A 111,741-nucleotide genomic window follows, 5' to 3' on the forward strand; every position below is an offset into this window, starting at 1 on the left:
CCCGCCGCGGCGAACGCGTAGATCATGAGGCCCGAGCAGTCGAAGCCGATCTTGCGGTAGTGACCGCACCGCGCCCGGTCCCGCTCAGGTGTACTGCTCCTTGAGCTTGCGCTTGTAGAGCTTGCCGTTGGGGTCCCTGGGGAGTTCCGCGGTGAAGTCGATGGCGCGCGGCAGCTTGAACTTCGCCAGCTTCGCGGTGGCGTACTCCAGCAGTTCCGCGGCCAGCTCGGCGCCGCCGGAGCAGCCCGCCGCCGGCTGGACCACCGCTTGGACCTGTTCGCCCCAATCCTGGTGCGGAATCCCGAACACCGCGATATCCGCGACCTTCGGGTGAATCGATAACACGTTCTCGATCTCCGCCGGATAGATGTTGACACCGCCGGAAATGATCATGTCGCTCTTGCGGTCCCGCAGGAACAGGTAGCCGTCATCGTCCAGGTAACCCACGTCGCCGAGGGTGAACAGGTCGCCGACCCGCGCGCCGCGGGTCTTCTCCGGGTCCTGGTGGTACTCGAAGCGCGAAGTGCCCATCCGCATGTAGACGGTGCCGATCTCACCGGGCGGCAGCTCCGCGCCGTCGTCGTCGAGCACCTTCACCACCGAACCCGGCCACGCCTGCCCGACCGATCCGGGCTTGCGCAACCACTCCTGCGCCGGCATCACCGTGCCGCCGCCCTCGGTGGCCGCGTAGTACTCGATCACCACCGGGCCCCACCAGTCGAGCATCCGCCGCTTCACTTCGATCGGACACGGCGCGGCACCGTGGATCGCGGCGCGCAGCGACGAGACGTCGTAGCGCTCGCGCACGTCCTCCGGCAGCGCTAGCAGGCGGTGGAACTGCGTCGGAACCATGTGGGTGTGGGTGACCCGGTGCCGCTCGATCAGCTCCAGCATCCGCTCCGGGTCCCACCGGTCCATCAGCACCGCCGGATGGCCCAGCTGGATGGAGATGCTCACGAAGTTCAGCACCGCCGTGTGGTAGAGCGGCGAGCCGCACAGGTGCACGTGCCCGTCGAACGCCTGGATTCCGAAGATGCCGAAGAATCCCTGCGACTGCACCGGAACCTCGTCCGGGTCCGCGCCGGTGAGCGCGCGCCGGACGCCCTTCGGGCGCCCCGTCGTACCGGAGGTGTAGAGCATCGGCGAGCCCGCCGTGCGGACGTCCGGCCGCGCCACCGGCTCGTCAGCGCCGAGTTCGGCCAGCGGCCGGAAGCCCGGCACCTCCCCCACCGCGAAGCGCCGGTCGCCCGGCAGCCCGGCGAGCTCGGCGGCCTCGGTCGCGGCACCGGCGAAGCGCTCGTGCGCCAGGAACGCCCCGGCCCCGCTGTCCTCGACGATGTAGGCGACCTCGGCGCCGACCAGGTGCCAGTTCACCGTGACCACGTAGAGCCCGGTCTGCAGCGCCGCGAAGTACGCCGCGAGCAGGTCGGCGCCGTTGGGCAGCATCAGCACGATGCTGTCGCCGGGTTCCAGGCCCATCGCCTGCAATCCGCGCCCGATGCGGTCGGCGTCGGCGGCCAGCCGTCCGTACCCGACCTCCTCGCCGTCCGGGGTCACCAGGGCCTTGCGGCCGGGTTGTTCCGCTGCGATCTTCCACAGTCCGATTGCGGTCACGGCGCACTCCTGTTCCCAGGTGCTGGTAGTGCCCTCCAAGCTAGAACGTGTTTCATCCGGACGGCAAGGCGTCGTCCTGCGCGCCGAGCACGGCGTCCGCCACGGCTCGCAGTTGCGCGACGTCCCGGCAACCGACGAGCAGGGTGTCCACTCCGGCCTCGCGCCAGGCCCGCACCCCTGCCCGCACCTGCTCGCGATCACCGATGATGGACACGTCGTCGACCAGCTCGTCCGGCACCGCCGCGACGGCCCGCTCGCGCCGGCCGGCGAGGAAGTGCGCGGTGATCTCCTCGACCGCCTCGGGATAGCCCATCCGCCGGAACAGGTCCGCGTGGAAGTTCATCTTGGCCGCCCCCATCCCGCCGATGTAGAGCGCGAGCGACGGCTTGACCTTGGCCTTCTCCGCCACCGGGTCGTCGGTGACCACGACCGGGCAGGTGGCGGCGACCTCGAACTCCGCGCGGTCGCGGCGAGCACCGGGGCGGGCGAAACCGTCGTCGAGCCACTGCTCGTAGAGCGGCGCGACGCGCGGCGAGAAGTACACCGCGATCCAGCCGTCGGCGATCTCCGCGGTCTGCGCGACGTTGCGCGGCCCTTCGGCGCCGAGCCAGATCGGCAGGTCCGCGCGCAGCGGGTGGGTGATCGGGCGCAGCGGCTTGCCGAGCCCGAGCGTCCCCGGGCCCGTCGCGGGCAGCGGGTAGTGCGGGCCGTCGTTGCGCACGGGCTGCTCGCGGGCGAGCACCTGGCGCACGATCGAGACGTATTCCCTGGTGCGCGCCAACGGTTTTCCGAACGGCGCCCCGTACCAGCCCTCCACCACCTGCGGCCCGGAGACGCCGAGCCCGAGCACGCACCGGCCGCCGGAGAGGTGGTCGAGCGTCAACGCGTGCATCGCGCAGGAGGCGGGCGAGCGCGCGGACAGCTGCGCCACCGAGGTGCCCAGCCGCACCCGGCTGGTGCTCGCGCCCCACCAGGCCAGCGGGGTGAACGCGTCGGAACCCCAGGACTCAGCGGCGAAAACCCCGTCGAACCCCGCTCTTTCGGCTTCGACGACGAGCTCTCCGGCGCCGTCCGGGGGCGCTGCGCCCCAGTACCCGAGTTGCAGACCGATCCGCACGACGAACCTCCTCGCATCCGGTCGCGGCCCGGTGGCCGCGGGGTCTCCCATCCTGCGCCGAACATTGCCGCCTTGGCGAGAACATGTTTCACTTATCGGCGTGACTGAGACCTCCGAACCGCTCAGCGCACCGCTGGAAGTCGGTTTCGACTACACCCGTTCCCTGGGATCAGTGCTCGGCCGCTTCGCCACCGCGCTCCGGCAGCGGCGGATCACCGGAGTGCGCGGCTCGGACGGCCGAGTGCACGTCCCCGCCGTCGAGTACGACCCGAACACCTTCGAACCCCTCGACGAGCTGGTCGACGTCGGCTCCGAGGGCACGGTGCTGAGCTGGTCGTGGGCCCCGCAGCCCCTGGAAGGCCAGCCGCTGGAGCACGCGTTCGGTTGGGCGCTGATCCGGCTGGACGGCGCCGACACCCCGCTGCTGCACGCCGTCGACGCCGGAGCGGCCGACCGGATGCGCACCGGGATGCGGGTGCGCGCCAGGTGGTCGGCGGAGCCGGTCGGCGGCATCCGCGACATCACCTGCTTCGACCCGGTCGACGGCGACGCCGCACCGCCGTCGCCCGCGTCGGCGGACGCGGACGAGCCGGTCACCACCCTGACCACGCCGATCCACCTGCACTACCAGCACTCCGCCTCGCCTGAGGAGAGCCGCTACCTGCGCGGACTCGCAGAGGGCAGGTTGCTGGGCCAGCGCTGCCCGGCCTGCGCCAAGGTCTACATCCCGCCGCGCGGCGCCTGCCCCACCGACGGCGTGCCCACCGAAGAAGAGGTCGAGCTCCCGGACACCGGGATCGTCACGACCTTCTGCATCGTCAACGTCCCGTTCCTCGGCCAGCGCATCAAGCCGCCCTACGTCGCGGCCTACGTGCTGCTCGACGGCGCCGACATCGCGTTCCTGCACCTGGTGCTCGGCTGCGCCGCCGAGGACGTCCGGATGGGCATGCGGGTGCGCGCCGAGTGGAAGCCGCGCGCGGAATGGGACTCGACGCTGCAGAACATCGACCACTTCACCCCGACGGGCGAGCCCGACGCGCCGTACGAGTCGTACGCGCACCACCTGTGAGCGCGCGGGCCCGCTGGAGATCCGAACATCGTGAGGGAGCGCGAGAATGACCGAGAGCGATGTCGCCGTCGTCGGGTTCGCCCAGGCGCCGAACGTCCGCGCCACCCACGGCACCACGAACGGCGTCGAGATGCTGGTGCCGGTCTTCGACGAACTGCTCGACGGCACCGGGTTGTCCAAAAAGGACATCGGGTTCTGGTGCTCCGGCTCGTCGGATTACCTGGCGGGGCGCGCGTTCTCGTTCATCGCGGCGATCGACGCGATCGGCGCGTTCCCGCCGATCAACGAGTCGCACGTGGAGATGGACGCGGCGTGGGCGCTCTACGAGGCGTGGGTGAAGATCCGCACCGGCGAGGTGGACACGGCACTGGTGTACGGATTCGGCAAGTCCTCGGCGGGCGAACTGCGCCGGACGCTGGCGATGCAGCTGGATCCGTACTTCGTCGCCCCGCTTTGGCCGGATTCGATCGCCGTGGCCGGGTTGCAGGCCCGGCTGGGATTGGAATCCGGGCTGTTCGGCGAGGAGCAGATGGCGCAGGTCGCGGCCCGGTCCCGGGCCGACGCGCGGCAGAACCCGAACGCCCAGGTGTCCGGTGAGGAGCGGGTCGCCGATCTGCTGGAGCAGCCGTACGTGGCGGATCCGCTGCGGGCGCACGACTGCGCTCCCATCACCGACGGCGCCTCCGCAGTGCTGCTGGCGAGCGCGGACCGAGCGCGCGAGCTGCGCGACCGACCGGCGTGGATCACCGGCCTGGAGCACCGCATCGAGTCGGCGCAGCTCGGCGGACGCGATCTCACCGCGTCACCGTCCACTTCGGACGCGGCCGGGGCCGCGGGCGCGGCGGGCGTCGAAGTCGCCGAGCTGCACGCCCCGTTCAGCCACCAGGAACTGCTGCTGCGCGCGGCGATCGGGCTGGACGACTCGGTGCGGATCAGCCCCTCCGGTGGCGCGCTGTGCGGAAATCCGATGTTCGCCGCCGGGTTGTCCCGGATCGGCGAGGCGGCCGGTCGGGTCTGGTCGGGCGAGGCGGGCAAGGTGCTCGCGCACGCCACCAGCGGCCCGGCGCTGCAGCAGAATCTCGTGTGCGTGATGGAGGGCTGATGGGCAAGCAGATCGCCGCGGTGCTCGGAACCGGTCAGACCCGGCACGCCAGCCGCCGCACCGACGTGTCGATGGCCGGGTTGTGCCGCGAAGCGGTCGACCGGGCGATGGCCGACGCCGGGGTGGGCTGGGCGGACGTGGACGCCGTCGTCGTCGGCAAGGCCCCCGACCTGTTCGAGGGCGTTATGATGCCGGAGCTGATGCTCGCCGACGCGTTGGGCGCCAACGGGAAACCCATGCTCCGGGTGCACACCGCGGGCTCCGTGGGCGGGTCCACCGCGAACGTGGCCGCGAGCCTGGTGCAAGGGGGCGTGCACCGGCGGGTGCTCGCGGTCTCGTTCGAGAAGCAGTCCGAGTCGAACGCGATGTGGGCGCTGTCGATCATGCCGCCGTTCAGCATGCCGGTGGGCGCCGGCGCGGGCGGCTACTTCGCCCCGCACGTGCGCTCCTACATCCGGCGCTCCGGCGCCCCCGAGCACATCGGGGCGATGGTCGCGGTGAAGGACCGGCTCAACGGCAGCAAGAACCCGTGGGCGCACGTGCGCCAGTCCGACTTGACGGTGGAGTCGGTGCTCGCCTCGCAGGTGCTGTGGGATCCGATCCGCTACGACGAGACGTGCCCGTCGTCGGACGGCGCCTGCGCCATCGTGCTCGGCGACGAGACCGCCGCCGCGGCCGCGGCGGGACCGGTGGCGTGGATCCACGCGACCGCGATGCGCACCGAACCCACCACGTTCGCCGGGCGGGACCAGGTGAACCCGCAGGCCGGCCGGGACGCGGCGGCGGCGCTGTGGAAGCAGGCCGGGATCACCGATCCGCTGGCCGAGATCGACGTCGCGGAGATCTACGTGCCGTTCTCCTGGTTCGAGCCGATGTGGCTGGAGAACCTGGGGTTCGCCGAAGAAGGTTCCGGCTGGCGGCTGACCGAGGCGGGCGAGACCGCCATCGGCGGGCGGCTGCCGATCAACCCGTCCGGAGGAGTGCTGTCGTCGAACCCGATCGGCGCCTCCGGCATGTTGCGCTTCGCGGAGGCGGCGATGCAAGTGATGAAACGCGCGGGGGACCACCAGGTCGACGGCGCGCGCACCGCGCTCGGGCACGCCTACGGCGGCGGTTCGCAGTACTTCTCGATGTGGGTCGTGGGTTCCGATAGGCCGGGGGTGCGCTGATGAAGTTCACGTTGTCGGTGGCCATGTGCCCGCTGGACCAGCTCACCGAGCTCGCGCGGACGGCCGAGGAGCTCGGCTTCTCCGCCATCGCGCTGCCGGATTCCCTGTTCTACTCCGAGGACGTCGCCGCCGACTACCCGTACACGCCGGACGGCAAGCGGATGTGGACCGAGGAGACCCCGTGGACCGATCCACTGGTCGCGGCGGCGGCGATGGGCGCGGTGACCGAGCGGATCCGGTTCTACACCTCCGTGCTCAAGCTCGGCCCGCGAAACCCGGTGCTGCTGTCCCGGCAGGTCGCCTCGGTGGCCGCGCTCACCGGTGACCGATTCGGGCTCGGCATCGGCATCGGCTGGACGCCGGAGGAGTTCGAGTGGTGCGGCGCGCCGTTCGAACGGCGCGGTCCGCGGGTGGACGAGGCGATCGAGGTGCTGCGGCTGATCCTCGGCGGCGGCATGGTCGAGCACCACGGCGAGTTCTTCGACTTCGACCGCCTCCGCGTCTCCCCCGCGCCCGGCGGCAAGGTGCCGATCTACATCGGCGGGCACACCGAGCGGGCGCTGCGCCGGGCCGCGCTGCGCGGGGACGGCTGGTCCTCGGCGATGATGCGGCTCAGCGAGCTGCGCGGCACCATCGACCGCCTCGCCGAGCTGCGCGCCGAGCACGGCCGCGCCGGCGAACCGTTCGAGATCCAGGCGGTGTGCATCGACAAGTTCGGCCTGGACGGCTACCGCGAGCAGGCCGAGGCCGGGGTGACCGACGCGATCGTGGTGCCGTGGGTCCTGGAGGGCCACGGCTTCGACGCCGACGTCGACATCAAGAAGGACTCCCTCGCGCGCTTCGCCGACGACGTCATCCGCAAGTTCTGAGCCGCCGCCCCGCCACGGACCCGAGAGGTGCCCCATGCACGCCGACGTCGTCTGGAAAGCCACCACCGCCGAGCACCCGGCCCGCCGGGCGGCGCGCGCCTCGATGGACGCCGTGGTGCGCGGGGCCAAGCAGGAATGGCTCGCGCTGTTCGCCCCGGACGCCGTGATCCAGGACCCGGTGGGCGAATCCCCGCTGGACCCCACCGGGCTCGGGCACCACGGCAGGGAGGGGATCGAAGCGTTCTGGGACTCGGTGATCTCCACCGCGGAACGCCTCGTTTTCCACGTCCTCGACTCGTTCGCCGCCGGAGACGAGGTGGCCAACACCGGCTTCATCCGCACCCACCTGCCCGACGGCTCCGTCATGGACGCCGAAGGCGTGTTCGTCTACCGGGTCGACGACCAGGGCAGGCTCGTGTCCATGCGAGCCTTCTGGGAATTCGACCGAGCCATGACGACACTGCACAAACCCTGACTTCTCTTCGGTCCTGAGCCGCAGATGGCCGGGTGGCGGAACCTCAGCGGTTTCCTCGCTGCGGGATCTTTTTCCCGAGTGGCTCCGCCACGAGGGAAAAAGCCGTCCTCGCGAGGACAGCGATTTCGCTGTGTAGGGCTGCTACATGAGAAATCGATCCCGCAGCGAGGAAGCCGCTGAGGTTCCGCCGAGCGACCCACTACGCAGGTCATTCCGAAAGGACCGCTCACCCGTCGAAGCGGCGGCGGGCTCCTTCGATGTGGTGGAAGTGCTGGTGCGTCCAGTCGCACATCCAGTGGACCGTCTTGCGCAGGTCGCGGCCCGGCTCGGTGAGGGCGTACTCCACGCGCGGCGGCACGGTCGGGTGCACGGTCCGCTCCACGAGACCGTTGCGCTCCAGCATGCGCAGGTTCTGGGTGAGCATCTTGTGGCTGATGCCCTCGACCTCCGCGCGCAGTCCGGTGAAGCGCAGGGTCCGCTCCCCCAGCGCGTCGATGATCAGCAGCGCCCACTTGTTCGCGATGTCGGAGAAGATCTCCCGCGCCAGCGAGTCGGCGCGCGTCAGGTCCGCGTCCTCGGGCGTGCCTTTGAGCTGCTTGGTCACCATCTGGTTCCTCGGTCACTGGAAAGTGCGTTCTTCCTCGTCATCGCACACTCTCCTATGGTTCCCGAGTAACCACAAGAGACCGGACCGCGCGGTCCGGACGAGCCCGCGGGCTCAGCACGAGGAGGCGCGCAACATGACCATCAACCTGGTGAACCCGGACGGGTTGCCGACGGTCGACCTCTACCGGCAGGTCTCGGTCGCCACCGGATCGAAGCTGGTCTTCATCGCCGGCCAGGTCGCCCGCGACGCCGACGGCGGCCGGGTCGGCGAGGGCGATTTCACCGCCCAGGTCGAGCAGTGCTACCTCAACATCGGCACCGCGCTGGAGGCGGCCGGAGCGACGTTCGACGACGTGGCGAAGCTGACCGCGTACCTCGTCGACTGGACGCCCGAGAAGTTCCCGCTGTTCGAGGAAGGAGTGGCTCGCGCCGCGGCGAAGCTCGGCACCACCCCGCTCCCGCCGTTCACGGGCATCGGCGTCGCCGCCCTCGCCGAGCCGGACATGCTCGTCGAGGTCGAGGCCACCGCCGTCATCGACGGCTGAGCGCTCCCTCCGCAGGGAGGGAGCGCTCACCTGGACCGCACGGCTCACCGGTAGCGGACTTGGAACTCCTTGATGCCGTTGAGCCAGCCGGAGCGCAACCGACGCGGTTCGGCGACCTTCTTGATGCCGGGCATCTGCTCCGCGATCGCTTTGAAGATCAGGTCGATCTCCAGCCGCGCCAGGTTCGCCCCCAGGCAGTAGTGCGCGCCGGTGCCGCCGAAGCCGACGTGCGGGTTCGGATCGCGGGTGACGTCGAAGCGCTCCGGGGCGTCGAAGACTTCGGGGTCGAAGTTCGCCGAACTGTAGAACATCGCCACCCGGTCGCCCTGCTTGATCGGCGTGCCGCGCAGTTCGACGTCGGCGAGGGCGGTGCGCTGGAACGACATCACCGGCGTCGCCCACCGCACGATCTCGTCGGCGGTGGTGGCCGGGCGCTCGGCCTTGAACAGCTCCCACTGCTCGGGGTGCTCCAGCAGCGCGTGCATGCCGTGGGTGATCGCGTTGCGGGTGGTCTCGTTGCCCGCGACGGCCAGCAGCAGCACGAAGAAGCCGAACTCGTCGTCGTTGAGCTTGTGCCCGTCGACATCGGCGTTCACCAGCTTCGTCACGATGTCGTCCATCGGGCAACCGCGGCGCTGCTCGGCCATGTTCATGCTGTAGCCGAGCAGTTCGGTCGCGGCCGTGGTCGGGTCGATCTGGTATTCCGGGTCGTCGTAGGCGATCATCTGGTTGGACCAGTCGAAGATGTCCTTGCGGTGCTCCTGCGGGATGCCCAGCAGTTCCGCGATGGCCTGCAGCGGCAGTTCGCAGGCCACGTCGGTGACGAAGTCCCCGGTCTCACCGGCGACGGCCGCGGACACGATGCGTTCGGCCCGTTCGTTGAGCGCCGCGCTGAGGCCGTTGATGGCGCGCGGCGTGAACCCGCGGGAGACGATGCTGCGCAGCTTGGTGTGCTCGGGCGGGTCCATGTTGAGCAGGATCAGCCGCTGCATCTCGATCTGCTCGCGGTTCATCTCCTCGTTGAACCGGGTGATCGCGGTGTTCTCCCAGGAGGAGAACACCTCGCTGCGACGGGAGATCTCCTTGACGTCGGCGTGCTTGCTCACCACCCAGTAGCCCTCGTCGTCGTACCCGGCTTTGCCACGCGGAGTCGGGTTCCACCACACCGGAGCGGTGCGCCGGAGTTCGGCGAACTCCTGCATCGGCAATCGCTCGGCGTAGAGGTCTGGGTCGGTGAAGTCGAAGCCGGCCGGGATGTGGGGGGAGACCACGGCAACCTCCTGCGGTCCGCACGGAGCCACGAGATCAATAAAGAGAACTTGTTCTATGTGAACCGAACCATAGCGCCCCGGATAAGTAAACCCCAGTAACCAGGGCGATGTCCGCCAATCAAGGGGCGATGACACTACGCACTCCGGCGGTCCATCACCCCGCGCCCAGATCCTTGCCGCATGCGAGAACACGTTCTACATTCGTACTCGGCTGTTCGCACCGAGGGGAGAAGACCGTGGGCAATCCGGTGATCGTGGACGCGGCGCGCACTCCGATCGGCAAGCGCCGGGGCTGGCTGTCCGGCCTGCACCCGGCAGAGGTCCTCGGGGCGGCGCAACGCGGCCTGCTGGAACGCACCGGCCTCGCGCCCGAACTCGTCGAGCAGGTCATCGGCGGTTGCGTCACGCAGGCCGGGGCTCAGGCGGGAAACCTCACCCGCACCGCCTGGCTGCACTCCGGACTTCCGGAGCAAGCGGGCTGCACGACGATCGACGCGCAGTGCGGCTCGGCACAGCAGGCCACCCACCTGATCGCGGGCCTGATCAGCACCGGCGCCATCGATTTCGGCATGGCCTGCGGCGTGGAGGCGATGAGCCGGGTGCCGCTGGGCGCCAACATCGGCTCCGACGTGGGCCGTCCCAGACCCGATTCCTGGGACATCGACATGCCGAACCAGTACCTGGCCGCCGACCGCATCGCCGCGCGCCGCGGGTTGAGCCGGGCCGACATCGACCGGTTCGGGGTGCGTTCGCAGCAGCGCGCCCGCGCCGCGTGGGACGACGGCCGGTTCGCCCGCGAGATCGTGCAGACCCGCGCGCCCGTGCTCGACGGCGACGGCGCCGCCACCGGCGAGACGACCCTCGTCACCCGCGACCAGGGCCTGCGCGACACCAGCGAACAGGCGCTGGCCGCACTGAAACCCGTGCTGGAGGGCGGATCGCACACCGCGGGCACCGCCTCGCAGATCTCCGACGGCGCCGCGGGAGTGCTGCTGGCCGACGCCGACCGCGCCCGCGCCCTGGGCCTGCGCCCGCGCGCCCGGATCGTCGCGCAATGCCTCGTCGGCGCCGAGCCCTACTACCACTTGGACGGCCCGGTGCAGGCCACCAGCCGGGTGCTCGAACGCAGCGGGATGAAGATCGGCGACATCGACCTGTTCGAGGTGAACGAGGCGTTCGCCTCGGTCGTGCTGTCCTGGGCCGACGTGCACCGCCCCGATTGGGATCGGGTCAACGTCAACGGCGGCGCCATCGCGCTGGGCCATCCGGTCGGCAGCACCGGCGCCCGCCTGATCACCAGCGCGCTGCACGAACTGGAGCGCCGGGACGCGACGACCGCCCTGATCACGATGTGCGCGGGCGGCGCGCTGTCCACCGGGACGATCATCGAACGGATCTGAGCCCATGCACGTTCCGGAAACGGTGCCCGCCGCGCTGGACCGCGCCGCCGAGTCCTTCGGCGACGGCGAGGCGCTGGTGGACCACTCCGGTGAGCACGAGGTGCGGCTGACCTACCGGGAGCTGCGCGAACGGGTCCGCGAACTGGCCCGGTTCCTGCTCGCCGAGGACGTCCGGCCCGGCGATCGGGTCGCCTTGAACGCCCCCAACACCCACCACTGGGTCATCGCCGCGCTGGCCGCGCTGCACGTCGGCGCGGTGCTGGTCCCGATCAACACCCGGTTCACCGCCTCGGAGACGCGCGACGTGCTGGAACGCAGCTCGGCGAGCGCGCTGGTCGTGGCGGGGACGTTCCTGGGCCGTGATCGGGCGGTGGAGCTGCGCGCCGATGCGGCTAGAGACGACCGCGGCCCTGCTTCCTCCGGCAGAACCGGCTCGGCCGGGCCGATTCCCGGCCTGCCCGCGTTGCGCACCGTGCTGCGGCTGCCGGTGGAGCGCACCGAACCGCCCGTGCCCTGGTGCACGGACTGGGCGGGCGTCGGCGACCGCGCGCGATCCGTGCCCGCCCAGCGCGCGCAGGAGGTGGCCGCGAGCGTGCGCGGCACCGACCTCAGCGACATGCTCTACACCTCCGGGACGACGGGGCGCAGCAAAGGCGTGCTCAGCGCGCACCGGCAGGCGCTCGCGGTCGCCGACGCGTGGGCCGGCCACGGCGAAGTGAACGCCGCGGACCGCTACCTCGTGGTGAACCCGTTCTTCCACAGCTTCGGCTACAAAGCGGGCATTCTCGTCTGCCTGCTGCGCGGCGCGACGATCGTGCCGATGCCGGTGTTCGACACCCGTGCGGCGCTCGACCTGGTGCAGCGCGAGCGAATCACCGTGCTGCCCGGCGCCCCGACCCTCTACCAGTCCATATTGGACGAACCGGCGCGCGCCGAGCACGACCTCTCCAGCCTGCGGCTAGCGGTGACCGGGGCGGCGTCGGTGCCCGTGGTGCTGATCGAGCGGATGCAGCGCGAGCTGAGCTTCGCCACCGTCCTCACCGCCTACGGGCTGACCGAAGCCGTCGTCGCCACCATGTGCCGGTCCGACGATGACGACGAGACCGTCGCGAACACCTGCGGCCGGCCCACCGCCGGATTCGAGCTGCGCATCGCCGACGCCGCCGGCCGCCCCGTGCCCACCGGCACCACCGGCGAGGTCCTGCTGCGCGGCCCGAACACCATGCTCGGCTACCGCGACGACCCGAAGCAGACCGCCGCCGCCATCGACGCGGACGGCTGGCTGCACACCGGCGACGTCGGCCGCGTGGACTCCCGCGGCGGCCTCACCATCACCGACCGGCTCAAGGACATGTACATCTGCGGCGGCTTCAACGTCTACCCGGCGGAGGTGGAGCAGGCGCTCGCCCGCCTCGACGGCGTCGCGGAGACCGCCGTGGTCGGCGTCGCCGACGACCGCCTCGGCGAAGTCGGCAAGGCCTACGTGGTCGCGCGCTCCGGCCACGCCCTCACCGAGCACGACGTCCTGACCTTCTGCCGCGACCACCTGGCGAACTACAAGCTCCCCCGCCACGTCGAGTTCCGCCCCGCCCTCCCCCGCAACCCCAGCGGCAAAGTCCTCAAACACGAACTGCGGTGAACGGCGGGCGGCGTTTTGATTCGACGCAGACGTTCCCGCGCGCATGCGGCTTCCGGTCGATCGCAGACCGCTAACGTCATGTTCTTCTCCAATGACCAACCCGGAAGATCATGACCAAGACCTCACCCAAATCAGACCACGGACGCGTCGCGCATCGATCCCAGGCGCCGCGACCACCCACCCTGATCAAGCAATCGACACGCCACGGGCGCCGACTCGGCACTTGGGGATGGCTGGCCCTCCTACTGGGCTCGGCGATCATCGGAAACACCCTCGATTTCACAACCCGATCGGGGTCCATAATCATGACAGTCGGCGTGGCGCTGACCGTTCTCGGGACTGTGGCGGTGCGGCGCTCCCGAGGACACCTGACACGAGTACTCCCCAGCCTCTCCGGCATTCCCGATGACCAGCGCATCGTGCTGTTCCTGCGCGCCTTCGCCGACGACAAGGGATTCGGCAGAATGGCCGGTTTCGGTTTTCGCCGAATGTGGGAGTGGCTGACGAATCCGAATCACGACGAGTTCTACACCGAAGAGGAACAAGTCGCCCGCGCCGTCGATCGGTTCGGGCAGCTGGTCGCGCTGGGGCGGCCGGGCGACACGATTCCGCCGCCTGGCGCGCAACGCAGCTACCCCGGCGACGGATCGTGGCAAGGCGAGGTGCTGGCGGCACTCGCCCGAGCTCGACTCGTTCTGCTGACCGCGGGCCCCGGCGGCAACCTCGCTTGGGAGGTCGAGCAGGTGATCCGGCGCGATGAACCGACGCGTCTGGTGATCCTGATCAGCCACAACAAACTGGCTTACGCGGATTTCGCAGCGAAGCTGGGGCCTCGATTCCCCCGCGGACTACCGGAACCGCCGAGGTCCAAGATCGGGCAATGGATCCTGCGGGGCCGGTTCGTCCACGCAGCGATCTGGTTCGACTCGGACTGGACCCCGCACTTGGAGATGCTGGACGGCAGGTTCCCGCTGATCGGCATCCTGCGCCGCACGCAGCGCGCCATCCCACGCGCGTTGCGTCAGCTCTACCTCCGGGAAGGCCTGACGGTGCGACGCAAACGGCCGATTCCGCCACCCCGCCCGAATTCGGTCCAAAACAGCATCGCACTCTTCACCGTTCTCTGGTGCTATCCTTTCGCCTTCGTCATCAGCACCGGCCAGGAAAGCCCTTACATCACCATACTCGGTTTGACCCATCTGCTATTGCCATTAGCCTTCTGGACCTATCGAATTTGGCGCGGTGGGCCGTACGCAATCATGACGATGCAAATGTTCGGACTAGGCTTATCCTTTGCCCTGATAACCAGCTTGTTAACGATTTCCGATTCCATTTCAGGAAGCATTCTGTCTACGATTCTCGCTGGAATATTCCTGTTTCCACTGTGCCTGCCCGGTCTCCTGCTGGTCCGGCACGACGCCAGGATGTGGATTCAGGCGTGCGCGTGAACGCCTCCTTGCCGCTGTCCACGCTGGCAGGAGAGAACGTCGCCGCTCGCCGACTCGGGCTACCCGTCGCCCTGCCAGTCCGCTTATCGGGCGTCGGTGCCGAAGCAGCAGTCCTACCTGTGGTCAGTCCGACTCAAGGCTTCCTGGCCACGTCGAGTCCGCCCCAACCTCCTCCGCCGCCTGACGGCAAGGGCCTCAGGCACGAGCTGCGGCAAGCCGGCGGACCGGAGTCGCGACCAGGGTCAGTGCTGGATCAGGCCGCCGATGGGGACGGGATCGACGTGGCCGGTCGCCGGAGCAGCCCACGCCAAGGCGAGGCCGACGTCCACCAGAGAGGAGCGGCGGAGGCCAACGATATCCGGGATCGGTGTCCACGCCGGCTCGCTCGTCGCACCGTTCGGCTCCGGCCGCGGCTCGCCGCCGGTGATGCGGACTCGGTAAAAGACACCGACGTTCTGGTGCGCTCCCTGGCCGGGAACCCAGCGCTCGTCTCCGGGAATCATCCTCGAATCGATACCGAGAAGGCGCTCGACCACCGCGTCACAACCTGTTTCCTCCGCTACTTCCCGGACCACCGCGTCGAACGGGCCCTCGCCGTGCTCGACCCCGCCGCCCGGAAGGCTCCAGGTGTGCGCACCGTTCGGTTCCGCGCAGCGGACGAGCAGCACTCGGCCCTCCTCCTCGCACACCGCGTACGCGGCCAACCGGGTGCTCATCTCCGCACCATATAAGGGCAACCCCGAATCATCTCGAAGCCCGCAGCGGGACCGGCCCGCCGGAAACCCCGGGAAGCTGACGCGGATCCGCCACGATCTCTCGACGTCGTCGGCGAACCTGGCGCACGGTCAGAACTCGAGGTTCACCCAGTGCCCCGGATCCCGCACGGCTACGGCATTCGACCGCGCAGGAATCGCTAGCGTCGGGTTCTGGCAACGAAAACTCATTTGGACGATGATGATTGACACTTCACCGAAAACCGCACCGAAACCAGCCCCTCGCCGCTCACGAGCACCGCGACCAGCTGCACTGATCGAGCAGTCAACGCGAAAAGGCCGACGGCTGGCAACCCTCGGCTGGCTCGGGTTGATCTTGGGTGCAACGCTCTGCGGGAGAACGAACTCCGTCGGCGGAGCGACGGTTCTTGTCGTGATAACCGGACTTCTCCTGGCCATAGCCGGCTTGGTCGCCGTGCTGCGCTCCCGTGGGCACCTGACGCGAGTCCTTCCCAGCCTCGCGGGTATACCGGACAGCGACCGGGTCGTACTCTTCCTCCGGGCGTTCTCCGACGATCGAGGGTTCGGCAAGATGGCAGGATTCTCCCTTCGCCGCATCGGGGAATTGATCACGAACCCCACCCACGAAGAGTTTCGCACCGAAGAGGAGCAGGTCGCACGCGCCGTGGACCGCTTCGGACGAATGGTCGCGCTGGGAGATCCGGCGGACCGAATGCCACGACCCGGCGCCGAACGGAGCTACTCTTCAGATGAATCTTGGCAACAAGAGGTGCTGGCGGCGCTGGGCCGCGCTGATCTGGTCCTCTTGACCGCCGGCCCTGGCGACAACCTCGCCTGGGAGGTCGACCAGGTGCTTCACCGCAACGATCCGACTCGCCTAGTGATCCTCATCAGCCACAGGCGGCACCAATACGAAGAATTCGCGGACACGCTCGGGTCGCGCTTCCCCGCAGGACTTCCGCGGCTGCCGAAATCCAAGATCCGGAACTGGATCTTTCGCGGACGGTTCGTCCACGCGGCGATCTGGTTCGATGCCGCGTGGAACCCGCACCTGGAAATGCTGGACGGCAGGTTTCCGTTGATCGGCTCGTTGCGCCGCACCCAACGCGCCATCCCCCGTGCACTGCGCGAGCTCTACCTGGGGAACGGCTTGACAGTTCGGCGCACACGTCCGGTCCCCCCACCCCGCCCATGGTCGGTCAGGATCAGCGTGATGATATTCACCGCTCTCTGGATCACCGCCATCACTGTCCCGATCGCCTTTTTCACGCTGATTCCGACTTTGCTCGGCGCGTCCACGGCGGAAACTTCACTCGTCAGCGTCGTCTTCTCCCTTGCACTGGTGTTGAGCCCGATCGCTTGCTTGCTTGCAGTGTGGACGTATCGCGTGTGGCGTGGCGGGCCTCTGGCCATCGTGACGATGCAGACAGCGAACCTGGCCCTGGTGTTCTCCCTGGTCACCTCCCTCGTCTCAGTCGCCAACAGCAACCTTCTGGCACTGCTCCTCTTCTCGATCCCGGCATTGCCGTTGTTGCTGCTTCTCTCCCTCCCTGCCCTGTTGCTCCTCCGGCACGACGCTAGGAAGTGGATCCAGGCCTGCGCATGACCACTCGCGCGACGGAACGATTCACCACGCACGTGCCGACTCCCCGCATCGCGACGGGAACACTTCGGGGCCGGGGACAGGAGCGCTACGGCGATGCAGCTGTGCGAGTCGTCCCGGCCCGCCGGGCCGGGACGAGCACGTCGGCGCGAGAGATTCGACACCGTCGACAGCTGATTCGTAGTCCCCTTTCCCTTGCCATGAGGAGAACGTCCGGATGTCGAGCGATGATGAAGTGAGAGCAGTCCCCCTTGCCGACTCTGATTTCCCGGCGCTCTACCAAGCTTCCGACCTGGCGTCGCAGTCGAAGCAGCGGGCCTATTTGCGGTCGGTCCGGGCAGGCTTGGTTCTCGCGGTCCTGGCCGCTGCTTGCGGGGCGGTACCGGGCCAGGACGCCCCGGAAACAGTGGACTTCTTCGCAGTGGTCACGGCACTGGCCTTCGTCGGTGCGCTCGCGGTGGAGCTGTCGGTGTTCGGGTCGCGGGCGGACAAGACCTGGTACGAGGGCCGGGCACTTGCGGAGTCCACCAAGACCTTGACTTGGCGCTACGTCGTCGGAGCAGACCCGTTCCCCGTGGACGCCCCGACTCAAGTCGCCGACGACGTCTTCTTGGCGCGCATCCGCAACCTGCAACACGACCTGCCGAACGTCGAGGTGCTGCCCAGCAGGAGCGGGACGACCATCAGCGACCGGATGCGGCAGCTTCGATCCGCGTCGCTCGCAGAACGCAAAGACGCCTACCTCACGGGGCGGCTGCTCGATCAGCAGAGTTGGTACGCGGCCAAGGCCGAATTCCACCACCGCCGTGCCTCGATCTACCGAACGTTGACGCTGCTGCTGGAGGTCCTGGGCATCGCGGTCGCACTGAGCAAGGCGGTCGGTGTCATCGATTTCGATCTCGCCGGTGTCGTCGCGGCCTGCGTGTCGGCGTTCGCCGCGTGGAGCGCGACCCGACAGCACCAGACAACCGGGACGGCATACGTGGTGACCTCCCACGAGCTAGGAGTGATCAGTGATCTGCTGCAGCGGGACATGACCGAAGCGGAATGGGGCGCGGCGGCGTCCGACGCGGAAGCGGCGATCAGCAGGGAACACACCACGTGGCGAGCGAGTCACGCCGGACAGTGACCACCTGGCGAACTACAAGCTCCCCCGCCACGTCGAGTTCCGCCCCGCCCTCCCCCGCAACCCCAGCGGCAAAGTCCTCAAGCACGAACTCCGGTGAGATGGGTTCAGTGCTGGAGCAGGCCGCCGGTGGGGACGGGGGCCACGTGGCCGGTGGCCGGGGTGGTCCGGGCCAGGGCGAGGCCGACGTCGACCAGGGAGGAGCGCCGGAGGTGGGCGATGTCCGGGATCGGCGTCCACATCGGTTCGCTCGTCGCGCCGTTCGGCTCCGGTCGTGGTTCGCCACCGGTGATGCGGACTCGGTAGAAGACGCCGACGTTCTGGTGCGGTTCCCGGCCGGGAACCCAGCGCTCGGCCGCGGGGATCACTCGCGAGTCGACGCCGAGCAGGCGCTCGACCACCGCGTCGCAGCCCGTTTCCTCGGCCACTTCCCGGACCACCGCGTGGAACGGGTCCTCGCCGTGCTCGACCCCGCCGCCCGGAAGGCTCCAGGTGTGCTCGCCGTTCGGTTCCGCGCAGCGCACGAGCAGCACCCGGCCGTCCTGCGCGCACACCGCGTACGCGGCCAGCCTGGTGCTCATCCCGACATCGTAGGAGGCCGTCTCGGCGCCTGGACCAAGACGACCGCCACGACCGCCGAGGGCGGTGACGTCCAGCGCTCGACGTCCGGGTCCCCCGCGGCCGAAGTGCGACCCCTCAACCCACGACGGTGATCTGCGGTTCGTGGCGGACGGGGAAGTTGACGGAGTTGGCGATGAAGCAGTTGCGGTGGGCCAGTTCGTGCAGCCGCTCGGCCTTCGCGAGCATCGACTCGTCCGCCACCGTCACCTTCGGGCGGAGCACCACTTCGGTGAACCGCCCGCCACCGCCGACGCTCTCGGCCATGGTGCCGCGGACCTCGTCCTGGTAGCTCAACACCACCACGCCGGAGTTCGAGCACAACGACAGGTACGTGAGCAGGTGGCATTCCGACAACGAGGCCACGAGCAGGTCCTCCGGGTTGAGCCGGGCCGGATCCCCGCGGAACGCCGGGTCGGCGGAGGCCTCCACCCGCGGCTTGCCCGCGACCTCCACCACGTGGTCGCGGCTGAAGTCCCGGTAGGACGTCGTGCCACCTCCGGTGTTCCCGGTCCAGGTCACCGTCGCGGTGTAAGCATGAGTGTTCGGCATACTGGTTGTATACCGCATGATCGCCGCTCCAGGAAGGAGAACGCCTCCGGTATCGCCGCACCGGGCCCGGTGTCAGAGCCAGTCGTCCTGGCTCGGCCAGGCCAGCAGAGCGTCGAGGGGGCCTGCTTCGGCTCGGACGCCCGCGTAGGCGCCTCGGTAGAACAGCAGGGGGTTGCGGGCGTCGCCCTCGCCGAGCGCCTGCACCCGGCCGATCACGACGTAGTGGTCGCCCGCTTCGTGGACGGCTTCGACCGTGCAGTCCGCCCAGGCGAGGACGTCGTCGAGCACGGGTGAACCGGACGGGCCGGGGTGCCAGCCGACCTCGGCGAACTTGTCGACGCCGCCGCGGCCGAACACGGTGCTCACCGCTTCCTGCCGATCGGCGAGCACGTTCACGCAGAACCGCCCGGATTCGGCCAGCAGCGGCCAGGTCCGCGAACTCCGGCCGGGGCAGAACAGCACCAGCGGCGGCTCCAGCGACAACGCCGCGAACGACTGGCAGGTGAACCCGACCGGCCGCTCCCCGTCCATCCCGGCCACCACGGTGACCCCGGTGCAGAACCGCCCGAGCACCCGCCGAAACCTGACCTGATCAAGCCCGGCCGAACCGCTTTCCCCCGCCACCTCGACGTCTCCGGCCATGACGAACAAGACCTCCCACGTTCATCTTCCGATCTTGTCAGCGGCGAAGCCGCTGAGCAGTGACCAGCTAGCGCAAGCCGGCCACCCGCGGGTTCTCAGTCTTCTCGCGAGGACGGCTTTTTCCCTCGTGGCGGAGCCACTCGGGAAGAAGATCCCGCAGCGAGATGACGACTGAGGTTCCGCCACCCGACCCGCTACGCAGGCCGCATCACCCCTGCATCCCGATGCTGAAGTCGTGGCCCCAGAGGCTGACCGCGGTGCTCTCCCGCGCGATCCAGTCCTCGTCCTCGACCTGCCTGCCTTCGCAGCCGAATTCGACGTCGAAGCCGCCGGGCGTCTTCATGTAGAACGACAGCATCAGGTCGTTGACGTGCCTGCCGAGCGTCGCCGACATCGGCACCTTCCGACGCTGCGCGCGGTCGAGGGTCAGGCCCACGTCGTCGACGTCGGCGACTTCGACCATGAGGTGCACGATGCCGCTGGGCGTGGGCATCGGCATGAACGCGAGGCTGTGGTGGCGCGGGTTGCAGCCGAAGAAGCGCAGCCACGCCGGTTCGCCGTCCGACGGCCTGCCGACCAGTTCCGGGGGCAGCCGCATCGAGTCGCGCAGCCGGAACCCGAGCACGTCCCGGTAGAAGCGCAGTGCCGCCGCGTCGTCGTGGGTGGACAGCACCACGTGCCCGAGTCCTTGTTCCTCGGTGACGAACCGGTGCCCGTACGGGCTCACCACGCGGCGGTGCCGCAGTTCGGCGCCGTGGAAGACCTCCTGGGTGTTGCCGGAGGGGTCTTCGAAGCGGATCAGGCCGTTGACGCGGCGGTCGGCGAGGTCGGCGGCGTCGCCCTCCTTGTAGGAGACCCCGGCGGCTTCCAGGTTGCGCGCCACCTCGTGCATCTCGGCCTCGTTGGCGGCTTCCCAGCCGGTCTGGGCGAGCCGGTCGGCCTCGCCGGGCACGATCACGAGCCGCGCCGGGAAGTCGTCCATCCGGAAGTAGACGGCTTCCGGGTCGGGGCCGTCGCCTTCGATCATGCCGAGGACTTTGGTGCCGAACACCCGCCACGCCTCGACGTCGGTGGCCTCGATCCGCAGATATCCCAGCGAACGGATGCCCATCGCGCACTCCCTCGGTCGTCAGTCCAGCAAGAAGTCCTGGGTGATCCGGTTGAACTCGGCGAACTTCTCGACCTGCGCCCAGTGCCCGCAGCCGCCGAACACGTGCAGTTGCGCGCGGGGGATCAGCTTGAGCGCCAGCAGCGCGCCGTCGAGCGGGTTCACCCGGTCCTCGCGGCCCCACACCAGCAGCACCCGCTGGCGCAGGCGGTAGGCCTCCCGCCACAACATGCCCTGTTCGAAGGTCTCCGCGCGGCGGAACGACTCGCCCATGGCGCGCATCGCGGCCAGCGACTCCGGGGAGGAGGCCGCCGCGTAGCGCTGCTCGACGAGCTCGTCGGTGATCAGGGACTGGTCGTGCACCATGGTCCGCAGGAACGCTTCGAGCTTCTCCTTGCTCGGGCCGGGTGGCGCGCCGAACTCGGAGAGCCGCCGCACACCTTCGGTGGGGTCCGGCGCGAACAGGTTGATGCTCAGCCCGCCCGGTCCCATCAGCACCAGGCGCCCGGCCCGGTCGGGGTGGTCGAGCGCGAAGCGGACGGCGGTGCCGCCGCCGAGCGAGTTGCCCAACAGGTGCGCCCGGTCGAGGCGCAGCTCGTCGAACAGCTCGCGCAGGGCGGTGGCGCTGTGGGTGAAGTACTGGCCGTGCTCGGTGGGTTTGCTGGAGCCGCCGAATCCGGGCTGGTCCACGGCGATGGTGCGGAACCGCTGCGCGAAGACCTCGAAGTTGCGGCTGAAGTTGCTCCACGCCGACGCTCCAGGTCCGCCGCCGTGCAGCATCACCACCGTGTCGGGGTGCCCGGTCCCGGCCTCGTGGTACTGCAGCCGCAGGCCCGAGGGCAGTTCGGCGACGCGGGTGGTCGGCTCGGTTTCCGTTGCGGTGGCCACGAATTCTCCCATCAGACCATCGAGTCCTTGATCGGCAGGCCGAACTCCCCGGTGCCGAACATGGTGTAGGCGCGCTCGGGGTCGTTGGCCGCGTGGACGCGGCCGGCGTGCGCGTCGCGCCAGAAGCGCTGGATCGGGGTGCCGCTGGCCAGGGCCCGGCCGCCGGAGTTCTCGAAGAGCCGGTCGATCGCCTCGATGGACCGGGCGGTGCCGCGGACCTGGTCGCGGCGGGCGCGCAGCCGCAGCGCCATCGGGACCTCCTGGCCGGCCTTGAGCAGTTCGTACTCCTCGGAGATGTTGCGGGTCAGCTGCAGCCAGGCCGCGTCGATCTCGCTGGCGGCCTCGGCGATCCGCACCTTCGCGAACGGGTCCTCCTTGGACTTCTCCCCCGCGTAGGCCGCCCGCACGCGCTTGCCCTGGTGCTCGACGTGCGCGTCGTAGGCGCCCTGGGCCATCCCGATGATCGGTGCGGTGATCGTCGTCGGGTGCACCGTGCCCCACGGCAGCCGGTACAGCGGCGAGGTGTTGATCTCGTGGCCGGGGCACCGCGTCTCGGTCATCGCCATGAAGCTCAGCGCCCGGTGCGCGGGGACGAACACGTCGTCCACGACGATGTCGTTGCTGCCGCTGCCGCGCAGGCCCACGGTGTCCCACACGTCGTCGATCCGGTAGTCGCCCAGCGGCAGCAGGTAGGTGCAGAAGTCGACGGGTTCGCCCGCGTCGTTGTAGGCGGGTCCCCCGACGAACGCCCACCGGGCGTGGTCGCAGCCGGAGGAGAAGCTCCACCGCCCGGACAACCGGTAGCCGCCGTCGACCAGCTTCGCCTTGCCCATCGGCGCGTACGAGGACGACACGAGCGTGCTCGCGTCCTCGCCCCACACCTCGTCCTGCGCATGCGCGGAGAACAGGGCGAGGTGCCACGGGTGGACGCCGATGATGGAGGCGACCCAGCCCGTCGAGCCGCACGCGCTGCCGATGAGCCGCACCGCGGTGTAGAAGTCGACGGGGTCGGCCTCGTAGCCGCCGTGCCGCGCCGGTTGGAGCAGCTTGAAGAAGCCGGTCCGCTGCAGCTCCTCGATCGATTCCTCAGGGACCCGGCGGGCGTCCTCGGCCTTCTGCGCGCGTTCGCGCAGCACCGGGAGCAACTGCCGCACTTCCTCGATGACCCGTTGGCCGTCCTGGTCGCTCATCCAAGCGCTCCCGTTCCCGCACCCGCCGCACGAGCACGATGTGGAACCCGTTCCGCCGCAGAACCGGTGGACCGGAGCGGATTGCTGCTCCGCGAAGTTCCCTGATCGGCGATCACAACGCGGCCAATACTAGAACATGTTCTCGTTAGTGTCGAGCACTCCGCCGGGCCACCCGAGCCGAGAAAGCCGCAGCACGCTCCAGCCCCGTCGAATCGAAACGTCCATTGTGGATAGAATGATCGAAAGGTTGTACCGAATGATCTTTTGATCGTTGTCCTGTCAGCGGCCCGGAGCCGCTGAGCAGCGACCACCAGAGCAAGCCGACCACCGGCGGGTTCTCAGCGGTTTCCTCGCGAGGACAGCTTTTTCCCTCGTGGCGGAGCCACTTGGAAAAAAAGATCCCGCAGCGAGGAAACCGCTGAGGTTCCGCCACCCGACCACTACGCAGGTCATCCGGAAGAGGCCAGTTCCAAGGCGAGGGTGATGAGTTGGTCCTCTTGCCCGCCGACGAGCTTGCGCTCCCCCGCGCGCACCAGCAGGTCCCCGGCGTCCACGCCGTAGCGCTCGGCCTGGCGTTCGGCGTGCTTGAGGAAGCTGGAGTACACGCCCGCGTAGCCCATCATCAGCGCCGAGCGGTCCAGCAGGCACTCCTGCGGCATCGCCGGGCGCACCACGCGCTCGGCGGCGTCGGCCATCGCGAAGAAGTCCACGCCGGTGCGGATGCCCAGCTTGTCGCACACCCCGACGAACGCCTCCACCGGAGTGTTGCCCGCGCCGGCGCCGAACCTGCGGGCGCTGCCGTCGATCTGCACCGCGCCCGCCCGCGCGGCGGCGATGGAGTTGGCCACCGCCACGCCGAGGTTCTCGTGCCCGTGGAAGCCGACCTGGGCGTCGTCGCCGACTTCGGCGACGATGGCCGCGACCCGGTCGGCGACCTGCTCCAGCACCAGCGCACCGGCCGAATCGACCACGTACACGCACTGGCAGCCCGCGTCGACCATGATCCGCGCCTGCTTCGCCAGCGATTCCGGCGGCTGGGAGTGCGCCATCATCAGGAAGCCCACGGTCTCCAGCCCGCGCTGCCTGGCGAGCCGGAAGTGCTGCTCGGAGACGTCGGCCTCGGTGCAGTGCGTGGCGATCCGGCACACCGCGGCGCCGTTGTCCTGCGCCCGGACGATGTCGTCGAGCACGCCCACGCCGGGCAGCATCAGGAACGCGATCCGGGCGTGCACGGCGGTGCGGGCCGCGAGCGCGATCAGCTCCTGCTCCGGGGTGCGGGAGAAGCCGTAGTTGAACGACGAGCCGCCGAGCCCGTCGCCGTGGGTCACTTCGATCACCGGCACCCCGGCGCCGTCGAGCGCGGTGACGATGTCACGCACCTCGTCGGCGGTGAACTGGTGGCGCTTGTGGTGCGAGCCGTCGCGCAGCGACGTGTCGGTCACCCGCAGGTCCAGCGATTCGGAGAACGTCCTGGGCAGCTCGGTCACGAGATTCGCTCCTCTGCGGTGTCCGGCCGCGCGCCCGCTCGGACGAGCTCCTCGCCCACGCGAACGGCGGCGGCGGTCATGATGTCGAGATTTCCGGAGTACGGCGGCAGGAAGTCCCCGGCGCCGGCGACCTCGACGAAGGTGGCGACGCGGACGTGGTCGTCGGCGGCGTCGAACTGGGGCTCGCCGAGCAGGCGGTAGCCGGGGACGTACTCGGCGATCTCCCGGGCCATGCGGGTGATGGACTCGCCGATCGCGTCGGTGTCGGAATCCGGTGCCACGGCGCAGAAGATGGTGTCGCGCATGATCATCGGCGGGTCCGCGGGATTGAGCACGATGATCGCCTTGCCGCGCTCGGCGCCGCCGATGGTCTCGATGCCCAGGCCGGTGGTCTTGGTGAACTCGTCGATGTTCGCGCGGGTACCGGGGCCCGCCGACACGGACGCGACCGAGGCGACGATCTCCGCGTAGCTCACCGGCGCGACGCGGGACACCGCGTGCACCATCGGGATCGTCGCCTGGCCGCCGCAGGTGATCAGGTTGACGTTGGGCGCCTCCAGGTGCGCGCCGATGTTCACCGGCGGCACCACCGGCGGACCCACCGCGGCCGGGGTGAGGTCGATCGCGCGGATGCCCGCGCTCGCGTAGCGGGGCGCGTTCGCGCGGTGCACTCCCGCCGAGGTGGCCTCGAAGACCAGGTCCGGCCGGTCGTCCTGCGCCAGCAGCCAGTCCACCCCGTCAGCGCTGGTGCGCACGCCGAGATCGGCCGCCCGGCGCAGCCCTTCGCTCGCCGGGTCGATGCCGATCATCCAGCGGGGTTCGACCACCGGGGACCGGCTCAGCTTGTAGAGCAGGTCGGTGCCGATGTTTCCGGATCCCACGATCGCCGCGGTCGCCTTGCCTGGACTCATCATCAAGCTCCTCGCACCCTCGTCGGTCTGTTCCTGGTCACCGGAAGGACGCGGACACCGCGCCGAGCTGGTGGCCGCCGGTGCCGAACTCGGCTTCGAAGCGCTGCCCGGAGGCCACGTCGACGGCCCTGGTGCACGATCCGGGCAGCACCACGTGCCCGGCGCGCAGCCGGACGCCGAACCCGGCGACTTTCCGCGCCAGCCACGCCACCGCCGTCGTCGGATCGCCGAGCACGGCGTCCGAGCTGCCCTCGGCGATCCGGTAGCCGTCGCGGCGCAGCACCACGTCGATGGCGCGCGGGTCGACCGCGTCCGGCGCGATCCTGGCCGCTCCCAGCAGGAAACCGGCCGAGGAGGCGTTGTCGGCGATGGTGTCGGCGAGGCTGATCCGCCAGTCGGTGATGCGGCTGTCGATGAGCTCGATCGACGGCACCAGCGCCTCGGTGCCCGCCAGCACGTCCTGTTCGGTGCAGGATTCGCCGGGCAGGTCCGCGCCGAGCAGGAAGCCGACCTCCACCTCCACCCGGGGGAAGCAGTAGCGCGCCGCTTCGATCGGCTCGTCCTCGGACAGGCGCATGTCGGCGAGCAGGTGGCCGTAGTCGGGTTCGTCGACGCCCATCATCGCCTGCATCACCGGGGAGGACAGGCCCACCTTGTGCCCGACGACCTCGGTGCCGGGCAGCCTGCGGCGGATGTTGGCGAGCTGGATCTCGTAGGCGTCGACGGCGGTGAGGCGCGGGTGCGAGTCGATCAGGGGCGCGATCGGCGCCCGGTCCCGCTCGGCGTCGCGCAGCCGCAGCGCCAGCTCGTCGCGTTGTTCGCTGGTGAGCACGGTGCCTCCGGTGTCAGGTGCTTGCGGGCGGTGGACGCCCGAGGTCTCGGCGCGGTCAGCCATCGGCGTCCGTTCCCGCGAGGTGGCGGCCCGCTCGGCGTCCGGAGAACACGCAGTCGGCGAGCGAGAGGCCGCTGACGTAGGAGTTCGAGCACAAGCCCGCGGCAGTGCGGCCCGCCGCGTAGAGGCCGGGGATCGGGGCGCGGTCGTCGTCGAGCACCGCGCCGGTCGTCTCGTCGGTGACCAGCCCGCCGAGGGTCAGCATCGGGCACGGGTAGGCGACGCTGGGCCGGATGGAGATGTCGAGCAGCGTGAACGGCGGGGTGCGCAGCCGCCGCACGAACTCCGCCGGTTTGCCCGCGGGGTCTTCGCCGTCCGCCGCGCCGTCGTGCGCCTCCGCGGTCTTGCGCAAGCGCACCGGGTCGATGCCCGCGCGCACCGCCACCTCGGCGAGGGTCGGCGCGCTCACCGACCGCCCGCCCAGCAGGTGCAGCGCCTGCATCAGCTGGAACCACACGGTCTGCTCGCGCAACCGGCGCAGCGCCTCCCGCCGCAGCTCGGCGTCGATCAGCAGCCAGCCGCGACCGCCGTGGTGGTTGATCAGCGCGTCGCCGAGCGCGGCGCCGTAGCGGGATTCGTCGCAGACCCGGTCGCCGTGCTCGTCGACGAGGACCGCGCCGAGGAACGGGCTGGGCGGGGTGATGAACCGCCACGCCGAGACCTTCTCCATCTTGTCCGTCGCGCCGCCCGCCGCGGTGCCGAGCCGGATGCCGCTGCCGTCGTCGCCGCGCGTGCCCAGCGGCAGCCCGCCCCGGTACAGCGGGGCGTGGCGGCGCAGCATCTCCCGGTTCGCGACGAAGCCGCCCGCGGCGAGCACGACACCGCGCCTGGCCCGCACGCGCAGCGGGCGCGCGTGGCGCCGCTCCACCCGCTCGGCCACCGCGTGCAGGCGCTTGCCCAGCGCGGGCACGTAGAGGCCGGGTTTCGCGGCGAACTTCGCCGCCGCCCGGTGCGTGCGCCGCGCTCGGCGGGAGGCGGTGGTCAGCGACTCGCACTGCACTCCGCGGACTCGGCCGGTGGGGTCGGTGATCAGGTCGGTGCACCGGGTCTGGTCGACGATCCGCACGCCGGCGGCGCGCACCGCGGCGGCAAGCGCGGCGAACAGGACCTTGCCGGAGGTCCCGCGCCCGTAGGCGCGGTGTCCGCGCGGCGCGGGGCGGGCGACGTCGCGGAATCCGCCGGAGGCCTCGCTGCCCGAGTAGTAGAGGTAGTGGCGGTTGCTCGGATAGGAGGTCTTGTAGGGGGCCAGGCCGCTGCCGAAGGGCACGCCGCACTCCTCCAGCCAGGTGATCATCTCGGGGCTCTGCTCGCAGAACCGCCGCAGGGTGCCCTCCGACACGGCGTCGCCGGTCTCCAGCCGCAGGTACTCGTACATGTCCTCGACCGAGTCGGTGACGCCCGCTTCGCGCTGCAGGCGGGTGCCGCCGCCCGCGTAGACGACTCCGCCGGAGAGCCTGCTCGCGCCGCCTCCGGAGAACCGGTCCAGCAGTACGACCTCGGCTCCGCCGCGGGCGGCTTCGATAGCGGCGCACGCGCCCGCGACGCCGAAGCCCACGACCACCACGTCCGCCCACAGCTCCTCCGTCACGACGTCCTCCGATTGAAACCGGTTCTCCATCGAGATCTCCGACCCGAGTCCATGTTTCCGGTCATCACCGTAGCGCCACTGCGGATAAAACTATAACCTGTTTCAGTATTGAGAGCGATGGAGGTGACATGAGCGCATCCGTCCCGGCACCGGACCCGGCGGGCTCCCAGGTCGACGTCGTCGTGGTGGGCAGCGGAGCCGCGGGGATGACCGCGGCGATCACCGCCGCGCGGGCGGGCCTGCACGTCGTGGTGGTGGAGAAGGCCGACCGCTTCGGCGGCTCCACGGCCCGCTCCGGCGGCGGCGTGTGGGTGCCGAACAACGAGGTGCTCGCGCGCCGGGGACTCCCGGACACCGCCGAGGCCGCCGACGCCTACCTCGACCACATCGTCGGCGACACCGCGCCCGCCGAACTGCGGCGCGCCTTCCTCGCCCACGGCCCCGCGATGCTCTCGACCGTGCTCGGCGCCACCCCGCTGCGGATGCGCTGGGTGCCGGGCTACTCCGACTACTACCCCGAAGCTCCCGGCGGACGCCCCGGCGGGCGTTCCATCGAGCCGAAGCCGCTCGACGGGCACCTGCTCGGCGACGAACTCGCCCACCTCGAACCGGACTTCACCAAGTCCCCGCGCAACTTCGCCGTCACCCAGGCCGATTTCCGCTGGCTCAACCTCGTCGCCCGCCACCCCCGCGGTGCGCTGCGCGCCGTGCGGGTCGGTGCGCGCTGGATGCTCGCCAACCTGCTGCGCAAGCGGCTGCTGGTGCGGGGCCAGGCGCTCGCGGCAGGGCTGCGGGCCGGGCTGCGCGACCTCCGGGTGCCGTTGTGGCTCGGCACCGAACTGCTCGACCTGGTCCGGGACGACGCGGGACGCGTCACCGGAGTCGTCGTGCGCCGCGACGGGCAGCGCGTCGAGCTGCACGCCCGGCGCGGCGTCGTGCTCGCCGCGGGCGGGTTCGAGCGCAACGAGGTGATGCGCAAGCAGCACCAGCGGGAACCGATCGGCACGGCGTGGACCGTCGGCGCGGCGGCCAACACCGGCGACGGCATCCGCGCAGGCCAGGAACTCGGCGCCGCGGTGGACCTGATGGACGACGCCTGGTGGGGCCCGTCCATCCCGCTGACCGGCGGCCCGTGGTTCTGCCTCGCCGAGCGCACGCTGCCGGGCTGCATCATGGTCAACGGCGAGGGCCGCCGGTTCGTCAACGAGGCAGCTCCGTACGTGGACGCGGTGCACGCGATGTACGGGCCGGGCGACGGGCCCGCGCGCAACCTCCCGACCTGGCTGATCGCCGACCAGCGCTACCGCGACCGCTACGTGTTCGCGGGCCTGGGACCGCGCCAGCCGTTCCCGAAGCGCTGGTACGCGGCCGGCGTGATCCAGCGCGCGAGCACCGTGGAGGAGCTCGCGGACAAGATCGGCGTACCGCGCGATCGGCTGCGCGGCACCGTCGACCGGTTCAACGAGCACGCGCGCGGCGGCGAGGACACCGACTTCCAGCGCGGGCGCAGCGCCTACGACCGCTACTACGGCGACCCGTTCAACCGCCCCAACCCGTGCCTGGCGACGCTGGCCGCCGCACCCTTCTACGCGGTGAAGATCGTGCCGGGGGACCTCGGCACCAAGGGCGGGCTGCGCATCGACGTGCACGCCCGCGTGCTGCGCGAGGACGGCGACCCGATCCCCGGCCTGTACGCGGCGGGCAACTCCAGCGCGGCCGTCATGGGCCGCACCTACGCCGGACCGGGCGCGACCCTCGGACCGGCCATGACCTTCGGATACCTGGCCGCGCTGCACATGGCGGACGCGACCGGCCGAGCCGAGACGGACCACGCTTCGAGCCCCGGCAGGGGCGGACGGAGGAGACAGCGATGACGCAGGCGTCGAACAACGGCGACAGCGAAGTGCGCACCATCGACGTCGGAACCCCGCCGACCAGGTTCGCCCGCGGCTGGCACTGCCTGGGGCTCGCCGAGACGTTCAAGGACGGATCACCGCACGCCGTCGAGGCGTTCGGCACGAAGCTCGTCGTCTTCCAGTCCGGCGACGGCGAGCTGCACGTGCTGGACGGTTACTGCAGGCACATGGGCGGCGACCTCAGCCAGGGCACCATCAAGGGCGACGCGGTGGCCTGCCCGTTCCACGACTGGCGCTGGTCCGGCGAGGGCCGCTGCGTCGGAATCCCCTACGCCAAGCGGATTCCGCTGCGGGCGCGCACCAAGGCGTGGATCTGCCTGGAGCGCAACAAGCAGCTGTTCGTGTGGAACGACCCGGAGGGCAACCCGCCACCGCCGGACATCGTGGTGCCGGAACTGCCCGAGGCGCACTCCCCGGAGTGGAGCAACTGGACCTGGGACTCGGAGCTGATCGAGGGGTCGAACTGCCGGGAGATCATCGACAACGTCGTCGACATGGCGCACTTCTTCTACGTGCACTACGCGTTCCCGACGTACTTCAAGAACGTCTTCGAAGGCCACATCGCCACCCAGTACCTCAACACCAAGGGGCGCCCGGACGTCGGCGGCTCGCAGTCGAACTACGCGGGCGAGGAGAACTTCGGCCGCTCGGAGGCGTCGTACTACGGGCCGTCGTACATGATCGACAGGCTGTGGAACGAGCACAAGGGCATGACCATCGAGACCATCCTGATCAACTGCCACTACCCGGTCACGGAGAACTCGTTCGTCCTGCAGTGGGGCGTGCTGGCGAAGAAGCTGCCCGGCCTCACCGACGAGCAGGCGGACAAGATGGCGGGCAAGATCGCCAAGAACACCAGCGTCGGTTTCCTGCAGGACGTGGAGATCTGGCGGAACAAGACCCGCATCGACAATCCGCTGCTGTGCGAGGAGGACGGGCCGGTGTACCAGCTGCGGCGCTGGTACGAGCAGTTCTACGTCGACGCCGCCGACGTCACCGAGGACATGGCCGGGCGGTTCGAGTTCGAGGTGGACACCACCCGCGCGAACGTCGCGTGGGAGCAGGAGGTCGCCGACAACCTCGCGCGCCGAGCGGACGGGCGGTGAGCACGGCGGGCGGCGGCTGGGCCAAGGCGCCCTCGTTCGCCGACGATCCGCGGATGCGGGCGCGGCTGCGGGAGCGCACCGCCGAGGACCGCCGAGAACAGCTCGAAGGGGGCCTGCGCCCGGTCGAGTGCACCCGGTGCGGCGCGTGCGTGCTGGCGAAGAAGAACAGCCCGTCGCACACCAGCATCCAGTGGACGGGGGCGGCGGCCCGGCAGTGCCCCGAGCTGGCGGCGCGCGCCCGCGACGGCAGCACCGCCCACGTGGAGAGCTGCGCGGACCTGCACGAGAGCATCGCCGCGTCGGTCCGGGCGGTCGAGGAGCAGGAGTAGGAGGGCGTCATGTCCGAACCTTCCGAATCCGGCGTGCACCGGTTGAAGGTCGACGAAGTCGTCGAAGAGACCCCGGATGCGATCTCCCTGGTCTTCGCCGTCCCGGACGGCGGCGAGTTCGCCTACCGGCCGGGCCAGTTCCTGACGCTGCGCGTGCCCGGCGAGCACGGCGGGTCGGTGGCCCGGTGCTACTCGCTGTCGAGCTCGCCGCACACCGACTCCGCGCCGCGGGTCACCGTCAAGCGCGTTCCCGGCGGCCACGGGTCGAACTGGTTGTGCGACAACGCGACCGCGGGGTCCATAGTGGACGTGCTGGCCCCGGACGGCGGGTTCACGCCGAAGTCGCTGGACGGGAACTTCCTGATGCTCGCCGGTGGCAGCGGGATCACCCCGATCATGTCGATCGTGCGCTCGGTGCTGGCCGGCGGCGACGGGCGGATCGTGCTGCTCTACGCGAACCGCGACGAGCAGTCGGTGATCTTCGCGGCGGCGCTGCGGGAGCTCGCCGCGCGGCACCCGGGGCGGCTCACCGTCGTGCACTGGCTGGAAACGGTGCAGGGCCTGCCGGACGAGTCGTCGCTGCGGGCGCTGGCGGAACCGTTCGCGGACCACGAGGCGTTCGTCTGCGGTCCGGGCGCGTTCATGGACGTCGCGTGCGGTGCGCTCGAACCGCTCGGCTTCGCCCGCGACCGGCTGCACGTCGAACGCTTCCTGTCCCTGGCGGAGAACCCGTTCGAACGCGGCGGCGAACCGGAGCCCGCCGAGCCCGCGCAGCCCGACGCGACCGTCGAGGTCGACATCGACGGCGCCCGCCACCGGTTCGACTGGCCGCGTCGGCAGCGGTTGCTGGACCTGCTGCTGGAACGCGGCATCGACGCGCCCTACTCGTGCAGGCAGGGTGCGTGCAGCGCCTGCGCGTGCCGCATCAGCGGTGGTGAGGTGAGCATGGTGCGCAACGACATCCTGGAGCAGGAGGACCTCGACGACGGCATCGTGCTGGCCTGCCAGTCGCTGCCGGTCACCGACGAAGTCCACGTCAGCTACGAGTGAGGGAACCGCATGCCCATCGATCCCGAGGTCGCGATCGGCGCGACCGTGGCCGCCCAGGACGTCGAGTGGAGCTCGTCCGACGTGCTGCTCTACCAGCTCGCGCTCGGCGCCGGGAACCCGCCGACAGATCCCGGTGAGCTGCGCTACGCCTACGAGCAGGACCTGCAGGTGCTGCCGTCGTTCGCGGTGGTGGCGCCGAACCTGCGCCAGTTCGAGCCGCCGACGCTGTCGTTCCCCGGCGTCGAGGTCGACCTGGCGAAGGTGCTGCACGGCGGCCAGGAGATCACCGTGCACCGCCCGTTCCCCGCCGCCGGCGGCGCGCGGGCGACGACCCGCATCGTCGACGTGCAGGACAAGGGCAAGGCGGCGGTGATCGTGCAGGAGACCACGATGACCGACGAGGACGGCCCGCTGTGCGCGGCCCGCTCGACCATCTTCGCCCGCGGCGAAGGCGGTTTCGGCGGGCACCGCGGCTCGTCGCAGCGGGCCGAACCGCCGCAGCGGGAACCGGACCTCGTCACCGACTCCCCCACCTCGCCGCAGCAGGCGCTGCTCTACCGGCTCTGCGGCGACCGCAACCCGCTGCACGCCGACCCCGCGTTCGCCGAGGCGGCCGGGTTCCCCGCCCCGATCCTGCACGGGCTGTGCACCTACGGCGTGGCGTGCAAGGCCATCGCGGACACCGCGCTCGGCGGCGAGGTGCACCGGATGTCGTCGTACGCGGCGCGCTTCACCGGGGTCGTGTTCCCCGGCGAGACCATCCGCACCCGGATCTGGGAGGAGGGCGGCGGGCGGCTGGTGGCGACGTCGTCGGTCCTGGAACGCGACGAAGCCCCCGTGCTCGGGGACATCGTCGTCACGACGACGACCTGACGGGCGGTCAGATGATCGGCGTGACCTGGTCTTCGATTCCCAGCAGGGCGCGGCCGTAGACCTCGGTCGCGATCGCGGGGTTGATCACCGCGTGCCGCCCGGCGACCTCCTGGTCGCGCCAGATCCGCTGCAGCGGGTTGGCCTCGGCGAAGCTGCCCGCGCCGCCGATGTTGAGCAGCAGGTCGAGGGCTTCGCGCGTGCGCACGGCGATCGAGCCGGTGTCCATCCGCACCCGCGCGCGGTGGAACTCCGGCATGTACTCCGGCCCGGCCGCCCAGGTGTCGATGTCCGTGGCCGCCCTGGTGAGGTGCAGTTCCGCGGTGTCGATGAGCTGCGCGGCCTCGGCCAGCTGCATCTGGGTGGACGGGGCGTGCCGGGAGTCCGCGTAGAAGGTGTAGGCGATCTTCTTGTCCTTGCCGAGCCCCTCCAGCACCGCGTCGAGACCGCCCCGGGCGAGACCGAGCAGCGGCGCGGCCAGGATGATGATCAGCACCGGCGCGAACGCCGACCGGTACAGCACCTCGTCGTCGTGCTCGGTCGGGTAGTCGCCCCGCAGCGCGCGGGACACCGACAGGATGCGGTGCTCGGGAACGAAGATCTCCTCGCCGACCAGCGTGTTGCTCCCGGTCCCGCGCATGCCGCTGACGAACCAGGTGTCGACGACCTCCAGCTCCTCCATCGGGACCAGCGCCAGCCCTTGGTCGACCTGCTCACCGGCGTCGTCGACGATCGGGATTCCCAGCATCGCCCACTGGCAGTGGCCGCATCCGGAGGCGAACGCCCACCTCCCGGTGATGACCTGGCCGCCTTCGGCCGCCGTGCTGGACGCGTTCGGTTCGATGACGGTGCACACGCGGGCGTCGGGGTCTACCCCGAAGACCTCCTGCTGTGCCCGTTCGGGCAGGAGTCCGACCATCCACTGGCAGGTGTTGATCAGGGTGACCACCCACGCCGTCGAGCCGCACCCCCTGCCGAGTTCGGCGATGACCCGCACGAACGTGCGGAAATCGGTCTGGTGTCCGCCGAACCTCGCCGGGGCGAGCAGGCCGAACAATCCCGCTTCCTGCAACGCCCGCACGTTCTCGTCCGGCAGCGCGCGGTCCTGCTCGGCCGTGGCCGCGTTCCGGCTCAGCAGCTCCACCAGGGCGGCGGCCCTCTCGGGCAGCGGCGGCTCGTCGTCACTGGTCTCGGGCGAATCACCGGCGTCAGCCATTGGCTCTCCTCCACGAAGGGACACGATGTCGGCGCGGACTTCAGCGCCCACTCCGACCTGTGCTCGGACCCAGGACGGAACGAGCGGCCCCGGCTCCCGTCGTCACCCTAATGAACGACGGTGCTCCGATCACCGCAAACGTGCTGCACCAATTCGGTGGAATTGTCGCGGGTGGTGACGTGGCGTGACACGAGTCCTGATCGATTGCACGCGGTCTTCTCGCCCACCCGCACCACCGTTCGGCCGAAACGCACTGGTCAACCCTGCGCAGCGGCGTTGAGCAGGTCCAGCGCGCTGTGCTGGCAACCGTGGCCGTCACCAGGAGCGACGAACGGCCCGTTCCAGTGCGGCCCGTACGCGTCGAGCGAGTCGCGGTCGTTCGCGTGCGCGGCCGAAGCCTGCCGCGCCAGGTAATCGGTGTAGGGCCGGTCGTCGAGCGCCGCGTTGAGCACCCCGAGCCCGCGCGCGTAGGGGCCCTTGAACGACGCGCCGTCGCCGAAGCAGTCGTCGGCTTCGACGGGTTCGCGCAGCACTCCGCCCGGGTTCAGGTACTCCGATCCGGTCGAGGCGTCGGCCAGGGAGCGGGCCCGGTCGAGCAGCGCCTGCTCCCCGGTCGCCCGGTGCAGTTCGACGAGTCCGCCGAGCAGCACGCCCTGGTTGTAGGTCCAGGTGGTGTCGCCGTTGTTGGCGCAGCCCTCGGTGAGCCCGTCGTTGACCAGGCCGTCGTCGTTGATCATGCCGCTGGCGTCGAACCACGCCCACTCGTCGCGGGCGCGCTGCAGGTAGGTCGCGTCACCCGGGATCCTGTTGTGCAGCGCGGCGTTGAGGTGCAGGTAGAGCTCGTTGGTGATGGCGTTCTTGTAGGTCTTGTGCTGGTTCCACAGCACTCCGCCGCCGCATTCGGGAGTCCAGTGCGCGGCCATGTGGTCGGCGTCCGCGCGCGCGGTCTCCAGGTAGCGGCCGTCGCCGGTGAGGTCGTAGGCCGCGATCCACGCCAAGCCCCACCACCCGGTGTCGTCGAGGTACTCGTTGGTGAAGTTCCCGCCCTGCGCGTCGACGTTGAGGTCGTAGGTGTGCGCGACGGCGTACTCGTAGCCGCGCAGCCCGCTGATCCGGATGTTGTCGATCAGCGCGGTGAGCGCGTTCGCGGAGGTCCACCAGTTCCCGGTGTCGAACAGCCCGATGTCCTGGCGGTAGCGCATCATCAGCGCGGTCGCGGCGGCGGTGTCGCGGCTGCCCGCGTTCCAGTCCGGCCGCGCCCAGCCGGTGCACGCGGCCGCCCCGTCCGACGGGGAGGCGCAGGCCCGCAGGGCGCCGACTCCGCGCGCGTTCCAGTCGTCGGCGTTGAACATGAGCGTGCGCCACCCGGTCTGCCCGGCCGGGACGGTCGTCTCGCCGAGCCTGCCGCCGGAATCCCAGGTCTTCCCGCCGTCGAAGGAGCGGTCCAGCCACACCTGGTCGCCTTCGGCCGCGCCGCTGATCGAGGCCCAGCCCATCGCGTCGCCGTCGTCGACGTGCAGCTCGACGGTGCGCCCGGACGCGTCGGCGCTGACCGGGATCCGGTCTCCGGTGGCCAGCTGCGGATCGCGCCCGTCGCAGTGCCGGTTGCAGATCTCCGCTCGGGGCGCCGCGATCGCCGCCGGAGCGAGCGGGACGCACAGCAGCACGCCGATCAGCGCACCGAACGCCCGGCCCCGGTATCCGGTCATCGCAAGCCCCCTCGGCTGCCGCCCGCGATCGGGCGGGACGAGTTCCACGATCTTCGCGTTTCCGGCGCGGTGTCAACGGAACTCCGCGGGTTGGCGACGTTCGGCGCAACGCCACGGCTCCGGAAAGCGCGCGAACCGGGCAACGGTGGGCCGTTCGTGGACTCCGCGCCCCGCACCTGATCCGCGCGCCGCTCGCGCAGTACGTCCCCGTACCGCCGCGATCACCACATGTACTATTCCACTAGCTAACTAGTGAAATGCGTCTGAGAGAGAGGGCGAGGGATGTCCGCACCACCTCAAGTGCGATCGGGAACGGCAGCCGTGCGCGCCGAGGGACTGGGCAAGCGCTACCGCCGCGGCTGGGCGCTGCGCGAGTGCTCGTTCCGGCTGCCGCCGAACCGGATCGTCGCCCTCGTCGGGCCGAACGGCGCGGGCAAGAGCACGCTGCTGGGCCTGCTGACCGGGCTGCTCGCCCCGAGCGAAGGCGTCGCCGAGGTCTTCGGCCGGCGCCCCTCCGGGTCCGCCGCCCCCGCCGACGTGGCCTACCTAGCCCAGCAGAAACCGCTCTACCCCGGCCTCACCGTGCGCGAGACGCTCCGGTTGGGAGCGCGGATGAACACCACCTGGGACCAGGACCGCGCCGAACGCCTCGTGCGCGAGGCCGCCGTGCCCTTCGAGGCCAAGATCGGCACCCTCTCCGGCGGGCAGCGCACCCGGGTCGCGCTGGCGCTGGCGCTGGGCAAGCGCCCCGCGCTGCTGCTGCTCGACGAGCCGATGGCCGACCTGGATCCGCTGGCGCGGCAGGCGACGCTGCGGACCCTGCAGGACGAGGCCCGGCGGCACCCGATCACGATCGTGTTGTCCTCGCACGTGCTCAGCGACCTCACCGACGTGTGCGACCACCTGCTGCTGATGAGCGCGGGCGCGGTGCGGCTCGACGGCTCGGTCGCCGACCTGGTCGCCGGTCACCGCGTGCTGCGCGGACCGGGCGCCGCGCCCGACCCGGTGCGCCGAGCTGAGATCATCGACGAGGTCCGATCGCCGCGGGAGCGGTTCCTGCTCGCCCGCGCGGGCGGCCCCGTGACCGCTCCCGGCTGGCGCCAAGAACGCCCCCGCCTGGAGGACATCGCGCTGGCGCACATGCGCGGCGCCGACAACTCGGAGGTGGCGGCATGATCTGGGTGGCGTGGCGGCAGCACCGGGCGCAGCTCATCGCGCTCGCCGTGGTGCTGGTGACGGGCGTGATCGCGGTGTCCGCGCTGCACGCGAGCATGGCGGGCTACATCGCCGAGCAGGGCATGCGGAGCTGCGTCGCCCCGGCCGGCGAGCGGTCCGCGGAGTGCCTCCGGTTCGCGATGGAGTTCCAGCCGCGGTGGCTGGATCCGCTCAAGGCGGGCCAAGCGGGAATCCTGGCGCTCCCCGTGCTGCTCGGGGTGTTCAGCGCGGCACCGCTGTTCGCCAGGGAGATCGAGAACGGCACGCACGTCCTCGTGTTCACCCAGTCGGTCAGCCGGGTGCGCTGGATGGCCGCGAAGGTGGCGATGGTGCTGGTGCCTGCGCTGATCACCGTCGTCGTCCTGCAGTTCGCGGTGCAGCGCTGGGTTTCGGCGGCCGGGGAGCTGGGGCCGTTGACCAGCGGCCCGTTCACCTTCCTCAACCTCGACACCTCCGGTCCGCTGCCGGTGGCGCACCTGCTGTTCTCCTTCGGCCTCGGGGCGCTGCTGGGCACCGCGCTGAAACGCCCGTTACCGGCGATGATCAGCACGCTCGGCGCGCTGGTGGTGGTGCGCGCGGTGGCCACCAACGTGCACCCGCACCTGTCCCCGGTGCGGCGCGAGGTCTCGGGACCGTCGGCGTCCACTCCGGACACCGGAGACTCCCTCGTGGACAGCGGCTACCTCGACGCCGCCGGGAATCCGCTGCCCGACGCGCAGGTCCGCTTGAACGCCTGCGGGACGCGCGGCTCCGCGACGGAGGCGTACCAGGACCCGGACGCCTGCCTGCGGGAGCAGGGCATCGCCGGGCGGTTCCACGACGTCATCCCCGCCGAGCACGCGCCGGTGCTGCAGTGGGCGGAGTTCGCGCTGTTCGGCGCGGCCGGCGTGCTGCTCCTGGTGGCCACCGCCTGGCTGCTGCGCAAGCAGCACTGACCCCCGACCGCGCCGGCGGGCGCCCGCGAACCGGGCGCCCGCCGGTGGTCGCCGTGCTCGATCCGGTCGCTGCTCAGCGGCTCCGCCCCGGACACGACAACGATCGAAAGATCACCCTGCAAGGACCCTTTATGCTGGTCGGTATGATCGAGTTCCGGATCGACCGTCGCTCCGGGGTCTCCACCTACGTGCAAATCGTGCAGCAGGTCACGCAGGCGATGCGGCTGGGATTGCTGGGCCCCGGTGACCGCCTGCCCACGGCCCGCGAAGTCGTGGAGGCGACGGCGGTCAACCCGAACACGGTGCTCAAGGCGTACCGCGAGCTGGAGCGCGACGGCCTGGTCGAGGCCCGCCGCGGCGTCGGCACCTTCGTGACCCGCTCCTTGGCCAGCGACCTCACGTCCGTCGAGGCACCGCTGCGGCGCGACCTGGCGGAGTGGGTGGGCCGGGCCAAGAGCAGCGGACTCGCCATCGAAGAAGTGGACGCCCTCTACGCGGCCGTCCGCGACGAGCACTTCCACGCACGAGGACCGGGACGAGCATCATGACCGCGTTGCACACCACCGCACTGTCCAAGAGCTACGGCACCCGGACCGCCGTCGCGGACTGCACGGTCGACCTCCCCGAGGGCAAGGTGATCGGGCTGGTCGGCGCGAACGGCGCCGGCAAGAGCACCTTCCTCGCGCTGGCCGCGGGCCTGGTGGCCCCGACCTCCGGCTCGGTGCGGATCTTCGGCGAGGAGGTGCGCGGCGGGCTGCACCCGCGCGCCTCCTACCTGCCGCAGCGCCGCGCCCTGTACCCGGACTTCACCGTGGACGAGATGATCCGCGCGGTAGGGGCGATGAACCGGCGCTGGTCGCGCGAGCGCGTGGAGGAGGCGCTGGCCGCGCACACCGCGTTGGACCGCGGAGCCAAGGTCGGTTCGCTGTCGCCGGGCGTGCGCACGCGGCTCGCGCTGGCGCTCGGCCTCGGGCGGATGCCCGACCTGCTGCTGCTCGACGAGCCGCTGTCCGATCTGGATCCGCTCGCCAGGGACGAGGTGCTGCGCTCGATCATGGCCGACGTGGCGGAGCGCGGGACGACCGTGGTGCTGTCCTCGCACCTGCTCGGCGAGCTGCGCGAGGTGTGCGACCACGTGCTGCTGCTGCACGACGGACGCGTCCACCTCGACGGCGACGTCGACGAGCTCCTGGCGGACCACCGCGACCTCGTCGGCCCCGCCGACGGCGAAGCCGACATCGTGGGCACGGTGATCCACGGCCGCGGCACCGGACGGCAGCGGCGGCTGCTCGTCCGCGATTCCGGCGCGCTCCCACCGGGTTGGGAGGGCCGCGCGCCGGAACTGGAATCCCTGGTGACCGACTACCTCCGAGCCGCCCGCGACGGCTGATCCGCGTGCGCGCGCCCGACCGGAATCCGACGCGGCGGGAGCACCGCCGAGCGCGCGGCTCGGGTCGGGGAAGACTTCTCAGCCCTGTTCGGAGGTGAGTTCGGCGAGCAGGCCGCGCACCCGGGCATCGATCTCGTCGCGAATGCGGCGGACCGCCGCGATCGGCTGCCCGGCCGGATCGTCGAGCGCCCAGTCCAGATAGCGCTTGCCGGGGAACACCGGGCAGGCGTCCCCGCAGCCCATGGTGATCACGACGTCCGCCGCTTCGACCGCCTCGGTGCGCAGCGGTTTCGGGAACTCGCGGGAGAGGTCGAGGCCCCATTCGGCCAGCACCTCGCGCGCGGCGGGGTTGATCTCGGCGGCCGGCGCGGAACCGGCGGAGCGCACGGTCACGCGGCCGGCCGCGTGGTGGTCGAGCAGTGCGGCGGCCAGCTGCGAGCGGCCGGCGTTGTGCACGCAGACGAACAGCACTTCGGGCACTGACATGCTTCTCCTCGTCGTGCGGTCGGATTCGGGGTGGTCAGGATCGGGTGAAGTAGCGCCTGCACCACAACGACACGGAGACCAGTCCGACGAGCACCGGAACCTCGATCAGCGGCCCGACCACTCCGGCCAGCGCCTGCCCGGAGGTGACGCCGAACGTGGCGATGGCGACGGCGATGGCGAGTTCGAAGTTGTTGCCCGCGGCGGTGAACGCCAGCGTCGCCGACCGCGCGTAGCCCATCCCCAGCACCCGCCCGAGCAGCAGCGAGCCCGCCCACATCAACGCGAAGTAAGCCAGCAGCGGCACCGCGATGCGCGCGACGTCCCACGGCCTGGTCGTGATCTGCTGCCCTTGCAGCGCGAACAGCACGACGATGGTGAACAGCAGCCCGCACAGCGCCAGCGGCCCGACCCTGGGCAGGAACGTCCCCTCGTACCATGTACGTCCCTTGATCCGTTCTCCGAACGTGCGGCTGAGATAGCCCGCCACCAGCGGCACTCCGAGAAAGACGAGCACGGATCCGGCGATGTCCCACGGCGAGACCGCGAGTTCCGCCTGCGCCAGCCCCAGCAGGCCGGGGAGCACGGACAGGTAGAACCAGCCGAGCCCGGCGAACGCGAGCACCTGGAACACGGAGTTCAGCGCGACCAGCACCGCCGCGGCTTCGCGGTCACCGCAGGCCAGGTCGTTCCAGATGACCACCATCGCGATGCAGCGCGCCAGCCCGACGATGATCAGCCCGGTGCGGTACTCCGGCAGGTCCGGCAGGAACGTCCAGGCCAGCGCGAACATCAATGCCGGGCCGAGCACCCAGTTCAGCAGCAGCGAGCTCAGCAGCAGCCGCTTGTCTCCGGTGACGGCGTCGAGCCGGTCGTAACGCACCTTCGCCAGCACCGGGTACATCATCACCAGCAGTCCGAGGGCGATCGGCAGCGAGATGCCGTCGATCCGCACGGCGTCGAGCGCCGGACCGAGACCGGGTATCCAGCGTCCGGCGAGCAGCCCCGCGACCATGGCGGCCCCGATCCACAGCGGCAGCAGCCGGTCCAGCGCGGACAGCTTCGCCCTCACCGCGGTCTCGGGAGTCGTGGTGGTCATGCGGAGACACCCGAGGCGGTGGGGGCGAGCAGATCCGACACAGCGGCGAGCGCCTCGGCGCACACCCGGTAGTAGATCCAGGTGCCACGCCGTTCGCCTTCGATCACCCCGGCCTCCCGCAGCACCTTGAGGTGGTGCGAGATCGTCGGCCCGGACAGCTCGAACGCGCCGGTCAGATCGCACACGCACGCTTCGCCGCCCGCGTGCGAGGCGATCAGCGACAGCAGCCGGAGCCGGACCGGTTCGCCGATGGCTTTGAAGACGCGGGCCAGCTCCACGGACCGGTCCGCGCTCAGCGGCTCCCGCAGCATCGGCGAGCAGCACCGCTCTTGTTTCGACATGCTTCTAACTTGACACATGTCGAAACAACGGCGCAAGCTCGCGGGGGCTGCTTCGATGACCGCCCAGACAGGGGTTCGTGATGTCCCGCGTGCAAATGGCCCTCCGCGTCGGCGACCTGGAGGGATCGATCGCCTTCTACCGCAAGCTGCTCGGCGCGGAACCCGCCAAGATCCGCCCCGGCTACGCGAACTTCGCCATCAGCGAACCACCGGTCAAGCTGGTCCTGCTGCAAGGAGAAACCGGCCAGGACACCGCCCTCGACCACCTCGGCGTCGAAGTCGACAGCACTGACGAAGTCTCCGACGCCACCGCGCGCCTCACCGAACTCGGCCTGTTCGCGGAACTGGAGCAGGACACGACCTGCTGCTACGCCCGCCAGGACAAGGTGTGGGTGCACGGCCCCGGCCGCGAACCGTGGGAGGTCTACGTCGTGAAGGAGGACTCCCCCACCTTCGGCCCGACCGAAACCGGAGCCTGCCGCACCACGACGTGACGCGTCCGGAGTCGGGTGAACGGACCCTTCGCCCAATGAGATCGGACGAACGGTCCGTTCACTCCGACCGGTTCTCGCCGGTCGCGCCGTCCAGCGGGAGGCGGCGGGCGAGGAAGGTGGTGCCCGCGAGGCCGAGCGCGGTGGCGAGCAGGACTCCGGCGGCGCCGACGCCGCTGGCCACCAGGCCCACCGCGCCGGGCAGCACGACCTGGCCCGCGCGATTCCCGGTGAGGCGCAACGACATCGCGCGCCCGCGCAACCCCGGTGGCGTCGACTCCGCCAGCCACGACATCGTCAGCGGTTGCCCCACGCCGAGTCCGAGGCCCGCGACGAGCACCGCGACCGCGAGCACCCAGATCGGCACCGGGGCCGCCGTGAGCCCGAGGCCCACCGCGGAGGCGGTGAGGCTCAGGGCCAGCAGGCGACGGCGACCGAGCAGCCGCGTGCTCCGTCCCAGGAAGAACCGCGACACCATCGAGGCGACGGCCCGCAGCCCCAGCAGCCCGCCGACCACACCGGAGGCGATGCCGCGCTCGGCCCCGAGAGCGGGCAGGTAGACCAGCGACAGGTCCACCGCCGCCAGCACCACGCAACTCGTGCTCAGCGCCGGGACGAGACCGGGCAGCCGCAGCAGTTCGCGCACGCCCGGCGAGCCTTCCGGCGCGGTCCCGGCCGACGGGGTGCCGCCGCTGATGCCGAACGAGCACACCAGCAGCGCGGCGGCGAGCGCGGTCGCGCCCCAGAAGATCGGCGTGGTGTCCGGGATGGCCCGCGCCCCGCCGAACACGACGATCAGCAGCGGCCCCGCCGCCTGCCCCAGCGAGGCGGCGAACGTGTAGTACCCGAACGCCGCGTCCAGCCGGGCCGAGGACGTCTTGTTAGCGACCAAAGCCTGCTGGCCGATCACGGAGCACAGGTGCCCGGTCCCCAGCAGCACGTTGCCCGCGACCAGCCCCAGCACCGATCCGCCCAGCAGCAGGAAGCACGCTCCCGACGCGCACAGCAGCACACCACCGGCGATCATGACCCGCCGCTCCCCCAACCGGTCCACGATGTGCCCGGCCGGGAGCGCCAGCACCAGCGGCACCAGCGCGAAGCTGCCGGAGAGCACGCCCAGCCAGGAGGCGGGCACGTCGAGCTCCAGCGCGCGGTAGGTCGTCGCGGGGCGGAGCACGAACGTGACGACCTGCGTCAGCACCGCGTGCGCCAGCAGGACGGAGATCCGCCGGTCGAACTTCACGACGCGATCACTCCCGGGGCCGCCGCGACGGGCGGTCGATCCGGATCACGAGGCCGACGTGGTCGTGCACCATCCACTGCTTCGCCCATGCCCCGCCTTCCGATCATTTATAGCCTCGCACATCACTACCGCCGACTTCACCGGCAGATCCATAGGCACTGTTCGTGACGTTGACGACACTCGATTCGAGGCGTGACGGAGAGCATTCAGGGCTGCACCGGGGCGCAATCCCGACTCGGCGGGACGCCGAGGCTATAACCTCGTCCGCGACCCTCGCTCCCACCGCGACATCGGCGGGGAGTTCGGAGTGAACGGACCGTTCGTCCAATCCCGTCGGACGAACGGTCCGTTCACTCGAACCGATCGGGCCGGGCCGATTCGGCCGCAGCGGACGTGGATCGCGGCGCCGGGCGGAGCCCGGAACCCGTCAGGAAGTGCGCGCGGAGTTGAGCAGTCCTTCCGCGGTGCGCACCAGCACCTCGCACAGCACCGCGTTGCGCCCGCCGAAGCCCACCGCCCCGGCCTGCGCCCGCCACCGCAGCACCTCCCGCTGCGCGGCGGCGCACACCTGCTCCTCGTCCGCGGCGGCGCCCAGCGCGAGCCGGGTGCGCGGGTCGGTGCCGCGCGCGCCGAGCAGCCGCGCGGCGTCCTCGCCGACGCCGCGGGGCAACCGGATGCCCCCGGCCAGGAGTTCGTCGAGCAGGTCCAGCTCGGTGATCTCGTGCGCCTCGGCGGCCAGCTGGTCCACTTCCCACCGCAGCGGGTGTTCCTGCGGCAGTCCGGACATCAAGCCGCGCACCGACACGAGCGCGCGGCGCGCGGCGATCACCGGTGCCCGCTCGGCCAGTTCGCGCGCCGCCTCGCCGAGGCCGTCGAGCCGGCTCACCGCCACCCGCTGCCTGCTCCGGCGCAGCGCGGCGAGGAACGCGGGGGTCGGCGCCGGGGAGGCGAACACCGCGTCGATCGATCCGTGCGGACCGTCCTCGTCGAGGAAGCGCTCCGCCAGCGCCGCGTCGGCGGGACCGTCCACGACGACCACGTCGATCCCGAGCGCCGTCGCCTCGGACAGCACCTCGGGGTCCACCGGATCGTCGGTCACGACCGCCAGGCGCGGCGGCGTCCCCGCCCTCGCTTCGACGGCGTCCCACCGGTCCCGGTCCGGTCCGTCGCCGACCGCGAGCCGTCCCCTTCGGACGAGGTCGAGCACCCGCTGGTCGAACGCGCCGTCCCGTCCTCGGCCCGGGGACGCCGTCGCGTCCACGAGCGACACGGTGATGATCGCGGTGCCGTCGGCCACCGCGCAGTCCAGCGCGCCGCCTGCCGCGGCGATCCGCTCGGCGTCGCGGCCGAGCGCGACGCGCAGGTAGCTCGCCGATCGCGTCCCGGCCGGGCACGTCACGCGGGCGCGCAGCGCGTCGTCGCGCCCGAACTCCACCGCGATCGCGGGTTCGGCGGCCGATCCCGCTGCTGCCAGCAGGTTCAGCACCGCCGCGACCGCCTCGCAGAAGGCGGATTCGACTTCCTGCCCGGCGCCGGCACCGAGGTCGCCGCCGAACCGGACGGAGCGGGGCAACGTCGCCGCCAGCTCTTCCAGGGCCGCGCGAGGTCCGAGGGATCGTTCGGCTGGGACGGGCTCGATGAGCTCGTGCGCGCGGCGAGGTCTCGGCATGCCGTCCTAACCCTCGATCCAGCCGACCCGCGAGCAGGTCGGCATCGGGCGAACGCGACAGTAGTGCACCGCTCGACCGCGTGGAAGGCCGAGCTCCGAGGACCGCGCACCACCTTCCGAGCCGGGGTCGTCGACCGCGTTCCGGCGTCACCGCGAGCGGGCGGAGATGCGCCGAAACTCCGGAAGAAAGGCATTTTGCGCGCATCCCCCGAGGGCTATTGTTGATCACACCGCTCACGATGTCCGCGGTTTCGGAGACCTCAAGGGAGCACGCGCAGTGCGTTACGGCGTCGGAATCGATCTCGGGACCTCGTTCACCTCCGCTGCGTTCAGCATGCCGGGCGGCACTCGCATGGTGTCGATGTCCCCTGCGGTGATCGTGCCCTCAGTGGCCTACCGCGCCCCGGACGGCCCGTTGCTGACCGGGGACGCCGCCCTGCACCCGGACGCCGATCCGAGGAACGTGGCCCGCCACTTCAAGCGCCGCTTGGGCGATCCCACCCCGCTGCTGCTCGGCGGCACCGGCTACTCGCCCGCCGAGCTGATGGCCGCGCAGCTGAGCGACGTGCTCGCCACCACCGCCCGCCTCGTCGGCGGGCCGCCGGATTCCGTGGTGCTCACCTACCCGGCGATGTGGGGGCCGTACCGGCGCGAGCACTTCGCGGAGGTGCCGCGGCTCGCCGACGTCCCCGATTTCCGGTTGCTCACCGAACCCGAGGCCGCCGCCACCCACTACTCCACCGAACGCCGCCTCGGCGACGGCGAGGTCATCGCCGTCTACGACCTCGGCGGCGGCACCTTCGACACCACCATCCTGCGGATGCGCGACGGCCGGATGGAGATTCTCGGCACGCCCGAAGGCATCGAGTACCTCGGCGGCACCGACTTCGACGACGCGATCTGCGCTCACCTCGACGAGCGGTTGGACGGGGCCATCAGCGAGCTCGACCAGTCCGATCCGGAGGGTGCGCAAGCGCGCGCGGCGATCCAGGCGATGTGCTTGCGCGCCAAGGAAGAGCTGTCGTCCGAACCGGACGTGCTGCTGTCCGTTCCGCTGCCGGGCGGACCGCGCGAGGTCACCATCACGCGCCTCGAGTTCAACGAGATGATCACGCCCGCGGTGCGGCAGACCATCGACGCGCTGCACCGCACCACCGCCTCCGCCGGGCTCACCGCCGACGACCTCTCCGCGGTGCTGCTGGCCGGAGGTTCCTCCCGCGTCCCGCTGGTGGGGCAGCTGATCGCCGAGGAATTCGACAAGCCCGTTCGCGGATCGCTGCACCCGAAGCACACCGTCGCGCTCGGCGCCGCCCAGGTGTCCGCGCCGCCTCGCTCGGCGGCGTCGACCTCGGTAGCGGGAGGCGCGTCCGCCGGAACTCCGGCGGGCAGGCCGTCGAGGCCGCGGCGGAAGTGGCTGGTGCCGGGAATCGCCGCGGCGGCCGTCGTGCTCGTCGGTATCGCGGTCACCTCGTTCGTCACGACCACCGGTGGCACCACGGCCGCACCGCCACCGGCGCCGCGCGTCGTCTACGACGGGCAGATCGCCGCTGAGTTCTCCGGTTTCGGCGCTTCCGAGCTCAACGACTGGCGCGGCGAGTCCTTCACGGACGGACTGGCCCAAGGGCCGCGGATCAGGTCGACCTCCGACGGTCTCCGCGCCACCTGGGACGACGCGCTGCCCGCTCAGGTCTACGTGCAGACCAAGGGGGACGTGCCTCCGGTCGACCTCTCGCCCTACCTGGCGGAGGGCGCGCTCGTGTTCGACGCGGTCCTGCACGCGCCGCCGACCGGCTACGCCGGGATCGCCGTCCACTGCGACTACCCGTGCGGAGTCGAACTCCCCGCCACCGAGCTGTTCCGCGACCTGCCGCTGGGGAAGCGGACCACCGTCGAGATCCCGCTGGAGTGCTTCACCGAAGGCAAGGAGCGCCCGACCGGCGTCCCGTCCCACGAACTGACGTCGACGCTGGAACCCGGCAAGGTCAACACCCCGTTCGTGGTGTTCTCCCAGAAGAGCATGGACGTCACGTTCTCGAACATCCGGTGGGAGCCCACCGCAGCGAACGACCCGTTGGCCACCGGCTGCGACGCGATGAGCTGACCTACTGGGCGCGGTTCTTCCCGCGTTGCCACAGGATGACGCCGCCCTGCGCGACCGCGGCGAGGGCGATGAGACCCACCGCGATCCCGACGGGCCAGGACCAGCCGAGGTAGAAGGCCGCGCCCACCACCACGACGAGGCACACGAGGGTCCTGATCAGGAACAACGTCATGCTCCGGGTACTCATCAGGACACTCCTCGCTTTCCGGGGCGAACACGGCACCGCCCTGCGGAAACCCTACACACGGCCTCCCCGGCGCTGCCCGCCCCCGACGCCGTCAGCAGTCGAAGCGCCCGGCTTTCACCGCACCGAGGAACGACGCGAAAGCATCCGAAATCGACACGGGCGAAACCACCCCGAGCTCGGTGTCCAGCCAGAGCGCCCGCCCGGGGAGGTTCACCGCGACTTCGACGCAAGCGTTGGCCCGCCCCGATCGATCTGATTTCGTCCGGTCGGGCTCAGCAAGCACGTTCCCACTCCTCGATGCGTGCGGCGGGTTCCTCGGAGATGATCCGCGGCAAGTCGAGGGATTCGGCCTCGCCGAGTGCAGCAACCTGCAACGACGCGAACATCCTCGCCGGTTCCGTCACCATCCCGACCGTCTTCGATGACGTGGCCGCCGAGCGGAGTATCGCCGCACACCACATCACCGTGCTCCGGCCGCGAACCTCAGCAGCAAGATCGGCCTTGGATACCGGCGGGAGCCTGGCCGACTCCTGAAGTCGATCGAGCTGCCCACCTCCTGAACGCTGCGGCATTCCCTGGTCGCGCGAGGGAGGAACGGGAATCCCGCACCTGCCCGCTAAGGTGCGGGATTTTCCCGCAGCCGCCCGGCGCGAATTGCGGATCCCGATTTCGGACTGCGCATCGCTCAGCGCGCGGAATCATGCGCCGAACGGCGCACGGGGGGTGGCCGGTGTTCACCTCGGCACAATTCTCCGCACTCACTGGAACCCGTTCGCGAATTCGCGTGATCCGCCGATCCGATCCGCCCCGCTTCACCGATAGGAGGGCTAATCTTGCGCTCAGGTGATTCCGATAGGAGGGATCGTGAACGAAGGAAAGCCGGGCGGCGCGCGCAACGTCGTCTCGGGAACCAGCGAGCACACCGTGCAGGTCGGCTCGGTGCACGGGGACGTGACGATCGGGCGGGCCGGGAAACCCTCCCCCGCTCGTCGCGCGGCCGTGCTCGGCGCACCGATCGTCGCCGCGGTGCTCGCGCTGTGCCTGTTCGATGCGCCAGCGCCGGATCAGCGCCCGCACGTCGCACCCGCTACCGCCCCGCAGGCTCCGGCGCCGCCACCGCCGGAGAAGAAGGAGGTCGGCTCCTCCGGAACCGGCCACGGGGACACGAAGATCTCCGCACGCTCCGACGCGCCCGAAGGGCCGTCGAGCGGGGCGCAGTGCGAGGGAACCGGGGAGAACACGCACTGCGAGGTCTCCTCCTCGCTGACCTTCACGCCCACCGACCCGAAACCGTGAGCGCACCGGAACGCGCCTTTCCGGCTCGGCGCATTCGCTACGCTGCCTGGTTCACGGCCGTGATCGCGAAGGACGGCCGCTGAACCGGGGGGCGCGCTTGACCGAGGACGAGGCAGAACGAGCCGGGAAGCAGCCGGAGAACTCCTCCGGGCCGTCCTGGACGGCGATCGCCACGGTGGTGGCCGGTGTGATCGCCGTGTTCGGTTTCCTCGGCATCTCCAACGCCGAACAGCTGTGGCGCTTCGTCGCCGCCGATCAGCCGCCGTCCCCCTCTCGGATCCACGACCAGGACGCGCCTTCGGAATACCCGTCGACCACCGAGGAACCCGAGGAGTCCGAGGAACCCTCGACCAGTGCGGAACCGACCTCGGAGGAAGCCGAGCCGTCGGCCGGCGAAGCCGACCTGGACACCGGGGACGCCGAAACTCCGTTCACCCGGGACGCGTTGCTCCCGGCGGGCTTCACCACCGCCGGGAACACCTACTACGCGCTGGAATCCGCGGGCAGCAAACCCTGCGGCCAGGCCTACGGGATGGACGACGGCGTCACCGACGTGCTCACCGGATACGGGTGCACGGGGACCATGGTCGGGACGTACCTCGTGGACAGCGACACCATCACGGCCGACAACCAGGTGCTCGCCTCGGTGCAGGTCATCTCGTTCGGCAGCGCGGCACAGGCGCGCGGCGCCTACGACGCCTTCCGCGACGGCGGCCCGTGGGAGTTCGGGATCTGGTGCCCGCGGTCCGGGCTCGGGCAGAACGCGTGCTCCGACGGCTACGAGTCGGCGCGCAACGCCCAGCGCATCCGGGTCGACGAGCGGTACCTGATCGCTGCGACCGCGGTGTACACGAGCCTGAACTCCGCTGAACCGTGGATCACCGACGCGGCGCGGAAGGCCGCATCGGTGTGCGGCCCGCAGTGATCCGCGCCCGGGAACCGTCGCGGACGCGCCGGCGACCCGCGATGCGGAACGGGCCGTTCACCCCACCCGGCGAACGGCCCGCTCCTCCCTCCCCGACCCGTGTCAGCGTCGGGAGATCCACTCGGCGGCTGCGCGCACGCCGGGCGAGGTGATCTGGTGCCCGCCGGGATGCCACTGCTCGGTGACGTCCGCTCCGCGGGCGCGCAGTGCCGAGACCAAGGCGTTCGCCGCGGCCGTCGGAGCCATCGGATCGGCCTCGCCGTTGCCGAGGAACACCCGCGAACCGGACAGGTCCAGCTCCGGCGGCTCCGGCACGGGCAGCATCGAGGCGAACAGCACCGCCTCCCGCAACGCGTCCGGGCGCAGCAGCGTCAACGCCGCGGCGATGTTGGCACCGTTGGAGAAACCGACCGCGACGAGCCGTCTGCCGTGCCAGCCGTAGGCGTCGGTGGCCTCGGCGAGGAAGTCCGCGAGCTGGTGCGTGCGGGCCACCACGTCCTCGGTGTCGAACACGCCCTCCGCCAACCGGCGGAACCAGCGCGCCGCGCCGCCCTCCGAGACCGGGCCCGCCGGTGCCAGCACCGGGGATCGCGGGCTGAGCTCGTCGGCGACCCCACGCAGATCCGCCGGCGAGCCACCGGTTCCGTGCAGCAGCACCAGCACCGGCGCGTCCGCGTCGCCGTCGACGTGGTCGTGGGTCAGCGACAGCTCGCTCATGCGGTGGCCCCCGGGTTGTTCTCCGCGGGCAGGTTCAGCTTCGGCAGCATCCGGTCGATCTCGTCGCGTTTCGGTTCCAGCCACGGCGGCAGCTTCAGCGCGCGGCCGAGTTCCAGCAGCGGCTCGTCCGCGGTGAAACCGGGCTCGTCGGTGGCGATCTCCAACAGCGTACCGCCCGGCTCCCGGAAGTAGATCGACCGGAAGTACTGGCGGTCCAAGATGGACGTCACGTCGACTCCGGAGCCGAGCAGCTCCTCCCGCCACGTCGCCTGCGTCGCCTCGTCCGGGGCGCGCCACGCCACGTGGTGCACCGCGCCCGCGGCCACCAGCCCTTGCGGAACGTCCGGGGTGACCAGCACGTCGACGAACGCGCCGGGGCCGCCCTCGCCCGCGGTGAACCGGAACCGGTTGCCGTCCTGGGCGGCGAAGGACAAGCCGAGGCCGTCGAACATCGCGGCCGTCGCCGTCTCGTCGGTGACCGACAGCGTGACCGAGTGCAGCCCGCGAATCCCGTGCTCGGCGGGCACGATGCCGTCGTCCCACGGCGCGCGCGGATCGCCCTGCGGGTGCGCGACCAGCGCGAGCCCCAGGCCGTCCGGGTCCTGGAAGGTCAGCGCGTCCTCGCCGTCGCGGTTGTGCACCTGGCCGACTTCGACGCCTTGCGCGGCGAGGTGCTGCTTCCACCAGCCGATCGACGCCTCCGGCACCGACAGCGCCGTGGTGGTCGCCTGGCCGGTGCCGTGCCGCCCGCTCGGGGCGCCCTTCCAGGGGAAGAACGTCATCAGCGATCCCGGTCGTCCGGCCTCGTCGCCGTAGTAGAGGTGGTAGGTGCCCGGGTCGTCGAAGTTCACCGTCGTCTTGACCAGGCGTAGGCCGAGCGTCCGCAGGTAGAAGTCCGCGTTGCGCTGCGGGTCGCCCGCGATCGCAGTGACGTGGTGCAGCCCGCTCGTAGCGATGCTCATCGAAAAACTCCATGCCTGGAAGGGAATTCGTCCACGGAGGGACCTGGACCGGGCGCGACGGCTCGGACATGGGAGCGATATCACGGGCTCGCCGCGGCCCTCCCGCCGGGAGGCTCCACCGCCGACCCCCCGAAGGCGACCTCCCGGCGGGAGGGCCGTTGACGTTTCCGCCGCCCGCACGGCCACCGAAGCGGGCAGGCGGAAAGAACCGGTGCGGCGCGGGATGCGGCCCGCGCCGCACCGGCGATCAGCGGACGCTCACGCGCCGTTCTTCAACCGCTGGGCGATCGCGACCACGCGGCGTGCCTGCACGGAAGCGGCGGTGCGGGTCTCGTCGTCCACCTTGAGCTGGCCCTGGGCGTCGACGTGGCTGGTGCCGTACGGGTTGCCGTCGACGAACTTGGAACCGTCGGTGTAACCGGGACTCACGATGATCCCGCCGAAGTGGTGGAACGTGTTGTACAGCGCCAGCAGCGTGGACTCCTGGCCGCCGTGCTTGGTGGCGCTGGAGGTGAAGCCGCTGTAGACCTTGTCGGCCAGCAGGCCCTGCTGCCACTCGCCGCCGAGGGTGTCGATGAACTGCTTGAGCTGCGCGGCGATGTTGCCGTAGCGCGTCGGCGAACCGAAGATCACCGCGTCGGCCCAGACGACGTCGTCGGCGGCGACCTCCTGCACCGAGGCCGTGGCGTCGATGTTCGCGCGCCACGCCGGGTTCGAGTCGATCGCCGCGTCGGGAGCAAGCTCGGGCGCCTTGCGCAGGCGCACCTCGGCACCGGCCTTCTCCGCCTCGGCGACCAGGGCGTTCGCGATCTCGCTGATCGTTCCCGTCGACGAGTAGTAGATGACGCTGAGCTTGACTGGGTCGGCCATGATCAACTCCTTCTTGATGCCGGACACTGGCCCGGCCGATTTCCACCTTCGGAGCCTCGCGGCTCCGCGACACGAAGCTTAGGAGAGTTTTGTCTTCCACGCAAGATATTTCTGCACGAGACATGAGAGAGGTAGACTGGCTACCGCGAACGGACGAGGCGAGGGGAGACCAGGTGAGCGGCGGCAGCGCCACGAACGCGGTCCGGGCGACCGGAACCGCAGACAACGGAGCGGGCGGCAACGGCGCGGCGATACCCGGCACCCGCCCCGACCCCAACACCGACGACGACGAGATCGTCACCTGGTGGGGACTGGTCATCGAGGGCTACCACCTCACCCAGGACCGCCTGATGAGCGAGATCGCCGAACGCTTCGGCCTCGCCCCGGGCTCCTTCGACATCCTGCTGCGGCTGGTGCGCTCCCCCGAGCACAAGATGCCGATGACCCGGCTCGCCCGCGAAGCAGCGCTCAGCAGCGGCGGCTTCACCAAGGTCGCCGACCGGCTCGCCGCGGCGGACCTCATCGTGCGCGAACCCTGCGACACCGACCGGCGGGTCACCTACGCGGTGCTCACCGACCACGGCCGCGACGTCGCCGAGCGGGCGCGCGAAGCCTGCGCGGAGATCCTGCGCCGCCGCGTGCTCGCACCACTGGGGCTGGACCGTTCGGAGGCGCTCGCCGAGGCCATGCGCACCTTGCGCGCCGCCAACGGCGAAGACGGCGTCTACTGACCGCCCCCTCCGGGAGCCAGCGGTAGGCGCGCTCGCAGCGACCAGGTTCCGTCGAAGGCCACCAGCCACGCCTCGTCGAGGTCGGCGGGCGGCGGGAGCGCGCCCGCCGCCTGCTCGGCGATGAGCCCGGCCTGCTCCGGCGCCACGTCGAGCGCGACCGTCACGTGCGGATCCGGCTCGCCGTAGGCGCCGCCGTACGGGCGCAGGTCCCACCGAGCGCCGAGCTCGGCGGTGAGCTCGCGCAGCGGGCCGTCCGGTTCGAGGAGCAGCGCCACGAAGCCCTCGTCGAAGTGGCGCCGCTGCTCGGACACGGCGAACTCCACCCGCAGCGGGCCGCGGCGGGCGAACATCGCGGCCAGCTCCGCCACCACCTCATCGTCCACATCGGACAGCGGCAGGAACGGGTGGAGGACCGTGATGTGCGCGGGGAACCCGGCGCGCACCGCACCGGGGAACCGCTCGCCGACGGCGCGCAGCAACGCATCGGCTCCGGGCACGGGAAACACCACAGCGGTGGTACCAGCAGCAGGCATACGCCCCTTATACCGCCGCACCACCCCGCCGCGCCCCCACCGAACGAAGTGAACGGCCCGTTCGACCAACGACATTGGACGAACGGGCCGCTCACCCACTCCGGCCCCGCCGACGCGGACATGTGGTTTCGAGTCAACGGACCGTTCGTCCAACGGAATTGGGCGAACGGGCCGCTCACCCACTCCCGCCACCTCGGCGACCTGCGCGTGGTGCTTCGGAGTCAACGGACCGTTCGTCGAACAGGATTGGGCGAACGGGCCGTTCATCCGGGTCGCTGGGTGCCGAGTGGTCGGGGTGGCGGGGTTTGATGATCGGGATCGGTGAAGCGGCGCGGCGGGTTGGCTAGGCTAGGTGGCCGAATCCGGCCCCGGCACGCGGCGTCCGGAACATCGGACGGCGAACAGGAGCGTGCATGGTGATCAGGAAACGGGACCCGGCGCGGACGCTGGCACTGCTGTGGCGGGCCCCGGAGCACCGTTCCCGCAAACCGGGCCTCGGCGCGGACGAGATCGTGCGGGCCGGCATCGCGCTCGCCGACGCGGAAGGGCTCGCCGCGCTGTCCATGCGCGGCGTCGCCGAACGCCTCGGCGCCGGGACGATGTCGCTCTACACCTACGTGCCCGGCAAGGACGACCTGATCGACGTCATGCTCGACACCGTCTACGGCGAGACCGAGGCGCCCGGCCCCGAGGTCACCGGCTGGCGGGCCCGGCTCGAACACGTGGCGCGGCAGAACTGGGACCTGCACCGCAGGCACCCGTGGACGCTGGAGATCGCGACCGCCCGGCCGGTGCTCGGACCGCAGGAGACCGCCAAGTACGAACGCGAGCTGCGGACCGTCGACGGCATCGGCCTCAGCGAGGTCGAAATGGATTCGGTGCTGAGCCTCGTCCTCGGCCACGCCCGCACGGCCGCGCGCGGCGCGCTGGAGGCGGCCGACGCGGAACGCCGCACCGGGCTCACCGATGAGCAGTGGTGGCAGGCGCACGCCCCGCTGCTGGACCGGCTGCTCGATCCGGAGCACTTCCCCACCGCGGCGAAGGTCGGCAGCGCCGCGGGCTCGGCGCACGGCGCCGCCAGCAGTGCGGAGCACCACTTCGAGTTCGGGCTGGCGCGGGTACTCGACGGGATCGACGTCCTCATCCGCTCCCGCGACGCGCGCTGAACGGCGGTGCGGTGAAGAGACGCCCGTCCACGCCGTTGTGAGACGGGACGTCCCACCAGGAGGGAACCACATCGGCGCGCCCAGATCCACGACCGGCCGACACCCCAGGGGTTCCCTCCGCCAATCGCGATCAGGCCGCCGAGACCCCGATGAGCTGCCCCACCAGGAAGGTCGCGCCCGCCGCGAGCGCACCGAACAGCAGCTGGCGGGTGCCGTTCCACCACCAAGGCCGGGTGGTGAAGCGCGCGACCAGCGCACCGGAGATGAACAGGCCGATCGCCCCGGCCAGCAAGCCCAGCGGCAGCGAGTCCGCGCCCGCCAGGAACGGCAGCAGCGGGATCAACGCTCCCATCGCGAAGCACAGGAACGACGAGCCTGCCGCGACCAGCGGCGACGGCTGTTCCTGCGGGTCCACGCCGAGTTCGTGCACCAGGTGCGTGCGCACCGCCTGGTCGGTGTTCTCGTGGATTTCCGCGGCGGCGCGCTCGGCGGTCTCCCGGCTCATCCCGTCCTCGACGAACATGTCGGCGAGTTCCGCTCTTTCCCCGACCGGGTCGCGCACCAATTCCGCGCGTTCTTTCACCGACTCGGATCGCACGGAATTGTTCTGCGTCTCCACCGAGCTGTACTCGCCCAGCGCCATGGAGAACGCCCCGGCCACCAGTCCGGCCGTGCCGGAAAGCACCATGAAGTGGCCGTTCGCCCCGGCACCGCCCACGCCCGCGACCAGAGCGATGTTCGTCACGAGCCCGTCCATCGCGCCGAAAACCGCGGGTCGCAACCAGCCGCCGGACACATCCGCGTGGGTGTGCCCGATTTCATCGGTTCCGTCGTGTTCATTCGTGGCGACCATGCGGACAAAATAGTTCGCGCGCAGTGGACCCGCAAAGAAGGTTAGGCTGCGCACAATGCGCGGAATTCGATTCCGGCGCGCTTTTTCCCGGCGCGGGGCCGGCGCACCGCCGGCTCAGGAGCTCACCGGGAGCCCGGCGCCACCGCAGTGGACGGCGCACGCTCCCGCTCGGCCCCGGTGATGAGCAGTTCCTCCGGCGCGCGCCGCGGCGTCGCAGGCACCGGCGTGCCGTAGCCGATGCGCAGCACCGCCTGCGGTTCAAGCGTGCCGCCGAGCATCGCGCGGAGTTCCGCGCGCGTCTCCCGCACCTCGATCACCTGCGAGAGCATCGAGGTGGACAGCCCGAGCGAGGTCGCGGTGAGCAGCAGCCGCTGCAACGCCTCCCCCGCCTCCAGGTCGGCCTGCTTGCCCTGGCTGTAGGTGCAGAGCACGAAGGTCAGCGGGTCGTCCTCGAAGTCCTTGCCCGGCACCCGCGGACGTTCCCGGCCACCGGAGAAGTCCCGCAGCACCCATTCGTCCTGCGCTTCGCGCGTCGGTCCCGCCGAGGAGGCCTGCACGCCTTCCGGGGCGCCTTCGCGCAGCCCGGTCCAGGCCGCCATCTCCGCGCGGAACGCCTCGCTGCGCAGCTGCTCGTCGTGCGCCCTGCGGACCATGCCGAGCAGCTCCGCGCGTTGCGCGCGTTCGATGACGTGCAGCCAGGCGTGCTCCACGGACACCGAGCCGCACAGCGCGTTGCGGTGCACCTTCGGGACCGGGGTGGGCAGGAAGGGCCGCCGGTTGGTGCGGCGGGTGGTGATGGCGCGCAGCAGCTCGGACTGCTCGGTGCCCACCCGCAGCGATCCGCCGCGGCGCACCTCGGCCAGCAGCGTCGGCTCGTGCCCGCGCGGCAGCAAGGTCACCAGCGGTCGCAGCCCGACGTGCTCCAGCGCCAGCCGCAGGTTGAACAGCGCCGCTCCGCAGCCGATGCGCAGCTCCCGGTCCTGCGGGTCGGTGCCGGGCATCCGCCGCAGCGGGTCGGCGTGCAGTTCGATCACGTCGGGGGTCAACCGGAACCGCCAGGGTTGCCGGTTGTGCAACGACGGCGCGCGGCCCGCCAGCCGCACCACCTGCTCGACCTGCTCCGGCGCCAGCCCCAGCGCCGCCGGGAAACCCGACACGCCCTCCATGATCTCGTCCCTTCGTGGCCTGGCGCAGCTGCCGATTAGCCCCGTCGATCCACGATGCAGGGCGGGGCGGGGCGGCTGACATGGGCCAAAGTCCCGCATCGGGCGTGTCGCCGGGGAAGGGACGCGGGGGTCAGGCGGGTTGCGGCAGCCGCCTTCCGGTGGCGGCGAACCTGGCCGAGGTGGCCTGGTAGCAGGCCCGGCAGACTTCGCCGGTCGAGGTCATCGTGAGCTGCGGGCTCAGCAGCCGCAGGCCGTGCTCCGGCGACTCCTGGCAGATCCCGTGGTGCCCGGCTTGGCGGCACAGGCAGGTGCACAACGCGTCCATCATTCCTCCAACGGGGAGTTCGGTTCCCTGATCCCGCGCCGCGACGTCCACACGATGGTCCACAGTGGACATCCACCCGCGCCGCGGGAGGAGCGCCGCGCGCCGTCCCGCCGACGAGAGCGAGCGCCGCGGGCGAGCGCGGATTCCGCCGCGCCCGCCCGCGCTCCCGCCCGGTCGCTCACCGGGTCCGGGAACGGCGCCTCAATCCTTGATCGTGCACAGCGCGGCGCCCTGCGACACGGAGTCGCCCGGTGCCGCGGTGAGACCGGTGACCGTGCCCGCCTTGTGCGCGGTCACGGGGTTCTCCATCTTCATCGCCTCCAGCACCCCGATGAGGTCGCCGCTGGCGACCTGCTGGCCCTCCTCCACGGCGAGCTTGATCAGGGTGCCCTGCATCGGCGCCGTCACGGCGTCACCGGAGACGGTCGCGCCCGCGCCGCCGGACGCGCGCTTGCGCGGCTTCTTCTTCCCCGCGCCGGCGGCCGGGGCGGCGCCCGCTCCCAGCTCCGCGGGCAGCGAGACCTCCACTCGGCGGCCGTCGACCTCCACGACGATCGTCCGCCGCTGAGCGACCTCCTCCTCCGGCGGGACGGAGTCGGTGAACGGGGTCAGCTGGTTGTCGAACTCGGTCTCGATCCACCGCGTGTGCACGGTGAACGACTCCGCGCCGGAGTCGGCGACGTAGGCCGGGTCCCGCAGCACGGCGCGGTGGAACGGCAGCACGGTGGCGATGCCCTCGACCTGCATCTCCTCCAGCACCCGGCGGGACCGGGCGATGGCCTGAGCGCGGTCGGCGCCGGTCACGACGACCTTCGCCAGCAGCGAGTCGAACTGCCCGCCGATGACGCTGCCCGACTCCACGCCGGCATCGACGCGCACGCCGGGACCGGCCGGGGCGACGAACTTCGTCACCGTGCCCGGCGCGGGCAGGAAGTTGCGGCCCGGGTCCTCGCCGTTGATGCGGAACTCGATGGAGTGCCCGACCGGGGTCGGGTCCTCGTCGAGGCGCAGGTGCTCACCGGCGGCGATGCGGAACTGCTCGGCGACCAGGTCCAGGCCGGTGGTCTCCTCGGAAACGGGGTGCTCGACCTGCAGCCGGGTGTTGACCTCCAGGAACGAGATCGTGCCGTCGACTCCGACGAGGAACTCCACCGTCCCCGCGCCGTGGTAGCCGGCCTGCGAGCAGATGTCGCGGGCGGCCGAGTGGATCTGCGCGCGCTGCGCCTCGCTGAGGAACGGCGCGGGCGCCTCCTCCACCAGCTTCTGGTGCCTGCGCTGCAAGGAGCAGTCGCGGGTGCCGACCACGATCACCTTGCCGTGCTGGTCGGCCAGCACCTGGGCCTCGACGTGGCGGGGCCGGTCCAGGTAGCGCTCCACGAAGCACTCGCCGCGGCCGAAGGCCGACACGGCCTCGCGCACCGCGGAGTCGAACAGCTCCGGGATCTCCTCGATCGTGCGGGCGACCTTGAGGCCGCGGCCACCGCCGCCGAACGCGGCCTTGATGGCCACCGGCAGCCCGTGCTCCTGCGCGAACGCGACGATCTCGTCGGCGTCGGCGACCGGGTCCTTGGTGCCGGGCACCAGCGGGGCACCCGCCGCCAGCGCGATGCGCCGGGCGGTGACCTTGTCGCCGAGGTCGCGGATCGCCTGCGGCGTCGGGCCGATCCACACCAGGCCGGCGTCCAGCACGGCCTGCGCGAAGTCGGCGTTCTCGGACAGGAACCCGTACCCCGGGTGCACCGCGTCGGCCCCGGCCCGCTTCGCGGCCGAGATCACCTTCTCGAAGTCCAGGTAGGACTCGCCCGCGGTGGCGCCGCCCAGCGCGAACGCCTCGTCCGCGAGCCGCACGAACACCGCGTCCGCGTCCGGTTCCGCGTAGACGGCCACCGAGGCGATGCCGGCGTCACGGCACGCCCGCACCACTCGGACCGCGATCTCGCCGCGGTTGGCCACCAGAACCTTCTTCAACCCCATGGTGTTCACACCATCCCTGTCCGCAGTGGTCTTGTCTCGGCGGATCCCGCTGCGGGGGATCGCCGGGTCGGTAGGCGGACGCCGCGCCCGGCGGCGTCCTGGTCGGCCCGCATCAGCGCGGCCGGGTGGAGTAGCGCCACGCGCCCCTGCCGGGACGCGGCGACGCGTGCGCCGGGCCGTGCCGCAGCCGGTCCCCGCGGGAGGCCCAGTACGACACCGGGGCCTCCGGTTCGGCCGCCCCGCCGCTCCCGCTGAGCGCGGTGAGCGTCGCGGTCAGCGCGGCGATCTCGGTGTCGGTGGGCTTGCCGTGCACGACGCGCAGCACGGGGCGCCGGTCCGAGCCGGTGCCGTCGTCCTCGCCGGGCACCACGCTGAGCTCCGGTGCCGCGTCCTCGTCCGAACTGCTCATTGCGGCTCCTCAAAAGTCCTCGAAGAACGACCCTCGATCCTCGTCCTGCCAGCGGCGGAGCCGCTGAACTGGAAGAGCTCCTCACAGCGGGATGTTGCCGTGCTTCTTGGCGGGCAGGGACTCGCGCTTGTCCGCCAGCATCCGCAGCGAACGGGCCAGGTAGCCGCGCGTGTGCGACGGCGGGATGACCGAGTCGACGTAACCGCGCTCGGCGGCGACGTAGGGGTTGCAGAGGGTGTCCTCGTACTCCTGCTGCAGCTGCGCGCGCAGCGCCTCGACGTCCTCGCCGTTCTCGGCGGCTTCGGCGAGCCTGCGCCGGTAGAGGATGTTCGCGGCGCCCTGCGCGCCCATCACCGCGATCTGCGCGGTCGGCCACGCCAGGTTGATGTCGGCACCCAGGTGCTTGGAGCCCATCACGTCGTAGGCGCCGCCGTAGGCCTTCCGGATGATCACCGTCACCAGCGGGACGGTGGCCTCCGCGTAGGCGTAGAGCAGCTTCGCGCCGCGCCGGATGATGCCGTTCCACTCCTGGTCGGTGCCGGGCAGGAAGCCGGGGACGTCCACGAAGGTCAGCACCGGGATGTTGAACGCGTCGCAGGTGCGCACGAACCGCGCGGCCTTCTCGCTGGCGTCGATGTCGAGGGTGCCCGCCATCTGGGTGGGCTGGTTGGCGACCAGGCCGACGCTGCGGCCCTCGACGCGGCCGTAGCCGACGACGATGTTCGGCGCGAACAGCGCGGAGACCTCCAGGAACTCGCCTTCGTCGAGGACCTTGGCGAGGACTTCCTTCACGTCGTAGGGCTGGTTCGGCGAGTCCGGCACCAGGGTGTCGAGTTCGAGGTCGGACTCCCCGACGTTGTCGGCGATGGAACCGGCCTCGGCCTCCGCGTCGAACGCGGGCGGCTCGGAGAGGTTGTTCGACGGCAGGAACGAGAGCAGTTCCTTGACGTAGTCGACCGCGTCCTGCTCGTCGGAGGCCAGGTAGTGCGCGTTGCCGGAGCGGGAGTTGTGCGTGCGGGCACCGCCGAGGTCCTCGAACGTCACCTCCTCGCCGGTCACCGTCTTGATCACGTCCGGGCCGGTGATGAACATGTGCGAGGTCTGGTCGACCATCACCGTGAAGTCGGTGATCGCGGGCGAGTACACCGCGCCGCCCGCGCACGGTCCGACGACCAGCGAGATCTGCGGGATCACGCCGGAGGCGTGGGTGTTGCGCTTGAAGATCTCCGCGTACAGGCCGAGCGCGGCCACGCCCTCCTGGATGCGGGCGCCGCCGGAGTCGTTGATGCCGACCAGCGGGCAGCCGATCTTGAGCGCCAGGTCCATGACCTTGACGATCTTCTCGCCGAAGACCTCGCCCAGCGAGCCGCCGAACACGGTGAAGTCCTGCGAGAACACGCAGATCTTGCGGCCGTCGACCGTGCCGTACCCGGTCACCACGCCGTCGCCGTAGGGGCGGTCGGCGTCGAGGCCGAAGTTCGTCGAGCGGTGCCGGGCGTGCTCGTCGAGCTCCACGAACGAGCCCTCGTCGAGCAGCAGGTCGATGCGCTCGCGGGCGGTCAGCTTGCCCTTGGCGTGCTGGCGCTCGATCGCGCGGTCGGAACCCGCGTGCACCGCCTCGTGGTTGCGCCGGTACAGATCCGCCAGCCGACCGGCCGTCGTGTGGATGTCCGGCTCCTCCGCCGGCGGCACGCCCACCGGTTCCGTCGCGCTGCTCATCGCTCCTGCGACCCGCCATTCCTCGCTCGTGGACGACTTCCGTGGTCGTGGACGCGCCCGTCGCGCCCCTTCGGCGGCGAGCCCGCGATCGGGCCGCACCACCGCGGACCGCGTCCTGCGCACGTCCGCACGACCGGAACCCGCACGTCCTCGACGCTCGGGTCCCCCGTTCGGAGGCTAGTTCGAGCCCACCCGGTCAGTCAACCGAGAAGTGAGCACGCCCTACCCTGCGATGAACGTCGAAATACCTAGAAAACCACCCTGCGGGTCGCGAGAAGTGAACAGCGGCTAGCACGCACCTCACAAGAAGAAGTCATGGACCGCTGGTGAACATGAGTGCCGCGCCGACCCGCCGCACCGCCTCGGGAGCGCGCACCGTGCCGGTCCGGGCCATGTCGTTGGCCAACGTCAACGTCGCCTGCACCAGCACCCGCGCGGTCGCCGCGTCGAGCTCGGGCCGGACCTCCCGCAGCAGCGAGACCCACTCGGTGACGTACTCGTGCTGGGTCTGGCGCGCCCGGTGCCGCTCGTGGTCGGGCAGGTGCCCCACCTCGCCGACGAGGATGTCGATGAACCCGCCGTGGTCGAGCGCGAAGGTGATGTAGGACCACAGCAGCGCCCGCAACGTCTCCGCCGCGTCCGAGGAGCGGACCAGCGTGCGGCCGAGGTCGATCTCCAGCCACGCCGAACCGCGGGTGATCACGGCGTCGAGCAGTTCCTGCTTGCTGGCGAAGTGGTTGTAGACGCTGGGGCCGGCGATGCCGACCTCGGCCCCGATCTCCTCGGTGGTCACGGCCGCGTAGCCGCGTTCGGCGAACAGCCGGGTCGCCGCCGACAGCAGCTGCCGCCGCCGGGACGCGCCGCCGCGTTGCAGCAGCAGCGCGTCGGCGTCGGAGTTCGCCGTCCCGCGACCGGAGACCAGCGGCGGCAGCGCGGTGATCGTGACGATCACGTCCCGCAGCAGCGCCTCGAACTGGGCGCGCGGCAGCTCGACGCGGTGGTACGACGGGCTGGTCAGCGCGCTGAACAGGCACCAGCCGCGGAACCGGGCGTCGTCCTCGGTCAGCTCAGGGCGCCAGGCCCGCGCGAGGTCGGCGAGGCCGCCCGCGACCACCCGCAGCTGGTCCTTGAGCTCGTCGCGGTCCTCGGCGGGCAGGTGCCGGGCCTCCCGCTGCCAGAGCACGCCGAGCTCCCGGTGGTCGAGCGCCGCCGCCGCGAGTTCGCGCACCACGGCGTCGAGGTCGTCGGACCGGTCGTCGAGCACCCGCTCGAAGGGTTGCAGGTGGGTGAGCACGACCCGCCGCAGCAGCAGCTGCTTGCCCTTGAAGTGGCGGTACAGCGCCGAGGGGCCGACGCCGACGGCCTCGGCGATGTCGCTGACGCCGACCCGCGCGTAGCCCCGCTCGTAGAACAGGCGCGAGGCGGCCTCGAGGATGAGTTCCCGCCGGTTGCGCGGGCGGATTCCGCCCGGCCTCGTCTCCGCCACTGCCACGACCTCCCGGCACGTCCCGGCCACCGCGGCGCTCGCCCCGGCGGTTCGGGCACAGGATAGGCCGCGGTACGGGACGAACAGGTCACGCGCGGTGCAACCCCGGTCACACGTCATAGCGCGGAGCCGAACCGGGTGCGCGAGCCGGGATGCGCCCTCGATCGACTTCTCCCGCACGCGCCGCCCGGTCGGTTACAGTCAGCCCTGACCGCGAACCGAGGCGTGCGCGCCCCACGGACAGCCCCGCCCGAACCGCAAGGAGAACCGGTCATGACGACCTCCACCGGGATCCGCAGCACCACCGCCCGGGGCGTGCGCACCGTCCACCTCGCCCGGCCCGAACAGCGCAACGCCATGGACGGCGCGATGTTCGCCGCCTACTACGACGCGCTCGCCGAAGCCGACGCCGACCCGGAGGTCCGGGCCGTCGTCGTCACCGGCGACGGCGACTGGTTCTGCAGCGGAGCGTCCCCCGACGCGCTGCACCAGCTCGCCGGGGACGACGCCCCCGACCTGGAGGACTCGCTCGGCCACCCGCCGCACCTGCCGATGACCCTGCGCACACCACTGATCGCCGCGATCAACGGCGGCGCCGCCGGGCTCGGGCTGGCGCAGGCGCTGTTCGCCGACGTGCGGTTCCTCGCCGAAGGAGCGCGGCTGTCCACCGCGTTCAGCAAGCTCGGCCTCATCGGCGAGTACGGCACCGCGTGGCTGCTGCCCAGGCTCATCGGCGTCGCCTCGGCGATGGACCTGCTGCTGTCCGCCCGCAAGGTGGAGGCGGCCGAAGCGAAGGAACTCGGCCTCGTCCAGCACGTGCTGCCCCGGCGCGAAGTGCTGCCCGCGGCCCAGGAGTACGCCCGGCTGCTGGCGCAGAACTGCTCCCCGCGCTCGATGGCCGTGATCAAGCAGCAGGTGTGGCGCGGCATGGACCTCGACGGTCCGCAGGCCGTCGCCGAATCGGTGCGGCTGATGGGCGAATCCCTCGCAGCGCCGGACTTCCGAGCAGCCGTGCGCACGCTCGGGCAGCGCGGCCCGGTGGAGTTCCCCCCGCTGCCCCCGAACTGATCGGCGTGAGCGGTGGCTGCAGGCGGCCACCGCGGATCACCCGGATCGCGCCCCTCCGGCGGCTGCGCCGCGAGCCGCGAACCAGGCGCGCACCTCGGGCGAGAGCCGATCGCCGACCCCGGATTTCGGGTCGTAGTAGGCCGCATAGGCCTCCGCGAACCATTCCTGGGGGTTCGAGAACTGGTAGTTGGACAGCGCGTGGCTGCTGCGTTGCTCCGTCGAGTAGCTGACCCACTTCCCGTGCTGGTCCACGTGGTAGGTGCGCCCGCCCACGTCCAGGACGGACGCGCCACCGTCGTCGAGGGACCAGGGTTGTGCGAGGGCGAACCGGATGAACCGCAGCGCCAGGTCACGGCGCCTGTCGAGCTCCGGTGGCTCCAGGTAGCGCGCGAAGCGGTCGAAGTACTTGTGCAACCACCCCGCCTTCCCTACCGCGTCCTCGCGCACGCTCTCCGCACCCAGTCGCAGGGCGAGGGTGCCGATGGCGATCCTCTCGTTCGTCGCGGGGAGCACCGCGAGAAGCCCCGCCTGCCGGAAGACCGCCCTCGCCACGTCCTCCATGTCCGCATCGAGGTGGACCCGCCATCCCCCGAAGCGCTCCTGTTCGGCCAAGCCCAGGTTCCACTCGACCATCTCGTCGACCGCGTGGCCGACCTCGTGGCGGACGGTCCACTCCACCAGGTTCCCGTGGGCCAGTTCGTCCGAGACGCCCGCCATGACGTGCCGCTCGCCCCTGCCGATGCCGAGTGCGCGGTCGCTCTTCGAACCGATGCCCTCCATGCCGCTCATCGCCGCGCGGTCCATCAGCTTGCGCTGCCACCTGGAGCCTCGGTTGAGCCTCGCGTACAGCCAGTCCGGTGCCCGGACGCCACCGGCGATGATCGGGTGCACGATGCTGATCGTCTGGTCTTCGGTGTCGTAGGAGCTGGTGTAGTTGCCGCTCGGGTCCGGTTCGATGGCGATCAGCTGCTCGTTCGGCCCCAGGTCCCCCTGCGGCAGGCTTGCCAGCGCCGCGTCGATCCTTTCCAGCACCGCGGGGCCGAAGTGCCCGTCGGCGCCCTCCGGCGGCCCGATCCTGATGCCGTACTTCTCGCTCAGCGCCCGTTCCCGCTCGTGGACGTCGCCCCGCCTGACCGGCTTCCCGTCCGCTCCCGGTTCGGCGCCGGTTTCGACTCGCTGCACGGCCGCCCGCTCGTGCCCGCCCGGTGCCCACGACCCGCCGCCGCTCTCCCCCTCGACCCGTCTGCGCTCGCGGGAACGTCGCACCCACTCTGCCGTCGCGGCGTTGCCGAGCGTGCGTTGGAGCGCGATCAGGCCGTCCGGCGCCGGACGGTCGCCCGGCGCCGGAGCGACCGGCCTGCGGGAGATCGAACCTCGTTCGCGCTCCGGCGATCGCCCGGATTCGTGGTGTCGCACAGCACCTCTCCCCACCGCCCGGACCTCTCTGCCCAGTCTCGGCAGCCCGCGCATACCGCCACAAGGTCGCCCCGGCCCCACTCCGCTGCCCGGAAGCGCAAGGGGACCTGCCCTGCCGTGCTCATCGCAGGAGGTTCGACGCACCCCGCGCCCCGCCGTCCCGCGCGAGCCGCTCGCGTCACGCTCGGCGTTCGTGTTTCGTTGCACTTCGAGGGCTCGACCCACCGGGCCGCAAGGGAGGTTGGACATGGCACGCACCTGGTTGCGGCGCATCGCGGAACTGGACCCGGTCACCGATCACCACGAGATCTACAAGATCTCCATCGGGTACGAGTTCCCGTTCGACTACCAGCGCGCGCTGGAATTCGCCCTGTTCCGGACCTACTGCGTGCCGAGCATCTCGGCGCTGCTGGCCGCGACCGGCGAGTTCGAGAAACGTCCGCAGCAGCGCTACGACGACACCGCGCTGCTGATGGCCGAGATCGCCGAGCACGGCTACGACTCCGAACGCGGCAAGCAGGCGCTGCGCGTGGTCAACCGGGCGCACGGCCGCTACACCATCTCCAACGACGACATGCTGTACGTGCTGTCGACCTTCGTCTACGACCCGATCGACTGGATCGACGAGTTCGGCTGGCGGCCCCTGCACTCCCACGAACGCGATGCGGCGTTCTACTACTTCCAGGCCGTCGGCAAGCGGATGGGCATCAAGGACATCCCGCCGACGTTCGCGGACTTCCGCCGGTTCAAGGCGGACTACGAGCGCGAGCACTTCCAGTACAGCGAGACCAACCACCTGATCGGCCGCTACACGCTGGACCTGTTCTGCTCCTGGTTCCCCAAGCCGCTGCACCCGCCGGTATCGCTGGCCGTGCGCGGACTGCTGGACGAGCCGATGCTCACCGCCTTCGGCTTCCGCGCGGCGCCGGCGTGGGTGGGCAAGGGCGCGCGCGGCGCGCTGAAGCTGCGGGCGGCCGTGGTGCGCTGGATGCCGGAGCGCACCGAATCGAAGCTGGCGCAGGACCCGGGCAACCGCACCTACCCGAACTACCCGCGCGGCTACACCCCCGAGGACCTGGGCGCCCCGGCCCCCGCCGACATCGACCCCAAGTGGCTCCGCCGCTCCAGCTGACCCGGAGCTTTTCGCGGTGAACGGACCGTTCGCCCAATCCCCTTGGGCAGACGGTCCGTTCACCCGCTCCACATGCCGCAACGATGCAGCGCGAAGCGCACGGCGCAGCAACCGTCGGCATGGCTCGCACGACTTTCGGAGTGAACGGACCGTTCGCCCAATCCCCTTGGACGAACGGTCCGTTCACTCGCTTCGCCAGTGCGGCGGCGTCAGGTGTAGAGGGAGTCGATGTCGGTGGCGTAGCGCTCCTGGACGGCCTTGCGCTTGAGCTTCAGGGTCGGGGTGAGCTCGCCGCTCTCCGCGCTCCATGGCTGCGCCAGCACTTCGTAGCGCTTGATCTGCTCGGCGCGGGCGAGCCGGCCGTTCACCTCGGTCAGCAGCACGTCGAGCTCCGCGCGCACCTTCGGATGCGCCGCCAGCTCCCCGAGATCGCCGGTGATGCCGTGCGCCGCCGCCCAGCCGGGCGCGGTCTCCTCGTCGAGCACGATCAGCGCCGTCAGGTAGGGCTTGCGGTCCCCGATCACCACCGCGTGCCCGACCAGCTGGTGCGCCCGCAGCAGGCCCTCCACCTTCGCCGGGGCGATGTTCTTGCCGCTGGCGGTGATGATGAGTTCCTTCTTGCGGTCGGTGATGGTCAGGTAGCCGTCGTCGTCGATCCACCCGATGTCGCCGGTGGCCAGCCAGCCCTCGTCATCGGTGGCGCGGGCGATCTCGCCGGACTCGTCGAGGTAACCGAGGAAGACGACCGGCCCGCGCACGAAGACCTCGCCGTCCTCGCCGAGGCGCAGCTCCACGCCCGGCACCGGTCTGCCGACCGAACCGGGCCGGTAGGCGTCGGCGGTGTTGGCGGTGGCGCAGCCGGTGGTCTCGGTCATCCCCCACACCTCCAGCACCTCGATGCCGAGGCTCGCGAGGAATTCGAGCACGTGCGGCGGCAGCGGGGCGGCGCCGCCGCTGGCCCAGCGCAGTTCGTCGAGGCCGAGCATCGCCCGCACGGGGCGCAGCACCTGGGCATCGGCTTCGGCGAGCCGGTCCGCGTGCTCGGCGGGCACGGGCTCGCCCCGGCCGCGCAGCCGGAACGCGTGCAGGGCGAGTTCTTGGGCGCGGGCGAGCAGTTCGCGCTGCGGCTCGGCCTGGCGGGCGAGAACGGCCTGCAATCCTGTGGTGATCTTCTCCCACACCCGGGGGACGCCGAAGAACGCGGGCGGGCGGACGAACGCCAGCGTCTGCACCACCTGCGCCGCGTCGGGGCACACCGAGACGTGCAGCGCCTTGTAGAGCGCGCGGTAGATGCCCAGCTCCCGTTCGGCGACGTGCGCCAGCGGCAGGTACGACACCGAGGGCGCACCGTCCGGGGTGGGCGCGATGCGGTCCACGGCAACGGCTTCGTAGACGGCGTTGCGGTGGCTGAGCACGACGCCCTTGGGGTCGCCGGTGGTGCCGGAGGTGTACATCATCGCCAGCGGGTCGTCGGAGGTGATGTGCGCCCAGCACCGCTCGAACACCGCCGGATCGGCCCGGTGCAGCGCGGTGCCTTCGGCGTGCAGTTCGTGCCAGCGCACGAACCGGTCGTCGCCCGGCGGGGTGGCGACCTCCGGGTCGAGGACCACCACGGCGCGGACCTCGGTGTTCCCGGCCAGCACGGGAGTCCACCGGTCCAGTTCGGCGGCGCCTTCCAGGACGACCACGGCGGCCTTGCTGTGCGCGGCGACGAACCCGATCTGCTCGGTGCTCAGCGTCGCGTAAGCGGTGCAGGGCAGCGCCGCCAGGTGGGTGGCGGCGAGGTCGACGATCCAGTGCTCCGGGCGACTGGACATCATGATCATCATGCGGTCTCCGGCGCCGAGCCCGCGCCCGGCCAGGCCGCGCGCCACGGCCGCCACCTCGTCGCGCAGCCGCGACCAGGTCAACGTGGTGTCGTTGCCGCTCAGCGCCGGGCGCTGCGGCTGCTCGCGCGCGTTGCGGGCGAGCAGGCCGGGGATGGTCAGTCCGTCGGCGGCCGCGGCGCACTCTGCTGCGATGGTCACGTCACTCGCTCCTCACTGCGAAAAACCTGCCGGGTCAAGGGGAATCGGGCCGCGGGCGCTCAGATCAGCTTCACGTCGTCGATGAGCCACCGGCCGTCGGGACGCACGAGGGTGAGCTGCATCCGGGTCCGGTCCACCCTCGGTTCCGGACTGTTGGTGTTGGTGATGGTCTGGTCGACGAACAGGACGAGCACGGCCCGGTCCTGGTCGACCTGGACCGCCCCCGCGCCCCGCACCTCGCCCTTCGAGGTCGCCCGGTACTGCTGGATGAGCTGAGTCAGCCCGTCGCTGACCTCCCTGTACTGGCCGGCGAACGCGGGTGAGGCGTTCTCCGACACCGACCCGAAGTTGTCCGGGAGGTTCTGGTGGTCGTAGGTGGTGAGGGCCAACGCGTACCGCTCGCCCGCCGCGAGCGCCTCCGTGCGGGCGGCCTCGTTCGCCGCGGCCTCCCGCAGCCGCACGCCGGTGTAGGTGAGGCCGCCGAGCAGCAGCAGGATCACCAGCGCGGCGGCGAGGACGGACGGCCTGCGCAGTGCGCGCAGCCGCCCCCGTCCATCCACTGTGGACTCGAATGTGCTCGGCGGTTCGACGGGTTCGCCTCCGACGGCCGGGGAATCCTCCGGCCCCGCGGCGGGACCGTCCGCCTCCGGGCGGTGGGTGGTGGTCGTCCCGGCATCGCGGTCGGCTTCGGCTCGGTCGCTGGTCATCGCACTCCTTGGAACATGATCGAGGACCACGGCCGTGGCCCCAGGACCCCGCCGACCCCGCTCGCCGCGCCGGCGTCCGGGGAGGCGGACTGCGCACCCGGCGGCGCCGCCGGGTACCGCGCCGGACCGGCCGCCTCCGATGCGGCGGACACCGGCGAGCCGGGGCGCGGGGCGCTGTCGGCTCCCCGCTGCGAGAGGCCCGGCCCCGGCGCGCAGCTCCAGCCGAGCTGCGGCTCGCGCGGGGCCGTCTCGGTCGGGGTGCGCCGCTCGGTGCCGTAGTAGCAGGCGGGCCCTTGGGCGGCGACCAGGTAGAAGTCGGCGACGTCGCCGTGCACGATGCTCGCGAGGTCGGAGAGCCCCTGCGGCAGCGCCGTCATCGTCTCCCGCAGCGCGGGGACGTGATCGCCGAGCACCTCGCCGGTGATCAGCAGGTTGCCCAGCAGTGCGGATGCGGCGCCCTCGTTGCGCGCGAGCAGGTCCGACACCGCTCGCGTGGTGCCCGGCACCCTCCCGGCGAGGTCGCGGATCGCCGGTTCCTGCGTCCGCGCCTCGTCGGCGAGTTCTCGCATCGAGGACGCGAGCCGCGGCAGCCCGCCCGCCTCGTCGACGGAGCCCAGCACCTGCGGACCCTGCTCGATCAGGTTGGTGAGCTGCGGCTCCCGCTCGGCCGCGAGCCGGGTGAGGTCGCGGGTGTTGTCCATGATCCGGCGCAGCTCGGGACCCGCCCCGTTGAGCCCGGTGGCGGCGGCTTCCGACAGCACCCGGACGTCGTGCGGATCGATGCTCTCGGCCAGGTCGGTGACGTGCACCAGCAAGGTGTCCAGCGGCATGGGCGCGCTGGTGTCCTCGGCCCGGATCACGTCGCCGTCGCGCAGGTACGGCGGCGCGTCGGTGGCGGGCTGCAGGTCCAGGTGCTGCACGGCCATCGGGGTGTCCATGCTGATCCTGGCGACCGCGTCGGCCGGAACCCGGCTGCCGGGATCGAGCCGCAGCCGCAGCGTCACGCCTTCGCCGCTCGGGTCCAGGTCGACGGCACCGACGGTGCCGGTCCGCACGCCGCGGTAGGTGACCTGGGAGGTCTCGGCGAGCCCGGCGGCGTCGGGCAGCCGCACCGCCACGCGGATCGGCGCACGCGCGGGTTCGGCGCCCATCACGGTGTCGACCACGAACGCCCCGCATCCGAGGGCGATCACCAGGAACAGGGCCAGTTGGATCAGCACGGCGCGGCTCATAGGGTTCCTCCGGTCAGCAGCTCGGCGGCGGACCCGGGCGGCGTGACGGGCTGCTCGGGCGCCCCGGTCGGCAGCGGCGGGTTCTGCCCGGTCAGCAGCGGCAGCAGCGTTCCGGACACGTCGAGCGTGCCGTCCAGGTTCAGGTAATCGCCCGGAATGGCCCCGCCGAGCTTCACCTGGAACGTGCGCAGCTCCGTCAACGTGCTCGCGAGGTCGCCGTTGAAGCCGGCCAGCGAGTCCAGCACCGGGCGCAGTTCGTCGAGCTGCGCGGTGAACGCGGGCCCCGCCTCCCGCACGACGCCGTCGGCGGAGCGCCCCAGCGCGGCCACGCCGGTCAGCAGCCGCTCGAACTGCTCGCGCTGGCTCAGCAGCACGTCGATCGCCGGGGTGATCTCGCGCAGCGACCGCTCCAGCAGCGGCGTGTCCGCGGCGGTCGCGGCCGACAACCGGTGCAGCGAGTCGATGGCGGCGTCGAACTCCGCCCGGTTCGAGTCCACTTCGGACAGCAGCGCGTCGAGCCGGTGCAACAGGTCGCGCACCTTCTGCTCCCGCCCGCCCAGCGCGGTGTTGAGCTCGGTGACGACGGTGCGCGCCTGGTCGAGGCCGCTGCCGCCGAGCACGGTCCCGAGCGCGGCGAGGGTGTTCTCCAGGTCCGGTCCGCGCGCGGTGCGCGCCAGCGGAATCGTGTCGCCGTCGGCGAGCAGGTCCGGCGAGGCAGGGGCGACGGGCGGCTCCAGCACCACGAACTGCTCGCCGAGCGCCGCGGTCAGTTCCAGCCGCGCGGCGGTGTCCTCCGGCAGCCGCAGGCCGGGGGCCAGGTCGAGTCGGACGAAGGCCTTGAAGTCCTTCGTTGACAGGTCGTGCACCCGGCCGACGGTGGCCTGCCCGATGCGCACCACCCCGCCGACGGGCAGGTTGGAGACGTCGCTGAACACGGCGGTGACCCGCGGGCCGTCGCCCTCCCCGCCCAGCGGCAGCTCGTGCAGGCTCAGCCCGCAGGAGCTCGTCAGCAGCGCGGTGGCCAAGACCAGCGGGACCAGCGCGCGGCGGCGTCCGGCCGGTGCCGCGCCGGTGACCGGAACGGGCTCGTCGTCGCGCATCATCCGCCTCCCGCCATGGTGTGCAGCGGATCGAGGTTCGGCGGGAACGGGATCGGGTTCACCAGCCCCGGCCCGGAGCACAGCGGCACCGGGAACCGCTCGCACAGCCGCGCGGTCGCCGGGAACTGGGCGAGGTTCGAGGAGATGTTCAGCCGGATCCGCAGCCGTTCGTCCTCGGTGACGGCCCGGCTGAAGTTGCCGAACACCAGCGGCAACGTGGTCAGCACTTCGGAGAGCTGCTCGCGCTGCGCCGCGACCTGCGCCGTGGTGCCCGCGAGGTCGTGCACGCTGCCGGTGAGCTCGCCACCGTGCTCCCGGATCAACATGTCCGCCTGCGCGAGCGTCCGGGAGAGCCGTCCGATGGTCTGGTCGAGGTGCAGCCGCTGCCCGCCGTAGTCCTCGCTCGCCCGCCGCACCCCCGCCGCCAACGAGTCCACAGTGGAGCGGTGTTCGGCCAGCGCGCGGACCAGCACGTCGAGGTTCCCGATCAGCGCGCCGAGCTGTTCCCGGTCGCCCGCCAGCACGTCGGTGGCGCCCGCGAGCCGGGTGATCGCGGTGCGCAGCCGCGGCCCGGTGCCGTCCGCGGAGCTCGCCGCCGAGTGCAGCAGCGCGCCGAGGTCGTCGCCCCCGCCCGCCCCGTCCGGACCGAGCGCGGAGACCACCGTGTCCAGCGACGACATCAGCTCGTCCCAGCGGATCGGCGAGTGCGCGCGCTCCGCCGGGATCACCCCGCCGTCGGCCAGCGCGGGACCGCCCGCGTAGGCCGGGCCGAGTTCCACGAACCGGTCGCTGATCAGCTGCGGGCTCATGATGTAGGCGTGCGCGTCGGCGGGCAGCGCGATGTCCGGACGGATCCGCATCACCACCCGCACCACCGGTCCGCGCGGGTTCACCTGCTCAACGACGCCGACCGGAACGCCCAGCACGTGCACCTTGTTGCCGGGGTAGATCCCGTCGACGGTGGCGAAGTCCGCCGAGACCACGTGCGCGGGCGCGGGCCGCAGCAGCACGTACCAGCCGCCCGCGATGAGCAGCGCCGCCGCGCAGCCGAGGGCGATCAGCCTGGAGGGTCGTCGGTTCATCGGCACCCCTCGACGAGCCCCGCGAGGCACAGCAGGTTGTCCGGCAGCGGGCCCGCCGGGCCGGACACGTCGCCCCAGCTGCCGTTGCCGGTGGCGTTGGCCAGCGAGCGCCCCGCCGGACCGAGGGTGGCGATGGTCTGCGCGATGGCCTGCTCGTCGCGGCGCAGCGCGGCGGTGATCTCGCGCAGGTCGCTCAGCAGCGGCCCGAGCTTCGCGGAGTTCTCCGCGAGGAAGCCGTCGAGCTGCGCGCTGAGCGCGTCCACGTCGTCGATGAGCCGCAGCACCGCCTCCCGGCGTTCGGTGAGGGTGCGCAAAATCAGGTCCGCGTCGCCGAGCAGTTCCACCAGCGCGTCCTGCTGCTCCACCAGCGTCGCCGTCGTCGAGCGCGCGCCGTCGAGCAGCTCGTCGAGCTGCGCGTCGTGGCGGTCGATCAGCTCGGCGGCCCCGGCGATCCCGGTCAGCGCCCGCCCCAGCAGCTCCGGGTCCTGCGGGGCCGCTTCGCGGGCGGTGGACATCATCCGGCGCATCGCTTCGAGGTCGAGCTGCTCGGCGGTGCCCGTGGCGTCGGCGCCGAGCTCGTCGAGGCTGTAGGGGATGCGGGTGCGCTCGCGCGGGATCACCGAGTCGAGTTCGCCGAGACCGGCCGGTTCCACCGCGAGGTAGCGGGAACCCATGATGGTCGCCAGGCGCACCGAGGCGGAAGTGGCGGTGCCGAGGCGCTGCTCGCGGTCCAGCCGGAACGTCACCCGCACCCGGTCCCCCGCGATGTCCATGCCGGTGACGCGCCCGGCGGGGACTCCGGCGACGTGCACCTGCGCGTCGGCGGTCAAGCCGCCCGCGTTGGCGAATTCCGCGGTGTACTCCCGGGTTCGCCACAGGAACGACAGCTGCGGCACTGCCACGACGGCGCCGAGCACCAGCAGCGCCACGACCAGGCCCACGGCGCCGACGACGATGGGGTCGCGCTCGCGACGGCGGCTCATCGGCACACCTCCGAGTGCGGGCCGCCACCGAGGTCGACCTGCGCCCCGCCGACCGACACCCGCAGGTTGCAGACGTAGATGTTGACCCAGCTGCCGTAGTCCAGCATCCGGTTCAGCTTCGTGACCAGCTCCGGAAGTCCCTGCACCGCGGTGTCGAAGCGCTGCTGGTTGTCCACCCAGCCCTGCGACATCGCGCCGAGCGCGTCCACGTCGCGGGTCAGGTTCGGGGTGATCCGCTCCATCGACCCCCGCACCGAGTTCGCCAGCGTGCCGCCCGCGTCGAGCGCTTCGGCGATGCGGCCCCGGTCCTCGGCGACCGCGGAGGTCAGGTCGCCCAGCCCGCCGATCAGCGCGCGCACCTCCTCGCGATGCTCGCTCGTGGTGGCCAGCACGGCGTTGAGGTTCACCAGGACCTCGCCGATGACCTGGTCGCGTTCGGCGAGCCCGGAGGTCACCGACACCACGCGCTCCAGCAGGCTCGTCAACGTGCCCGACTCCCCTTGGAACACGGCGATCAGCTCGTGGGCGAGCCGGTTGGCCGCCTGCGGATCCAGCGAGTCGAACAGCGGCTTGAAGCCGTTCATCAGCGCGGTGAGCTCCAACGCCGGCCGCGTGCGCTCCAGCGGGATCGTCGCGCCCGCGGGCAGCGTCGCACCGCCGTCGCCGGCGTCGAGCGCGATGAACCTGCTGCCGAGCAGGTCGGCGTAGCGGACCGCGGCGCGAGTACCGCCGGGCAGCGGCTGGTCGTCGAGCACCTCGAAGCTCACCACGGCGGTGCCGTCGCGCAGCCGCACGTCCTCGACGGCCCCGACGCGCACTCCCGCGATGCGCACTTCGCTGCCCTGCTTGACGCCTTGCGCGTCGGTGAACTCCGCGCGGTAGGTGCGCGTGCCGCCGTCGAGCGGGTGGTCGAGCGTGTTCACCACGAGCACGGCGGAGAGCACCGAAACGGTGACGAACGCGGTGAACTTGGCGGCGGTCGCGGTGAGGCTCATGGCGCCACCACCTGCGTTCCGCGCACCACCGGGCCGAACAGCAGGCCCAGCAGGTCGGCGTCCGGCGCGGACCCTGCGGACGGCGCCGCTGCGCTCTCGTCCGCCGCGGGCGCGCGGGCCGGGTCGGCGAACATGCGCTCCAACTCCCCCTTCTCGCGATCCGTCCCGACGCTGCCGACGGCGCCGCCGTACGTCGTCGCGTCCGGGCAGTGCGGCCCGTCCAAGCCCGGGTAGCGCGGGCAATCGGCGGGCGTGTACGGGTGCGGGTCCTCCAGCGTCACCGGCGCCCGGATCCGGAAGCGGTCGTCGACGAAGGTGCGGCTCGCGTTCGAGGTGAACTCGCGCAGGTTGCGCAGCGTCTCCGGAATCCGGTCCGCGCCGCCGCCGAGCACCTCCGAGGCGGGTCGCGCGACGTGCACGACCTCGATGGCGCGGGCCGCGTTCTCGTCCAGGAACCGCTGGGACCGCTCGGTGAGCTCGGTCCCGGCGCCCAGCAGGTCCGCGAGGTTCTCCCGTTCCTCGACCACCGCGCGCGAGAGCACCACCGCGTCGTCCAGGGTCGCCAGCAGGTCCGGGGCCGCGGCGGCCAGCTGCTCGGTGAGCCCGGCGACCTCCCCGAGCTCGCCCACCGTCTCCGCCGGGTCGAACCGGCCCGACAGGTCGTGCAGCACGTCGGCGGTCTCGCCGAGCTCGGCGCCGCGCCCGCGCAGCACGTCGGCCATCGTGCCCAACGCCACCTGCAACTCCGCGGGCCGCAAGCTCTGCAGCAGGGCGAACATCCGGGTGTAGGCGTGGTAGATCCGCACCGTGGCCGCATCGGTGTCCGCCGCGATCTCGGCCCCCGGTTCCAACCGGCCACCGGCCGCGGACCCGGCGAGCTCGACGTACTGGTCCCCGAACAACGTCTTCGGCAGGATCCGCAGCCGCACCCCCGCCGGGATCGAGTCCATCGTGGACGGATCCATGCGCAGCGTCAGCCGGGAACCCGCCGTTCCCTCGTCCACCTCGGCGAGCTCACCGACCACCACGCCCCGGTACCGCACGGCCGAGTTCACCCGCACCGGTCCCGCCGCCGCGGGCACCTCCGCGCTCACCGTCGGATCGGACTCGAACGCCTCGCCGCCGCCCAGCACCGCGAACACCGCCGCGCCCAAGACCACCACGACACCGCCGATCCCGCGCAGCGCCAGCGAAGTCCGGCTCACGCCGCCGCGCGTCAGGTCCACCATCACTGCACCCCCAACGCGGGCAGGCTGGGGCTCAAGCCCCAGAACAGCAGCGTCAGCACCATGTCCGTGAACGTGATCGCGACGATGCTGGTGCGCAGCGCCCGCCCCGCGGCACGCCCCACCCCTTCGGGACCGCCGGTGGCGTAGTAGCCGTAGAAGCAGTGCACCAGCGTCACCACCATCGCGAACACCACGGCCTTCAGCAGCGAGAACCCGATGTCCGACGGGGTCAGCAGCAGCTGGAAGTAGAAGTCGTAGGTGCCGCCGGACTGGCCTTGCAGGGTCACGACCGCGACCCGCGTCGCGATGTAGGACGCGAACAGGCCCACCAGGTACAGCGGCACCACCGAGATGAACGCCGCCGCCATCCGGGTGCTGACCAGGAACGGCAACGAGCGCACCGCCATCGACTCCAGCGCGTCGATCTCGTCGGAGATCCGCATCGCGCCCAGCTGCGCGGTGAAACCGGTGCCGACCTTCGCCGCCAGCGCGATGCTCGCCACCAGCGGCGCCAGCTCGCGGGTGTTGACCATCGCCGACATCAACCCGGACATCGGGGTCAGCCCGATCAGGTCCAGCCCCCGGTACCCCTCCAGCCCGACCTGGGTGCTGGCCACGAACGACATCGCGAAGATGACGCCGATGGTGCCGCCCCCGGCGAACAACGAGGCCGCGCCGAAGCTGATCTCCGCGACGAGCCGCGCCACGTGCCTGCCGTAGTGCACCAGCGCGAACGGTACCGACGCGATCGACCGGAAGTAGAAGGTGGCCTGCACCCCGAACGACACCAGCAGGTCGATCAGCCCTCGGGTGCGCCGCACCGCACCACGCCGCGCCGCCCGGACGAGGAGGTCCGCCATCAGAACTCCCCCTTCGGCGGCAGCAGCAGCGGGTGCAGTTCGGTGAGCACGGTGTTCGCCACGAACACCAGCACGAACGCCATCACCACGGCCTCGTTGACCGCGTCGCCCAGCCCGCTCGGGCCGCCCTTGGCGGTGAGGCCTTTGAACGCCGACACCAGCGCCGCCAGGACCGCGAACGTGCCCGCCTTGACCTCGGCCATCAGGAACCCGCCGGGATCCGAGTACGCGGTCAGCGTCGCGAGGAACCCGCCGGAAGACCCTCCCAGCAGCACGTGCACGAGCAGCGTGGCGGTGATGCCGAGGGCCATCACCACGCCGTTGAGCAGCACCGTGACCACGACCGCCGCCAGCACCCTGGGCACCACCAGGCGCTCCATCGTGGAGAGCCCCATGACCTCCATGGCGTCGGTCTCCTCGCGCAGCTTGCGCGCGCCGAGGTCCGCGCAGATCGCCGAACCGCCCACCCCGGAGATCATCAGCGCGCACACCAGCGGCGCGGCCTGGCCCACCACCACGAACGCCACCACCGCCCCGGCGTAGCTCTCCGCGCCGAGCTGCCCGGCGAGCGAACCGATGTTCACCGCGACCAGCACGCCCAGCGGGATCGTCATCAGCACCGCGGGCACCGTGCTCACCGACGCCAGGAACCAGGACTGCTCCAGGCATTCCCGCCACGACAACCGCCGCCCGAGCAGCGCCCGTCCCCCGGCGCGCACGGTCCGCAAGGAGAACACCAGCAGCAGCCCCGCCTGCGCCGCCGCATCCGCGAACGGGCCGCGGGCGGGCGGTGTCTCCAGGGCCATCGTCGGCTCCCTCCGAAGTGCGGCGCACCTCTAGAACGAGTGTTACGTAGCATGCGTTACGGAACAATCGTTTTGACTTTTCGGGGGGAACGACGTGGTCAAGAAGATCCGCGACCCGCGCTCGCGCCAGCACATCGTGGAGGCGGCGTGGCGGCTGCTCGCCGACCGGGGGCTCGGCGCCACCACCATGCGCGCCGTCGCGGCCGAAGCCGGGGTGTCCACCGGGTCGGTCACGCACTACTTCGAGGACAAGGCCGAACTGATCAACGCGGTGCTGCTGCACAACGGGAAGGTCGCCGCCCAGCGCGTCGCGGAGGCCGTGGGCGAACGCCGCGGGCTCGACGCGGCGCAGCGCGCCACGCAGGGACTGCTGCCGGTCGACGAGGAACGGCTCACCTGCTGGCGGGTGTGGCTGGCGTCGTGGTCGGCCGACTCCTCGGGCGGCTTCGCCGAGGGCTACCAGGTGTGGCGCTCAGTGCTGCGCAAGCACCTCAACGAGGCCGTGGCGGACGGCGAGCTGCCCGACGGGCTCGACCTGCCGCACGAGATCGGCGTGCTGGCCACGCTCGTGGTCGGCACCGGGCTGCTCGCGGGCTCCGACATGTCCACCCGCGATCAGCTGCGCAGGCGGGCCCGCCGCACCTTCAACGAGCACTTCGCCCGGCTGGCCGGGCAGCGCTCGGCGGCCTGAACCGGACCGGGCGCACGAAAACGGGGCTCCGGCCGGGTGATCCTGCGATCACCACCGCGCCGGGCCCCGATGCGTTCGTTCGTGCCGCGGTCTCAGCTCCCCGCGTAGAACGTGAAGCGGACCTTCCCGACCCAGATCTCGTCGCCTTCGGCGAGGGCGGCCCGGTCCACCACCTGCCGGTTCAGGTAGGTGCCGTTGAGCGAACCGGCGTCCTGGATGACGAAACCGTCGCCTTCCCGCCGGATCTCGGTGTGGTAGCGCGACACGGTCACGTCACCGAGCACGATGTCGCAGTCGCGGTGCCTGCCGAGCACCGTGCAGTTCTGCTCCAGCGGGAACACCGCGCCCTGCTCCGGGCCGCGGGACACCACCAGCGCCGCCGTGCCCGTGCGCGGCTGCACCATCGAGTGCGGTGGCGCGGTGGCGGCTTCGTCGGCCCGCGGGGCGGGAACTCCGACGGTGCTCTCCTCCCGCGACCCGGCCGCGTCCTGGGACCCGGGGCGGAACGTTCCGAACGGGGATCGGATCATCATGGTTCTCCCTTGCGCGGACCGGTCAGTTCGTGCGTTTCCCACTGTGACCCCGGTTCGGGGCCGTACGACCGGGCCCTTCGTCCCTAACCGGCCGTGGCCTCCCGCACACCGGGTGATGGCCCGGGTCCGCAGCGCATCCGGACAGGTGACACCGCGCACCACTCCCACCACTCGCGGCCACCGCAACAACCCGACGTGAGCACCCGGCTCACACCCGCACGCCCGCCTCGGCAAGCACCCTCTCCAACCCGTCCCGGACGGCACCACCACAAGCCATGGCCGGAAGTGAGCCGTTCGCCCTGGCGCTCGGAACCGCGCTCGCCGCAAGCGCTGCCGGGTCCGGACGGGAAAAGGGGCCGGTCTGCCGCCCCGACCACGGCAGACCGGCCCCGCCGGCGTTCCCCGCTGAAGTACCGCCTCGTCCGGCCCTAAGCGGGGTGCGCCTCGCTCACGTGCAGCGGGGTTCCCTGCATGCACGTGGTGAGCGCGCCGGGGTCCGGCCGGCCACGCACCACCAGGTGCGCGCCGGGTTTCACCACGGACGGGTCGCCGCCGACCAGCAGGTACGGCGTGCGGCCCTGGCCGGGCAGCAGGGAGCACCGCGGCTCCACCCCCGCCTGGACCGTGCCGACCACCGTGATCTCCCGCTCCGCCGGAGCGGCGAGCGCAGGGGTGGTCGCGCCCGCCGTGCCCAGCACCGACACGAGCAGCGCTCCCACCGTCACCCACCGCGACCTCGTCATGGCGCCCATTGCACAAGGAACTCCCGGCGATCGCCACTCGAGGACCCCGATGAAATTAAACCGAGCACGCGCTCTAATAATGGACCCATGACGCAGGACTCCTCCCCGGTCACCGGGAACGCCACGCTCGCGGTCGAACCCGGCTGGCTCCGCTACGGCTCCGTGCTCGGCTTACCCGTGCTGGGCGGGCTGATCGGCTGGCTGGTCGCGCTCGCCGCGGGGTGGGTGGCCGGGCTGCGCTGGGCCCCGTTCCAAGGGCCGTTCGAGCTGATCGCCTCGTTGCCGCAGCCCGCGGGCACGCTCGGCATCGCCGGGTTCGGCGTGCTCGCCGGCATCGGCTTCTCCTCGCTGATGGCCGCCGAACGCCTGAGCGTTGCCGTGGCCCCGGAGCGCGTCGAGTTCCGCCGCGGGCGACGCGCCCCCGCCGAGGTGGCGGGCACCGACGTGGACGTGGTGTTCCTCGACCGGGGGGCGCTGGTGCTGCAGGACTCGGCGGGCGACGAGCTCGCCAGGGAGCGGACCGGCATCCCCGCCGCAACCCTGCGCGCGGCGTTCCACGAGCACGGCTACCGCTGGTTGAAGTCCGATCCGTACGGCGGCGAGTTCGAGCTGTGGGTCCCGGAAACCCCGGCGGTCGGTGTGCGCGTCGACTCGCTGCTGCGGACCCGCGCGCACGCGCTGAAGAAGCGCAACGACACCGACGCCGCGCAGCTGCGCGAGGCGATCAAGCGCGCCGGATTCCTGGTCCGCGACGAGAAGAAGCAGCAGTACTTCCGGCCCCGGCCGCAGCGGAACGAAGACTGATGCGCACCGTGGACCCCGATCGCTACGCCGCGCGGCGCCGGAACATCCTCGACGCCGCCGCCGGGTGCTTCGCGCGCAAGGGGTTCGACCGCACGACCACCGCCGACATCTGCTCCACCGCGGGGATCAGCTCCGGCAGCCTGTTCCACTACTTCCCGAACAAGCGCGCCGTGTTCACCGCGATCTTCGAGCAGGACGGCCGCGACAACGCCGAACGGCTCACCCGTGCGGCGAGCGCGGCGGACCCGTGGGGCGCGCTGCTGGAGCTGATCGACCACCTGGTCCGGCCGCTCACCGACCGCCGCAACTCCGGTCTGGTCGTCGAGCTGATCGCGCAGGCGGGGCGGGACGAGGAACTCGCCGCGCTGGTCGCGCGCAACGACGGCGACCTGCGCGAGGGCATCGCGGCCCTGCTCGGCAAAGCCGCCGCGCAGGGCAGGATCGACCCCGGCGTCGACGCCGAACGGGCCGCGCACTGGGTCCTGGGCCTGACCGACGCACTGTTCTCCCGCAGCGGCGTGGACCCGGACTTCGATGCCCTCGACCAGGTCCCGACGCTCCGGCTCATCCTCTGCCGCTACCTCGGAGCGGCACCCGGGCGCTGAGCACCCCACCCGTGGTGATCACGTCGACCGCACAGTGCCTCACCAGCGATGACGGCCACATCGGGACGGCTGCGGCTCCCCCGGCAGCACCGCCGGGAACGCGTCAGCCGTCGAACAGCGGTCCGCGGTGGACCTTGTGCTGGGCGGCCTGGGCCAGGGGGCGCAGGACGAGGCTGTCGATGTTGACGTGCAGCGGCTGGGCCACCGCCATCGCCACGACCCCGGCCACGTCGTCGGCGGTCAGCGGCCGGTCGACGTCCGCGTAGACGGCGTCGGCCTTGGCCTGGTCGCCGTGGAAGCGGTTCCGGGAGAACTCGTCGGTGTGCACCATGCCCGGCTGGATCTCGATGACCCGGACCGGCTGCCCGGCCAGCTCCAGGCGCAGCGTCTCGGTCAGCGCGTGGGCGCCGTGCTTCGACGCGCTGTAGCCCCCGCCGCCCTCGTAGTTGACGAACGCGGCCGTCGAGGTCATGTTGACGATCGTGCCGCCGCCCCCGGCGCGCAGCAGCGGCAGCAGCGCCTGGGTGACGTGCAGGGTGCCGAGCACGTTCACCGAGAACATGCGCTGCCACTCCTCGGGCTTGCCCGCCGAGACCGGGTCCGATCCCCACGCGCCGCCCGCGTTGTTCACCAGCACTTCGCAGGCGTCGAGCTCGGCGGCGAACGCGGCGACGGAGTCCTGATCGGTCACGTCGAGCGGCAACGCCCGCCCGCCGATCTCCTCGGCGAGCTCGGCGAGCCGGTCCTGCCTGCGCGCGGCCACGACCACGCGGAAGCCGTCCCCGGCCAGTCGACGGGCGGTGGCCGCGCCGATCCCACTGCTCGCTCCGGTCACCACGGCGGTCTGCGTCACAAGAACTCCCCTGCTCAAGCCGATCTCCACGGCAACCCTAGAAAACGGGCCGAACGGTCTCAACATGGGGCTTTTCCGGTCCGATTTCTCCCAAACGCACAACTCCGCCCGCGATGTTGGCTACCGTCGGTAGTGCCCTGATCATCCACGGCGCAGCCACCGCCGTCCGACCATCGCGAGGTGAGGCCGGTCGTGCTCTACGGCATCGACATCTCCCACCACCAAGGCGCGTTCGACCTCGGCCGCACTCGGGCCGAGGGGTTCGAGTACGCCTTCCTCAAGGCGACCGAAGGAAGCTCCTTCGTCGACAGCAGGTTCGGCGCGAACCTCGGCAACGCCCGCGCCGCCGGACTGCTCGTCGCCGCTTACCACTACCAACGCGGCGATTCGAGCGCCGCGGCGCAGGCCGGGCACATCATCAACACCGTGCCCGCCGACGTACCGGTGATCCTCGACGTGGAGGCCAACGGCGGCGGCCCCGACCTGTCCCGCGACATCATCGGACGCCTGCTGGCGGCCGGGTACCGGTCGCCGCTGCTGTACCTGCCGCGCTGGTACTGGGAGCAGATCGGCTCGCCCTCGCTGGCCGGACTACCACCGCTGTGGTACTCGCGTTACGCCAGCAACGAAGGCGGCTACGCCAGCGAGATCTACGAGCGCTACCGGGACTTCTACGACGCCCAGTGGGGCGGCTACGGCGGTCTCGGCGTCGCGATCCTGCAGTTCACCAGTTCCGCCACCGTCGCCGGGCACGCCCCGGTCGACGCGAACGCGTTCCGCGGCACCCGCGAGGAGCTCGCGGGGCTGCTCGGCTCATCTACTCCGGAGGACGACTTGACTCCCGATCAGGCGCAGAAGCTCAACGAGATCCACCACGAGCTGTTCGGCCCGCGCGGACCGCAGGGCCAGATCGTGGGCTGGGGCACCGAAGCGGGCAACCACACCGCGATCGGCCTGCTGGTGCACATGTTCAACGCCCTGCTCGGACCGCGACCATCGCGGGTGCCGGGCGCCGGGCACGTGCTGGTGCCCGCGGTCGAGGCGATCCGGGACACCAACGGCGTGGTGTACCAGCTGCCCGCGATGATCAACGCGGGTGCGACGGGCGACCCGCAGGCGGTCGCCGAGGCGCTGCGCCCGGTGATCGCCGAGGCCGCCGGTCCGGCGATCCGCGAGTCGGTCACCGAGGTGTTCGGCACCGACGACCCGGCCCGCACCGAGGCCGTGGTGCAGGCGATCGCCAACCGCCTCGCCGCCGGGCAGCAGATCCCGGCCCAGGCCCCCGCTCCGCAGGCCCCGGCCCAGCAGCCCCCGGTGCAGTGATCACCCGAGCGCACCGGCCGACGCCGGGGTGAGCGGACGCGCCGCACCGGCCGAGGGGCCCCGCGCACGTGCGGACACGCCGCGCCTGGCGGGCGAGATCGTCCGGTGCGCGAACGACGAGCGGCCCACCTCCCCGAACCTCCGGGCAGGTGGGCCGCTCCTCCGTTCGGAGAACCCGGCTACTCGTCGTCGTCCTCGGTGTCGGGCTCCAACGGCCGGATGTCGTTGCGGTCGTCGGAGCTCGGCACGTCACCGGGCAACGAGACCGTCCGCGGGAGCACGCCGGGCGTCCAGTCGCCCCAGTGCGTCTCCTCGTGCACCCGCATCGCGGACTCGGCGGGCAGCGCTCCCCGGTCGTACGGGTCGACGGCGTAGAGCGAGCCCCAGTCCCGGTAGAGGTCGTTCTTCAGGTACGTCGGCAGCTCCCGCATGCTGGTCGCCACGTTGAGCCAGCCGAACGGCCCGCCCGCGTCCGGGGAGGACCAGCCCTGGCCGGGGGCGCGGACCGACTCGCCGCCCGCCACCCGGAACCGCGGCATCTCGGCGATGCCGTGGTGCAGGCCGGAGATCTGCAGGCACGGGTGCACCAGCGTGGCCGGCCACTCCACGTAGGTGGGGCTGTCGCCGACGACGTCGGTCATGTTCGTCAGCTGCGGCGCGCGCGGGGCGCTGACCGCCTGCCAGCCGCGCGCCGACACGGACTGGTCGACGGCCACGATGCGCATCTTGGTGGTGTCCTTGGCATCGCCGTCCACGACGAGGCGGTGGTCCCGCCAGGACGGGCCGCCGGCCTGCAGCAGGTAGCGGCGGGCGGTGATCTGGAAGCCCTGGTCGGTGTCCTTGCCGAACTCCACCGCCAGCGAGTTCGCGCCGCCTTCGATCCCCGCCATCGCCAGCACGATCGGGACCTCGCCGTTCGAGGCGCGCTCGGGCACGTCGTACCACTGGGTGCGCAGTTCGCCGGTGCCTTCCGGGGTGAAGCTGCCCCACACGGGGGCGTTGTCGCCGCCGAACTGGTAGGGCGGGCGCCACTCGTCGGCGACGCCGCTCGGTCCGGGCGGGGTGCCGCCGCGGTTGAAGCCGGTCAGCTTCGCCTTCAGGTACTCCTCGGGGGTCTCCTCGCCTTCGAGGCGCTTCGAGGGCACCGGGACGTCCGGGGAGAACGCGGGCGCCGGTTCGGTGGGCTGCTCCTGGGCGACCTTGAGCATCCCGGCCTGCGGGTTCGTCTCCACATAGATGTAGTCGGAGAGCCCGCAGCTGCCGCCGGTGAGCTGCTTGATGTTGTCGGCGCCCATGCTGTAGCCGCCTTCGCGCTCCTGGATGGCCTTCCCGAACGCGGCGAGCTCACCGAGGATCAGCAGCGCGCAGATCAGTGACAGCGGAGCGGTCCCGAGGCGCAGCGCCCGGCTGCGGTGCTCGACCCCGTTGGGCGGAGCCAGGCTGCGGTCACCGCGCAGGTGTTCCACCAGCGCGACGATGGCGGCGATGGCGGCGATGCCGAGCAGGATGCTGCTGGCGTTGCGCCCGTCGATCCGGGGCGGCATGTCGTACCAGGGCACGCCCCAGCCCGACACGTACCACCAGGCGTTCGGCCCGGTCGCGGAGAACGCCGAGATCACCATGAGCCCGGAGAAGAACGCGGCCCGGTTGCGCCGGGAACGCAGCACCGTGGTGCTGGTGGCCAGCGCGGTGAGCGCGGCGACGGCCCCGCCCACCGCGGCGAAGATGCCGAAGTGGTGGGTGTGCTTGGTCTGGGTGAGCGCGAGCGCGACGAACGACATCGCCGCCACCGCCAGCAGCCTGCGGCTCGGGCCCAGCGCGGCGCCGCGGATGCGGTTGCGGCGCAGCAGGACGACCGCGCAGGTCGCCAGGCACAGCATCACCAGCAGCACCGGGAACCGCCGCGTCAGCGAGCCGTCCGGGATCTGGCTGAACAGCATGTTGTAGCGGTTGAGCTCCTGGTACCACTTCTCGCTCGGTCCCAGGTCGATCTTCAACGCGGTGGCGTCCATGATCGACTGCCAGGTCTGGTCCCACATCAGCCAGGTCAGGATCACGAAGCCGGACGCGGAGATCGGCGCCAGCACCGGCAACCAGCCGAACTCCTTGGCCCGCCGCGACACGAGCTTGATCAGCGGTTTGAGCGCCGCGACGAACGGCAGCACCGCCACGATCCCGTGCGGTCCCGCTCCGACGGCGAGCGCGGCCACCACCAGGCCGAGCGCGGCGGGCATCAGGCGGCTGGTCGCGACGGCGCGCTCCACCGCGCACAGCGCGAGCAGCGAGAACACCACGATGACGGGCTCGGAGCGCAGGCCGTTGTTGTAGGGCAGCCAGAACGCGAGGAACACGGCCGCGGCGGCCCAGCCCGCGGCGTTGCTGCGGCGGACCTGCTGGCCCAGCCTCGGTAGCACTTCGCGGCTGATCAGCAGCCAGCTCGCGCAGGCCATCAGCAGCGACGGCAGCCGCACCCACGGCACCGCCGTGGACACCTGCACCCACAGCGCGTAGATCTCGTAGAACCAGCCCCACGGCGCCTCGGGGTTGGCGAACCAGCGGTAGTAGTTGCTGACGTACCCGGCGGACTCCCGCGCCCGCGCGATGGCCATCGTGTAGCCGTCGTCGGAGCTCATGGCGCCGATCAGCCACCACACCGCGAGCGAGCCGAGCACCGCGACGTCCCGGGCGGTCGGCTTCCACCAGCCGGGCTGCACCCACCGGGGCGGGCGGCGTCCGGCGCGCTTGTCGAGGCGGCGCAGGCAGATCACGGAGCCGATGAACGCGAGCACCGCCAGCGCGATCACCGCCAGCTTCAGCACCGTCGGGGAGCTCTCGAAGCGGTTGTCGACCCGCGCCTCGAAGCGCAGCCCGGAGACGTCGTCGGCGCGGGCGTTGAGGTCCGAGTAGATCCCGGTGACCTGCGGCCGGTGGTCACCGGCGATGTTGGTCAGCCAGCGGTCCTCGCCGAAGCCGGCTTTGAAGCCGACCGCGTCGTTGCGCATCTCCAGCGTGCAGTCGTCCTCGGGGATCGCCATGGTGTTGACCTGGCGGCCCTGCGACAGCAGCGTCAGCTGCCCGCGGTCGACCGTCAGGCTCATCCCGGTGAGCCTGCCGTTGTCGGAGTTCGGCGGGTTCGTGCTCAGCAGGTTCGCCGGGCGGTCGCTGCGGGCGTCGAGGCTGCGGGCGCTCGCGCACGGCACGTCCGCTTCCAGCCACACCGGCGAGAACGTCGTCAGCGGCGCCGACACCGAGGTGGTGCCGCTGGCGGTGGGCCAGCGCAAGGTCGTGATGTCGTGGTGGACCGGCAGGAACGGGACGGAGAGCGACAGCACCGTGCCGAGGACGCCGAGGACGGTCGCGATCAGCCGCAACCGCAGGAGCCGTCGGTCCGTCCGGGGCCGATCGGCCTCCGAGGACGGCGCGGATTCCGCCTCCGCGTGATCGGTGTCGTCTTTCTCCGCATTGAGCACGCCCCGGAGAATAGCGGGCGGCCTTACCGCAACGACGCAGCATCAACCTCCGTGTTGGGGTCGCCACACCGGTTAACGACACGGCTGAGGGAATCAGCCGGAGAACTCAGCTTCCTCTCAGCGACCCGTGATCGAGCGGTTATCAAAAAGAAGTCGAACGTCCAGTTCAGACGGTCAGCGCGGCGGTACCGGCAGCAGTGAGCGCGGTGTCGTCCTGCGGGGTGTGAATCCGGCTGCACAACACGTTCCGGTAGTGTCGCTCGATCGGGTTGTTCCGGGAAAGGCCCGGATTCCCGATGAGTTCGATACCGAGTTCCACGGCCCGAATCGCATTCGTGGTGACGGCGTGTTTGGTGAGTCCGGCCTGCCCGGCGGATTGTTCGCCTTCGTCGACGGCCCGCGCGGCGGAGTCCAACAGGGAAGCGTTGCTCAGCAACAGGGTCTCGATCCGGCCGACCTCCTGCTGGAAGCGCGGCAGGCTCGCCAGCGGCTTGCCCAGGTTCGCCGGGGTCCGCTCGTTGAGGTAGCCGACGAGCCAGTCGCGGGCTGCGCGCGCCACCCCGTCGTAGAGAGCGCTGAGCACCACGGGGTTCCAGACGCCGAGCACGCCCGCGTTGCGTCCCGGCGCGTCCGGCCGGTGCAGGTCCACGGCGTGGTCGGCGGGGATCGGGGTTCCTTCGAACAGCACGTCGTCGCTGCGGGTGGCGCGCATGCCGAGGTGGTTCCAGGTCCGCTCGATCCGGTGGTTGCCGGCTTCGCGCGGCACCAGGAACGCGCCGACCCGGGGTTCGGGTTCGTCGGTGCGCGCCCACACCAGCAGCCAGCGCAGGCCGGGGATGCCGGTGGAGTAGGTCTTGTGCCCGCGCAGCACCCAGCCGTCGGCGGTGCGCTCGGCGGTGGTGGCGGGCAAGCCGCCGCGCGCCGGGGTGCCCAGGTCCGGTTCGACCCGCAGCGCGTTGATCAGCGCCACCCCGTCCGCGGAGCTGCGCTGCACCTCGCGGCGCACGTGCTCGGGCCAGGGATTGCCGGGGGCGCGAAGGTCGACGTGGTTGAGCAGGTGCATCGCGAGCACCAACGCCACCGACGGGTCGGCGGCGCCGACCGCCCGCACCACCGGCACGACCTGGGCGAGCCCCGCTCCCCCGCCACCGGCTCCGGTGGGCAGGGTGAGGTTCAGCGCGCCCGTGGCGTGCAGGTCCGCGAACGCCTCGTGCGGGAAGGTGCCGTCGCGGTCGTGCTCGGCGGCCCGTTCGGCGATGCGTCCCAGTGCCGCCGTGAACTCGGGTGTTCCCGCGGACCGGGCGAGCCGGGCCGCCGGGGCGTCGTCGGTGGCGCTGGTCATCGGATGCCTTCCTGTTCGGGGACGAGCCGCGGCGGGTGCAGGCAGCTCAGCGGTGGCGGTTCGCTCGGCCCGGGTTCGACCTCGACCCTGGCCTGCTGCCCGGAGCAGCCCTGCGAGAGCGGCGAGGTCGGCCGGTCGGCGGTGAGCACGTTCGGATTGCCGTGCACGCACAGCGAGCCGCCGGGCTGCGCCGGGTCGTCCACGGGGTCGTACCAGGCGCCGGTGGCGAGCACGGCCACTCCGGGCAGCACGTCGGTGGTGAGCCGGGCGCCGGCGAGGCAGGCGCCGCGGTCGTTGAACACGCGCACCACGGTTCCGTCGGCGATGCCGCGGGCGGCGGCGTCGTCGGGGTGCAGCCGGATCGGTTCGCGGCCGTGGACCTTGTCGGCTCGGCTGACGTCGCCGACGTCGCCCTGCCCGTGCAGCCGGGTGCGGGGCTGGTGCGCGATCAGCCGCAGCGGGAACCGGTCGTGGTCGAGCCCTTCGACGGGTTCCCGCCACACCGGGTACCCCGGCAGGCCGGGCAACCCGAATCCGGCGATGCGCGCGGAGAACAGTTCGATGCGCCCGCTGGGGGTGGCCAGCGGGCGGGAGCGCGGGTCGGCGCGGAACTCGGCGAGCGGCGTGGATTGCGGGCGCGCGGGCAGTGCCAGCTCACCGGCGCGCCAGAACTCCTCGAACGCGGGCACCTCGTGGCCTTCGCCCGCGAGCGCCGCGCGCCACTGCCCGTAGAGGTGCGCGAGCCACTCGCGCGGGGTGCGGTCGGCGGTGAACGCGGAGCCGGCCCCGAGCCGTTCGGCGAGCCCGCGGAACACGTCGTGATCGTCGCGGGCCTGCCCGACGGGGTCCAGGATCCGGCGCATCGCGATCAGGTGCGTGTCGCGCCGGCCGCCGCCGATGTCCTCGCGTTCCAGGGTGGTCGTCACGGGCAGCACCACGTCCGCGTGCCGGGCGGTGGCCGTCCAGTGCGGTTCGTGCACGATCACCGTGTCGGGCCTGCCGAAGGCGCGGCGCAACCGGTTGAGGTCCTGGTGGTGGTGGAACGGGTTGCCGCCCGCCCAGTACACCGCGCGGATGTCCGGGTAGGTGAGCCGCCGCCCGTCGTAGTCGAACTCCTCGCCGGGGTGCAGCAGCAGGTCGGAGATCCGGGCCACGGGGATGAACTCCGAGACCGGGTTGGCGCCTTGCGGCAGGGTCGGCAGCGGCAGCAGCGGCCCGGTGTCCCCGACGTCGCCGATGGACCCGTAGCCGTGCCCGAATCCCCCGCCGGGCAAGCCGATGCCGCCGAGCATCGCCGCCAGCGCCAGCGCCGCCCACACCGGCTGCTCGCCGTGCTCGATGCGCTGGAGCGACCAGCTGACGGTGATCAGCGTGCGCCCGGCGGCCATCCGGCGGGCGAGGTCGCGGATGTCGTCGGCGGGCACGCCGCACACCGCGCTCGCCCACTCCGCGTCCCGCACCGGGCCGCCCTCGCCGAGCAGGTATCCGGCGAACTCGTCGAAGCCGGTGGTGCACCGGTCCAGGAATTCCTGGTCGTGCAGCCCTTCGGTGAGCACCACGTGCGCGAGCCCCAGTATCAGCGCGACGTCGGTCGCGGGCCGCACCCGGGTCCACCGCGCTCGCCGGGAATCGGGCAGGTCCGTGGCGAGCGGGCTGACCACGTCGAGGTCCACGCCCGAGCGGTCCCAGTCGGCGAGGACTTCGGAGCTGGTGTGCCGGGTGACTCCACCGGGCGTGACGGAGACGTTCTTCGGCGGCAGGCCGCCGAACGCGACGACCAGGTCGGTGTGGCGCCGGATGGTGTCCCAGCCGTCGGCGCGGCGGAGGTAGGTGTCGGCGTCGCCGACGAGGTGCGGCAGCAGCACCAGCGAAGTGCCGAGGCTGTAGGAGTTCCGCGAGGACGTGTAGCCGCCGATGGTGTTGAGGAACCGGTGCAGCTGGCTCTGCGCGTGGTGGAACCGGCCCGCGCTGGCCCAACCGTAGGAACCGCCGAAGATCGCCTGATTGCCGTGCTGCTCGCGGACGCGGCGCAGTTCGGCGGCGACGAGGTCGAGCGCGGTGTCCCAGCCGACTTCGACGAACTCCTCCCGCCCGCGCAGGTCGGACGGCCCGGGACCGTTCTCCAGCCAGCCGCGCCGGATCGCCGGGCGGGCGACGCGCGTCTCGTGCCGGACCGAGCTCGCTACGTTGCCAAGCAGTTCCGATGGGGCCCGGTCCGCCGGGTGCGGGGCCACGTCCAGTTCGCCGTCAGGTCCGACCCGGGCTCGGTAGGCACCCCAGTGCGAGGTCGTGCTCAGCCAGCCGTTCATGCGGCCCGACCTAACCATGTGCGGCGTTGCTCCGGCCGTCCCGGTGCGGGGACCGAGCCCGATGCCCGCGGATGGATCAGTGCGCTGTGGACGAACCGGCCGATTTCTCGCGACAGCGCACACCCCCGGTGGCGTGTGGCCCACGAGGCGCTGATCCACGCCCTCGGCGGGTCACCGAGATCCGGGTCGCACGGGTATTCTCCCCGGTCGGTTCGGGGCTGCCGGGGACACGTCGGGCGATGGGCGGCATTCGCTCGGGCGCCGTGCTCGCGAAGGGTGCTCACGCCGTGGCCGCTCGTGCTGGAAACGAGATCATGAGGCCGCTCCTGGTGACGTGGATGCCGCCGGGACGGCGTCCTCGCCGCCATCGGTGACGCCGAGCTCGGCCAGCAGCAGGGCCCGCAGCCGGGTGAACTCCGGGTCCGTGCGATCACCGCCGGCGGCGAGTTCGACGCGGTGGTCGGCGGCGAGGTGCCCGTCGCGCAGCACGACGACGCGGTCGGCCAGCAGCACCGCTTCGTCCACGTCGTGGGTCACCAGCAGCACGGCGGGCCGGTGCGCGGCGATCAGGCGGCGCACCAGCGAGTGCATCCGGATGCGGGTCAGCGCGTCCAGTGCCGCGAACGGTTCGTCGAGCAGCAGCAGTCTCGGCTCGCGCACCAGCGCGCGGGCCAGCGCGACGCGCTGCGCCTCTCCGCCGGAAAGCGTCGCGGGCCAGGAATCGAGGTGCTGGTCGAGCCCGACCTCCGCGAGCGCGCGGGCCGCCTCGTCGCGCGCTCGGGCGCCGCGAAGCCCGATCGCGACGTTGCGCCACACCCGCCGCCACGGCAGCAGCCGGTGTTCCTGGAACACGACCATGCGCTGCCGCGGAGTCGTGATCCTCCCGCCGTCGGGGTCGTCGAGCCCGGCCAGCAGCCGCAGCAGCGTGGTCTTGCCGCACCCGCTCTTGCCGATCAGCGCGACGAACTCCCCGCGTCGCACGTCCAGGTCCAGCGCGTGCAGCACGGTGCGGTCCCCGAACCGGCGGGCCAGTCCGCGCACCCGCACGGCGGGTTCGGGCTCGGTGCTCATGCTCGTCTCCTCACAGCCGCACGGAGTGCTCGGCGATGTCGATCGACCCGCTGAGGATGTCCCGATCCGACAGCCAGTCCGCGCCGCGCTGCAACTGGGCGACGCCGTCGTCGTCGATGAACGACAACCTCGTCCGCACGTCGTGGCGGGCCATCCGGTCCAGCACCGCCTCCGGGTAGTGCGACACCGCGTTGCCGATGCGCAACGACTCGGCGTAGTGCGCGTTCTGCCACTCGTACTCGGCCTGGTAGGCGCGGATCACCGCGCGCACGGCGTCGGCGTGCTGCTCGGCGTAGTCGCGTCGGACCAGGAAGCTCGTGAAGTCGATCTGGAAGTCCAGCTCGTCGCCCTCCACGAAGATCGGCGTGGCGCCGTACTCCACCTCGGCGATCTCCCGGAAGCCCTGCCAGATCGACCAGGCGTCGATCTGGCCGGAGCCGAAGGCCGCACTCGCCTCCGGCGGGTTCATGTAGACCACGTTCACCGACTTACGCGGCACACCGTGCTTTTCCAGCGCGGCGACCAGCAAGAACTCGCCGAGCCCGGCCTTGTTCACCGCCACCGTGCGCCCTGCCAGGTCCGGTACCGCGCGGATTCCGGAGCCCGCGCGGGCGAGCACGGCGGAGGTGCGCGGCTCCGCCGTCGCCCACGCCACGTACACCAGATCGGCGCCGGAGAGGATCGCCTGGTCGGCGGGCGTGGTGCTACCGCCGAAGCTGATGTCGGCGCTGCCGCCGACGACGGCCTGCATGCTCGGCGCGTGGTTGGCGAACGGGCCCACCCATTCGGCGGTGATCCCTTGCTGCCGCAACGCCTGCGCCAGCGTGCCGCGGATCTTCGGCACCGAGATCGGGCCGTGGGTGAGCCGCACCGTGCCCGCCTCCGCGCCCCCGGCTCCGGCGGCGCAGCTCGCCAACGACGGCGCCAGCACCGCCAACCCGGCCGCGGCCAACATCGAACGACGTCGGATCGCACTCACGTCGAGACTCCTGTTCTACTCTGATGGCGGGGAAAAGCCCGCAGGGGCACGAAGATTCACGCGGACAGGCGGGCATAAGCCGGGTTCCAGCGCAGCAGCCGGCGCTCCAGGAGCCTCGTCACCAGGTCGCACCCCACGCCGATCACGGCGTAGATCACCACGACGAGCACGATCACGTCGGTCTGCAGGAATTCGCGGGCGTTGGTGGCCATGAACCCGATCCCGGCGTCGGCGCCCATCGTCTCGGCGATCACCAGCGCCAGCCACGAATGCGTCAGCGCCAGCCGCAGCCCGGACAGGATCGAGGGCAGCGCGCCGGGCAGCACGACCCAGCGGATGCGTTCGGCGCGGCCCAAGCCGACCACCCGCGCCATCTCCAGCAGCTTCGGGTCGATCTGGCGGATGCCCAGCACCGCGTTGAGGTACAGGGGGACGGCGGTGCCCAGCGCGATGAGGAAGATCTTGCCGCTCTCCTCGATGCCGAACCACACGATCACCAGCGGCAGCATCGCCAGGAACGGGATCGCGCGGATCATCTGGATCCCCCGATCCAGCAACGACTCCGCGATGCGGGACAGCCCCACGGCGAGCCCCAGACCGAGGCCGACGACCGCCCCGACGGCGAACCCGGCACCGGCCCGGTACAGGCTGGCCAGCAGGTTCGCCGGGAGCTCACCGTCGGCGGTGAGCTCGGCGGCGGTTCCCAGCACCGTGCTGGGCGCGGGCAGCAGCTGCACGTCGAGCAGGCCGGTGCGGGCGCTGATCTCCCAGAGCAGCAGGAGCAGCGCGGGCGTCGCCCAGGACACCGCGCGGTGCGGGAAGGACGGGCGGTTCCGGGTCGAGGGTTCGGCGGTGGCGGGGTGCGCGGTCGCCGTCACGAGACGTCCGTCCACTGCGGACGGAGAGGTCCCGTGCGCGGCCCGAGTTCGGTGCGCATGGCGGGCTCCTGGACGTGCGGGCACGGCCGAGGCCCTCCAGGCCGCGAGGCGGCGAGCGGCGCCACCGGTCGCGGTGGGGACGATCGCCGTCGCGGTGTGGAGGAGCCGGGCATTCCGACCGTGCGGGAGGACTTTCCGGAGTTCCGGGTGACGACCGCTCGTCGCGGGACGAGCTCGTGGTCACCGGAGGACGGCCTCGGCGCGTGGCCGGGCACGGGTGAGCGAGGCGACCGTCAGCGCCGACACAGCGCGCTGGCGTGCCGTCGCAGATCGACGTGCCGCCGCGTCACGAACCGCTGGATCGCCTTCACCACCGCAGCATCGCCGCAGGGCCACCGGAAAGTCAACGTGCCAGGTTCAGTTTTCCCGCCTGCTGGACGGACGCGGCATCACCGCGGGTAGAGCGCGTCCAAGTGCTCCCGGTTGTTCTTCACGACCACGGCGCGGCGGATCTTGCGGGTCGGGGTGAGCTCGCCTTCGTCCTCGCTCCACTGGGTCGGCGCGAAGTCCCACTCGCGCACGTGCTCCACCCGCGCCAGCCGCGAGTTCGCCAGCGCCACGGCTTGGCCGATCTCCTCGCGCAGCTGCGGATTCGCCAGCAGGTCCTCCCGGACCGCCCCGGCGAGCCCGCGCTGCTCGGCCCACTTCGCCAGCGCGTCCGCGTCGGGCAGCAGCAGCGCCACCAGGTACGGACGCCCGTCGCCGTGCACCAGCGCCTGCTCGATGAGCGGGTGCTCCACCAGCAGCGACTCCACGGTGACGGGACTGATGTTCTTCCCGCCCGCGGTGATGATGAGTTCCTTCTGCCGCCCGGTGATCCGCAGCATCCCGTCGTCGTCCAGCGAACCCAGATCTCCGGTGCGCAGGTAACCGTCCATGGTGAACAGGTCCCGGTCCGCCTCGGGCAGGTTGCGGTAGCCGGAGGCGCACAACGGCCCGCGCACCAGCACTTCGCCCTCACCGGTCAGCCGCAGTTCCACGCCCGGCATCGCCTTGCCGACCGTGCCCGGCCGGCGCGGATCGCCCGCGCGGTGCATCACCGCCGCACCGCAGGTCTCCGACAGGCCGTACACGCCGGTGAGCTCCATGCCCAACCCGGCGAAGAACCGCTCCAACCCCGGCGGCAGTGGCGCCGCACCGACCGCGCGCACCGCGCACCGGTCCAGCCCCAGCGCCACCGGGATGCGGTGCAGCACGGCACGATGCGCCAGCCGCGCCAACATCTTCTGGGTGTCGGTGGCGTCCGGGGCGGCGCCCTGCTCGGCCGCGCGCAGCGCCCAGGCGCCGAGCTTGCCGCGCACGCCGTCCTGCTCGGCGATCCGCGATTCGATGCCGGTGCGCAACTTGTCCCACACCTGCGGGACGCCGAACAGGATCGTCGGGCGCACCTCGGCGAGCCGCTGCGGCAATTCCTTGACGCTGGCGCAGAAATGGGTCTCCCCGCCGCTGCGCAGCGGCAGGTACACCGACAGCACTCGCTCCGCGACGTGCGCCAGCGGCAGGTACGAGAGGCTGACCACCTCGTCGGGCAGGCCCGCGGCCCGCGCCAGCGCCTCCACTTCGTAGAGCAGCGCGCGGTGGCTGAGCTCCACGCCCTTGGAGGTGCCGGTGGTGCCGGAGGTGTAGATCAGGACCGCGATGTCCTCGGGGTCCGGACACATCTGCTCCTGCACGGACGGGTCGTCGTGGGCGAACGAGCCGTCGTCCACCGCCGCGCCCAGTTCGAGGAATTCCTCCCAGGTCAGGATCTTCCCGGTGAATCCGGCCGGGCGGGCGTCCCCGATCTCGCCGAGCGTGATCACCACGCCGAGCTCCGTCGGCTCGCCCAGCACCGGCAGCCACCGGCGCCACGCGTCCTCGCCTTCCACGACGGCGATCTTCGCGCCGGAATCGACCACCACGTGGCGGATCTGCTCCGGCGCCAGCGTCGCGTACAGCGTCGTGGTCGTCGCTCCCGCCGTCGAGGCGCCCAGGTCCGCGAGGATGTGCTCGGGCCGGTTGCTCGCCATCACGCCCAGCACGTCACCGGGCACCAGGCCCAGCGAGCGCAGCGCCGCCGCGATGCTCAGCACCTCGCCGTGCACCTGCGACCACGTCCAGCGCTCGTCGGCCGTGGCGAACGCCGGCGCGTCGGGCCGGGACCGGGCGATGTCCGCGAGCAGACTCGGCACGGTCCGGCCGCGGATCGCCGCCTCGATCTCGTCCCGCTCGGCTTGGACCTCGGTCGCGGTCATGCGTTGCTCCCCTGCAAATGGCCTACACGGTGTCGTCCGTCACGATCACGTTAAGCGGGAAAGGGGTGGGGGCTATGACGTCGGCGGCCACGTGATTGATACTTCCGGACATGCCGCATCGTCGCGACAAGGATCACAGCACGGGTGTGCGCGCACCCGACGCCATCCCGGACCCGGTCGTCCGGGATTGGGACTTCCCGCGCAGCCCGATCAGCGCCCTGCTGCTCACCCGATTCGCCGCCGAGTACCAGGTTCCGGCGGCGACGGTGTTGTGCGGAACCGGGCTCACCGAAACGGAACTGGAGGACCCCTCGTTCTCCGTCGACGCGCACCAGGAGCTGCGCATCGTGCGGAACCTCGTCAACGCGCTGCCCCCGTCGCCAGGCCTGGGCATGCTCGCCGGGTTGCAGTACCACTTGACCGCGTACGGCATCCTCGGGTTCGCGTTCATCAGCAGTCCGACGGTGCGCGACGGCATGGCGGTGGCGCTGCGCTACCTGGAGCTGAGCTTCGCGTTCTGCATCCCGCGGATCCGCTGGTCCGGCGAGGAGCTGCGGGTGGAGCTCGACTCGTCGGCCATCCCGTCGGACGTGCGGGATTTCCTGGTGGAACGCGACCTTTCCGCGATCCACACCATCATGGTCGAGCTGCTGCCCGCGCCGATCCCGGTGCAGCGCATCGAGCTGAGCCTGCCTCCGCCGCCGGACGGCATCGAGGCGCCCGCGTTCTTCGGCACGGTGCCGTCGTTCGGCGCACCGAAAGACGTGATCATCCTCGATCCGGCGTTCCTGGACCAGCCGCTGCCGCAGGCGAACGAGCACACCTTGGCGATGTGCGAGGCGCAGTGCCGAGATCTGCTGGCGGGCAGGCGGGAGCGCACCGGGTTCGCCAAGCAGGTGCGCGATCAGATGCTCGGGCCCGACGGGGTGCGGATGGGGATGGAGGACGTGGCGCGCAAGCTGCACACCACGGCCCGCACGCTGCACCGCAGGCTCAACGCCGAGGGCACCAACTTCCAGGCGGTGCGCGACGAAGTCCGCGCCGCGCTCGCCGAGGGGATGTTGCGCGACGGCGCGCTGTCGGTGGACGACATCGCGATCCGCCTGGGGTACGCGGAAGCGGCCAGCTTCATCCACGCCTTCAAGCGGTGGACCGGGACGACGCCGATGTCCTACGCCCGGCGACGTCAGCAGTGACCGCCAGGTGGGCGCGCACCGCGGTCCGGCACGCGCCCACCTCGGCCGGTCGGCGTCGCGGGAGTCGTTCGGGTGAGCGCGACGAAGCCGCCGCGAGATCTCCTCGTGCGGCGGCGAAATCTCCTCGGTCGAGTCGTACGAGAAGGGGGCCGTCGGGCCGGGTCGCACCTACCCGGCCCGACGGAGTTTCGGGCCCGCCCACGGGAACCGCGGGCGGGCGGCTCAGCGGTAGCTCACCTCGGCACCGCGCAGCACCGGACCCACCAGCATCGAGCCCCACCGCGGGACGGTGCTCGCCGGAACCCCCATCGACGGGGCCAGGACGGTGGACATCGCGTCGCGCTCCTGCGGCGAGTTGATCAGGCCGAGTCCGCCGGCCCCGCCGGAGGAGGCGGCTCCCGGCGCATCGGCCGGGGCGGGAGCGGTCGAACCGTCCTGGATCGGGCCGTCCGGCGGGTACTGCGGCCGGGTCCCCGGCGGGTAGTCGTAGCAGCGCGGCCCGCGCTCGTCGTCGAAGGACGGTTCTTCGCCCGGCACGTACTCGCCCCGCGGGGGCACCACTTCCAGCGTGACGTGCGCGCCGGGCTCGTCGGTGCCGACGCCGAAGACGTCGTCGACCAACGGGATGATCCCGGTGAGGCTGCGCAGCAGGCACGGGTACTGCGGGGAGTACTTCGCGAGCACGTCCGCGGTGGGCCGCGACGACTCGCCCAACCTGATCAGGTCGTCCCCGCTGGCCTCCAGGAAACCCGTCGCGTCGTTCGACGCCGTGGTCAGCTGCGAGGTCAACGACCGCAGGTCTTGCTGCTGCGCGACCAAGGTCCGCGAGGTCACCGACAGATCACCCAGCGCCTGCAGCACGTCCGGAGCCGCCTGCTCGTAGGTCTCGGCCACGCCCACCAGCTGGCGCAGGTTCTCCTGCAGCTGCGGCAAGGACGGGTTGAGCCCCTCGACGTACTGGTTCAGCCGCGTGATCGTGTCGCCGACCTCCTCACCGCGACCGTCGAGCGCCTGGTCCAGCGAATTCAGCGTCACCGCCAGGTCGTCCGGGTGCACCGCCTGCAGCACCGGCATCGTGTCCGCCAGCACCGTCTCCAGCTCCACCGACGCCCGCGTCCGGTCCTGCGAGATCACATCGCCCGCGGCCAGCCGCGTCGACGACGCCTGCTCCGGCACGTCCAGCGACACGTAGCGCTCACCGAACAACGTCCGCGGCAGCAGCCTCGCCGACACGTTCGCGGGCAGCAGCCGCGCCTTGTCCGGCTCCAGCGCCAAGTGCAGCTCCGCGCCCTCGTCGGTGGGCCGCACCTCGTCGACCCGGCCCACGGTCATGCCGCGGACCTTCACCTCGGAGTCGGGCATCAGCTGATTTCCCGTGGACGCCGCGCGCAGGACCACGTCCACGCTCGGCCGGAAGACGCCTTGGTAGGTCGCCACCGTCACGCTCAAGAACAACGCGACGCACAGCAGCAGTGCCAAACCCAGCAACCTGCGCCGCACCGTCGCGAAGGTGCTGTCTCTGCTCATCGGACCGCCGTCGACTCGTACCCGGAACACCCCGCGAGCCGCGCGTGCGCGCCGGTTCCGCGGGGACCTCACTCACGGCGCTCGCCCGGATGGAACACGCCGGGGAGGCCGGATAGGGCAAGAGAGTAGGACGTCGGCGTGACCTGAGTCATGACAACCCCGGTCAGCCGATTGACCATTCCGGACAGATCAACGGGCGCTGTCGTCCGCACCCGGATCGGCGCGGAATGTCGCCCTGCGCGGGCGGAAACGCGCTCGCGACGCAGGACGCGGCCGGGTTCGCGGCGCACCGCCGCGCTCGGGCCGAACCAGGACGTGTCGAGATTTCGGGACGTGCGTGGCGGCCGAGGACAACGGGGCCGCCGCGTTGGATCATCAGAGCTCGGAATCCTCGGGCAGAGCCGCTCCGACCGGCATCGAGGCGACACAGGAGACGCACGGCATGCAGCCGCCGGCAGGCACGTCGCCGATCGCATCCGGACGGAGTCCCATGCCGCAGGCGGTCCGCGCCAAACCCGCGTCCCAGTCGACGGAGACGATCGCGTGCGCCTGCCGCAGTGACACGCGGTGGTGCTTGCGCAGCACCCACACGCGCTGCTCCAGGGCAGCGTCCGGGTCACGCCGGAGGTGTGCGGAGCTGTTCGCAACGCTGGGCATCATTGCTCCCTCCTGTGCTTGAGATTAATCCTACTCAAGGATTAATCTCATTGTCGAGCTGAACTGAACAGTGTGGAGGGAGCGCCACGTGCACGCACCGGACCCGGCCCCAACGACCTCGTACTTCCCCCGGCGCGGCTGGACGGCCGCCAACCGCTGCGGACCCAACGGCGGCAACTGCGTTGAGGTCAACCACCCCGTGGCCGGCGGCCACGTCGGAGTCCGCGACAGCAAGAACATCGCCGACGGGGTCCTGGTGTTCAACGCCGAGCAGTGGCGTTCTTTCCTGTCCGGGACCCGCGGAGGCGCGTTCGACCTGACGTGATCACCATCGGCGCGGGAAGCGACGACGATTATTCCCCTGAAGAGTGAATGTGCGGATCTCGCCGGCAACCCGCCGGGGACCACGCCCGGGTGAGCGTACTCGGTTAACATGATCTGCTGGTCGAGACTTTGAACGTAGAGCGGAGATTCCGAGTGCCGAGCACGGTGACGTCGCGGCGCAGACAGCTCGGCAACGAGATCCGCCGAGCGCGGATGACGGTGGGGATGACCCAACAAGAGGTCGCCGAGCTGCTGGGCTGCCGGCAGGGCAAGGTCAACAAGATCGAGTCCGGCGCGGTGGCGGTCAAGCAGGCCGAGCTCAAGCAGATGCTGGAGGCGTTCCAGTGCAGCGACGCGCAGTCGGAGCTGATGCTGGAACTGGCCCGGTCCAGCACCGGGCAGCGCGGGCAGTGGTCCGGGTACCGCTCCGCGGTGCCGCACTGGTTCCGGACCTTCACGGACCTGGAGCCCGCCGCCGGTGAGATCCTGAGCTGGCACGGCGAGCGGATCCCAGGTCCGCTGCAGTCCGAGCACTACATGCTCACCCAGTTCAGCGAGGACCGCGCCACGGACGTGACCTCGCTGGTCCGCAACCGGCAGGACCGCAAGCAGGTGTTCGACCTGGATCGCCCGCCGTACTACCGGTTCGTGATCGGTGAGGCGGCGTTCCGGCGGATGCCCGGCGGCCCGAACCCGTCGGTCGCCCTCGACCAGGTCGAGCACCTGCTGGACCTGGGCGAGCGCTATTCGCGCACCTTCATCCACGTGCTGCCGTTCGACGTGCGCCTCGCGTTCACGCCGAACGACTTCACGATCATGCGCTTCCCGGACGCCACCAAGGACTTCGTGTTCATCGAACACGCCGCGGGCGGCATTTACCTGGACGACGAGGGGGACTTCGAGCTGTTCGTCGACGCGTGGGACCGAATCCGCGGTGCCGCGCTCGAACTCAACGAATCGGTGGATTTCCTGCGCGGACTGGCGGCCGAATTCCGCTCGCAGATGAAGTTCTGATCATTTTCGCTTTCGGCGCGAGCCGAGGGAGCGGCGGCGGCCCTCCCTCGCTCGCGCGAGCCGGACGAGTCCCTGGCGGGGCCACCGGCCGCATTCGCGCGTCCAGTTCCGGACAACCCCCTGACCACGTGCGTTGTCGAATATTTCACCCGAACGGCCCCCGCTCACACTCAGCGTTCTAGGGGTTACGATTCGTCGCAAGATCACCCGGTTGTGACTGAAGGACCATACGTATGAGCGATGTTGACGAGGACCCGTTCCCCCCGCAGAGTGCGGATCTGACCAAACCGAGCGTCGCCCGGGTATACGACTGGTATCTCGGCGGCAAGGCGAACTGGGCCATCGACCGCGAATTCGGTCAGCACGTGATCAACGAATACCCGTTGTTACGCCCCATCGCGATCAGCAATCGACTCTTCCTGCACCGCGCGGTGCGCCACCTCGTGGCCCGCGGGGTGCACCAGTTCATCGACATCGGCTCCGGGGTGCCCACGATGGGCAACACGCACTCGGTGGCCGACGAGGTGGAGCCCGGGTCCAAGGTCGTCTACGTCGACCACGAGCCGGTCGCGGTGGCGCACTCCCAGGTGCTGCTGGAGAAGCACGGCGACCCCGGGCGCCACGCGGCGATCAACGCGGACTTCCGCAACCCGGAGCGGTTGTGGCAGCGCGCGATCGAGACCGGTGTGCTGGACCTGGAGCAGCCGGTCGCCATCCTGCTCATCGCGGTGCTGCACGTGCAGCAGCCCGGCCCGGACGGCGAGGACATCTCGCCGCAGGTCATGAAGCGGTACCGGGAACTGCTCCCGCCCGGCTCCTACCTGGCGCTGTCGCACCTGACCGATGACGGGGTGCCCGCCGAGCTCGACGAGCAGCTCGTCGGCATCAAGCAGATGTACGACAACTCCTCCAGCCCGGTGATCTGGCGCAGCCAGCAGCAGATCCGCGAGCTGTTCGGCGACTTCGAAATGCTCGAACCGGGCATGGCGTGGACGACGGACTGGCACCCGGAGGACCGCAGCCCGAACTTCTCGCCGGAACTGGACTTCAGCGAGTCCGGTCAAGCCGCGATCTGGGCGGGCGTCGGACGCAAGCAGCCCTGATCAGCCCCACGATCACCTCGGTGCTGGTCAAGGACGATCAACACCGAGGTGATCGCGCAGGGTACGACCGCGATACTCCGTGCGGAATAATCCTCGGCGCTGGAGCTCCGGGACCACGTGATCGAAGAAGTCCGTCACCCCGCCCGGCACGTAGGCGGGCATCAGGACGAAACCGTCGCAGGCACCTGCTTCGCGCCAGCGCTGCAGCTCGTCCGCGATCGTCACCGGTGATCCGGCGACCAGCGGGAACGACAGCGTCGCGGCGTACTCCGCACCCAGCTCGCCGAGCGTGAGACCGCGTTCGACGGCATCGGCGATCACGTGCTGGAACCGGCCCTTGCTGCCGCGGATCTCGTCGCGGACGTCGGGCACCGGCCCGTCCACCGGGTAGCGCGACAGGTCGTGGTTCATGCTGGCGGACATGAAGGTGAGGCCCGCGATGGGCAGCACCAGCGACCGCAGCTCCCGCTCGATCTCCGCGGCGTGCTCGTCGGTCTCGCCGACGATCGGCATGATCCCCGGCAGCACCCGGACCTCGTGCTCGGCCCGGCCCGCTTCCCGCACCTGCTGCTTGAACCCGCGGTAGAACTCCACGCCGCGTTCCAGGGTGGGCGCGACCGCGAACACGAGATCGGCGTTCTCGGCCGCGAGCCGCTGGAACACCCCGGACGCGCCCGCTTGGACGATCACCGGGCGCCCTTGGGGCGGGCGCGGCACCGTCAGCGGCCCGCGGACCTGGAACCACTCCCCGTCGTGATCGGCGTAGCGGACCTTGCCCGCATCGGCGAACCGCCCGGCCCGCTGGTCGGCGAGCACCGCGCCGTCGTCCCAGGTGTCCCACAGCGCGCGCACCGCGGTGAGGAACTCCGCCGCGCGCTCGTAGCGGGTCCCGTGGTCGAGGTGCTCGGTGCGGTTGAAGTTGCGCGCCTCGCCGTCGCTGACCGAGGTCACCGCGTTCCACGCCGCTCGCCCGCCGCTGAGGTGGTCGATGCTGGCGAACATCCGCGCCACGTGGAACGGCTCCGAGTAGGTCGTCGACGCCGTCGCGGCCAGCCCGATCCGCTCGGTCACCGACGACAACGCCGACAGCAGCACGATCGGGTCGAGGTGGGTGTTCGGCCGGTGTTCCAGCACGGTGGCGAAGTCTCCGCCGTAGATGTCGTCGACGGCGAGCTTGTCCGCGATGAACACCAGGTCCAGCTTCGCCCGCTCGGCCGCCTCGGTGAGCCGCCGGTAGTGGTCCAGGCCGTGGTCGCCGGGCGCGTCGGCGGCGGGATGGCGCCAGCCGCCCGCGTGGATCCCGGCGTCGCTCAGGTAGAGGGCCAGGTGCAGTTCTGCGGTCATCGTCGCGTCCCCGCTCAGTACAGGCCGCGGTCGACGTGCTCGGCGATGGCCAGGTGCTCGCGCAGCACGCCGAACTCCCGGTAGTTGTCGGCGACCTCCTGCAGCTGGGCGATCACCTGGTCGTCGACGGGCCCGCCGGTGCGCTGCGAGCGGTCGGAGACGAGCCGGGCCACGTTCGGCGGGCGGTGGCTGAGCTCGCCGTAGATCCGCGCGTTCTCCGCCGGCTCCGCGCGCGCCCAGTCGAGCGCCTTGTTGTACCGCCCGACGAAGTCGCGCACGGCCGCGCGGCGGCCCGGATCGTCGAGGGCCTCCTGGTAGGCGTTGATGAAGCTCAGGCCGTGGGCGAGGCCGTTCGCGTCGCGCAGCACGGTCGCGCCCTGGTCGAGCTGGGCCGCCGCGGTGTACGGGTCCCAGGTGGACCAGGCGTCGATGGCTCCGGAGCTCAGCGCGGCGCTGGCGTTGACCGGTTCCAGGAAGCTGATCCGCACCTCGTTCGCGGGCACTCCCGCCTCGCGCAATGCGCTGAGCAGCAGGTAGTGCCCCACGCTGCCGGGTGTCGTGGGCGAGACGGTCTTGCCGCGCAGGTCGGCGACCGAGGTGATCGGCGATCCCTGCGGCACCACGATGGCCAGTCCGTACTGCCGCACGGACCGGGTCGCCGAGACGATCTTGATGTCGGCTCCGGAGCCGAGTGCGTTGAGCGTCGGCGCGTCGCCCGCCAACCCGATGTCGACCGCTCCGCTGCGCAGCGCCTCCAGCAGCGGAGCGGCGGCGGCGAACTGGGACCAGCGCACCTCGTACTGCTTGCCGTCGAGCACGCCTGCGGCCTCCACCAGCGATTGCTGGATGCCCGCCTGGTCGCCGATGGTCAACGTGACCTTGGTGAGGTCGACGCTGCCGTCCTCGCGTACCGCGGAGTTCCCGCCGCAGGCCGCCGCGGCGAGCGGGCTCAGGGCGATCGGGGCGACGGCCAGCTTGGTCAAGAAGGAACGCCGCGTGGAGCGGGTCGACATGGAGCCTCCAACAGGAGCGCGCGGGCGGGGGCGCCGCGCGGGATGAGCGGGGACGGCATTCGTCCGCGGAGGACTGCCGCGAAGAAGGAGAGGGGTCAGCGGCGCCGGAACGAGCCGGCGGGACCGGGCCGGGTCAGCGGTGACAGAGCGCCGAGGACACCCGGGACAGGTCCACGTGATCCCGGGTGGTGAGCATCGGCCGCTGCGGCATGGGGAGAACGTAGCCAGGCCGCGACACCGCCGTAAACCCAATCCAACAGGTTGGGAATGCGATCGGGATCACCCCGCAGCCGTCGCCGAATCCTGGCCCGAGGTGATCGTCCCTGCTCAGCGCCGCGATGCGACCACTCGGGAGGTGCGGCACGGTGAAGCTGCCACAGGGAGGGCGAACATGACCGAGACCTATCAGATCGTGACCGGAGTGGACGGGTCAGCCTCGTCCCGCGCCGCGCTGCGCTGGGCGCTGTGGCACGCGGACCTCACGGGAGGCGCGATCACCGCGCTGATGGCGTGGGACCTCTCCCCCATCTACGGCTGGGCGCCGGAGGACGCCGGTCACGTCACGGCGCAGACGCTGCGGGAGGCGGTGCACGACGTCGCCGCCGAGTCGCGGGTTCCCGTGGAGCGCGTCGTCGCGCAGGGCAGCCCGGCGAAGGCGCTGCTCGACGCGGCCGCGGGCGCCGATCTGCTCGTCGTCGGCAGCCGGGGCCACGGCGGCTTCACCGGGGCCCTGCTCGGGTCGGTGGGCCAGCACTGCGTGCAGCACGCCCCCTGCCCTGTCGTCGTGGTCCGCGAAGGCACCCGCTGACCCGGCACTCCCCCGGCCCACCGACGCCCATTCGTGTCCCCGGCCTCCGCACCGGTCCGCAATTTCTCGCGAGATCACATCCCGTTCGCCCAGGAACACCCATGACCCCAACGCCATGCACTGGTGTTTTGCCCTTGCCGTGGCGGAGCGCCAGGGACCGGCGGGCTTTGATTTCTCGCGAAATTGCGGGGTGGGGGTGGGTGAGGCCCAGCCGGGTGGTGCGGAGCGGAGTCGGGGCGTGCGCGTCCTTCGGGAGGCCGGTCAGCCGGAGGTGGTGAAGTCGGGGGTGCGCTTGGCGAGGAAGGCCCGGACGCCCTCGTCGCACTCGGCGGAGGTGAACGCCTGATCGCTGGCTGCCAAGGAGCGGCGCAGCATCTCCTCGTCGCTCTCGTCGTCGGTGGCGTTGATCAGCGCCTTGCACAGGCGCAGCGAGGTGCGCGGACGGCGCGCCAGCGTCGTCGCCCACTCCTTCGCGGTGCGGAGCGCTTCGCCGCGCTCCACGACCTGGTTCAGCAGCCCCCAGGACAACGCGGTGTCCGCGTCGATGGGCTCGCCGAACAGCATCAGCTCCTTCGCCCGGACCTGGCCGACCCGCCGGGTCACGCGGAACGTGCCCCCGCTGCCGGGGAAGATGCCGAGCTTGATCTCCGGCAACGCCAACCGGACGTGGCGCTCCGCGATGAGCAGGTCGCAGCACACCGCGATCTCCAGCCCGCCGCCGTAGGTGAGCCCGCCGAGCGCGGCGATCGTCGGCACCGGCAGCTCGGCGAGCCGGTTGAACGCCGCGTTCTGCCTGCGCAGCTTCTTGTCCACGACCTCGCCGGGCCGCATCATCGCGGGGAACTCGGTGACGTCCGAGCCCGCGCAGAACGCCCGCTCGCCCGCGCCGGTCACGATCACGACCCGCGCGGCGTCGCGCTCGACCGCGTCCAGCGCGGCCTCCAACGCGCGGGTCGTCTCCAGCGACACCAGGTTCATCGGCGGATCGTCCAAGGTCAGCACTGCGATGCCGGAGTCGAACTCGTACCGGACGGACTCGGGTGCCACGGGTGTCCTCCACTGCGGTCGTCGGGGCGCACCGCCCATCGTGGATCATCGGCCGCGCCGGCCCGCACCCGCCCGAGCCGCTCGTCCCGCCGGGGATGCCTAGGGTGGACGCATGGCTGAGGAGATCACCGGAGAGTACGTCGCGGTCGGCACCTCCCGCGCTTACCTGGCGCGGCCCGAGGTGGACGGGGGCGGCGGGATGTTGCTGCTGCCGATGCTGACCGGCATCGGCGAGCAGGTCCGCGAGTTCGCCGCGGACCTCGCCGAGGCCGGGGTCACCGCGCTGTCCTGGGACCCGTGGGACGGCCCGAGCGCGGACGACACCGGGCACGAGGAGCTGGTGCGGCTGATGGGCCGGCTCGACGACGAGGCGGCGCTGGCCGAGCAGCAACGGCTGCTCTCGCACATGTTCAACGAGCTCGGCCTGACGCGGGTCGGGGTGATCGGCTGGTGCCTCGGCGGCCGGTTCGCGCTGCTGCTCGGCGCGCGGGACAAGCGGCTCGCCAACGTGATCGCCTACCACCCGACGGTGCCGATCCCGGCGGCGCCGAACCACGCGCTCGACGCGGCCGAGCACGCCGCCCGCATCGACGCGCCGGTGATGATGCACTACCCCGGTGCCGACGAGCTGGTGCCGCGGGAGAGCTTCGACGCGCTCAACGCGGCGCTCACCGGCCGCTCCCACGGGGCGAGCATCGTGCACACCTACCCGGGCGCCGAGCACGGTTTCAGCGCCCGCGCCCGGCAGTCGAAGCCGGTCAACGCGGAGGCCTACCTGCACTCCTGGCCGCAGTCGTTGAGCTTCGTGCGCACGACGACCCTGCGGTGAGCGGACCGCTACCCGAGCAAGGCGGCGATCACGCCGATTCCCGGTACCGCGAGGATGGTCGACAGCAGCACCGACTCGCGCGCCAGCACCAGTGAGGTCTCGTAGCGGGCCGCGTAGGTGAACAGGTTCTGCGCGGCCGGGAGCGCGGAGGTCACGACGACCGCGAACAGCTCCGCCTGCCCGAGGCCGAACGCGAAGTGCCCGAGCACCCAGGCCACGAGCGGCTGCACGACCGACTTCAACGCCACGGTCAGGAACACGACGCGCTTCTCCGGGCTGCGCCCCGGCAGGCTCGCGCCGCGCAGCGAGATCCCGAACGCCAGCAGCACGCCCGGCACCGCCATGCCGCCGAGCAGGTTGATCGGGTCGTACACGGCGTCCGGGACGTGCAGGCCGGTCGCGGCGACCGCCACGCCGCCGAGCGAGCCGAGCACCACCGGGTTCCGGAACGGCGCGGTGATCCGGGCGGTCCACGAGGTGCGCGCGCCGGGCCGCGAGAGGTCCAGCACCGCCAGCGCCACCGGTGTGATGACGAGTTGCTGCAGCAGCAGCACCGGGGCGACCAGCGAGGCGTCGCCGAGCACGTAGACCGCGATCGGGATGCCGAGGTTGCCGGAGTTGACGTAGCTGGAGCACAGCGCGCCGATCGTCGTGCGTCCGACGTCCCAGCCGCGGATCACCCCGACCGCCACGAACAGGCCCGCGACGACGAACGTGCTCAGCGCGGTGATCAGCAGCGGCAGCGAGGCGATCACGGACAGGTCGGCGCGGGCCAGCGTCGTGAACAGCAGCGCGGGGGTGCCGACGGAGAACGCGAGCCTGCTCAGCACTTCTTGGCCGTGTTCGCCGAGGGATCCGCGCCACGCCACCAGGTAGCCGACGGCGATGATGGCTCCGATGACCGTGAAGCCGGTGAGCACTCCGCTCACGCCGGCTCCGATCGGCGGGCGGGGTGCGGTCCCCCGCGCCCGGCGGGGTGCGCGCGACTCATCGGTGCGACTCCGATCCTCGACACGACGCGTCCGGCCGCACCGGGAAGGGCGGGACGCGGGAACGGTGCCCGCTGATTCGTTCGGGCACTACCGATTCGAATCGGAGACTAACCGACCGCGGGGCTCGCGAAAATTAGCCATGGCAATGACATATGTCATGATGTGAACCGGGCTGCCCCTCCCAGCGCAGGAAAATGTTCACATGGTGGGAAATTCCGCGCGGAACTCGCGGAGTCCACAGAGGACTCGCGTGGTCAGATCAATTCGGCGACCCCGCACCACGTCTCCGATTCCTCCGGCGCGGGGTCGTCCGGTTCCGGCTGCGGACCCCGCCATTGCGGAGTCCACACCACGCCCGGTTCCACCAGCCGCCATCCGTCGAACACCGCGCGCACCCCGGCGTGATCGCGATGGGTCACCTCGGTGCCGGACTTCGCCAGCACCTCCCGCAGCGCGCGCGCCTTGTCGGGCACGTGGTCCTGCGTCGTGTGCGAGACCACCAGGAAGCTGCCGCGCGAGCACTGGCCGCGGTACGCGGCGAGCATGTCCTCGATCCCGTCCGCATCGCTGACGTAGTGCAGCACCGCCACCATCAGCACCCCGACCGGACGGGAGAAGTCGAGCAGCTCCCGCGTCGGTTCGGCGGCGAGCACCGCCGCCGGATCGCGGACGTCGGCCTGCACCATCGCCGCGTTCGGGTTGCCCTGCAGCAGCTGGCGGGTGTGCGCGGCGGCCACCGGTTCGTTGTCGACGTACACCACGCGCGCGTCCGGATTCCGCACCTGCGCGATCTCGTGGGTGTTGCCGCGGGTGGGGATGCCCGAACCGAGGTCGAGGAACTGGTCGATCCCCTCGTCGACGCAGAACTCCACGGCGCGGCGCAGGAACGCGCGGTTCGACCGGGCGACGGCGGGCCCGCTGGGCATCACCGCGAACACCTTGTCCGCCACCTCGCGGTCGATCTTGAAGTTGTGGTCGCCGTTGAGCGCGTAGTCGTACATCCGCGCGGCGTTGGCGTGCTGCACGTCCACTCCCGGAATCGCGTGGAGGGAGAACTCGGAACCGGATTTCCGCCCGGCCTCCGGCTCTCTGGCAGCGGGAACCGCGGGCACCCTCGGCGGCGCGGCGGACTCCGGCACCCCCTGCTCGGGCACGACCGGACCGGCCGCACCCGCATCACACCGTCGTTCGCCCCGCCCCATCGGACGCTCCCCTCAGCCCGTTCCCCTGACCGGACTCCCACCGATTCCGAGCCTGCCGCCACCCACCGCCCCCGACAAGCCCCACCCGGACGAATCGAATTGCACCCGACGACCAACATCAGCAGGAAAAATCCACTGTGGACAAACCAAGAACGCCCCACGCCAAGCGCATTTCGATCATTGTCCTGTCAGCGGCGAAGCCGCTGAGCAGTGACCACCAATGCCACCCGACCACCGAAGCAAAAGAAGAAAAGAACATCACCGCCAAGAGACCTGTGAAGTCGGCCAGCGGAGGGCTGCTCGTTCGATTTCGTCGCGAGCCCGCAACATCCGCTCGACGGCGTCCTGCTGGATCTCCGGGGTCACCCGCGCAGTCGGCATCGAGCAGCTGATCGCGTCCTGCACCGGCCCGTCGTAGCGCAGTGCCACGCCGATGCAGTGCACGCCGACGTTGCTCTCCTCCCGTTCGATGGCGTAGCCGCGCTCCCGCGTGGCGGCCAGGTCCGCCTTCAGCTCAGCGCGGTCGAGGGTCGACTCGGTGAACTTCGGCAGCGGATCCGGCAGCAGTTCGTCGATCTCGGCGTCCTCCCGCTCGGCCAGCAGTGCTTTGCCGAGCGAGGTCGCGCTCGCCGGGAGGCGCCTGCCGACCCGGCTGAACGGGCGCAGGTGGTGCTTGGACTCGCGGGTCAGCAGGTAGACCACGTCGGCGCCGTCGAGCCGGGCGAAGTGCACCGTCTCCCCGAGGTCGGCCACCAGGTCGTCCAGGTACGGCTTGATCTCGGCGACGCGCAGGTCCCCGTCGATGTAGGAGGTGCCGACCAGCAGCGCCCGCACCCCGATCCCGTACAGCGAGCCGGTGGCGTCGGTGCGGACCCAGCCACGCGCGACGAGCGTCTGCAGCAGGGCGTAGAGGCTGCTGCGCGGGACCTGGGTGCGTTCGGCGAGTTCGCGCAGGTTCACCGGTTCGCCGTCGAGGCCGCCCAGCACCTCCAGGACTTCCACCGTGCGGGCCGCCGATTTGACGTCCCGCACCCCTTTCTGCCCGTCCGCCATGCCGCTCATCACGCACTCCCCTGCGACCGGAAAACCCCCGGCCACCACGCCTTTTCCGCAAAGCAACACCGTACACATCGGCGGTGCCCGCAGCCCCCGAAGGGCACTGCGCGCGGCGGGTGCGGGACGCACCGGTCCCGGCCCGCCGCGCAATCCTCAGCCGGGCGCGGGGTCCACCTGCCGGGTGCGGCCGATCAGCGTGGCCAGGCCCGCCGCGAGCAGCGACGCGATCGACAGCCCGTAGAGGCCGACCGTGGTGGACCCGGTCGATTCCTCCAGGAACCCGATCACCGTGGGCGCGACGAAGCCGCCGAGGTTGCCCAGCGAGTTCACCAGGGCGATGCCCGGCGCCACGATCTTGCCGTCGAGCCCTTGCTGGGCGATCGGCCAGAAGATCGATGCCGAGCACTTGAATCCGATCGCGGCCACGCACATCGCCAGCACTCCGAACCACGGGCCGCCCAGCGTGGTGAGGAACGTGCCGAGCGCGGCCACCAGCAGCGCCGCCGTGACGTACGGCCGCCGGACACCGGTTCGGTCGGTGAACCGGCCCATCGCGTACATCGCCGCGATCGCGCACGCCCAGGGGATCGCCGTCACGAGCCCGACGCCGAAGTCCGGCAATCCGCCGATGCCGTCGACCAGGCTGGGCAGCCAGAACGTGATCGTGTACCCGGTCAGCGAGATGGCGAAGAAGATGAAGCACAGCAGCAGGACCTGCGGGTTCACCAGCAGCCGCAGCTTGGAGACCTGCTCTCCCGCGTCGTCGCGCCGCGCGTCGTCGGCGGCGACCGCGTCCCGCAGCGCCGCTTTCTCCTCGGTGCTGAGCCACTTCGCGTCGCCGATGCGGGACACCAGGAAGAACCCGGCGACGACGCCGATCACGACCGACAGCACGCCTTGGCACAGGAACATCCACTTCCAGCCCGCCAGTCCGGCGACGCCATCGAGCTCCAGCAGTGCGCCGCTGACCGGTCCGGTCACCACGTAGGCCCCGGCGGAGCCGCCCAGGAAGATCGCGACGGCCCGGCCGCGGTACTGGTCGGGCAGCCAGCGGGTGAAGTAGTACATGACGCCGGGGAAGAATCCCGCCTCGGCGACGCCCAGCAGGAACCGCATCGCGTAGAACGTGGTGGTGTCGGTGATGAACGCCATCGCGAACACCACCACGCCCCAGCTGATCATGATGCGGGTCAGCCAGACCCGAGCGCCGAAGCGCTCCATGAGCATGTTGCTGGGCACTTCGAACAGGGCGTAGGCGACGAAGAACAGCCCGGCCCCGAGCCCGTAGGCCGCGGCCCCGATGCCCAGGTCGGCTTCCAGGTCGCCGCGCACGAACCCGATGTTCGTGCGGTCCATCTGGTTGATGATCAGCATGAGCACCACGAGCGGGATCATGCGTCGGAAGAACTTGCCGACCGCGCTGCTGAGCACGGCCTCGTCCGCTGCGGACTTCGGCGGCACCGTCGTCATTGACGTCTCTCCGAGGATGTTTCGGTCATCAGCGCGCGACGTCCGCCCGCCGATGTACACCGTTTTTCGTTCGTTGTCCGGTCAGCGGGAAGCCGCTGAGCGGCGATCACCGGAGCGATCGGCACCACGTGTTCTCGGCGTTCCTCCCGCTGTCCTCGTGGGAGGAACGCCGAGGCGCCGCCGCCCGACCGGCTCGCCCGGGGATGGTCTGCGTCACCAGACCGGGAAGGCGGGGGCAGTCCAGTCCGGGTGCACGCGGCGCATCGCGGCGGCGTCATCGCGGTCGCGCACGTCGCTGTCGAGCCAGCGCCGGTGCAGCGCCGCCAGCGACTCCCGGTCGAGTTCGACGCCCAGGCCGGGCGTGTCGGTGACGTCGACGGCGCCGTCGGTGAAGGTGTGCGGCACAGTGATGACGTCCTCGGTCTGCCACGGCCGGTGCGTGTCGCACGCGTAGTACAGCTCCGGGATGGTGGCCGCGACGTGGGTCATCGCGGCGAGGCTGATGCCCAGGTGCGTGTTGGAGTGCATGGAGAGCTGCTTGCCGTAGGTGCGGCACACCGCGGCCAGGTCCTGCGTCGCGCGCAGCCCGCCCCAGTAGTGGTGATCGGAGAGCACCACCTGCACGGCGTCGCTGGTGAACGCGGCGGGGACCTCGTCGATCGCGGTCACGCACATGTTGGTGGCCAGCGGCAGGCTCGTCTTCGCGGCGACCTGCGCCATCTGGCCGGTGCCCGCGGTGGGGTCCTCCAGGTATTCCGCGACGCCTTCGAGCGCCGCGGCGACCTCGAGGCTGGTCTGCACCGACCAGGCCCCGTTGGGGTCCAGCCGCAGCGGGGCGTCCGGGAAAGCCTCGTGCAGCGCGTGGATCGCCGCCACCTCCTGCTCCGGGGCGAAGGCGCCGCCCTTGAGCTTGAAGGACTTGAACCCGTAGCGGTCGGCGAACCGCCGCGCCTGCTCGACGACGCCCGCCGGGTCCAGCGCCGCTCCCCAGTCGTCCTGGGGCTCGCCCGCGACGGGGTGCTCGGCCCAGCGGTAGAACAGGTAGCCGCTGTACTCCACCCGGTCCCGGACCTTGCCGCCGAGCAGCGCGTGCACCGGTAATCCGGTCTCGTGCCCCAGCGCGTCGAGCAGCGCCACCTCGAATCCCGACACGACGCTGTGCACCAGCTTCACCTCGGTGCGGGCGCCGCGGAGGCCTTCGGCGACGACGGTGTTGTCGATCTGCGCGATGTCGACTTCGGCCGCCGCCGCGGAGACCCGGGCGAACAGGTCGTTGCGGGCGGTCAGCGGTTGTCCGACGAGTTTCGGCCCGAACGCCTGCGCGATCTTCAGGTAGTCGGTGTCGCCGTAGGTCTCGCCGATGCCGCTGACGTTGTTGTCGGTGACGACCTCGATGATCGTGCGCGGGGTGTAGGGCTGGTGCACGCCTTGCACGTTCAGCAGCGGCGGGTCGCTGATCAGGATCGGGGTGACGCGGACCTC

At 71.3% G+C, this 111,741-nt stretch carries 106 protein-coding genes and 1 pseudogene (1 of these 107 only partly in view); 39 read left to right on the forward strand and 68 right to left on the reverse strand.

What is annotated here, in order from left to right; translation table 11 throughout:
- Nucleotides 1-84 precede the first annotated feature (84 nt).
- Nucleotides 85-1,614 carry an AMP-binding protein gene (locus ACWD38_RS06745; protein WP_184479049.1) on the reverse strand — a complete coding sequence of 510 codons (1,530 nt, stop codon included), beginning with the start codon at nt 1,612-1,614 and terminating at the stop codon, nt 85-87.
- Nucleotides 1,615-1,666: 52 nt separating this feature from the next.
- Nucleotides 1,667-2,731 carry an LLM class F420-dependent oxidoreductase gene (locus ACWD38_RS06750; RefSeq protein WP_450123535.1) on the reverse strand — a complete coding sequence of 355 codons (1,065 nt, stop codon included), beginning with the start codon at nt 2,729-2,731 and terminating at the stop codon, nt 1,667-1,669.
- 100 nt (nt 2,732-2,831) lie between these two features.
- On the opposite strand from ACWD38_RS06750, the gene ACWD38_RS06755 reads away from it, so the two are divergent.
- From ACWD38_RS06755 to ACWD38_RS06775, 5 genes are read left to right on the forward strand one after another with little or no spacing between them, the layout of a single operon-like run.
- Nucleotides 2,832-3,800 (forward strand): Zn-ribbon domain-containing OB-fold protein, encoded by a 969-nt coding sequence (locus tag ACWD38_RS06755; protein WP_450123536.1) that lies wholly within the window; start codon nt 2,832-2,834, stop codon nt 3,798-3,800.
- Between the two features lie 46 nt (nt 3,801-3,846).
- On the forward strand, nt 3,847-4,902 hold the full coding sequence (locus ACWD38_RS06760; RefSeq protein WP_184479046.1) for a thiolase domain-containing protein: 1,056 nt from the start codon (nt 3,847-3,849) through the stop codon (nt 4,900-4,902).
- Nucleotides 4,902-6,071, forward strand: a complete 1,170-nt coding sequence (locus ACWD38_RS06765) for a thiolase domain-containing protein (protein ID WP_184479045.1) — start codon at nt 4,902-4,904, stop codon at nt 6,069-6,071. The genes ACWD38_RS06760 and ACWD38_RS06765 overlap by 1 nt, the downstream gene beginning before the upstream one ends.
- On the forward strand, nt 6,071-6,940 hold the full coding sequence (locus ACWD38_RS06770) for a TIGR03619 family F420-dependent LLM class oxidoreductase (protein WP_450123537.1): 870 nt from the start codon (nt 6,071-6,073) through the stop codon (nt 6,938-6,940). The genes ACWD38_RS06765 and ACWD38_RS06770 overlap by 1 nt, the downstream gene beginning before the upstream one ends.
- Nucleotides 6,941-6,974: 34 nt before the next feature.
- The gene (locus ACWD38_RS06775) at nt 6,975-7,415 is read left to right on the forward strand and encodes a nuclear transport factor 2 family protein (protein ID WP_184479043.1); all 441 of its coding nucleotides are present in this window, start codon (nt 6,975-6,977) and stop codon (nt 7,413-7,415) included.
- Between the two features lie 226 nt (nt 7,416-7,641).
- On the opposite strand, the gene ACWD38_RS06780 is transcribed toward ACWD38_RS06775, so the two are convergent.
- On the reverse strand, nt 7,642-8,022 hold the full coding sequence (locus ACWD38_RS06780) for a winged helix-turn-helix transcriptional regulator (protein WP_184479042.1): 381 nt from the start codon (nt 8,020-8,022) through the stop codon (nt 7,642-7,644).
- Nucleotides 8,023-8,155: 133 nt separating this feature from the next.
- Between ACWD38_RS06780 and ACWD38_RS06785 the strand changes: the two genes are divergently transcribed.
- Nucleotides 8,156-8,566, forward strand: coding sequence for a RidA family protein (locus tag ACWD38_RS06785; protein WP_184479041.1), 411 nt, complete (start codon nt 8,156-8,158; stop codon nt 8,564-8,566).
- A 44-nt stretch (nt 8,567-8,610) separates the two neighbouring features.
- Here the strand turns inward: ACWD38_RS06785 and ACWD38_RS06790 are convergent, their stop codons facing one another.
- On the reverse strand, nt 8,611-9,837 hold the full coding sequence (locus tag ACWD38_RS06790) for a cytochrome P450 (protein WP_184479040.1): 1,227 nt from the start codon (nt 9,835-9,837) through the stop codon (nt 8,611-8,613).
- 236 nt (nt 9,838-10,073) lie between these two features.
- Between ACWD38_RS06790 and ACWD38_RS06795 the strand changes: the two genes are divergently transcribed.
- The 3 genes from ACWD38_RS06795 (at nt 10,074) to ACWD38_RS06805 (ending at nt 14,324) form a co-directional block, all read left to right on the forward strand.
- On the forward strand, nt 10,074-11,237 hold the full coding sequence (locus ACWD38_RS06795) for a steroid 3-ketoacyl-CoA thiolase (RefSeq protein ID WP_450123538.1): 1,164 nt from the start codon (nt 10,074-10,076) through the stop codon (nt 11,235-11,237).
- A gap of 4 nt (nt 11,238-11,241) precedes the next feature.
- The gene (locus tag ACWD38_RS06800) at nt 11,242-12,876 is read left to right on the forward strand and encodes a FadD3 family acyl-CoA ligase (RefSeq protein WP_450123539.1); all 1,635 of its coding nucleotides are present in this window, start codon (nt 11,242-11,244) and stop codon (nt 12,874-12,876) included.
- A gap of 110 nt (nt 12,877-12,986) precedes the next feature.
- The gene (locus ACWD38_RS06805; protein ID WP_450123540.1) at nt 12,987-14,324 is read left to right on the forward strand and encodes a hypothetical protein; all 1,338 of its coding nucleotides are present in this window, start codon (nt 12,987-12,989) and stop codon (nt 14,322-14,324) included.
- 242 nt (nt 14,325-14,566) lie between these two features.
- Here ACWD38_RS06805 and ACWD38_RS06810 read toward each other — a convergent pair whose 3' ends face one another.
- A complete protein-coding gene (locus tag ACWD38_RS06810) occupies nt 14,567-15,040 on the reverse strand; it encodes an NUDIX hydrolase (RefSeq protein WP_450123541.1) in 474 nt (157 codons plus the stop codon).
- 589 nt (nt 15,041-15,629) lie between these two features.
- On the opposite strand from ACWD38_RS06810, the gene ACWD38_RS06815 reads away from it, so the two are divergent.
- Complete coding sequence (locus ACWD38_RS06815) at nt 15,630-16,664, forward strand: hypothetical protein (RefSeq protein ID WP_450123542.1); 1,035 nt, start codon at nt 15,630-15,632, stop codon at nt 16,662-16,664.
- Nucleotides 16,665-16,878: 214 nt separating this feature from the next.
- Complete coding sequence (locus ACWD38_RS06820) at nt 16,879-17,790, forward strand: DUF4231 domain-containing protein (RefSeq protein WP_450123543.1); 912 nt, start codon at nt 16,879-16,881, stop codon at nt 17,788-17,790.
- A gap of 104 nt (nt 17,791-17,894) precedes the next feature.
- On the opposite strand, the gene ACWD38_RS06825 is transcribed toward ACWD38_RS06820, so the two are convergent.
- From ACWD38_RS06825 to ACWD38_RS06870, 10 genes are all read right to left on the reverse strand, one after another.
- On the reverse strand, nt 17,895-18,368 hold the full coding sequence (locus ACWD38_RS06825; protein WP_184479037.1) for an NUDIX hydrolase: 474 nt from the start codon (nt 18,366-18,368) through the stop codon (nt 17,895-17,897).
- Between the two features lie 115 nt (nt 18,369-18,483).
- The gene (locus ACWD38_RS06830) at nt 18,484-18,957 is read right to left on the reverse strand and encodes an OsmC family protein (protein WP_184479036.1); all 474 of its coding nucleotides are present in this window, start codon (nt 18,955-18,957) and stop codon (nt 18,484-18,486) included.
- A 72-nt stretch (nt 18,958-19,029) separates the two neighbouring features.
- A complete protein-coding gene (gene hsaB, locus ACWD38_RS06835) occupies nt 19,030-19,599 on the reverse strand; it encodes a 3-hydroxy-9,10-secoandrosta-1,3,5(10)-triene-9,17-dione monooxygenase reductase subunit (RefSeq protein WP_184479035.1) in 570 nt (189 codons plus the stop codon).
- 208 nt (nt 19,600-19,807) lie between these two features.
- Entirely contained in the window at nt 19,808-20,710 is a 903-nt protein-coding gene (gene hsaC / locus ACWD38_RS06840) for an iron-dependent extradiol dioxygenase HsaC (protein ID WP_450123544.1), read from the reverse strand.
- Nucleotides 20,711-20,728: 18 nt separating this feature from the next.
- Nucleotides 20,729-21,595 (reverse strand): 4,5:9,10-diseco-3-hydroxy-5,9,17-trioxoandrosta-1(10),2-diene-4-oate hydrolase, encoded by an 867-nt coding sequence (hsaD, locus tag ACWD38_RS06845; RefSeq protein WP_343071357.1) that lies wholly within the window; start codon nt 21,593-21,595, stop codon nt 20,729-20,731.
- A gap of 11 nt (nt 21,596-21,606) precedes the next feature.
- Nucleotides 21,607-22,785 carry a 3-hydroxy-9,10-secoandrosta-1,3,5(10)-triene-9,17-dione monooxygenase oxygenase subunit gene (gene hsaA, locus ACWD38_RS06850; protein WP_450123545.1) on the reverse strand — a complete coding sequence of 393 codons (1,179 nt, stop codon included), beginning with the start codon at nt 22,783-22,785 and terminating at the stop codon, nt 21,607-21,609.
- A 449-nt stretch (nt 22,786-23,234) separates the two neighbouring features.
- On the reverse strand, nt 23,235-24,272 hold the full coding sequence (dmpG, locus tag ACWD38_RS06855; protein ID WP_450123546.1) for a 4-hydroxy-2-oxovalerate aldolase: 1,038 nt from the start codon (nt 24,270-24,272) through the stop codon (nt 23,235-23,237).
- The gene (locus tag ACWD38_RS06860) at nt 24,269-25,183 is read right to left on the reverse strand and encodes an acetaldehyde dehydrogenase (acetylating) (RefSeq protein WP_184479030.1); all 915 of its coding nucleotides are present in this window, start codon (nt 25,181-25,183) and stop codon (nt 24,269-24,271) included. Before ACWD38_RS06860 ends, dmpG begins: the two co-directional genes overlap by 4 nt.
- A 37-nt stretch (nt 25,184-25,220) precedes the next feature.
- Nucleotides 25,221-26,078 carry a 2-keto-4-pentenoate hydratase gene (locus ACWD38_RS06865; protein ID WP_221315791.1) on the reverse strand — a complete coding sequence of 286 codons (858 nt, stop codon included), beginning with the start codon at nt 26,076-26,078 and terminating at the stop codon, nt 25,221-25,223.
- Nucleotides 26,071-27,693: an FAD-binding protein gene (locus tag ACWD38_RS06870; RefSeq protein ID WP_450123547.1), complete on the reverse strand. Its 1,623-nt coding sequence runs from the start codon at nt 27,691-27,693 to the stop codon at nt 26,071-26,073. Before ACWD38_RS06870 ends, ACWD38_RS06865 begins: the two co-directional genes overlap by 8 nt.
- A gap of 98 nt (nt 27,694-27,791) precedes the next feature.
- Here ACWD38_RS06870 and kstD point away from each other — a divergent pair, with 98 nt between their 5' ends.
- Genes kstD through ACWD38_RS06895 form a run of 5 tightly spaced genes read left to right on the forward strand, consistent with a single transcriptional unit; the run spans nt 27,792 to nt 32,937 of the window.
- Entirely contained in the window at nt 27,792-29,537 is a 1,746-nt protein-coding gene (gene kstD, locus ACWD38_RS06875) for a 3-oxosteroid 1-dehydrogenase (RefSeq protein WP_450123548.1), read from the forward strand.
- Nucleotides 29,534-30,685 carry a Rieske 2Fe-2S domain-containing protein gene (locus ACWD38_RS06880; RefSeq protein WP_450123549.1) on the forward strand — a complete coding sequence of 384 codons (1,152 nt, stop codon included), beginning with the start codon at nt 29,534-29,536 and terminating at the stop codon, nt 30,683-30,685. Before kstD ends, ACWD38_RS06880 begins: the two co-directional genes overlap by 4 nt.
- Nucleotides 30,682-31,014, forward strand: coding sequence for a hypothetical protein (locus ACWD38_RS06885; protein ID WP_184479026.1), 333 nt, complete (start codon nt 30,682-30,684; stop codon nt 31,012-31,014). The genes ACWD38_RS06880 and ACWD38_RS06885 overlap by 4 nt, the downstream gene beginning before the upstream one ends.
- A gap of 9 nt (nt 31,015-31,023) precedes the next feature.
- Nucleotides 31,024-32,064 carry a ferredoxin--NADP reductase gene (locus ACWD38_RS06890; protein WP_184479025.1) on the forward strand — a complete coding sequence of 347 codons (1,041 nt, stop codon included), beginning with the start codon at nt 31,024-31,026 and terminating at the stop codon, nt 32,062-32,064.
- Nucleotides 32,065-32,073: 9 nt separating this feature from the next.
- Complete coding sequence (locus ACWD38_RS06895; RefSeq protein ID WP_450123550.1) at nt 32,074-32,937, forward strand: MaoC/PaaZ C-terminal domain-containing protein; 864 nt, start codon at nt 32,074-32,076, stop codon at nt 32,935-32,937.
- Nucleotides 32,938-32,944: 7 nt separating this feature from the next.
- On the opposite strand, the gene ACWD38_RS06900 is transcribed toward ACWD38_RS06895, so the two are convergent.
- Together ACWD38_RS06900 and ACWD38_RS06905 are read right to left on the reverse strand one after the other, a co-directional pair.
- A complete protein-coding gene (locus ACWD38_RS06900; RefSeq protein ID WP_184479023.1) occupies nt 32,945-34,150 on the reverse strand; it encodes an acyl-CoA dehydrogenase family protein in 1,206 nt (401 codons plus the stop codon).
- Nucleotides 34,151-34,407: 257 nt separating this feature from the next.
- A complete protein-coding gene (locus ACWD38_RS06905; protein ID WP_450123551.1) occupies nt 34,408-35,859 on the reverse strand; it encodes a glycoside hydrolase family 76 protein in 1,452 nt (483 codons plus the stop codon).
- 282 nt (nt 35,860-36,141) lie between these two features.
- Here ACWD38_RS06905 and ACWD38_RS06910 point away from each other — a divergent pair.
- From ACWD38_RS06910 to ACWD38_RS06925, 4 genes and pseudogenes are all read left to right on the forward strand, one after another.
- Nucleotides 36,142-36,657, forward strand: a pseudogene (locus tag ACWD38_RS06910) (ATP-binding cassette domain-containing protein); the annotation flags it as partial.
- 374 nt (nt 36,658-37,031) lie between these two features.
- Complete coding sequence (locus tag ACWD38_RS06915; RefSeq protein ID WP_450123552.1) at nt 37,032-38,009, forward strand: hypothetical protein; 978 nt, start codon at nt 37,032-37,034, stop codon at nt 38,007-38,009.
- Nucleotides 38,010-38,152: 143 nt separating this feature from the next.
- Complete coding sequence (locus ACWD38_RS06920) at nt 38,153-38,557, forward strand: GntR family transcriptional regulator (protein WP_184479019.1); 405 nt, start codon at nt 38,153-38,155, stop codon at nt 38,555-38,557.
- Nucleotides 38,554-39,399, forward strand: coding sequence for an ATP-binding cassette domain-containing protein (locus ACWD38_RS06925; protein ID WP_184479018.1), 846 nt, complete (start codon nt 38,554-38,556; stop codon nt 39,397-39,399). The genes ACWD38_RS06920 and ACWD38_RS06925 overlap by 4 nt, the downstream gene beginning before the upstream one ends.
- Nucleotides 39,400-39,477: 78 nt before the next feature.
- On the opposite strand, the gene ACWD38_RS06930 is transcribed toward ACWD38_RS06925, so the two are convergent.
- From ACWD38_RS06930 to ACWD38_RS06940, 3 genes are read right to left on the reverse strand one after another with little or no spacing between them, the layout of a single operon-like run.
- A complete protein-coding gene (locus ACWD38_RS06930; RefSeq protein WP_450123553.1) occupies nt 39,478-39,885 on the reverse strand; it encodes an arsenate reductase ArsC in 408 nt (135 codons plus the stop codon).
- Nucleotides 39,886-39,919: 34 nt separating this feature from the next.
- Nucleotides 39,920-40,981, reverse strand: coding sequence for an ACR3 family arsenite efflux transporter (gene arsB, locus ACWD38_RS06935; RefSeq protein ID WP_450123554.1), 1,062 nt, complete (start codon nt 40,979-40,981; stop codon nt 39,920-39,922).
- Nucleotides 40,978-41,322, reverse strand: a complete 345-nt coding sequence (locus ACWD38_RS06940; RefSeq protein WP_184479015.1) for an ArsR/SmtB family transcription factor — start codon at nt 41,320-41,322, stop codon at nt 40,978-40,980. Before ACWD38_RS06940 ends, arsB begins: the two co-directional genes overlap by 4 nt.
- Nucleotides 41,323-41,402: 80 nt before the next feature.
- Here ACWD38_RS06940 and ACWD38_RS06945 point away from each other — a divergent pair, with 80 nt between their 5' ends.
- Entirely contained in the window at nt 41,403-41,816 is a 414-nt protein-coding gene (locus ACWD38_RS06945; RefSeq protein WP_450123555.1) for an ArsI/CadI family heavy metal resistance metalloenzyme, read from the forward strand.
- Between the two features lie 58 nt (nt 41,817-41,874).
- Here ACWD38_RS06945 and ACWD38_RS06950 read toward each other — a convergent pair whose 3' ends face one another.
- Both ACWD38_RS06950 and ACWD38_RS06955 read right to left on the reverse strand, forming a co-directional pair.
- Entirely contained in the window at nt 41,875-43,056 is a 1,182-nt protein-coding gene (locus tag ACWD38_RS06950) for an MFS transporter (RefSeq protein ID WP_450123556.1), read from the reverse strand.
- Between the two features lie 427 nt (nt 43,057-43,483).
- Nucleotides 43,484-44,725 carry a hypothetical protein gene (locus ACWD38_RS06955; RefSeq protein ID WP_450123557.1) on the reverse strand — a complete coding sequence of 414 codons (1,242 nt, stop codon included), beginning with the start codon at nt 44,723-44,725 and terminating at the stop codon, nt 43,484-43,486.
- A gap of 277 nt (nt 44,726-45,002) precedes the next feature.
- On the opposite strand from ACWD38_RS06955, the gene ACWD38_RS06960 reads away from it, so the two are divergent.
- Nucleotides 45,003-46,826, forward strand: coding sequence for an Hsp70 family protein (locus tag ACWD38_RS06960; RefSeq protein ID WP_343071355.1), 1,824 nt, complete (start codon nt 45,003-45,005; stop codon nt 46,824-46,826).
- 1 nt (nt 46,827) lies between these two features.
- Here the strand turns inward: ACWD38_RS06960 and ACWD38_RS06965 are convergent, their stop codons facing one another.
- Together ACWD38_RS06965 and ACWD38_RS06970 are read right to left on the reverse strand one after the other, a co-directional pair.
- Nucleotides 46,828-47,013 (reverse strand): hypothetical protein, encoded by a 186-nt coding sequence (locus ACWD38_RS06965; protein ID WP_184479011.1) that lies wholly within the window; start codon nt 47,011-47,013, stop codon nt 46,828-46,830.
- A gap of 91 nt (nt 47,014-47,104) precedes the next feature.
- A complete protein-coding gene (locus tag ACWD38_RS06970) occupies nt 47,105-47,296 on the reverse strand; it encodes a DUF397 domain-containing protein (protein ID WP_184479010.1) in 192 nt (63 codons plus the stop codon).
- 38 nt (nt 47,297-47,334) lie between these two features.
- On the opposite strand from ACWD38_RS06970, the gene ACWD38_RS06975 reads away from it, so the two are divergent.
- The 3 genes from ACWD38_RS06975 (at nt 47,335) to ACWD38_RS06985 (ending at nt 49,234) form a co-directional block, all read left to right on the forward strand.
- Entirely contained in the window at nt 47,335-47,547 is a 213-nt protein-coding gene (locus ACWD38_RS06975) for a hypothetical protein (protein WP_450123558.1), read from the forward strand.
- A gap of 330 nt (nt 47,548-47,877) precedes the next feature.
- On the forward strand, nt 47,878-48,309 hold the full coding sequence (locus ACWD38_RS06980) for a hypothetical protein (RefSeq protein WP_184479009.1): 432 nt from the start codon (nt 47,878-47,880) through the stop codon (nt 48,307-48,309).
- A 97-nt stretch (nt 48,310-48,406) separates the two neighbouring features.
- Nucleotides 48,407-49,234: a hypothetical protein gene (locus ACWD38_RS06985; protein ID WP_184479008.1), complete on the forward strand. Its 828-nt coding sequence runs from the start codon at nt 48,407-48,409 to the stop codon at nt 49,232-49,234.
- Between the two features lie 102 nt (nt 49,235-49,336).
- On the opposite strand, the gene ACWD38_RS06990 is transcribed toward ACWD38_RS06985, so the two are convergent.
- The 3 genes from ACWD38_RS06990 to wrbA all read right to left on the reverse strand — a co-directional run bounded on the left by ACWD38_RS06990 (nt 49,337) and on the right by wrbA (nt 51,783).
- A complete protein-coding gene (locus ACWD38_RS06990; protein ID WP_184479007.1) occupies nt 49,337-49,951 on the reverse strand; it encodes an alpha/beta hydrolase in 615 nt (204 codons plus the stop codon).
- Nucleotides 49,948-50,913, reverse strand: coding sequence for a ring-cleaving dioxygenase (locus ACWD38_RS06995; protein ID WP_184479006.1), 966 nt, complete (start codon nt 50,911-50,913; stop codon nt 49,948-49,950). The genes ACWD38_RS06990 and ACWD38_RS06995 overlap by 4 nt, the downstream gene beginning before the upstream one ends.
- 258 nt (nt 50,914-51,171) lie before the next feature.
- Nucleotides 51,172-51,783 (reverse strand): NAD(P)H:quinone oxidoreductase, encoded by a 612-nt coding sequence (wrbA, locus tag ACWD38_RS07000; RefSeq protein ID WP_184479005.1) that lies wholly within the window; start codon nt 51,781-51,783, stop codon nt 51,172-51,174.
- Between the two features lie 251 nt (nt 51,784-52,034).
- On the opposite strand from wrbA, the gene ACWD38_RS07005 reads away from it, so the two are divergent.
- Nucleotides 52,035-52,514, forward strand: coding sequence for a MarR family winged helix-turn-helix transcriptional regulator (locus ACWD38_RS07005; RefSeq protein ID WP_343071706.1), 480 nt, complete (start codon nt 52,035-52,037; stop codon nt 52,512-52,514).
- On the opposite strand, the gene ACWD38_RS07010 is transcribed toward ACWD38_RS07005, so the two are convergent.
- On the reverse strand, nt 52,508-53,011 hold the full coding sequence (locus tag ACWD38_RS07010; protein WP_184479003.1) for a 2'-5' RNA ligase family protein: 504 nt from the start codon (nt 53,009-53,011) through the stop codon (nt 52,508-52,510). The genes ACWD38_RS07005 and ACWD38_RS07010 overlap by 7 nt on opposite strands.
- A 449-nt stretch (nt 53,012-53,460) precedes the next feature.
- On the opposite strand from ACWD38_RS07010, the gene ACWD38_RS07015 reads away from it, so the two are divergent.
- Nucleotides 53,461-54,213: a TetR/AcrR family transcriptional regulator gene (locus tag ACWD38_RS07015; protein ID WP_184479002.1), complete on the forward strand. Its 753-nt coding sequence runs from the start codon at nt 53,461-53,463 to the stop codon at nt 54,211-54,213.
- Nucleotides 54,214-54,343: 130 nt separating this feature from the next.
- Here the strand turns inward: ACWD38_RS07015 and ACWD38_RS07020 are convergent, their stop codons facing one another.
- From ACWD38_RS07020 to ACWD38_RS07050, 7 genes are all read right to left on the reverse strand, one after another.
- A complete protein-coding gene (locus ACWD38_RS07020) occupies nt 54,344-55,066 on the reverse strand; it encodes a VIT1/CCC1 transporter family protein (protein WP_184479001.1) in 723 nt (240 codons plus the stop codon).
- 122 nt (nt 55,067-55,188) lie between these two features.
- Entirely contained in the window at nt 55,189-56,232 is a 1,044-nt protein-coding gene (locus ACWD38_RS07025) for an Acg family FMN-binding oxidoreductase (RefSeq protein ID WP_221315790.1), read from the reverse strand.
- Nucleotides 56,233-56,362: 130 nt separating this feature from the next.
- On the reverse strand, nt 56,363-56,620 hold the full coding sequence (locus ACWD38_RS07030; protein WP_450123559.1) for a hypothetical protein: 258 nt from the start codon (nt 56,618-56,620) through the stop codon (nt 56,363-56,365).
- Between the two features lie 138 nt (nt 56,621-56,758).
- Nucleotides 56,759-58,531 carry an acetyl/propionyl/methylcrotonyl-CoA carboxylase subunit alpha gene (locus ACWD38_RS07035; RefSeq protein WP_450123560.1) on the reverse strand — a complete coding sequence of 591 codons (1,773 nt, stop codon included), beginning with the start codon at nt 58,529-58,531 and terminating at the stop codon, nt 56,759-56,761.
- Between the two features lie 112 nt (nt 58,532-58,643).
- Entirely contained in the window at nt 58,644-58,940 is a 297-nt protein-coding gene (locus tag ACWD38_RS07040; protein WP_184478998.1) for an acyl-CoA carboxylase subunit epsilon, read from the reverse strand.
- Nucleotides 58,941-59,021: 81 nt separating this feature from the next.
- Nucleotides 59,022-60,659, reverse strand: coding sequence for an acyl-CoA carboxylase subunit beta (locus ACWD38_RS07045; protein ID WP_450123561.1), 1,638 nt, complete (start codon nt 60,657-60,659; stop codon nt 59,022-59,024).
- A gap of 313 nt (nt 60,660-60,972) precedes the next feature.
- On the reverse strand, nt 60,973-62,145 hold the full coding sequence (locus ACWD38_RS07050) for a TetR/AcrR family transcriptional regulator (RefSeq protein WP_450123562.1): 1,173 nt from the start codon (nt 62,143-62,145) through the stop codon (nt 60,973-60,975).
- A 273-nt stretch (nt 62,146-62,418) separates the two neighbouring features.
- Here ACWD38_RS07050 and ACWD38_RS07055 point away from each other — a divergent pair, with 273 nt between their 5' ends.
- The gene (locus tag ACWD38_RS07055; RefSeq protein WP_450123563.1) at nt 62,419-63,213 is read left to right on the forward strand and encodes an enoyl-CoA hydratase-related protein; all 795 of its coding nucleotides are present in this window, start codon (nt 62,419-62,421) and stop codon (nt 63,211-63,213) included.
- 36 nt (nt 63,214-63,249) lie between these two features.
- Here the strand turns inward: ACWD38_RS07055 and ACWD38_RS07060 are convergent, their stop codons facing one another.
- Nucleotides 63,250-64,629, reverse strand: a complete 1,380-nt coding sequence (locus ACWD38_RS07060; RefSeq protein ID WP_450123564.1) for a hypothetical protein — start codon at nt 64,627-64,629, stop codon at nt 63,250-63,252.
- Between the two features lie 247 nt (nt 64,630-64,876).
- Here ACWD38_RS07060 and ACWD38_RS07065 point away from each other — a divergent pair, with 247 nt between their 5' ends.
- A complete protein-coding gene (locus ACWD38_RS07065) occupies nt 64,877-65,761 on the forward strand; it encodes an oxygenase MpaB family protein (protein WP_184478993.1) in 885 nt (294 codons plus the stop codon).
- Between the two features lie 209 nt (nt 65,762-65,970).
- Here ACWD38_RS07065 and ACWD38_RS07070 read toward each other — a convergent pair whose 3' ends face one another.
- From ACWD38_RS07070 to ACWD38_RS07115, 10 genes are read right to left on the reverse strand one after another with little or no spacing between them, the layout of a single operon-like run.
- Complete coding sequence (locus tag ACWD38_RS07070) at nt 65,971-67,788, reverse strand: AMP-dependent synthetase/ligase (RefSeq protein ID WP_450123565.1); 1,818 nt, start codon at nt 67,786-67,788, stop codon at nt 65,971-65,973.
- A gap of 59 nt (nt 67,789-67,847) precedes the next feature.
- Entirely contained in the window at nt 67,848-68,495 is a 648-nt protein-coding gene (locus ACWD38_RS07075; protein ID WP_184478992.1) for a VirB8/TrbF family protein, read from the reverse strand.
- A complete protein-coding gene (locus ACWD38_RS07080) occupies nt 68,492-69,727 on the reverse strand; it encodes an MlaD family protein (protein WP_184478991.1) in 1,236 nt (411 codons plus the stop codon). The genes ACWD38_RS07075 and ACWD38_RS07080 overlap by 4 nt, the downstream gene beginning before the upstream one ends.
- Complete coding sequence (locus tag ACWD38_RS07085; protein WP_450123566.1) at nt 69,724-70,827, reverse strand: MCE family protein; 1,104 nt, start codon at nt 70,825-70,827, stop codon at nt 69,724-69,726. The genes ACWD38_RS07080 and ACWD38_RS07085 overlap by 4 nt, the downstream gene beginning before the upstream one ends.
- Complete coding sequence (locus ACWD38_RS07090; RefSeq protein ID WP_184478989.1) at nt 70,827-71,909, reverse strand: MCE family protein; 1,083 nt, start codon at nt 71,907-71,909, stop codon at nt 70,827-70,829. Before ACWD38_RS07090 ends, ACWD38_RS07085 begins: the two co-directional genes overlap by 1 nt.
- Nucleotides 71,906-72,892: an MCE family protein gene (locus ACWD38_RS07095; RefSeq protein WP_184478988.1), complete on the reverse strand. Its 987-nt coding sequence runs from the start codon at nt 72,890-72,892 to the stop codon at nt 71,906-71,908. Before ACWD38_RS07095 ends, ACWD38_RS07090 begins: the two co-directional genes overlap by 4 nt.
- Nucleotides 72,889-73,887, reverse strand: a complete 999-nt coding sequence (locus tag ACWD38_RS07100) for an MCE family protein (protein ID WP_450123567.1) — start codon at nt 73,885-73,887, stop codon at nt 72,889-72,891. Before ACWD38_RS07100 ends, ACWD38_RS07095 begins: the two co-directional genes overlap by 4 nt.
- Nucleotides 73,884-75,116 carry an MlaD family protein gene (locus ACWD38_RS07105; RefSeq protein ID WP_450123568.1) on the reverse strand — a complete coding sequence of 411 codons (1,233 nt, stop codon included), beginning with the start codon at nt 75,114-75,116 and terminating at the stop codon, nt 73,884-73,886. The genes ACWD38_RS07100 and ACWD38_RS07105 overlap by 4 nt, the downstream gene beginning before the upstream one ends.
- Nucleotides 75,116-75,976 (reverse strand): ABC transporter permease, encoded by an 861-nt coding sequence (locus ACWD38_RS07110; RefSeq protein WP_184478985.1) that lies wholly within the window; start codon nt 75,974-75,976, stop codon nt 75,116-75,118. Before ACWD38_RS07110 ends, ACWD38_RS07105 begins: the two co-directional genes overlap by 1 nt.
- Nucleotides 75,976-76,782, reverse strand: a complete 807-nt coding sequence (locus ACWD38_RS07115; RefSeq protein ID WP_184478984.1) for an MlaE family ABC transporter permease — start codon at nt 76,780-76,782, stop codon at nt 75,976-75,978. Before ACWD38_RS07115 ends, ACWD38_RS07110 begins: the two co-directional genes overlap by 1 nt.
- Nucleotides 76,783-76,876: 94 nt before the next feature.
- Between ACWD38_RS07115 and ACWD38_RS07120 the strand changes: the two genes are divergently transcribed.
- A complete protein-coding gene (locus tag ACWD38_RS07120) occupies nt 76,877-77,473 on the forward strand; it encodes a TetR family transcriptional regulator (RefSeq protein ID WP_184478983.1) in 597 nt (198 codons plus the stop codon).
- Between the two features lie 92 nt (nt 77,474-77,565).
- Here the strand turns inward: ACWD38_RS07120 and ACWD38_RS07125 are convergent, their stop codons facing one another.
- Nucleotides 77,566-78,006: an FHA domain-containing protein gene (locus ACWD38_RS07125; RefSeq protein ID WP_184478982.1), complete on the reverse strand. Its 441-nt coding sequence runs from the start codon at nt 78,004-78,006 to the stop codon at nt 77,566-77,568.
- 428 nt (nt 78,007-78,434) lie between these two features.
- Nucleotides 78,435-78,749, reverse strand: coding sequence for a hypothetical protein (locus ACWD38_RS07130; RefSeq protein ID WP_184478981.1), 315 nt, complete (start codon nt 78,747-78,749; stop codon nt 78,435-78,437).
- 87 nt (nt 78,750-78,836) lie between these two features.
- Between ACWD38_RS07130 and ACWD38_RS07135 the strand changes: the two genes are divergently transcribed.
- Nucleotides 78,837-79,553 carry a YqeB family protein gene (locus tag ACWD38_RS07135; RefSeq protein ID WP_184478980.1) on the forward strand — a complete coding sequence of 239 codons (717 nt, stop codon included), beginning with the start codon at nt 78,837-78,839 and terminating at the stop codon, nt 79,551-79,553.
- Nucleotides 79,553-80,158 (forward strand): TetR/AcrR family transcriptional regulator, encoded by a 606-nt coding sequence (locus ACWD38_RS07140; protein ID WP_450123569.1) that lies wholly within the window; start codon nt 79,553-79,555, stop codon nt 80,156-80,158. Before ACWD38_RS07135 ends, ACWD38_RS07140 begins: the two co-directional genes overlap by 1 nt.
- 103 nt (nt 80,159-80,261) lie before the next feature.
- On the opposite strand, the gene ACWD38_RS07145 is transcribed toward ACWD38_RS07140, so the two are convergent.
- Nucleotides 80,262-81,011, reverse strand: a complete 750-nt coding sequence (locus ACWD38_RS07145) for an SDR family oxidoreductase (protein WP_450123570.1) — start codon at nt 81,009-81,011, stop codon at nt 80,262-80,264.
- Nucleotides 81,012-81,191: 180 nt separating this feature from the next.
- Between ACWD38_RS07145 and ACWD38_RS07150 the strand changes: the two genes are divergently transcribed.
- Nucleotides 81,192-82,334, forward strand: coding sequence for a glycoside hydrolase family 25 protein (locus ACWD38_RS07150; RefSeq protein WP_450123571.1), 1,143 nt, complete (start codon nt 81,192-81,194; stop codon nt 82,332-82,334).
- A gap of 179 nt (nt 82,335-82,513) precedes the next feature.
- On the opposite strand, the gene ACWD38_RS07155 is transcribed toward ACWD38_RS07150, so the two are convergent.
- From ACWD38_RS07155 to ACWD38_RS07190, 8 genes are all read right to left on the reverse strand, one after another.
- The gene (locus tag ACWD38_RS07155) at nt 82,514-85,804 is read right to left on the reverse strand and encodes an arabinosyltransferase domain-containing protein (RefSeq protein WP_425503545.1); all 3,291 of its coding nucleotides are present in this window, start codon (nt 85,802-85,804) and stop codon (nt 82,514-82,516) included.
- A gap of 166 nt (nt 85,805-85,970) precedes the next feature.
- Entirely contained in the window at nt 85,971-87,146 is a 1,176-nt protein-coding gene (locus tag ACWD38_RS07160) for an acyl-CoA dehydrogenase family protein (RefSeq protein ID WP_450123572.1), read from the reverse strand.
- A complete protein-coding gene (locus ACWD38_RS07165; RefSeq protein WP_184478976.1) occupies nt 87,143-89,455 on the reverse strand; it encodes a molybdopterin-dependent oxidoreductase in 2,313 nt (770 codons plus the stop codon). The genes ACWD38_RS07160 and ACWD38_RS07165 overlap by 4 nt, the downstream gene beginning before the upstream one ends.
- 312 nt (nt 89,456-89,767) lie before the next feature.
- On the reverse strand, nt 89,768-90,526 hold the full coding sequence (locus ACWD38_RS07170) for an ABC transporter ATP-binding protein (protein WP_184478975.1): 759 nt from the start codon (nt 90,524-90,526) through the stop codon (nt 89,768-89,770).
- Nucleotides 90,527-90,536: 10 nt separating this feature from the next.
- Nucleotides 90,537-91,505 carry an NrtA/SsuA/CpmA family ABC transporter substrate-binding protein gene (locus ACWD38_RS07175; RefSeq protein ID WP_450123573.1) on the reverse strand — a complete coding sequence of 323 codons (969 nt, stop codon included), beginning with the start codon at nt 91,503-91,505 and terminating at the stop codon, nt 90,537-90,539.
- Nucleotides 91,506-91,561: 56 nt separating this feature from the next.
- The gene (locus tag ACWD38_RS07180; protein WP_343071351.1) at nt 91,562-92,383 is read right to left on the reverse strand and encodes an ABC transporter permease subunit; all 822 of its coding nucleotides are present in this window, start codon (nt 92,381-92,383) and stop codon (nt 91,562-91,564) included.
- 293 nt (nt 92,384-92,676) lie between these two features.
- Nucleotides 92,677-92,757 carry a putative leader peptide gene (locus ACWD38_RS07185; RefSeq protein WP_450123590.1) on the reverse strand — a complete coding sequence of 27 codons (81 nt, stop codon included), beginning with the start codon at nt 92,755-92,757 and terminating at the stop codon, nt 92,677-92,679.
- A gap of 75 nt (nt 92,758-92,832) precedes the next feature.
- Nucleotides 92,833-94,677 carry an AMP-dependent synthetase/ligase gene (locus ACWD38_RS07190; RefSeq protein ID WP_450123574.1) on the reverse strand — a complete coding sequence of 615 codons (1,845 nt, stop codon included), beginning with the start codon at nt 94,675-94,677 and terminating at the stop codon, nt 92,833-92,835.
- A 110-nt stretch (nt 94,678-94,787) separates the two neighbouring features.
- Between ACWD38_RS07190 and ACWD38_RS07195 the strand changes: the two genes are divergently transcribed.
- Nucleotides 94,788-95,873 (forward strand): AraC family transcriptional regulator, encoded by a 1,086-nt coding sequence (locus tag ACWD38_RS07195; RefSeq protein WP_184478972.1) that lies wholly within the window; start codon nt 94,788-94,790, stop codon nt 95,871-95,873.
- A gap of 222 nt (nt 95,874-96,095) precedes the next feature.
- Here the strand turns inward: ACWD38_RS07195 and ACWD38_RS07200 are convergent, their stop codons facing one another.
- Together ACWD38_RS07200 and ACWD38_RS07205 are read right to left on the reverse strand one after the other, a co-directional pair.
- The gene (locus ACWD38_RS07200) at nt 96,096-97,400 is read right to left on the reverse strand and encodes an MCE family protein (RefSeq protein WP_450123575.1); all 1,305 of its coding nucleotides are present in this window, start codon (nt 97,398-97,400) and stop codon (nt 96,096-96,098) included.
- Nucleotides 97,401-97,775: 375 nt separating this feature from the next.
- A complete protein-coding gene (locus ACWD38_RS07205) occupies nt 97,776-98,057 on the reverse strand; it encodes a hypothetical protein (RefSeq protein WP_184478970.1) in 282 nt (93 codons plus the stop codon).
- 88 nt (nt 98,058-98,145) lie between these two features.
- Between ACWD38_RS07205 and ACWD38_RS07210 the strand changes: the two genes are divergently transcribed.
- The 3 genes from ACWD38_RS07210 (at nt 98,146) to ACWD38_RS07220 (ending at nt 100,498) form a co-directional block, all read left to right on the forward strand.
- Nucleotides 98,146-98,382 (forward strand): DUF397 domain-containing protein, encoded by a 237-nt coding sequence (locus ACWD38_RS07210; protein WP_184478969.1) that lies wholly within the window; start codon nt 98,146-98,148, stop codon nt 98,380-98,382.
- Nucleotides 98,383-98,534: 152 nt separating this feature from the next.
- Nucleotides 98,535-99,395: a Scr1 family TA system antitoxin-like transcriptional regulator gene (locus ACWD38_RS07215; RefSeq protein WP_184478968.1), complete on the forward strand. Its 861-nt coding sequence runs from the start codon at nt 98,535-98,537 to the stop codon at nt 99,393-99,395.
- A 233-nt stretch (nt 99,396-99,628) separates the two neighbouring features.
- A complete protein-coding gene (locus ACWD38_RS07220; RefSeq protein WP_184478967.1) occupies nt 99,629-100,498 on the forward strand; it encodes an SAM-dependent methyltransferase in 870 nt (289 codons plus the stop codon).
- A gap of 27 nt (nt 100,499-100,525) precedes the next feature.
- On the opposite strand, the gene ACWD38_RS07225 is transcribed toward ACWD38_RS07220, so the two are convergent.
- The 3 genes from ACWD38_RS07225 to ACWD38_RS07235 all read right to left on the reverse strand — a co-directional run bounded on the left by ACWD38_RS07225 (nt 100,526) and on the right by ACWD38_RS07235 (nt 103,066).
- On the reverse strand, nt 100,526-101,842 hold the full coding sequence (locus ACWD38_RS07225) for an LLM class flavin-dependent oxidoreductase (RefSeq protein ID WP_221315786.1): 1,317 nt from the start codon (nt 101,840-101,842) through the stop codon (nt 100,526-100,528).
- A gap of 14 nt (nt 101,843-101,856) precedes the next feature.
- Nucleotides 101,857-102,855 carry an ABC transporter substrate-binding protein gene (locus ACWD38_RS07230; RefSeq protein ID WP_184478966.1) on the reverse strand — a complete coding sequence of 333 codons (999 nt, stop codon included), beginning with the start codon at nt 102,853-102,855 and terminating at the stop codon, nt 101,857-101,859.
- A 133-nt stretch (nt 102,856-102,988) separates the two neighbouring features.
- Complete coding sequence (locus ACWD38_RS07235; protein ID WP_425503603.1) at nt 102,989-103,066, reverse strand: putative leader peptide; 78 nt, start codon at nt 103,064-103,066, stop codon at nt 102,989-102,991.
- A 180-nt stretch (nt 103,067-103,246) separates the two neighbouring features.
- Between ACWD38_RS07235 and ACWD38_RS07240 the strand changes: the two genes are divergently transcribed.
- On the forward strand, nt 103,247-103,663 hold the full coding sequence (locus ACWD38_RS07240; protein ID WP_184478965.1) for a universal stress protein: 417 nt from the start codon (nt 103,247-103,249) through the stop codon (nt 103,661-103,663).
- Between the two features lie 261 nt (nt 103,664-103,924).
- On the opposite strand, the gene ACWD38_RS07245 is transcribed toward ACWD38_RS07240, so the two are convergent.
- Nucleotides 103,925-104,710 carry an enoyl-CoA hydratase/isomerase family protein gene (locus ACWD38_RS07245; RefSeq protein ID WP_450123576.1) on the reverse strand — a complete coding sequence of 262 codons (786 nt, stop codon included), beginning with the start codon at nt 104,708-104,710 and terminating at the stop codon, nt 103,925-103,927.
- A 112-nt stretch (nt 104,711-104,822) separates the two neighbouring features.
- Between ACWD38_RS07245 and ACWD38_RS07250 the strand changes: the two genes are divergently transcribed.
- On the forward strand, nt 104,823-105,539 hold the full coding sequence (locus tag ACWD38_RS07250) for a dienelactone hydrolase family protein (protein WP_184478963.1): 717 nt from the start codon (nt 104,823-104,825) through the stop codon (nt 105,537-105,539).
- 8 nt (nt 105,540-105,547) lie between these two features.
- Here the strand turns inward: ACWD38_RS07250 and ACWD38_RS07255 are convergent, their stop codons facing one another.
- From ACWD38_RS07255 to ACWD38_RS07275, 5 genes are all read right to left on the reverse strand, one after another.
- Complete coding sequence (locus tag ACWD38_RS07255) at nt 105,548-106,468, reverse strand: AEC family transporter (RefSeq protein ID WP_184478962.1); 921 nt, start codon at nt 106,466-106,468, stop codon at nt 105,548-105,550.
- 317 nt (nt 106,469-106,785) lie between these two features.
- Entirely contained in the window at nt 106,786-107,685 is a 900-nt protein-coding gene (locus tag ACWD38_RS07260) for an SAM-dependent methyltransferase (RefSeq protein ID WP_450123577.1), read from the reverse strand.
- Between the two features lie 306 nt (nt 107,686-107,991).
- Nucleotides 107,992-108,795, reverse strand: coding sequence for an IclR family transcriptional regulator (locus tag ACWD38_RS07265; protein WP_246456756.1), 804 nt, complete (start codon nt 108,793-108,795; stop codon nt 107,992-107,994).
- A 147-nt stretch (nt 108,796-108,942) separates the two neighbouring features.
- Nucleotides 108,943-110,259, reverse strand: a complete 1,317-nt coding sequence (locus ACWD38_RS07270) for an MFS transporter (protein WP_450123578.1) — start codon at nt 110,257-110,259, stop codon at nt 108,943-108,945.
- 213 nt (nt 110,260-110,472) lie between these two features.
- A protein-coding gene (locus ACWD38_RS07275; RefSeq protein WP_450123579.1) for an enolase C-terminal domain-like protein crosses the window boundary here: on the reverse strand, nt 110,473-111,741 show its 3' portion. The gene runs 24 nt beyond the window's last position; the window shows 1,269 of its 1,293 coding nt (coding positions 25-1,293); its start codon lies off the right edge, out of view — the gene reads right to left on this strand; its stop codon occupies nt 110,473-110,475.

The organism is Saccharopolyspora sp. NPDC002578 (assembly GCF_053592695.1).

Bases quoted from the DNA above. Each gene is read 5' to 3' on its own strand.
- ACWD38_RS07125 (WP_184478982.1), bottom strand. From the start codon at position 78,006: ATGATGATCCGATCCCCGTTCGGAACGTTCCGCCCCGGGTCCCAGGAC.
- ACWD38_RS07015 (WP_184479002.1), top strand. From the start codon at position 53,461: ATGGTGATCAGGAAACGGGACCCGGCGCGGACGCTGGCACTGCTGTGG.
- ACWD38_RS07090 (WP_184478989.1), bottom strand. From the start codon at position 71,909: ATGAACCGACGACCCTCCAGGCTGATCGCCCTCGGCTGCGCGGCGGCG.
- ACWD38_RS06920 (WP_184479019.1), top strand. From the start codon at position 38,153: ATGATCGAGTTCCGGATCGACCGTCGCTCCGGGGTCTCCACCTACGTG.
- hsaA (WP_450123545.1), bottom strand. From the start codon at position 22,785: ATGAGCGACCAGGACGGCCAACGGGTCATCGAGGAAGTGCGGCAGTTG.
- ACWD38_RS07055 (WP_450123563.1), top strand. From the start codon at position 62,419: ATGACGACCTCCACCGGGATCCGCAGCACCACCGCCCGGGGCGTGCGC.
- ACWD38_RS06760 (WP_184479046.1), top strand. From the start codon at position 3,847: ATGACCGAGAGCGATGTCGCCGTCGTCGGGTTCGCCCAGGCGCCGAAC.
- ACWD38_RS06815 (WP_450123542.1), top strand. From the start codon at position 15,630: ATGGCAGGATTCTCCCTTCGCCGCATCGGGGAATTGATCACGAACCCC.
- ACWD38_RS06945 (WP_450123555.1), top strand. From the start codon at position 41,403: ATGTCCCGCGTGCAAATGGCCCTCCGCGTCGGCGACCTGGAGGGATCG.
- ACWD38_RS07170 (WP_184478975.1), bottom strand. From the start codon at position 90,526: ATGAGCACCGAGCCCGAACCCGCCGTGCGGGTGCGCGGACTGGCCCGC.
- ACWD38_RS07240 (WP_184478965.1), top strand. From the start codon at position 103,247: ATGACCGAGACCTATCAGATCGTGACCGGAGTGGACGGGTCAGCCTCG.
- hsaB (WP_184479035.1), bottom strand. From the start codon at position 19,599: ATGGCCGGAGACGTCGAGGTGGCGGGGGAAAGCGGTTCGGCCGGGCTT.
- ACWD38_RS06820 (WP_450123543.1), top strand. From the start codon at position 16,879: ATGTCGAGCGATGATGAAGTGAGAGCAGTCCCCCTTGCCGACTCTGAT.
- ACWD38_RS07225 (WP_221315786.1), bottom strand. From the start codon at position 101,842: ATGACCGCAGAACTGCACCTGGCCCTCTACCTGAGCGACGCCGGGATC.
- ACWD38_RS07110 (WP_184478985.1), bottom strand. From the start codon at position 75,976: ATGGCGGACCTCCTCGTCCGGGCGGCGCGGCGTGGTGCGGTGCGGCGC.
- ACWD38_RS07190 (WP_450123574.1), bottom strand. From the start codon at position 94,677: ATGACCGCGACCGAGGTCCAAGCCGAGCGGGACGAGATCGAGGCGGCG.
- ACWD38_RS06810 (WP_450123541.1), bottom strand. From the start codon at position 15,040: ATGAGCACCCGGTTGGCCGCGTACGCGGTGTGCGAGGAGGAGGGCCGA.
- ACWD38_RS06825 (WP_184479037.1), bottom strand. From the start codon at position 18,368: ATGAGCACCAGGCTGGCCGCGTACGCGGTGTGCGCGCAGGACGGCCGG.
- ACWD38_RS06955 (WP_450123557.1), bottom strand. From the start codon at position 44,725: ATGCCGAGACCTCGCCGCGCGCACGAGCTCATCGAGCCCGTCCCAGCC.
- ACWD38_RS06770 (WP_450123537.1), top strand. From the start codon at position 6,071: ATGAAGTTCACGTTGTCGGTGGCCATGTGCCCGCTGGACCAGCTCACC.
- ACWD38_RS07025 (WP_221315790.1), bottom strand. From the start codon at position 56,232: ATGGAGGGCGTGTCGGGTTTCCCGGCGGCGCTGGGGCTGGCGCCGGAG.
- ACWD38_RS07230 (WP_184478966.1), bottom strand. From the start codon at position 102,855: ATGTCGACCCGCTCCACGCGGCGTTCCTTCTTGACCAAGCTGGCCGTC.
- ACWD38_RS06940 (WP_184479015.1), bottom strand. From the start codon at position 41,322: ATGTCGAAACAAGAGCGGTGCTGCTCGCCGATGCTGCGGGAGCCGCTG.
- ACWD38_RS07045 (WP_450123561.1), bottom strand. From the start codon at position 60,659: ATGAGCAGCGCGACGGAACCGGTGGGCGTGCCGCCGGCGGAGGAGCCG.
- ACWD38_RS07195 (WP_184478972.1), top strand. From the start codon at position 94,788: ATGCCGCATCGTCGCGACAAGGATCACAGCACGGGTGTGCGCGCACCC.
- ACWD38_RS07100 (WP_450123567.1), bottom strand. From the start codon at position 73,887: ATGAGCCTCACCGCGACCGCCGCCAAGTTCACCGCGTTCGTCACCGTT.
- ACWD38_RS06830 (WP_184479036.1), bottom strand. From the start codon at position 18,957: ATGCCGAACACTCATGCTTACACCGCGACGGTGACCTGGACCGGGAAC.
- ACWD38_RS06800 (WP_450123539.1), top strand. From the start codon at position 11,242: ATGCACGTTCCGGAAACGGTGCCCGCCGCGCTGGACCGCGCCGCCGAG.
- ACWD38_RS07235 (WP_425503603.1), bottom strand. From the start codon at position 103,066: ATGCCGCAGCGGCCGATGCTCACCACCCGGGATCACGTGGACCTGTCC.
- ACWD38_RS06775 (WP_184479043.1), top strand. From the start codon at position 6,975: ATGCACGCCGACGTCGTCTGGAAAGCCACCACCGCCGAGCACCCGGCC.
- ACWD38_RS07105 (WP_450123568.1), bottom strand. From the start codon at position 75,116: ATGGTGGACCTGACGCGCGGCGGCGTGAGCCGGACTTCGCTGGCGCTG.
- ACWD38_RS07075 (WP_184478992.1), bottom strand. From the start codon at position 68,495: ATGACCAGCGACCGAGCCGAAGCCGACCGCGATGCCGGGACGACCACC.
- ACWD38_RS06975 (WP_450123558.1), top strand. From the start codon at position 47,335: ATGATCCGCGGCAAGTCGAGGGATTCGGCCTCGCCGAGTGCAGCAACC.
- ACWD38_RS07020 (WP_184479001.1), bottom strand. From the start codon at position 55,066: ATGGTCGCCACGAATGAACACGACGGAACCGATGAAATCGGGCACACC.
- ACWD38_RS06890 (WP_184479025.1), top strand. From the start codon at position 31,024: ATGTCCGAACCTTCCGAATCCGGCGTGCACCGGTTGAAGGTCGACGAA.
- ACWD38_RS06915 (WP_450123552.1), top strand. From the start codon at position 37,032: ATGATCTGGGTGGCGTGGCGGCAGCACCGGGCGCAGCTCATCGCGCTC.
- ACWD38_RS06895 (WP_450123550.1), top strand. From the start codon at position 32,074: ATGCCCATCGATCCCGAGGTCGCGATCGGCGCGACCGTGGCCGCCCAG.
- ACWD38_RS07135 (WP_184478980.1), top strand. From the start codon at position 78,837: ATGACGCAGGACTCCTCCCCGGTCACCGGGAACGCCACGCTCGCGGTC.
- ACWD38_RS06870 (WP_450123547.1), bottom strand. From the start codon at position 27,693: ATGGAGAACCGGTTTCAATCGGAGGACGTCGTGACGGAGGAGCTGTGG.
- ACWD38_RS07265 (WP_246456756.1), bottom strand. From the start codon at position 108,795: ATGAGCGGCATGGCGGACGGGCAGAAAGGGGTGCGGGACGTCAAATCG.
- ACWD38_RS06900 (WP_184479023.1), bottom strand. From the start codon at position 34,150: ATGGCTGACGCCGGTGATTCGCCCGAGACCAGTGACGACGAGCCGCCG.
- ACWD38_RS07065 (WP_184478993.1), top strand. From the start codon at position 64,877: ATGGCACGCACCTGGTTGCGGCGCATCGCGGAACTGGACCCGGTCACC.
- ACWD38_RS06780 (WP_184479042.1), bottom strand. From the start codon at position 8,022: ATGGTGACCAAGCAGCTCAAAGGCACGCCCGAGGACGCGGACCTGACG.
- ACWD38_RS07270 (WP_450123578.1), bottom strand. From the start codon at position 110,259: ATGACGACGGTGCCGCCGAAGTCCGCAGCGGACGAGGCCGTGCTCAGC.
- ACWD38_RS07035 (WP_450123560.1), bottom strand. From the start codon at position 58,531: ATGGGGTTGAAGAAGGTTCTGGTGGCCAACCGCGGCGAGATCGCGGTC.
- ACWD38_RS06990 (WP_184479007.1), bottom strand. From the start codon at position 49,951: ATGAGCGAGCTGTCGCTGACCCACGACCACGTCGACGGCGACGCGGAC.
- kstD (WP_450123548.1), top strand. From the start codon at position 27,792: ATGAGCGCATCCGTCCCGGCACCGGACCCGGCGGGCTCCCAGGTCGAC.
- ACWD38_RS06880 (WP_450123549.1), top strand. From the start codon at position 29,534: ATGACGCAGGCGTCGAACAACGGCGACAGCGAAGTGCGCACCATCGAC.
- ACWD38_RS06930 (WP_450123553.1), bottom strand. From the start codon at position 39,885: ATGTCAGTGCCCGAAGTGCTGTTCGTCTGCGTGCACAACGCCGGCCGC.
- arsB (WP_450123554.1), bottom strand. From the start codon at position 40,981: ATGACCACCACGACTCCCGAGACCGCGGTGAGGGCGAAGCTGTCCGCG.
- ACWD38_RS07040 (WP_184478998.1), bottom strand. From the start codon at position 58,940: ATGAGCAGTTCGGACGAGGACGCGGCACCGGAGCTCAGCGTGGTGCCC.
- ACWD38_RS06905 (WP_450123551.1), bottom strand. From the start codon at position 35,859: ATGACCGGATACCGGGGCCGGGCGTTCGGTGCGCTGATCGGCGTGCTG.
- ACWD38_RS07165 (WP_184478976.1), bottom strand. From the start codon at position 89,455: ATGAACGGCTGGCTGAGCACGACCTCGCACTGGGGTGCCTACCGAGCC.
- ACWD38_RS07085 (WP_450123566.1), bottom strand. From the start codon at position 70,827: ATGCGCGACGACGAGCCCGTTCCGGTCACCGGCGCGGCACCGGCCGGA.
- ACWD38_RS07220 (WP_184478967.1), top strand. From the start codon at position 99,629: ATGAGCGATGTTGACGAGGACCCGTTCCCCCCGCAGAGTGCGGATCTG.
- ACWD38_RS06925 (WP_184479018.1), top strand. From the start codon at position 38,554: ATGACCGCGTTGCACACCACCGCACTGTCCAAGAGCTACGGCACCCGG.
- ACWD38_RS06765 (WP_184479045.1), top strand. From the start codon at position 4,902: ATGGGCAAGCAGATCGCCGCGGTGCTCGGAACCGGTCAGACCCGGCAC.
- ACWD38_RS07130 (WP_184478981.1), bottom strand. From the start codon at position 78,749: ATGACGAGGTCGCGGTGGGTGACGGTGGGAGCGCTGCTCGTGTCGGTG.
- wrbA (WP_184479005.1), bottom strand. From the start codon at position 51,783: ATGGCCGACCCAGTCAAGCTCAGCGTCATCTACTACTCGTCGACGGGA.
- ACWD38_RS07095 (WP_184478988.1), bottom strand. From the start codon at position 72,892: ATGAGCCGCCGTCGCGAGCGCGACCCCATCGTCGTCGGCGCCGTGGGC.
- ACWD38_RS07115 (WP_184478984.1), bottom strand. From the start codon at position 76,782: ATGGCCCTGGAGACACCGCCCGCCCGCGGCCCGTTCGCGGATGCGGCG.
- ACWD38_RS06785 (WP_184479041.1), top strand. From the start codon at position 8,156: ATGACCATCAACCTGGTGAACCCGGACGGGTTGCCGACGGTCGACCTC.
- ACWD38_RS07200 (WP_450123575.1), bottom strand. From the start codon at position 97,400: ATGAGCAGAGACAGCACCTTCGCGACGGTGCGGCGCAGGTTGCTGGGT.
- ACWD38_RS07140 (WP_450123569.1), top strand. From the start codon at position 79,553: ATGCGCACCGTGGACCCCGATCGCTACGCCGCGCGGCGCCGGAACATC.
- hsaC (WP_450123544.1), bottom strand. From the start codon at position 20,710: ATGGGCATCCGTTCGCTGGGATATCTGCGGATCGAGGCCACCGACGTC.
- ACWD38_RS07160 (WP_450123572.1), bottom strand. From the start codon at position 87,146: ATGACCAGCGCCACCGACGACGCCCCGGCGGCCCGGCTCGCCCGGTCC.
- ACWD38_RS07080 (WP_184478991.1), bottom strand. From the start codon at position 69,727: ATGAGCCGCGCCGTGCTGATCCAACTGGCCCTGTTCCTGGTGATCGCC.
- ACWD38_RS06865 (WP_221315791.1), bottom strand. From the start codon at position 26,078: ATGGCTGACCGCGCCGAGACCTCGGGCGTCCACCGCCCGCAAGCACCT.
- ACWD38_RS06860 (WP_184479030.1), bottom strand. From the start codon at position 25,183: ATGAGTCCAGGCAAGGCGACCGCGGCGATCGTGGGATCCGGAAACATC.
- ACWD38_RS07250 (WP_184478963.1), top strand. From the start codon at position 104,823: ATGGCTGAGGAGATCACCGGAGAGTACGTCGCGGTCGGCACCTCCCGC.
- ACWD38_RS06965 (WP_184479011.1), bottom strand. From the start codon at position 47,013: ATGAGTACCCGGAGCATGACGTTGTTCCTGATCAGGACCCTCGTGTGC.
- ACWD38_RS07205 (WP_184478970.1), bottom strand. From the start codon at position 98,057: ATGCCCAGCGTTGCGAACAGCTCCGCACACCTCCGGCGTGACCCGGAC.
- ACWD38_RS06995 (WP_184479006.1), bottom strand. From the start codon at position 50,913: ATGAGCATCGCTACGAGCGGGCTGCACCACGTCACTGCGATCGCGGGC.
- ACWD38_RS06805 (WP_450123540.1), top strand. From the start codon at position 12,987: ATGACCAAGACCTCACCCAAATCAGACCACGGACGCGTCGCGCATCGA.